Source organism: Amycolatopsis coloradensis (assembly GCF_001953865.1).
GTDB classification, from domain to species: domain Bacteria; phylum Actinomycetota; class Actinomycetes; order Mycobacteriales; family Pseudonocardiaceae; genus Amycolatopsis; species Amycolatopsis coloradensis.
In genome coordinates this window covers 57672-173014 of sequence record NZ_MQUQ01000015.1, presented here as the reverse complement: position 1 = coordinate 173014, position 115343 = coordinate 57672, and the positions used below count along the sequence as shown (strand labels likewise).

At 67.7% G+C, this 115343-nt stretch carries 106 protein-coding genes, 3 tRNA genes and 2 pseudogenes (2 of these 111 cut by a window edge); 47 read left to right on the top strand and 64 right to left on the bottom strand.

Going from position 1 to position 115343, the window contains the following annotated elements:
* The 4 genes from BS329_RS26335 to BS329_RS26320 all read left to right on the top strand — a co-directional run.
* Positions 1 to 102, top strand: partial view of a YcnI family copper-binding membrane protein gene (locus tag BS329_RS26335; protein WP_076163939.1) — the end only. 666 nt of this gene lie to the left of the window's left edge; the window shows 102 of its 768 coding nt (coding positions 667–768); its start codon lies beyond the left edge, outside the window; its stop codon occupies positions 100 to 102.
* A complete protein-coding gene (locus BS329_RS26330) occupies positions 103 to 666 on the top strand; it encodes a copper resistance CopC family protein (RefSeq protein ID WP_076163938.1) in 564 nt (187 codons plus the stop codon).
* A complete protein-coding gene (locus BS329_RS26325) occupies positions 663 to 1694 on the top strand; it encodes a copper resistance D family protein (RefSeq protein ID WP_076163937.1) in 1032 nt (343 codons plus the stop codon). The genes BS329_RS26330 and BS329_RS26325 overlap by 4 nt, the downstream gene beginning before the upstream one ends.
* Positions 1695 to 1999: 305 nt before the next feature.
* Positions 2000 to 3997, top strand: a complete 1998-nt coding sequence (locus BS329_RS26320) for a tetratricopeptide repeat protein (protein ID WP_244197299.1) — start codon at positions 2000 to 2002, stop codon at positions 3995 to 3997.
* Between the two features lie 213 nt (positions 3998 to 4210).
* Here BS329_RS26320 and BS329_RS26315 read toward each other — a convergent pair whose 3' ends face one another.
* Both BS329_RS26315 and BS329_RS26310 read right to left on the bottom strand, forming a co-directional pair.
* Positions 4211 to 5098, bottom strand: a complete 888-nt coding sequence (locus BS329_RS26315) for an aminoglycoside phosphotransferase family protein (RefSeq protein ID WP_076163935.1) — start codon at positions 5096 to 5098, stop codon at positions 4211 to 4213.
* 8 nt (positions 5099 to 5106) lie between these two features.
* Positions 5107 to 6510, bottom strand: coding sequence for a helix-turn-helix transcriptional regulator (locus BS329_RS26310; protein WP_076163934.1), 1404 nt, complete (start codon positions 6508 to 6510; stop codon positions 5107 to 5109).
* A 319-nt stretch (positions 6511 to 6829) separates the two neighbouring features.
* On the opposite strand from BS329_RS26310, the gene BS329_RS26305 reads away from it, so the two are divergent.
* Together BS329_RS26305 and BS329_RS26300 are read left to right on the top strand one after the other, a co-directional pair.
* Positions 6830 to 7204 carry a hypothetical protein gene (locus BS329_RS26305; protein WP_076163933.1) on the top strand — a complete coding sequence of 125 codons (375 nt, stop codon included), beginning with the start codon at positions 6830 to 6832 and terminating at the stop codon, positions 7202 to 7204.
* Between the two features lie 13 nt (positions 7205 to 7217).
* Positions 7218 to 7643, top strand: coding sequence for a hypothetical protein (locus BS329_RS26300; RefSeq protein ID WP_076163932.1), 426 nt, complete (start codon positions 7218 to 7220; stop codon positions 7641 to 7643).
* Positions 7644 to 7962: 319 nt separating this feature from the next.
* Here the strand turns inward: BS329_RS26300 and BS329_RS26295 are convergent, their stop codons facing one another.
* Together BS329_RS26295 and BS329_RS26290 are read right to left on the bottom strand one after the other, a co-directional pair.
* Positions 7963 to 9219, bottom strand: coding sequence for an MFS transporter (locus BS329_RS26295; RefSeq protein ID WP_076163931.1), 1257 nt, complete (start codon positions 9217 to 9219; stop codon positions 7963 to 7965).
* Complete coding sequence (locus tag BS329_RS26290) at positions 9212 to 10534, bottom strand: GH1 family beta-glucosidase (RefSeq protein ID WP_076163930.1); 1323 nt, start codon at positions 10532 to 10534, stop codon at positions 9212 to 9214. The genes BS329_RS26295 and BS329_RS26290 overlap by 8 nt, the downstream gene beginning before the upstream one ends.
* A 125-nt stretch (positions 10535 to 10659) precedes the next feature.
* On the opposite strand from BS329_RS26290, the gene BS329_RS26285 reads away from it, so the two are divergent.
* Positions 10660 to 11304, top strand: a complete 645-nt coding sequence (locus tag BS329_RS26285; RefSeq protein WP_076163929.1) for a TetR/AcrR family transcriptional regulator — start codon at positions 10660 to 10662, stop codon at positions 11302 to 11304.
* A gap of 441 nt (positions 11305 to 11745) precedes the next feature.
* On the opposite strand, the gene BS329_RS26280 is transcribed toward BS329_RS26285, so the two are convergent.
* Complete coding sequence (locus BS329_RS26280; RefSeq protein ID WP_076164418.1) at positions 11746 to 12930, bottom strand: amino acid deaminase/aldolase; 1185 nt, start codon at positions 12928 to 12930, stop codon at positions 11746 to 11748.
* Between the two features lie 86 nt (positions 12931 to 13016).
* On the opposite strand from BS329_RS26280, the gene BS329_RS26275 reads away from it, so the two are divergent.
* Positions 13017 to 14321: a D-arabinono-1,4-lactone oxidase gene (locus BS329_RS26275; protein ID WP_076163928.1), complete on the top strand. Its 1305-nt coding sequence runs from the start codon at positions 13017 to 13019 to the stop codon at positions 14319 to 14321.
* Here BS329_RS26275 and BS329_RS26270 read toward each other — a convergent pair.
* The 6 genes from BS329_RS26270 to BS329_RS26245 all read right to left on the bottom strand — a co-directional run bounded on the left by BS329_RS26270 (position 14318) and on the right by BS329_RS26245 (position 21946).
* Positions 14318 to 15313 (bottom strand): ribose-phosphate diphosphokinase, encoded by a 996-nt coding sequence (locus BS329_RS26270; protein ID WP_076163927.1) that lies wholly within the window; start codon positions 15311 to 15313, stop codon positions 14318 to 14320. The two genes, BS329_RS26275 and BS329_RS26270, sit on opposite strands and share 4 nt — an antisense overlap.
* Positions 15279 to 15734, bottom strand: a complete 456-nt coding sequence (locus BS329_RS26265) for a hypothetical protein (protein ID WP_143253205.1) — start codon at positions 15732 to 15734, stop codon at positions 15279 to 15281. Before BS329_RS26265 ends, BS329_RS26270 begins: the two co-directional genes overlap by 35 nt.
* Positions 15735 to 15800: 66 nt before the next feature.
* Positions 15801 to 16451, bottom strand: a complete 651-nt coding sequence (locus BS329_RS26260) for an NAD(P)H-binding protein (RefSeq protein WP_076163925.1) — start codon at positions 16449 to 16451, stop codon at positions 15801 to 15803.
* A gap of 19 nt (positions 16452 to 16470) precedes the next feature.
* Positions 16471 to 17121 carry a hypothetical protein gene (locus BS329_RS26255; protein WP_076163924.1) on the bottom strand — a complete coding sequence of 217 codons (651 nt, stop codon included), beginning with the start codon at positions 17119 to 17121 and terminating at the stop codon, positions 16471 to 16473.
* Positions 17122 to 17486: 365 nt separating this feature from the next.
* A complete protein-coding gene (locus tag BS329_RS26250; protein ID WP_244197298.1) occupies positions 17487 to 19751 on the bottom strand; it encodes a serine/threonine-protein kinase in 2265 nt (754 codons plus the stop codon).
* The gene (locus tag BS329_RS26245) at positions 19742 to 21946 is read right to left on the bottom strand and encodes a serine/threonine-protein kinase (RefSeq protein WP_076163922.1); all 2205 of its coding nucleotides are present in this window, start codon (positions 21944 to 21946) and stop codon (positions 19742 to 19744) included. The genes BS329_RS26250 and BS329_RS26245 overlap by 10 nt, the downstream gene beginning before the upstream one ends.
* A gap of 118 nt (positions 21947 to 22064) precedes the next feature.
* Here BS329_RS26245 and BS329_RS26240 point away from each other — a divergent pair, with 118 nt between their 5' ends.
* From BS329_RS26240 to BS329_RS26225, 4 genes are all read left to right on the top strand, one after another.
* Positions 22065 to 23135 (top strand): HpcH/HpaI aldolase/citrate lyase family protein, encoded by a 1071-nt coding sequence (locus BS329_RS26240; RefSeq protein WP_076163921.1) that lies wholly within the window; start codon positions 22065 to 22067, stop codon positions 23133 to 23135.
* Complete coding sequence (locus BS329_RS26235) at positions 23132 to 23986, top strand: HpcH/HpaI aldolase/citrate lyase family protein (protein WP_076163920.1); 855 nt, start codon at positions 23132 to 23134, stop codon at positions 23984 to 23986. Before BS329_RS26240 ends, BS329_RS26235 begins: the two co-directional genes overlap by 4 nt.
* Positions 23987 to 24062: 76 nt before the next feature.
* On the top strand, positions 24063 to 25184 hold the full coding sequence (locus BS329_RS26230; protein WP_076163919.1) for an AAA family ATPase: 1122 nt from the start codon (positions 24063 to 24065) through the stop codon (positions 25182 to 25184).
* Complete coding sequence (locus BS329_RS26225; RefSeq protein ID WP_076163918.1) at positions 25181 to 25852, top strand: DUF4276 family protein; 672 nt, start codon at positions 25181 to 25183, stop codon at positions 25850 to 25852. Before BS329_RS26230 ends, BS329_RS26225 begins: the two co-directional genes overlap by 4 nt.
* Before the next feature lie 64 nt (positions 25853 to 25916).
* On the opposite strand, the gene BS329_RS26220 is transcribed toward BS329_RS26225, so the two are convergent.
* The 8 genes from BS329_RS26220 to BS329_RS26185 are packed head-to-tail and all read right to left on the bottom strand — an operon-like array spanning position 25917 to position 34238.
* On the bottom strand, positions 25917 to 27302 hold the full coding sequence (locus tag BS329_RS26220) for an amidase (protein ID WP_076163917.1): 1386 nt from the start codon (positions 27300 to 27302) through the stop codon (positions 25917 to 25919).
* 10 nt (positions 27303 to 27312) lie between these two features.
* A complete protein-coding gene (locus tag BS329_RS26215) occupies positions 27313 to 28071 on the bottom strand; it encodes an SDR family NAD(P)-dependent oxidoreductase (protein WP_076163916.1) in 759 nt (252 codons plus the stop codon).
* Positions 28068 to 29489 (bottom strand): aldehyde dehydrogenase family protein, encoded by a 1422-nt coding sequence (locus tag BS329_RS26210; RefSeq protein ID WP_076163915.1) that lies wholly within the window; start codon positions 29487 to 29489, stop codon positions 28068 to 28070. Before BS329_RS26210 ends, BS329_RS26215 begins: the two co-directional genes overlap by 4 nt.
* Entirely contained in the window at positions 29482 to 30255 is a 774-nt protein-coding gene (locus tag BS329_RS26205; protein WP_084750188.1) for an ABC transporter ATP-binding protein, read from the bottom strand. Before BS329_RS26205 ends, BS329_RS26210 begins: the two co-directional genes overlap by 8 nt.
* On the bottom strand, positions 30252 to 30998 hold the full coding sequence (locus tag BS329_RS26200; RefSeq protein ID WP_076163914.1) for an ABC transporter ATP-binding protein: 747 nt from the start codon (positions 30996 to 30998) through the stop codon (positions 30252 to 30254). The genes BS329_RS26205 and BS329_RS26200 overlap by 4 nt, the downstream gene beginning before the upstream one ends.
* Positions 30995 to 31807 carry an ABC transporter permease gene (locus BS329_RS26195; RefSeq protein ID WP_076163913.1) on the bottom strand — a complete coding sequence of 271 codons (813 nt, stop codon included), beginning with the start codon at positions 31805 to 31807 and terminating at the stop codon, positions 30995 to 30997. Before BS329_RS26195 ends, BS329_RS26200 begins: the two co-directional genes overlap by 4 nt.
* Positions 31807 to 32751: an ABC transporter permease gene (locus BS329_RS26190; protein WP_076163912.1), complete on the bottom strand. Its 945-nt coding sequence runs from the start codon at positions 32749 to 32751 to the stop codon at positions 31807 to 31809. The genes BS329_RS26195 and BS329_RS26190 overlap by 1 nt, the downstream gene beginning before the upstream one ends.
* Entirely contained in the window at positions 32748 to 34238 is a 1491-nt protein-coding gene (locus BS329_RS26185) for an ABC transporter substrate-binding protein (RefSeq protein ID WP_076163911.1), read from the bottom strand. The genes BS329_RS26190 and BS329_RS26185 overlap by 4 nt, the downstream gene beginning before the upstream one ends.
* A gap of 60 nt (positions 34239 to 34298) precedes the next feature.
* Here BS329_RS26185 and BS329_RS26180 point away from each other — a divergent pair, with 60 nt between their 5' ends.
* Entirely contained in the window at positions 34299 to 35042 is a 744-nt protein-coding gene (locus BS329_RS26180) for a FadR/GntR family transcriptional regulator (protein ID WP_076163910.1), read from the top strand.
* A gap of 21 nt (positions 35043 to 35063) precedes the next feature.
* The gene (locus BS329_RS26175) at positions 35064 to 36119 is read left to right on the top strand and encodes a patatin-like phospholipase family protein (protein WP_279628189.1); all 1056 of its coding nucleotides are present in this window, start codon (positions 35064 to 35066) and stop codon (positions 36117 to 36119) included.
* A gap of 66 nt (positions 36120 to 36185) precedes the next feature.
* On the opposite strand, the gene BS329_RS26170 is transcribed toward BS329_RS26175, so the two are convergent.
* From BS329_RS26170 to BS329_RS26150, 5 genes are all read right to left on the bottom strand, one after another.
* Complete coding sequence (locus BS329_RS26170; protein WP_076163909.1) at positions 36186 to 36788, bottom strand: class F sortase; 603 nt, start codon at positions 36786 to 36788, stop codon at positions 36186 to 36188.
* 4 nt (positions 36789 to 36792) lie between these two features.
* Positions 36793 to 37455 carry a hypothetical protein gene (locus BS329_RS26165; protein ID WP_076163908.1) on the bottom strand — a complete coding sequence of 221 codons (663 nt, stop codon included), beginning with the start codon at positions 37453 to 37455 and terminating at the stop codon, positions 36793 to 36795.
* Positions 37456 to 37897: 442 nt separating this feature from the next.
* Positions 37898 to 38230, bottom strand: a complete 333-nt coding sequence (locus BS329_RS26160) for a hypothetical protein (protein ID WP_076163907.1) — start codon at positions 38228 to 38230, stop codon at positions 37898 to 37900.
* A gap of 18 nt (positions 38231 to 38248) precedes the next feature.
* A complete protein-coding gene (locus BS329_RS26155) occupies positions 38249 to 39289 on the bottom strand; it encodes a trans-sulfuration enzyme family protein (protein ID WP_076163906.1) in 1041 nt (346 codons plus the stop codon).
* 24 nt (positions 39290 to 39313) lie between these two features.
* Positions 39314 to 42550: a penicillin acylase family protein gene (locus BS329_RS26150; RefSeq protein WP_244197297.1), complete on the bottom strand. Its 3237-nt coding sequence runs from the start codon at positions 42548 to 42550 to the stop codon at positions 39314 to 39316.
* A gap of 141 nt (positions 42551 to 42691) precedes the next feature.
* Between BS329_RS26150 and BS329_RS26145 the strand changes: the two genes are divergently transcribed.
* From BS329_RS26145 to BS329_RS26135, 3 genes are all read left to right on the top strand, one after another.
* Entirely contained in the window at positions 42692 to 43066 is a 375-nt protein-coding gene (locus BS329_RS26145) for an FKBP-type peptidyl-prolyl cis-trans isomerase (protein ID WP_076163905.1), read from the top strand.
* Positions 43067 to 43177: 111 nt separating this feature from the next.
* Entirely contained in the window at positions 43178 to 43570 is a 393-nt protein-coding gene (locus BS329_RS26140; RefSeq protein WP_143253203.1) for a hypothetical protein, read from the top strand.
* Entirely contained in the window at positions 43570 to 44793 is a 1224-nt protein-coding gene (locus BS329_RS26135; RefSeq protein ID WP_076163903.1) for a hypothetical protein, read from the top strand. Before BS329_RS26140 ends, BS329_RS26135 begins: the two co-directional genes overlap by 1 nt.
* On the opposite strand, the gene BS329_RS26130 is transcribed toward BS329_RS26135, so the two are convergent.
* Positions 44771 to 46666, bottom strand: coding sequence for an ATP-binding protein (locus tag BS329_RS26130; protein ID WP_076163902.1), 1896 nt, complete (start codon positions 46664 to 46666; stop codon positions 44771 to 44773). The two genes, BS329_RS26135 and BS329_RS26130, sit on opposite strands and share 23 nt — an antisense overlap.
* A gap of 403 nt (positions 46667 to 47069) precedes the next feature.
* Positions 47070 to 47152, bottom strand: a tRNA-Leu gene (locus BS329_RS26125).
* A 129-nt stretch (positions 47153 to 47281) separates the two neighbouring features.
* Here BS329_RS26125 and BS329_RS26120 point away from each other — a divergent pair.
* The 7 genes from BS329_RS26120 (at position 47282) to pknB (ending at position 56782) form a co-directional block, all read left to right on the top strand.
* Positions 47282 to 48544 carry a DUF3662 and FHA domain-containing protein gene (locus BS329_RS26120; protein WP_076163901.1) on the top strand — a complete coding sequence of 421 codons (1263 nt, stop codon included), beginning with the start codon at positions 47282 to 47284 and terminating at the stop codon, positions 48542 to 48544.
* Between the two features lie 160 nt (positions 48545 to 48704).
* Positions 48705 to 49172 (top strand): FHA domain-containing protein FhaB/FipA, encoded by a 468-nt coding sequence (locus tag BS329_RS26115; protein WP_076163900.1) that lies wholly within the window; start codon positions 48705 to 48707, stop codon positions 49170 to 49172.
* The gene (locus tag BS329_RS26110; protein ID WP_076163899.1) at positions 49169 to 50560 is read left to right on the top strand and encodes a PP2C family protein-serine/threonine phosphatase; all 1392 of its coding nucleotides are present in this window, start codon (positions 49169 to 49171) and stop codon (positions 50558 to 50560) included. The genes BS329_RS26115 and BS329_RS26110 overlap by 4 nt, the downstream gene beginning before the upstream one ends.
* The gene (locus BS329_RS26105) at positions 50560 to 52038 is read left to right on the top strand and encodes an FtsW/RodA/SpoVE family cell cycle protein (protein ID WP_076163898.1); all 1479 of its coding nucleotides are present in this window, start codon (positions 50560 to 50562) and stop codon (positions 52036 to 52038) included. Before BS329_RS26110 ends, BS329_RS26105 begins: the two co-directional genes overlap by 1 nt.
* Positions 52035 to 53498, top strand: a complete 1464-nt coding sequence (locus BS329_RS26100; RefSeq protein WP_076163897.1) for a peptidoglycan D,D-transpeptidase FtsI family protein — start codon at positions 52035 to 52037, stop codon at positions 53496 to 53498. Before BS329_RS26105 ends, BS329_RS26100 begins: the two co-directional genes overlap by 4 nt.
* 3 nt (positions 53499 to 53501) lie before the next feature.
* Positions 53502 to 54812 (top strand): protein kinase domain-containing protein, encoded by a 1311-nt coding sequence (locus BS329_RS26095; protein ID WP_076163896.1) that lies wholly within the window; start codon positions 53502 to 53504, stop codon positions 54810 to 54812.
* Positions 54809 to 56782 carry a Stk1 family PASTA domain-containing Ser/Thr kinase gene (gene pknB / locus BS329_RS26090; protein ID WP_076163895.1) on the top strand — a complete coding sequence of 658 codons (1974 nt, stop codon included), beginning with the start codon at positions 54809 to 54811 and terminating at the stop codon, positions 56780 to 56782. The genes BS329_RS26095 and pknB overlap by 4 nt, the downstream gene beginning before the upstream one ends.
* Positions 56783 to 57039: 257 nt before the next feature.
* On the opposite strand, the gene BS329_RS26085 is transcribed toward pknB, so the two are convergent.
* The 3 genes from BS329_RS26085 to BS329_RS26075 are packed head-to-tail and all read right to left on the bottom strand — an operon-like array spanning position 57040 to position 59125.
* Positions 57040 to 57684, bottom strand: coding sequence for a hypothetical protein (locus BS329_RS26085; protein WP_076163894.1), 645 nt, complete (start codon positions 57682 to 57684; stop codon positions 57040 to 57042).
* Positions 57672 to 58484 (bottom strand): ABC transporter ATP-binding protein, encoded by an 813-nt coding sequence (locus BS329_RS26080; protein WP_084750181.1) that lies wholly within the window; start codon positions 58482 to 58484, stop codon positions 57672 to 57674. Before BS329_RS26080 ends, BS329_RS26085 begins: the two co-directional genes overlap by 13 nt.
* Positions 58481 to 59125 (bottom strand): aminodeoxychorismate/anthranilate synthase component II, encoded by a 645-nt coding sequence (locus BS329_RS26075; protein ID WP_076163893.1) that lies wholly within the window; start codon positions 59123 to 59125, stop codon positions 58481 to 58483. The genes BS329_RS26080 and BS329_RS26075 overlap by 4 nt, the downstream gene beginning before the upstream one ends.
* Positions 59126 to 59237: 112 nt before the next feature.
* On the opposite strand from BS329_RS26075, the gene BS329_RS26070 reads away from it, so the two are divergent.
* Positions 59238 to 60557, top strand: a complete 1320-nt coding sequence (locus BS329_RS26070) for a ferredoxin--NADP reductase domain-containing protein (RefSeq protein WP_076163892.1) — start codon at positions 59238 to 59240, stop codon at positions 60555 to 60557.
* 231 nt (positions 60558 to 60788) lie between these two features.
* On the opposite strand, the gene BS329_RS26065 is transcribed toward BS329_RS26070, so the two are convergent.
* Positions 60789 to 61442: a response regulator transcription factor gene (locus BS329_RS26065; RefSeq protein ID WP_076163891.1), complete on the bottom strand. Its 654-nt coding sequence runs from the start codon at positions 61440 to 61442 to the stop codon at positions 60789 to 60791.
* Positions 61382 to 63232, bottom strand: coding sequence for a sensor histidine kinase (locus tag BS329_RS26060; protein ID WP_076163890.1), 1851 nt, complete (start codon positions 63230 to 63232; stop codon positions 61382 to 61384). The genes BS329_RS26065 and BS329_RS26060 overlap by 61 nt, the downstream gene beginning before the upstream one ends.
* A gap of 132 nt (positions 63233 to 63364) precedes the next feature.
* Here BS329_RS26060 and BS329_RS26055 point away from each other — a divergent pair, with 132 nt between their 5' ends.
* The 3 genes from BS329_RS26055 to BS329_RS26045 all read left to right on the top strand — a co-directional run bounded on the left by BS329_RS26055 (position 63365) and on the right by BS329_RS26045 (position 65327).
* Positions 63365 to 64075: an ABC transporter ATP-binding protein gene (locus tag BS329_RS26055; RefSeq protein ID WP_076163889.1), complete on the top strand. Its 711-nt coding sequence runs from the start codon at positions 63365 to 63367 to the stop codon at positions 64073 to 64075.
* Positions 64076 to 64089: 14 nt separating this feature from the next.
* Positions 64090 to 64824, top strand: coding sequence for an ABC transporter permease (locus tag BS329_RS26050; protein ID WP_076163888.1), 735 nt, complete (start codon positions 64090 to 64092; stop codon positions 64822 to 64824).
* 110 nt (positions 64825 to 64934) lie between these two features.
* Positions 64935 to 65327 carry an SCO5389 family protein gene (locus BS329_RS26045; RefSeq protein WP_076163887.1) on the top strand — a complete coding sequence of 131 codons (393 nt, stop codon included), beginning with the start codon at positions 64935 to 64937 and terminating at the stop codon, positions 65325 to 65327.
* 3 nt (positions 65328 to 65330) lie between these two features.
* On the opposite strand, the gene BS329_RS26040 is transcribed toward BS329_RS26045, so the two are convergent.
* Genes BS329_RS26040 through BS329_RS26035 form a run of 3 tightly spaced genes read right to left on the bottom strand, consistent with a single transcriptional unit; the run spans position 65331 to position 67383 of the window.
* A complete protein-coding gene (locus BS329_RS26040; RefSeq protein ID WP_076163886.1) occupies positions 65331 to 66302 on the bottom strand; it encodes an LLM class flavin-dependent oxidoreductase in 972 nt (323 codons plus the stop codon).
* Between the two features lie 2 nt (positions 66303 to 66304).
* Positions 66305 to 66460 carry a hypothetical protein gene (locus BS329_RS42785; protein ID WP_101611606.1) on the bottom strand — a complete coding sequence of 52 codons (156 nt, stop codon included), beginning with the start codon at positions 66458 to 66460 and terminating at the stop codon, positions 66305 to 66307.
* Positions 66460 to 67383: a class E sortase gene (locus BS329_RS26035; RefSeq protein WP_425266382.1), complete on the bottom strand. Its 924-nt coding sequence runs from the start codon at positions 67381 to 67383 to the stop codon at positions 66460 to 66462. Before BS329_RS26035 ends, BS329_RS42785 begins: the two co-directional genes overlap by 1 nt.
* Positions 67384 to 67726: 343 nt before the next feature.
* Here BS329_RS26035 and crgA point away from each other — a divergent pair, with 343 nt between their 5' ends.
* Together crgA and BS329_RS26025 are read left to right on the top strand one after the other, a co-directional pair.
* Positions 67727 to 67993: a cell division protein CrgA gene (crgA, locus tag BS329_RS26030; RefSeq protein ID WP_005161856.1), complete on the top strand. Its 267-nt coding sequence runs from the start codon at positions 67727 to 67729 to the stop codon at positions 67991 to 67993.
* 118 nt (positions 67994 to 68111) lie between these two features.
* On the top strand, positions 68112 to 68489 hold the full coding sequence (locus BS329_RS26025) for a PH domain-containing protein (protein WP_084750291.1): 378 nt from the start codon (positions 68112 to 68114) through the stop codon (positions 68487 to 68489).
* Between the two features lie 127 nt (positions 68490 to 68616).
* Here BS329_RS26025 and BS329_RS26020 read toward each other — a convergent pair whose 3' ends face one another.
* Both BS329_RS26020 and BS329_RS26015 read right to left on the bottom strand, forming a co-directional pair.
* A complete protein-coding gene (locus tag BS329_RS26020) occupies positions 68617 to 69579 on the bottom strand; it encodes a rhomboid family intramembrane serine protease (RefSeq protein ID WP_076163883.1) in 963 nt (320 codons plus the stop codon).
* A gap of 52 nt (positions 69580 to 69631) precedes the next feature.
* Positions 69632 to 70192, bottom strand: coding sequence for a peptidylprolyl isomerase (locus BS329_RS26015; RefSeq protein WP_076163882.1), 561 nt, complete (start codon positions 70190 to 70192; stop codon positions 69632 to 69634).
* A gap of 90 nt (positions 70193 to 70282) precedes the next feature.
* Here BS329_RS26015 and BS329_RS26010 point away from each other — a divergent pair, with 90 nt between their 5' ends.
* Positions 70283 to 70993, top strand: coding sequence for a hypothetical protein (locus tag BS329_RS26010; protein WP_076163881.1), 711 nt, complete (start codon positions 70283 to 70285; stop codon positions 70991 to 70993).
* Positions 70994 to 71230: 237 nt separating this feature from the next.
* On the opposite strand, the gene BS329_RS26005 is transcribed toward BS329_RS26010, so the two are convergent.
* Positions 71231 to 71683 carry a DUF6918 family protein gene (locus tag BS329_RS26005; protein ID WP_076163880.1) on the bottom strand — a complete coding sequence of 151 codons (453 nt, stop codon included), beginning with the start codon at positions 71681 to 71683 and terminating at the stop codon, positions 71231 to 71233.
* A gap of 168 nt (positions 71684 to 71851) precedes the next feature.
* A complete protein-coding gene (locus BS329_RS26000; RefSeq protein ID WP_076163879.1) occupies positions 71852 to 72376 on the bottom strand; it encodes a DUF2020 domain-containing protein in 525 nt (174 codons plus the stop codon).
* A 99-nt stretch (positions 72377 to 72475) separates the two neighbouring features.
* Here BS329_RS26000 and BS329_RS25995 point away from each other — a divergent pair, with 99 nt between their 5' ends.
* The 3 genes from BS329_RS25995 (at position 72476) to BS329_RS25985 (ending at position 75222) form a co-directional block, all read left to right on the top strand.
* The gene (locus BS329_RS25995; RefSeq protein WP_076163878.1) at positions 72476 to 73207 is read left to right on the top strand and encodes a hypothetical protein; all 732 of its coding nucleotides are present in this window, start codon (positions 72476 to 72478) and stop codon (positions 73205 to 73207) included.
* Between the two features lie 3 nt (positions 73208 to 73210).
* A complete protein-coding gene (locus tag BS329_RS25990; protein WP_076163877.1) occupies positions 73211 to 73852 on the top strand; it encodes a pyridoxine/pyridoxamine 5'-phosphate oxidase in 642 nt (213 codons plus the stop codon).
* A gap of 92 nt (positions 73853 to 73944) precedes the next feature.
* On the top strand, positions 73945 to 75222 hold the full coding sequence (locus tag BS329_RS25985; protein ID WP_076164409.1) for a M14 family metallopeptidase: 1278 nt from the start codon (positions 73945 to 73947) through the stop codon (positions 75220 to 75222).
* A gap of 92 nt (positions 75223 to 75314) precedes the next feature.
* Here the strand turns inward: BS329_RS25985 and BS329_RS25980 are convergent.
* Positions 75315 to 76407, bottom strand: a pseudogene (locus BS329_RS25980) (DNA glycosylase AlkZ-like family protein).
* A gap of 184 nt (positions 76408 to 76591) precedes the next feature.
* On the opposite strand from BS329_RS25980, the gene BS329_RS25975 reads away from it, so the two are divergent.
* Entirely contained in the window at positions 76592 to 77443 is an 852-nt protein-coding gene (locus tag BS329_RS25975; protein WP_076163876.1) for an ADP-ribosylglycohydrolase family protein, read from the top strand.
* Positions 77444 to 77939: 496 nt separating this feature from the next.
* On the opposite strand, the gene BS329_RS25965 is transcribed toward BS329_RS25975, so the two are convergent.
* From BS329_RS25965 to BS329_RS25935, 6 genes are all read right to left on the bottom strand, one after another.
* Complete coding sequence (locus BS329_RS25965) at positions 77940 to 78458, bottom strand: phosphoribosyltransferase family protein (RefSeq protein ID WP_076163874.1); 519 nt, start codon at positions 78456 to 78458, stop codon at positions 77940 to 77942.
* 84 nt (positions 78459 to 78542) lie between these two features.
* Positions 78543 to 78615: transfer RNA gene (locus tag BS329_RS25960), tRNA-Ala, on the bottom strand.
* A gap of 37 nt (positions 78616 to 78652) precedes the next feature.
* A complete protein-coding gene (locus BS329_RS25955; RefSeq protein ID WP_037308710.1) occupies positions 78653 to 78841 on the bottom strand; it encodes a DLW-39 family protein in 189 nt (62 codons plus the stop codon).
* A gap of 1008 nt (positions 78842 to 79849) precedes the next feature.
* Positions 79850 to 80710, bottom strand: coding sequence for a hypothetical protein (locus BS329_RS25945; RefSeq protein ID WP_143253202.1), 861 nt, complete (start codon positions 80708 to 80710; stop codon positions 79850 to 79852).
* 110 nt (positions 80711 to 80820) lie between these two features.
* Complete coding sequence (locus BS329_RS25940; RefSeq protein WP_076163871.1) at positions 80821 to 81036, bottom strand: hypothetical protein; 216 nt, start codon at positions 81034 to 81036, stop codon at positions 80821 to 80823.
* A 4-nt stretch (positions 81037 to 81040) separates the two neighbouring features.
* On the bottom strand, positions 81041 to 81430 hold the full coding sequence (locus BS329_RS25935; protein WP_076163870.1) for a hypothetical protein: 390 nt from the start codon (positions 81428 to 81430) through the stop codon (positions 81041 to 81043).
* On the opposite strand from BS329_RS25935, the pseudogene BS329_RS41995 reads away from it, so the two are divergent.
* Together BS329_RS41995 and BS329_RS44705 are read left to right on the top strand one after the other, a co-directional pair.
* Positions 81429 to 82232: pseudogene (locus BS329_RS41995) on the top strand (DUF3631 domain-containing protein). The gene BS329_RS25935 and the pseudogene BS329_RS41995 sit on opposite strands and share 2 nt — an antisense overlap.
* Positions 82233 to 83291: 1059 nt before the next feature.
* Positions 83292 to 83603 carry a site-specific integrase gene (locus tag BS329_RS44705; RefSeq protein WP_244197296.1) on the top strand — a complete coding sequence of 104 codons (312 nt, stop codon included), beginning with the start codon at positions 83292 to 83294 and terminating at the stop codon, positions 83601 to 83603.
* Between the two features lie 60 nt (positions 83604 to 83663).
* On the opposite strand, the gene BS329_RS25910 is transcribed toward BS329_RS44705, so the two are convergent.
* The 9 genes from BS329_RS25910 to dnaA form a co-directional block, all read right to left on the bottom strand.
* A tRNA-Ile gene (locus BS329_RS25910) sits at positions 83664 to 83737 on the bottom strand.
* 47 nt (positions 83738 to 83784) lie between these two features.
* Positions 83785 to 84474 carry a DUF3566 domain-containing protein gene (locus BS329_RS25905; RefSeq protein WP_076163867.1) on the bottom strand — a complete coding sequence of 230 codons (690 nt, stop codon included), beginning with the start codon at positions 84472 to 84474 and terminating at the stop codon, positions 83785 to 83787.
* Positions 84475 to 84513: 39 nt separating this feature from the next.
* Entirely contained in the window at positions 84514 to 87033 is a 2520-nt protein-coding gene (gyrA, locus tag BS329_RS25900) for a DNA gyrase subunit A (RefSeq protein ID WP_076163866.1), read from the bottom strand.
* A 51-nt stretch (positions 87034 to 87084) separates the two neighbouring features.
* Entirely contained in the window at positions 87085 to 89052 is a 1968-nt protein-coding gene (gene gyrB, locus BS329_RS25895) for a DNA topoisomerase (ATP-hydrolyzing) subunit B (protein WP_076163865.1), read from the bottom strand.
* 205 nt (positions 89053 to 89257) lie between these two features.
* Entirely contained in the window at positions 89258 to 89914 is a 657-nt protein-coding gene (locus BS329_RS25890; RefSeq protein ID WP_425266375.1) for a DciA family protein, read from the bottom strand.
* 109 nt (positions 89915 to 90023) lie between these two features.
* Positions 90024 to 91178, bottom strand: coding sequence for a DNA replication/repair protein RecF (gene recF, locus BS329_RS25885; protein ID WP_076163864.1), 1155 nt, complete (start codon positions 91176 to 91178; stop codon positions 90024 to 90026).
* An 11-nt stretch (positions 91179 to 91189) separates the two neighbouring features.
* Positions 91190 to 92080, bottom strand: a complete 891-nt coding sequence (gene gnd / locus BS329_RS25880) for a phosphogluconate dehydrogenase (NAD(+)-dependent, decarboxylating) (protein WP_076163863.1) — start codon at positions 92078 to 92080, stop codon at positions 91190 to 91192.
* A 37-nt stretch (positions 92081 to 92117) separates the two neighbouring features.
* Positions 92118 to 93251 carry a DNA polymerase III subunit beta gene (gene dnaN / locus BS329_RS25875; RefSeq protein WP_076163862.1) on the bottom strand — a complete coding sequence of 378 codons (1134 nt, stop codon included), beginning with the start codon at positions 93249 to 93251 and terminating at the stop codon, positions 92118 to 92120.
* A gap of 1094 nt (positions 93252 to 94345) precedes the next feature.
* The gene (gene dnaA, locus BS329_RS25870; protein WP_076163861.1) at positions 94346 to 95986 is read right to left on the bottom strand and encodes a chromosomal replication initiator protein DnaA; all 1641 of its coding nucleotides are present in this window, start codon (positions 95984 to 95986) and stop codon (positions 94346 to 94348) included.
* Between the two features lie 604 nt (positions 95987 to 96590).
* Here dnaA and rpmH point away from each other — a divergent pair.
* From rpmH to BS329_RS25825, 9 genes are all read left to right on the top strand, one after another.
* A complete protein-coding gene (gene rpmH, locus BS329_RS25865) occupies positions 96591 to 96734 on the top strand; it encodes a 50S ribosomal protein L34 (protein ID WP_005154511.1) in 144 nt (47 codons plus the stop codon).
* 23 nt (positions 96735 to 96757) lie between these two features.
* Complete coding sequence (rnpA, locus tag BS329_RS25860) at positions 96758 to 97177, top strand: ribonuclease P protein component (RefSeq protein WP_076163860.1); 420 nt, start codon at positions 96758 to 96760, stop codon at positions 97175 to 97177.
* A gap of 4 nt (positions 97178 to 97181) precedes the next feature.
* Positions 97182 to 97487 carry a membrane protein insertion efficiency factor YidD gene (gene yidD, locus BS329_RS25855; RefSeq protein WP_076163859.1) on the top strand — a complete coding sequence of 102 codons (306 nt, stop codon included), beginning with the start codon at positions 97182 to 97184 and terminating at the stop codon, positions 97485 to 97487.
* Between the two features lie 4 nt (positions 97488 to 97491).
* Positions 97492 to 98601: a membrane protein insertase YidC gene (yidC, locus tag BS329_RS25850; RefSeq protein ID WP_076163858.1), complete on the top strand. Its 1110-nt coding sequence runs from the start codon at positions 97492 to 97494 to the stop codon at positions 98599 to 98601.
* A 30-nt stretch (positions 98602 to 98631) separates the two neighbouring features.
* Positions 98632 to 99189 (top strand): Jag family protein, encoded by a 558-nt coding sequence (locus tag BS329_RS25845; RefSeq protein ID WP_076163857.1) that lies wholly within the window; start codon positions 98632 to 98634, stop codon positions 99187 to 99189.
* 222 nt (positions 99190 to 99411) lie between these two features.
* On the top strand, positions 99412 to 100083 hold the full coding sequence (gene rsmG, locus BS329_RS25840) for a 16S rRNA (guanine(527)-N(7))-methyltransferase RsmG (RefSeq protein ID WP_076163856.1): 672 nt from the start codon (positions 99412 to 99414) through the stop codon (positions 100081 to 100083).
* A 64-nt stretch (positions 100084 to 100147) separates the two neighbouring features.
* The gene (locus BS329_RS25835) at positions 100148 to 101077 is read left to right on the top strand and encodes a ParA family protein (protein ID WP_076163855.1); all 930 of its coding nucleotides are present in this window, start codon (positions 100148 to 100150) and stop codon (positions 101075 to 101077) included.
* Positions 101074 to 102090: a ParB/RepB/Spo0J family partition protein gene (locus BS329_RS25830; protein ID WP_076163854.1), complete on the top strand. Its 1017-nt coding sequence runs from the start codon at positions 101074 to 101076 to the stop codon at positions 102088 to 102090. The genes BS329_RS25835 and BS329_RS25830 overlap by 4 nt, the downstream gene beginning before the upstream one ends.
* Before the next feature lie 173 nt (positions 102091 to 102263).
* A complete protein-coding gene (locus BS329_RS25825) occupies positions 102264 to 102785 on the top strand; it encodes an HAD family hydrolase (protein ID WP_244197295.1) in 522 nt (173 codons plus the stop codon).
* A 137-nt stretch (positions 102786 to 102922) separates the two neighbouring features.
* Here the strand turns inward: BS329_RS25825 and BS329_RS25815 are convergent, their stop codons facing one another.
* Positions 102923 to 103873, bottom strand: a complete 951-nt coding sequence (locus tag BS329_RS25815; protein WP_076163852.1) for a D-alanine--D-alanine ligase family protein — start codon at positions 103871 to 103873, stop codon at positions 102923 to 102925.
* A gap of 37 nt (positions 103874 to 103910) precedes the next feature.
* Entirely contained in the window at positions 103911 to 105230 is a 1320-nt protein-coding gene (locus BS329_RS25810) for an aminotransferase-like domain-containing protein (RefSeq protein ID WP_076164406.1), read from the bottom strand.
* A gap of 195 nt (positions 105231 to 105425) precedes the next feature.
* Here BS329_RS25810 and BS329_RS25805 point away from each other — a divergent pair, with 195 nt between their 5' ends.
* Complete coding sequence (locus BS329_RS25805) at positions 105426 to 106070, top strand: GNAT family N-acetyltransferase (protein WP_143253201.1); 645 nt, start codon at positions 105426 to 105428, stop codon at positions 106068 to 106070.
* A 361-nt stretch (positions 106071 to 106431) separates the two neighbouring features.
* On the opposite strand, the gene BS329_RS25800 is transcribed toward BS329_RS25805, so the two are convergent.
* The 8 genes from BS329_RS25800 to BS329_RS25760 form a co-directional block, all read right to left on the bottom strand.
* Positions 106432 to 107580 (bottom strand): N-acetylmuramoyl-L-alanine amidase, encoded by a 1149-nt coding sequence (locus BS329_RS25800; protein ID WP_076163851.1) that lies wholly within the window; start codon positions 107578 to 107580, stop codon positions 106432 to 106434.
* Positions 107581 to 107841: 261 nt separating this feature from the next.
* Positions 107842 to 108165 (bottom strand): thioredoxin, encoded by a 324-nt coding sequence (gene trxA / locus BS329_RS25795; RefSeq protein WP_076163850.1) that lies wholly within the window; start codon positions 108163 to 108165, stop codon positions 107842 to 107844.
* A gap of 36 nt (positions 108166 to 108201) precedes the next feature.
* Positions 108202 to 109197 carry a thioredoxin-disulfide reductase gene (trxB, locus tag BS329_RS25790; RefSeq protein WP_076163849.1) on the bottom strand — a complete coding sequence of 332 codons (996 nt, stop codon included), beginning with the start codon at positions 109195 to 109197 and terminating at the stop codon, positions 108202 to 108204.
* 153 nt (positions 109198 to 109350) lie between these two features.
* Positions 109351 to 110136: a hypothetical protein gene (locus tag BS329_RS25785; protein WP_076163848.1), complete on the bottom strand. Its 786-nt coding sequence runs from the start codon at positions 110134 to 110136 to the stop codon at positions 109351 to 109353.
* Positions 110133 to 110792 carry an RNA polymerase sigma factor SigM gene (gene sigM / locus BS329_RS25780; protein WP_076163847.1) on the bottom strand — a complete coding sequence of 220 codons (660 nt, stop codon included), beginning with the start codon at positions 110790 to 110792 and terminating at the stop codon, positions 110133 to 110135. Before sigM ends, BS329_RS25785 begins: the two co-directional genes overlap by 4 nt.
* 31 nt (positions 110793 to 110823) lie before the next feature.
* Entirely contained in the window at positions 110824 to 112386 is a 1563-nt protein-coding gene (locus BS329_RS25775) for a protein kinase family protein (protein ID WP_084750173.1), read from the bottom strand.
* A 121-nt stretch (positions 112387 to 112507) separates the two neighbouring features.
* On the bottom strand, positions 112508 to 114244 hold the full coding sequence (gene murJ, locus BS329_RS25770) for a murein biosynthesis integral membrane protein MurJ (protein WP_076163845.1): 1737 nt from the start codon (positions 114242 to 114244) through the stop codon (positions 112508 to 112510).
* Positions 114245 to 114918: 674 nt separating this feature from the next.
* Positions 114919 to 115343: the final stretch of a DUF6049 family protein gene (locus BS329_RS25760; RefSeq protein WP_076163843.1), read on the bottom strand. Its footprint extends 1726 nt past the window's final position; 425 of the gene's 2151 nt are visible here — the last part of the coding sequence; its start codon lies off the right edge, out of view — the gene reads right to left on this strand; it ends in the stop codon at positions 114919 to 114921.

Sequence of the window (115343 nt, the reverse complement as noted above, 5' to 3'; positions counted from 1 at the left end):
GGACTGGTCGTCGGCGCGCTCGGCCTCGGCGTCGGCGCCGGTGCCACCCTGCGCGCCCGCCGCGCCACCGCCTCCACCAGCAAGCCCGAGGGAAGCGAGTAAATGCGTAAAGCGATCGTCGCGCTGGTGATCACCGGGGTGGCGTGGCTCGCCACCGCCACCCCGGCGCTGGCGCACAACGTCCTGATCTCCTCGGACCCGGCGAAGGGCGCTTCGCTCGCCGCCGGGCCCGCGAAGATCACACTCACGTTCGACCAGTACGTCCAGAACGCGAACGTCAACCAGATCGCGGTCGTCGGACCGGGCGGCGGCCAGTGGGCCGAAGGCCAGGTCGAGGTCCGCGACAGCGTCGTGACCGTGCCGCTGCGGCCGCTCGGCCCGGCGGGCGAGTACAAGATCGGCTACCGGATCCTGTCCGCGGACGGGCACGCCGTGACCGGCGAGGTGCCGTTCACCCTCACCGCCGCGGGCACCGGCACCCCGGCGGCCGGTGACGCCGCGCGCGGCAACGCGGGCCAGGCCGAGACGACCCCGGCGACCGGCGGCGGAGGCTCGTCCGGGGTGCCGATCTGGGTGTGGATCGCGGGCGCCGTCGTGCTGCTCGCCGTCGGACTGACCGTCGCGCTGCGCACCGGCGCGGGTGACAAGGAGAAGAGCGGGTCATGACACAGGCCGAGACCACCTCGCGCACCCGCGTCGCCGTCCTGTTCTGTGTGGTGACGGCGGGGATCGTCGGCGCCCTGATCGGCGTCGCGCTGACGGCCACCACCCCGGCTCCCGGGGTCGCGCAGGTCAGCGAGGTGGTCTCGGTCTCCATCCCGATCGTGCGGGTGCTGCTGGACATTTCGGCGGTCACCACGATCGGGCTGGCGCTGCTTTCGGTGCTGGTCGGCTACGACCGGCCGAAGCTCTCCGAGCCGATCATGCGGCGCGCGCGGCCCGCGAGCGTCGCGGCGGCGCTGGTCTGGGCGACCACCGCGCTCGTCGCGCTGATCCTGCAGACCGCCGAGTACCGGCCGGGCTCAAGCACGCTGTCGATCTCGGACGTCGGGAGCTACATCGCCGACGTCGGCGCGGGGAAGGCGCTGCTGATCGTCGCGGTGCTGGCGCTGCTGCACGCGGGGCTCGGCGTCCTCGCGCTGAAACACGGCGAGAAGGTGCCCGCCGAGGTCCGCGTCGGGCTCGGCCTGTTCGCGCTGCTGCCGCTGCCGGTCACCGGGCACGCGTCGAACTGGAATTACCACGACTACACGATGATCTCGATGGAACTGCACGTGATGAGCGCCGTCGCCTGGACCGGCGGGCTCGGCGCGATGGCGGTGCTGCTCGTCGGGAACCGGACGCTGCTGGCGCACGCGCTGCCGCGGTTCTCCAAGCTGGCGACGCTGTGCCTGCTCCTCGGCGCGTCGACCGGCCTGTTTAACGGGCTGGTCGAGCTCTCGCTCAACCCGTCGCTCCCCTTCTGGGAAGCTGTGTTCACCACGCCGTACGGGCAATTGGTGCTGCTCAAGTTGTTGTGCGTCGGCGTGATCGCGACACTCGGGGCCTACACGCGCTTGAAACTGCTGCCGCGGATCATCCGGCACAACCGGACGGCGCTGGCCGCGTGGGCGACGCTGGAGCTGACCGTGATGGGACTGGCGTTCGGGTTCGCCGTCGTCCTCACTCGCGCGCCGGTCGTGCCGACGAGCTGAAGGTGCTCTCGGACGTTCGTGGCGGCCGCCGTAGCAGCAAGCTGCACTGGTAGCCGATGGATCACCAGGAGAAGCTCGACGTCGCCAAGCGCGTAGCCGACCTGAACCTCGTCGCGGGCCTTGCTCCATCCGGCCGCATTTGACCGGTTTCACTGTCCTCTTCGGATCTTCCCCGGGATGCTCTACGCGATCGCTGGGGTAACCCGAAGAGGGGATAGTGGATGGGCAGCCCGTTGCCGGGTCACAGTGAGGTCAGCACCACGCAGGTACCACGCCAGCGATCGGTGGTTCGGCTCACCAGACAGGTGAGTTCGGGGCCGCGTCAGCTTCCGCCCGCGCCGGCGCATTTCACGAACCGCACGGCCGAACTCTCGCTGCTCGAAAAGCTGCTGACCCAGGACGACACCGGCACCGACCGGCCGTCGCTGCACCTGATCAGCGGACAGGGCGGCATCGGGAAGACGGCGCTGGCGACCGCGTGGGGCCGTCACGTCGGTGACCGATTTCCGGACGGGCACCTCTGGGCGGATCTCGGTGGCTTCAGCACCAATGGCCCGCTCTCCGCGAGCGAAGCGCTCGGCCGGTTCCTCCGCGCTTTGGGCGTCCCGCCGGAGGGGCTGCCCGCGGACGTCGAGGAACTCACCGCCCTGTACCGCACGACGACCGCCGAGCGACCGCTCCTCCTGCTGCTCGACAACGCGGCGTCGGCCGAACAGGTGCTGCCGTTGTTGCCGTCCAGCGGCGAGAGCCTCGTGATCGTGACTTCGAGGCGTCGCCTCGGCAGGCTCCAGACCGAACATCGCGCGAAGCTGATCGAGCTGGCCCCCTTCGGTTCCGCGCACAGCGCCGAGCTGCTGGGTCGCGCGCTCGGCGCCGAGCGGGTCGACGCCGAGACCGACCAGGCACGCACCATCGCCGAGCTGTGCGGCGGGCTGCCGATCGCCCTCACCACGGTCAGCGCCAAGTTGGCGGGGCGGCCGAAAATGTCGTTGGAGAAGATCGCCACCGAGCTGGGGAAGGAATATCGTCGACTGGCCACGCTCTCGACGAAAGAGGCGCAATCGGTGGAAGCCAGCTTCAACCTGTCCTACGACGAACTTCCTTCGGACGCGGCCGCGCTGTACGCGGCGCTCGGGCTGCACCCCGGCCCTGATTTCGGCGTCGGGGTCGCCGCCGCGTCGATCGCCGTCCACCCCGACGTCGCCGACGACCTGCTGGACCAGCTCGTCGACGTCGGGTTGCTGATCGACCGGGGCGACGACCGGTACACCTTCCACGACCTGGCGCGGCTGCACGCCAAGGAGAAGACGTCGGGCAACGAGTACGACCGTGACATCGCGGTGCGCCGCATGCTCGAGTGGTACCTGTTCACGGCCTCCGCGACGGGCGGTTTGACCACGCCGGACCAGGACCCGATCCCGTACCGCTACGAGTACCGCCCGTCGACGCGGCCGTCGTTCGACTCGTCCGAGGAAGCACTCGCCTGGCTGGAGCTCGAACGCGAGAACCTCATCGCCGCGGTCGAAACGGCCCACGAATGGCAGCTGCCGGAGCTCGGCTGGCAGCTCGCCGCCGCGATGTGGCCGCTCTTCCTGCTGCGCAAGCACTATCCGGACTTCCTGCGGGTGAGCGAGATCGCCGTCCGCTGCGCGAAGGCATGGGGCAATGCCTCCGCCGAGGCGTTGATGCGCAACCGCGGCGGCGCCGCCTGCCGCGGCACCGGCCGCTACGAAGACGCCGTCCGGCACTACCTGGCCGGACGTGACGCCGCACGGGCGAGCGGGGACCACGTCGTCGAGATCCGGTCGGTGGAAGGGCTCGGCCTCGTCGCCCTGCAACAGGGCAGGCTCGACGAGGCGATCGAGTGGTTCATCGAAGACCATCTGCTCAGCGAGCGGCAGGATCGCCCGCACGACGTCGGGCTGGCGCTGATCAATCTCGGCGCGACCCGCGCCAGGATCGGGCAGGTCGAAGCCGCGATCGCCGATCTCACCCGCGCTCGTGACGTCCTCGACGGCGACGGCTACAACGTGGCCCGCGCCCGGATCGAACTCGGCCGTGTCCTCACGGCGAGCGGCGATCTCGCGGGCGCTCGGGCCGAACTCGAGCTCGCCCGCGCCACCATGGAGGCCAGCGGGTCGCGGTTCGAGGTGGCCAGGACGCTGGCCGCGTTCGGCGAGATCGCCGAAGCGGAGGGCGAACCCGAGGAAGCCCGTCGCCACTACGACAAGGCGTTGCCGATTTTCGTCGGACTGGGCCGCCCGGAGGCCGACGCTCTGCGTATGCGTTTGGAACAACTCTGACCCGACGGCACTCGATCGACGAACAACGGCGGAGTGAGCTGAGCGTACTAATTAACGGAGCGTAGCTGCAAGTTGCACATTTGGGGGAGCATTGAGCCAGGAGAAGTGATTAGCCCGGGCGAATTCATCACCGCTTGACCGGCGATTTCGGGCAAGCGGCGAACGGTCATTCGGCGTCGGCGAATGCACGTGCAGTTATCTTTCCCTGGTGACTCACCGATACCGGTTCCAGCGGGCGCCGGTATGCCCGTTCCGGAGATCGTCCAACCGTTTCCGCAGCTCACCACGCACGCTGGGATGACTGCGGAGAATCGGCAGAACACTCGTGGTGAGCTTCAGTTCACGGATCGCGCGCAGTACTCCGAACCCGGACCACGCGGTCACGTCGAATCCGTACCGCTCGGCGAACAGCCGATAGCGAGCGGGTGGGTCACCGAATCGCTCATAGCCGACGGCGAGCGGCGTCAGGTCCCATTCCGGCGGCCCGACACAGGACGAATCGAAATCGCACAGCACCGGCCCGTCCGGCCCGCCGATCACATTCCCGGTGTGCGCGTCCCCGTGGACCAGGCCCCGCGGCAGCGGGAAGTCGAGCGTCTCGAGCGCGGCCTCGACCTCGGCGCACCGTTCGAGCAGGAATCGCCGGTCGCCCTCTGCCAGCTCCTCCGCGTCCGAAACCCGGGCGCGGACCGCGGCGAACGGCGCCCATTCGGCGAGGCCCTCCGGCGGCTCGAGCGCGTGGACCCGGCGCAGCAGCGTGGCGAGATCCGAGGACTTGGCCTTCCGGCCGGTGGACGGCACCTTCCACCACACCGTCACGAGATGGTCGCCGACCCGCAGCGGCTGGTCGAGGCCGGGAAGCAGGCGAATGGCGGGCACGTCGTGCCGTTCGAAGTGCCGCGCGACCCGCACGACCGTGCCCACCCGGTGCCGCAGCAGGGTGGAACCGACGATCCGGACGACGAACGGCGCGCTCGCCAGCTCGTAGACGGCGTTGTTGGTGAACCTCAGCAGCCTGGCCCCGGCGGGGTCCACGCCCAGCAGCTCACACGTCCGCCCCAGGACTTCGTGCAGTTTGCCGGGCGTGAACCGGCCGTCCAACCGGTCGCTCAGGCGGCGTAGAAGGAGTTGAGGCGATCGGCGAGGTCACGGGCGTCGGCGTTGTTCCGGCGGCGATCGGCCTCGACCTGCAGCGGCCGCATCCGGTCCTTCACCCGCTCCGACTTGATGCCCTCGGCGCAGTCGACGGCCTTCGAGCCCACCTTGGCGCCGTGATCGAGGTCGCCTTCGAGCAGGTGGTTCGTGGCCAGCGCGCTGAGCATGAACGTCTTGCTGCGGGCCATGTCGTCGTCGTAGGACTCGACGGCCTTGGTCAGCGCCGGGATCGCGTACTTGGTGTGCTCGGCGTTCTTCGCGGCGAGCACCGTGTGCACGGTGCCGATCATGGCGTAGACGTCGGTCTCGGTGAAGAACTTGACCCAGGATTCGGCCTCGGCCAGATCGGCGCGGGCGAACTCGTCCTTGCTCCGGCCGAGCAGCTTGGTGGCCTGCTCCTCGTTTCCCATCATCGCGTAGGCCCACGCCTCGTTGGCGCAGAGCACGGCGACCGCCAGCTCCGAGCCCGATTCCTGGGCGGCGATCTGGCCGAGCTGGAACAGCTTCAGCGCATCGTTCGGAGCGTCCTGGTGCAGGTAGACGCGGCCCATCCGGTACAGCACGTTGGCCACGAGCGGATGGTTGTCACCCTGTTTGGCCAGGTCGAGCGCGTTCGCGAAATGGCCGCGCGCGGAGTCCATGAGGCCGGTGTCGAAGGAGGTCCAGCCTGCCAGACTGTGCAGGTCGGCCAGCGCGACGTACAGGCGCGTCTTGACCACTTCGGTGCCGCTGGACTCGAGCATCTGCTGTCCCCAGGACAGCTGCGCGACCACGGCGTCGCGGCAGAACCCGCCGCCGTACTGGTAGTCGAGAGACCGGAGCGCTCTGGTCGCGGCTTCCACCTGACGGACGTCGGTCATGCCGATCCGCCCGGGGGCCGGCGTCTTCGCGGGCCCGGAAGACCAGGTACCCGATTCCGGACCGAACACCGCCGCACCCATCGTGACCTGGGCGGCGTGCGCGAGGAACCTCCGTCGCTTCACGGACTCGTCCTCCTCCGCCTGCTGGCCGTCGGCAGCGCCGACGACCTTTATCGCTGTCGCCTCGTCGTAGGCGAGACCCATGTATCCCCTGGGGACACCAAGGCCGTCAGCGATGCGGGTGAGCACGTCGTACGCCATCACCTGGCGACCTTTGAGGATCTCGGACACCTCGGACTGCGATTGGCCGGTCATCGCGGCGATCTGGCGCTGCGAAACACCGTGCTTGCGCAACAGCCGGTAGACGGAAGAGATCTCCCGGGTGGCCAGTGCGGCTCGCATCTCCGGGTGCTCCCAGGCATCCGGCGGCACGGGGTGACTCTGGCGGCTCTTGGGGTCCGAGCCGGCGACAGCGCCGCCACCGATACTGGCGTCCATTGCGCCCCCTCACAGTTCCGTTGGGGTCGAGAAACAGCGTAAGCACACCTATTCAACCGTGCGAAACACCGGATTGCCCGCCGTGATCGGTCCGGCAGAAGTCGTTTGACCGCTTACCGTGAAACCTCGTCCGGTCACCGCTATGACGGCGGTTCGACCTTCTATCGCACTCGGTTTCACATCACTGTAGTTGTCAGATCTCAGTGACCGATCAGCCACCGGCGGCGATCACAGAGAGCTACCAAATCTCCGAACCCCTTACAGGTGCGGATACGCGGTCAGGAATGACGACGTGGAACGAGAGAGCGGAGAAGAGCCAGTGGAGTTCGTGGACTCGATCGCAACAGGCTCCATCACCGCGGGACGGCCCGGTATGGCCACGCGCCACCTGCGTGCGGCCGGCCCCGCCGGTCAGCAGGCGGTCGCCGTCGCCCCCGGTGCCAACCGTCCGGTCTCTCCTTCGGCGGCGGTCGACCCTCGTACCGCGAGTGTGCGCCGTTATGAAGGCGGACAACTGGTCTGGCGCGTGCAGTGCGGTGATCTCATCAGCCGCGAGCGTGCCGTCACCGTGTTCGTCGAAGACAACCAGGTGGTTCTCGTCTCGCCGCCAGGAGAGACCGCGCGCCTGACGTCCGGCCAGCTCGGACAGCTCAGGGCCGCGCTCAACGAAGCCGCCAAGATGGCGGAAAGGTAACGGTGAGTTCTCCGTGGATCAGGTCCTAGGGCAAGTCCTCCGCAACGCGGTTTGGGAACGCCTCGACATGCTCTCCGATCTCGCGAACCGGGCCGACGCGCAGTCGCTCGTGTCGGTCGCCCGCTCGGAGCTCCCCCGGCTGACCGAGGGCTGGCGCGCGATGCTCCAGGCGCACGAGCCCGACGAGCGCGGCGACTGTCCCACCTGCTCGACCCGCTGGCACAAGTGCAAGGCCCCCTGCTCGGTATGGCAGGTCGCGCACGAGCACCTGGTCGCCGGCGGCCTCGCCCCCCAGCAGACCGCGGCCACCCAGGACCACCGGCGGGAGAACCGTCGCCGGATTCCTGGGCAAGGCCGCGGCGCGAGCCCAGCCGAGACCACCGGCAGGCACGCACTGGTCAACCCGCGTCGCCCCGCCATCGGCGGCGTGCACGCCTGAAAGAATGCCCGCGGCGAGCGAACGGCGGTCCGAGCGCCCCCTCGGCAACCACGTCATGAGCTCGCCTTCGCCGGAAGCGGTTCGCCCGTACCCCCGAACGCGACGAGCCGCTCTCGGTAACCACTCCGGTCCCCACCGCGATTAATCGAAAATTCTCGGCAGAACACCTAGCGAAGGCAGTAATCGGTCGCTAGGTTGATGATCACAAACGCAGCGCGATTCCGGCCAGGGAACCCGCTGCCATCCCCCGAACTCCGCGGGCCGGTGCCGTTGCACTCCCCTCCCCCGACCGGCACCGGTCCGCGGTCTCCAACCCTTGTCAGCTGACCGTTTTCACCCGCGTGACCAGCACCGCGGCGATGACTGTGGACAGCGCCGAAGCCGCGAAGAGGCTCGGATATCCGCCCAGGCAGGCCAGGATCGGCGCGGTCAGCATCGGCGCCACCACCTGCGGCAGCGAGTTCGCGATGTTGATGACTCCGAGGTCCTTCCCCCGGTCCTGCGCGGTGGGCAGCACCTGCGTCAGCATCGCCAGCGCGACGGCCATGTACGCACCGAATCCGACGCCCAGCAACGGTGACGCCGCGAGCGCGGCGGTCCAGTTCTGCCGGACGACCAGCAGCAGCGCGGCGACGGCCATCACCGCGGCCGCCGCGAGGACGTAAGGCTTGCGCCGTCCGGACTTGTCGGAGAAGTGCCCGGCGACGAGCGCGCCGACGACGAGGGCGGAACCGTAGAGGCCCATCATGATCAACAGTCCGGTGTCCGGGTCTTCGTAGTGCACCGCGTCCTTGAGGAAGAACAGCAGGTACAGCGTCCCGAAGGCGTTGCCGAGATTGATCATGAAGTGGCAGCCCCACGCCCAGGCGAAGTCCGGATGCCTGCGCGGGGAGATCCACAGGTTCGAGAGCACGTCGCGCGTCTTGGCCGACGGCCGGTACGCGACCGGCAGCCGTGCGTCGGGCGTGCGCAGGACGAACGCCGCCGCGCCCGCCAGCACGATGGCCGCGCATACGGCGTAGCCCAGCGGCAGGCCGGCGAGGTCGAGCATCACCACGACCACCACCGCGCCGAGCACGGTGCCGAGCATCTGCGCGATGCCGACGAGCCCGCCGACCTGCGCGCGCTGGGGCACGGGCACCCGGTCCGCGATCGCCGAGACCAGCATCGCGAGCATTCCGTTCAGGCCCGCCTGCACCAGGCACCAGCCGAGCACCATGACCGCGACGTTCGGCGCGAACGCGAGGACGAGCAGTCCGGCCGCGGCGACCACGGCACCGGCCACGGTCCACGGATGACGGCGTCCCCGCGCGGAACAGGTGCGGTCCGAGAGCAGGCCGACGGCCGGGTTGGCGATCAGCGCGACGACCGCGCCGACCCCGGTGACCAGGCTGAACACGGCTTCCTTGGTGGCCGCGTCCAGGATTTCGGCCTGTTTCGGCAGCAGGACCTGGATGGGCGCGTAAACCCCGAGCCAGAGCGCGATGTTCGCGAAGAACAGCAGGCTCATCCAGCCCGCGCGAACCCTGGCGACCGGTTCGGCGAGCGCCTCGGGCAAGGCACTGACCTCACTCATGGCGGATCAGTTCCCGGTACCAGCCGAAGGAATCCTTCGGTGTCCGCTTCTGCGTCTCGTAGTCGATGTGCACCAAGCCGAAGCGCGGCTGGTAGCCCTTCGACCATTCGAAGTTGTCCATCAGCGACCAGACGAAGTACCCGCGGACGTCGACGCCGGCGTCCATCGCCTCGCGTACCGCGACCAAGTGACTGTCGAGGAAGTCGATGCGCTCCTGGTCGTGGACGTGCCCGTCCTCGGCGACGACGTCGTCGAAACTGCACCCGTTTTCGGTGATGTAGACGGGCGGGAGGTGCTCCCGGTAGCGCTTCTGGAAGGTGACGAGCAGATCGCGCAGGCCGTGCGGGACGATCGGGGAATCGTTGGTGGTCATGGGATATCCCTCGATCGCGCGAAGCTCGAAGGGCAGCGGGTTGCCCTCACCGGGTGCCGCGACGCCCTGCGGCTCGTAGTAGTTCACCCCGTAGAAGTCGAGCGGCTGCGCGATGGTGGGCAGGTCTTCGGCGAAGTGCTTCGGGAGATGTTCGACGACTTGTTCGGGGTATCGGCCCAACAGCACCGGATCCGCGTAGGTGCGGTTGATGAGGGCGTCGATCCATTCGCTTGCGGCCTTGTCCTCCGGCGAATCAGAGGCGGGCCAGATCGGCGAATGATTGTTGGCCGTGCCGACACCGCGGGCCCCGGCCGCGCGCAGGGCTTGGACGGCGAGACCGTGGGCAAGGTTCTGGTGGTGCGCGGTGGGCAGCGCGTCGAGCAACAGCGTCTTGCCCGGCGCGTATTCGCCGATCGCGTAGCCGAAGATCGACATGACCATGGGCTCGTTGAGCGGGATCCACATTTTCACCCGATCGGAGAACCGCTCGCCCAGGATGGCGGCGTACTCCGCGAACCGTTCGGCGGTATCACGGGAGAGCCAGCCACCCTTGTCCTCGAGCGCCTGCGGGAGATCCCAGTGAAAGAGCGTCCCGACCGGGTCGATTCCGGCGGCGCAGACCTCGTCGATGAGCCCGTCGTAGAAGGCGAGGCCTTCCGCGTTGGGCTTTCCGTCGCCGTCAGGTTGGATTCTCGGCCAGGCGAAGGACATCCGGTACGCGCCGACGCCGAGTCCGGCCATCAGCGCGATGTCGCCGGAGTAGCGGTGGAAGTGATCGGCCGCTACCTTGGCGTCCTCCCCTCGCGCGATCTTCCCCTCCGTTTCAGTGAACGTGTCCCAAATGGACTGTCCTCGGCCGCCCTCTTCGGTCGCCCCCTCGATCTGGAAGGCGGAGGTCGATACACCCCACAGGAAGTCGGACGGGAAGGTCGGATTTTCCACCGGCTGAACACCTTTCCTCTTCAGGCACGCCGAACATGAAAAGTTCTCAGATACTATGCCTTCACTCGACCGTGGGGAACCCTGTCGGCACGATAAAGTCGCAGATCAGCGAAGGAGGAGCCCGAGTGTCCGACATCCAGGCCGCGAAACCGCAGGCGGAGACAACTCCGCTCCGGCGGCAACCCGTCCAGCAACGCAGCGCCAAGCGGGTGGAGCAGATGCTCGACGCCAGCGCCCAGCTGATCGACGAGCTCGGTTACGACGCATTGACGACCACGCTGATCGCGAAGCGCGCGGGGGTGGCCGTCGGTTCGCTGTACCAGTTCTTCCCCGACAAGCGGGCCGTGGTGCAGGCGCTGACGCAGCGCAACCTCGAACGGTTCGTCGCTTCGGTGTCCGAAACCCTGAACGACCTCGCACCCGAACACTGGTGGGATGTCGTGGACTCGATCCTCGACATCTATCTCGACATGCACCGGGAGGTCCCCGGGTTCTCGAAGGTCCACTTCGGTGACGTCGTGGACCGGCAGCTTCTCGACGAGACGCGCGACAACAACGCCGTCATCGTCGACGCGCTCACGGAGATCCTTTCGGCGCGGATCTCGTCGCCGCTGGACGACATCCGGTTCGCGCTGACGATCGCGAACGAGACGGCCGACGCGCTGCTGAAGCTGGCTTTCCGTCGCGACCCGCGCGGGGACGAGCGGATCGTGGCGGAGGCGAAGTCGGTGGTGAAGGGGTACCTGGCGGGCAAGTTCGGCGAGGCCTGAGGTTTCTGGCGGTTGAAGGGGACTTCGCCCGCGTCGAATGCGGCGAAAGTCCCGTTCGCGTCGGGTTGGTCCACTATGGACTGAACTCATTGGTGCCTGGCTGCCCCAGGCTCGGCGTTGGCGAGCGTGTCCTGAAGGCCGCCTTCAGGACGTCCGACGTCCCGAAGGCGGCCTTCCCGCCGCCGATGGATCCCCCTTACTCCATTCGAGTCCACCGGCGAGCGGACCCAGAGCCCCCTCAGTCACACAACCCCCACCAGCCACGCGCTCACCCACTCTGACCTGGTGTTATCCAGTTATCCACACAAGTTGTCCACACCCACCCGCAGTTGTGGACAACCTCGCCTCCCACCCCTCGCGACCCGATCCCCCGACACCCCCTCCCGATACGCTGGTGCGGGGCGCGCCCCCCTGGGACGGGTGGGGGGTGGGGTTACGCGGTCAGCCGAAGTTTTGGGACTCGCCTCGGTAGGTGGGGACGGTCCGGTCGACGCGGTCACCGAGGACGACGTGGTAGTGCGTGAAGCGTTCGGCGAGTTCGCCGGCTTTCGCGTGGCGTAGCCAGACGCGATCGCCGAGCCGCAGGTGGCGGGCGGCTTCGCCGGAGACGGGGGTCTGGACTTCGCCTGCCCCCTCGAACCCGAGCAGCGAGAGACCTTCGGGCAGGTAAGGCGTCGGCTGTCGCGAAGACTCCGTTGGGCCAGAAGCGATGTAGCCGCCGGAGAAGAGCGTCGCGACCTTCGGTGCCGGGCGCCGGACGACGGGGAGCGCGAACATCGCGGCCGGACGCGGCGAGAAGTGCGCGTAGCCGTCAAAGAGCGTGGGACCGATCAAGCCGGAGCCCGCGGCGACTTCGGTGACGGCCGCTTCGGCACCGGTCGATTCGACGCTGCCGCTGCCACCGCCGTTGACGAACTCGAGGTCCGCCAGTTTCCGCACGACGCGAACAGCGGCCGCGCGGCGCTTCGCGATTTCCACAATGGACTTCCGCTGCATCCAGCCGATGACCGAGTTCCGGACACCGCTGCCTGCCGCGTCGCCGAGCCCGGCGATCTGACCTTCGTAGGCCATCATCCCGACGAGCCGGAAACCCTTGCGGGACAAGATGGTTCGCGTCAGATCGGCGGCCTGACGCGGGCTGAACACCGGCGAACGCCGGGTGCCGACGTGCACACCGGGCAGCGGCCGCCACGAAGCGTCGAGTTCGAGACAGACCCGGATTTCGGGATGGTCCTGCCCCAGCGCGGCATCGACCAGATCCAGGTGTTCCGGTGAGTCGACCATGATCGAGATCGCCGCCCGCGCGCGGTCGTTCGCCGCCAGCCGCCGCAGCGCACCGTGGTCGGCGGTGGGATACGCGACCACGATGTCGTCGGTCGTCCCCTGCTCGACATGCCAGACGGCCTCGGCGAGCGAATAGCACATGAGGCCCTCGAAGCCGGGCCGCGCGAGCACTCGCGTCAGCAGATACCGGCAGCGGACGGACTTGCTGACCACGCGGATCGGCTTGCCGCCCGCCCGCCGCAGCAGGTCGGCGCCGTTCGCGTCGAACGCATCCAAGTCGACTATCGCGAACGGAGGATCCAGATCCTTCGTCGCCAAGTCGTACACCGTCGCACTGGTCACCCGCACTAAGGTACGACAGAAGGGCTTGAAACGCGAATACTATTCACTTACTGTTTCGGCACTCACAACGACAGTTAGGTGGGCGCATGACTCGGTGGACCAACTGGGCCGGTACCGCGGCGGCCACCCCCCTGCGCGTTCACCGGCCGCGTGACACGGACGCCATCGCCGAGGCGATCAGCCGGTCCGCCGCGGACGGACGGCGCCTGCGCCCGCTGGGCAGCGGCCACTCGTTCACGGCGATCGCCGCGGCGAATTCGGACGCCATGGAGCTGACCGGCTGGACCGGGATCGCGTCGGCCGACGTCGAGAAAGGCCTGGTCACGGTCCGATCGGGCACCACCCTCAAGCAGCTCAACGCCGAACTCGACGCGCTGGGGCTGGCGATGACCAACCTCGGCGACATCGACGCGCAGACCGTCGCCGGCGCGATCTCCACCGGCACCCACGGCACCGGCGCCCGGCTCGGCGGAATCGCCACCCAGATCGCGGCACTCGAACTCGTTCTCGCCGACGGCACCGTGGTCACCTGTTCGGCGGACGAACGCCCCGATCTCTTCGCCGCCGCGAGGGTCGGCCTCGGCGCGCTCGGCGTCATCAGCACGGTCACCCTGCAGTGTGAACCGTCGTTCCTGCTCTCCGCTCAGGAGCGGCCGGAGCCACTCGAACAGGTCCTCGAAGGCTTCGACCAGTTCGCCGACGAGAACGACCACTTCGAGTTCTACTGGTTCCCGTACGGCAAGAACGCACTGGTCAAGCGCAACAACCGGCTCCCGGCGAGCAGCGAACGCAGGCCACTGAGCAGGGTTAAGGAATTCGTCGACTACGAGATCACGGAGAACGTCGCGTTCGGCGGGCTGTGCCGTCTCGGCCGCGCGGTGCCGAAACTCGTGCAGCCACTCGGCAAGTTCGCCTCGAACATCCTCTCCGCCCGCGAGTACAGCGACACGTCGCATCGCGTCTTCGTGACCCATCGCGGCGTGCGATTCGTCGAGTCGGAGTTCGCGATCCCCCGCGAAGCACTGCTCGACGTCTTCGCCGAACTCCGCGCGTTCGTGCCGAAACTGGAGAACCCGATCGCGTTCCCGGTCGAAGTACGCGTCGCCGCCGCGGACGACATCTGGCTCTCCACCGCGAACGGCCGCGACTCCGCCTACATCGCGATCCACCAGTTCGTCGGCATGCCCTACCGCGAGTACTTCGCCGGATTCGCGTCGATCGTCGGCGAGGTCGGCGGCCGCCCGCACTGGGGCAAGATGCACGACCTCGACGCGACGACCCTCCGCTCGCGCTATCCGCGGTTCGACGATTTCCTGCGGATCCGCAAAGAGGTGGACCCGGCCGGGGTCTTCACGAACACGTACCTCGACCGGGTCCTCGGCACTGTTTAGGCGGTTTCGAAGAGCGCGCTGACGGACTCGCCGTTGTGGATCCGCCGCATCGCCTCCGCCAGCGCGGGCGCGATCGACAGGACCCGCAGTTTCGGGCTCTGCTCCTCCGGCGGGATCGGCACCGTGTTCGTGCAGACGATTTCGAGCACGTCGGGCTGGCCGCCGATCCGCTCGAGCGCGCCACTGGTGAAGAGGCCGTGCGTACAGGCGACCCGGATCGAACGCGGTTTCAGTTCGCGCAACTTGGAGAGCAGTTCGATCACCGTGCTGCCCTTGGCGATCTCGTCATCGAGGACGATCACGTCGCGGCCGGTGATCTCACCGATCACCGAGCTGATCTCGACCCTGTCGTCGGCGAAACGCTGCTTCGCGCCCGCGGCGACCTGAACTCCGAGCAGCCTGGCGAAATGCGCGGCCTCCTTGGCGTTGCCGAGGTCCGGCGAGACCACGGTGGTCGCGGAGAGGTCGTACTGGCGGAAATGCTTGGCCAGCTCCTGCAACGCGTGCAGGTGATCGACCGGGACGCTGAAGAATCCGTGCACCTGCGGCGAGTGCAGTGTCATCGCGAGGACTCGACCGGCGCCGGCGGTCGCCATGAGATCGGCGACGAGACGGCCGCCGATCGAGATCCGTGGCGCGTCCTTCTTGTCCGACCGGGCGTACGAGTAGTGCGGCATGACGACGGTGATCCGCTTCGCCGAAGCACCCCGCGCGGCGTCCAGCATCAGCAGCAGTTCGACGAGGTGCTCCTGCACCGGCCGCACCAGCGGCTGGATCAGGAAGACGTCGCGCTCACGGCAGTTCGCCTCGAGCTGGACTTCGAGGCAGTCGTTGGCGAACCGCTGCACCCGCACGGGACGCAGCGGAACACCGAGATGGGTACAGATCTCTTCGGCGAGCTCGGGATGTGCGCTACCGCTGAAAACCGCGATGTCCTCGCGCAAGGACCTACTCCGTTCACTCAGGGGCTCGTAGTGGAATGACACTCGCATCCTGAGCCGCCGCCACGCGGGTGCCCTCGAGAGCTGAGGAACCGGTGACCGGGGCCGATACGGTGGACAAGCGTGGAATCACGGACTCGCCCGGTGGCCGCACCTGGTCTCCACCGGCTGACGACTGTGTCGCCACGGGGACCGGCGGCGGTGTCGCTGCCGAAACCGGGCTCGGCAGCGCATCCGCCGGATCGGGCTCCAGATAGTAGGCGGCCACGACTTCGAGACCGCCCTTGTCCGGTTTGACGTCCACCGCGGTGATGACACCGTTCACGCCGATGTCCCGGCGAACATGCTCGACGAACTCTCGGGCATGCCTCAGCTCGCGATCACCGTTCGCTCGTGCCCACTCCGCCAGCAGCCGTTTGTCCTCGGACTTCCGCCGCTCCATTCTCTGGAACCAACTATCAGGGTCGGTCATCTGAACGGCCTCCACAACGCGATCTTCCCTTACCCCCTGACAAACGCGCGGCGCGGCTCATCCGGTTCAGAGCGCGGAAACAGCCTGAGAGATAGGAGTGTCACCCGAGATCGCTTCGAGGACGCGTCCCGCCGTGGACGGATCGTCGAGCAGCGCGACCAGAAGCGCGGCGACGTCCTGGCGCGGGATCGGCCCTCGTCCGGTCGCTTCCGCGATCCGGATCTCGCCGGTGCCGTCGTCGTCGGTGAGCTGCCCCGGCCGCAGGATCGTCCATTCGAGATCGCGGGCGCGCAGATCGTCCTCGGCCGCCTTCTTGGCCTTGAGATAGATCCGGAAATCGTCCGGTACTTCGGCGGTCTCCGCTTTGTCCGCTCCCATGGAACCGACCTGGATGTGCCGCCGCACGCCCGCCTGTTCGGAGGCCGCCGCGAAGAGTTCCGCGGCGGCCCTGTCCACAGTGTCCTTACGAGCCGCGCCGCTGCCCGGCCCGGCTCCGGCGGCGAAGACCGCGGCGTCGGCGCCGTCGAGCACCTTGGCGACGGCGTCCACATCGGACTTTTCCAGGTCGAGGACGGCGGCTTCGGCGCCGATCGCCTCGAGGTCGGCGACGTGATCGGGGTTGCGCACGATCCCCACCGCCTGATCACCGCGCGCGGCGAGGAGTTTCTCCAGCTTCAGCGCGATCTGTCCGTGTCCACCCGCAATGACTACTCGCATATTCGCGAGAGTAGTGGTTCTACTCGACTTCGGCAGGGGCCTCGGTGGCGCGCAGCAGCTGGTCATAGACGATCTCGTTGACCAGGCGCGAGACCGGGTCCTCGTCCAGGATCATGCGCTCGTTGTGGCCCTCGAGGTCGAGGTCGGTGACCGCGTTGGGGTCGGCGGCGACGATGCCGAGCCCGTAGGCGCGGGCACGCGGGAGGCAGTTGCCGACGTAGTCCTCCGTCAGTACGGCGGGCGATGGGAGCACCATCGCGGCCTCGCCGTAGCGTGCGAACGGGACCGCTGAGGCCATCGCGGTGCGCCAGTGCCGGGCGACCGCGAGGACGCCGATGATCTCGGCGGCCGGCGCGGGTGCGGTCGCGGCCAGCTCTGGCCATGTCCAGGTGTCGACGGTGGCGCGATCAACGACGGGACCCATGCCCATCGCGATGCGCTCCGCGTGCACGTCGGTACGGAGCCGGGCGACCACGCAGATCTTCCGGCCGAGCACGGTGGTCTCCGGCAACACGATGCCGTTCCAGCCGAGCAGGGCCGCTGCCTTGCGTGAAAGCTCCTCGACGCTCGCGGGCAGTTCGATCGGCGGCACCACCCGGCTCGGCAGTGACCGGCTGCGCTTCGCGCCACCGGCGACCGTCGAGCTCTCCATGTTCGGTGTAGCCGCCACGTTCCGCCTCCTTCGAACCTGGTTTCCCTAAGGCTCTTCATCCCGTGCCGCCTCGGAGGAAGCGGCACATGACCTGTCTAACAGGGCGGGGACGCGGGGGCGCCGGACAAGGCGAGTGGCTGCGATCGACGGCGCCTTGTCATCGGTGACCGGTCGGTAGGCGGTCGTTCGACTTCAGTCCGACCGTGCCGCCAACCGAGTGAGAGCGAGGTAAGTGGTGTTACCCGGTGTCTCCGAACGGTCACGGGTATGGACTGCCCGCCACCGAACACAGGTGCGGCAAAGGAAGCCGGGCGCTGGTCCGTTCGGCCCAGTGCCCAGTCGTTCCACTGTGGACGTTCTCCGAGGGGCTTCGCAGGTCGAGGTCATGAGACGGTCGCGGTGCGAAGGAGTTCATCGACGCCCGGTGTCCGCCACTCGTCCATCACCACGATTTGCCTGTCCGCAACGAACCAGATCCGCTGGGTCACCTGTGCCTCGCCGCTGCCACCCGTCTGTCCACGAGGAACACAGTTGACGATCCACTCCTCGTAGGTCGCCGTCGCGGTGCCGATCGGTGCGGTGGTGGAAATCGTCTTGGTCGCGTCACCCTCTTGGCGGAGGTCCTTGCGGCCGGCGGCGTTGCAGGCACGGCCGCCCGCGCTGCGCCGGTACAGCTCGCCCGGCCGATAGGTCGGCTGCTCCGCGGATTCCTTCGTGTTGTCGGTCACGAGGAAGTAGCGGCAGTTGAAGTACTTCTTCGGATCCGGGCAGCTCGAATCGACGATCACCTTCTCGAGTCCCTGCGGCACCGCCGTCCAGCCCGGCGGCAGGTGCAGGGTCAGCGCGCCGACCGTGACGTCGGTGAGCCCTTGCGCGGGAGGCGCGGCCGAGGTCGGCTTCAGCGGCTTTCCGCCGGTCATGCCCGCGACGAGGTCCGGGTTCAGGAGTTCGGCCACCTTGTCGTAGGGCAACGAGTAGTCCTGGACGGCGCAGGCGGTGGAAAAGCCGAGATCGGTCATGTTGACGGTGACCTCGACGGCCGCCGGTGTGAACGCGAGCCACACCTTCCGCTCGTCGGTGAGGTCCGCCGCCTTGATGGGCCGGTACGGGAAGGTGGTGCTGACGGGTCCGCACTGCTCCCGATCGGGCCAGATCCGTTCGGAGAGGATCCGCAGGCCGTCGTCGGTGAACTTCCCGGGGGCGAACAGCTCCGCGGGGGTGAGGGCCTTGCCCTCCTTCAGGTCGATGGTCACCGTGGCGCGGCCGTAGCTCCAGGTCGGATGCGGTTTGTTCGCGAGATCGTGCGAATAACGCACCGAGAGGTACCGCTCGTTCTGCGTCCGCACCTCGGCCTTCGTGATCAGGGTGTACGGCCCGCGTTCCGGCTCCAGCTTGGCGGCGCCGGGACCGGTCTTGCGGTTCCACTCGTCGATCGGCGCGGTCAGGGCGTCGTTGACCCGCTTCAGCCAGGCTTGGTCGGTGGACCCGGCCACCTCCGGGTAGTCCCCGGTGTAGGCGAGGTTCGTTCCGGGAACGGTGCCGGTGCGGTTCTTCATGTCGACCTTGAGCGCGACGGCCTGCTGAGTCGTCGGCGGCGACTCCGGCGGGGTGCTCGCGTCGGAGAAGACGACCACCGAGCCGACCACCGCGGCCGTCGCCGCGACGACACCGATGGCGATCTTCAGCCCGGCCGCGATCCCGCCGGTCGACGCGGCCACCGCGCCCGTCCCGGCGGCGACCCCCGGCGCGGCCGCCGTACCCGCGCCGAGCAGGGCCAACGGCGTCACCGCGGCGAGCAGGCCCGTCGCCTTCGCCAGCCGTGACCAGCCCTTGCGTTCCCAATCTTCGCCGTAACCCGCACGGGCGACGCGTTCCAGTTCGCCGACGAACCTGAGCGCGTCGACCGGTCGTTTCGACGGGTCCTTCGCCATCCCCAGTGCGACGATCTCGTGCACCGGCCCGGGCGCTTCGCCGAACGGGATGGGTGCGTGTTCGTGCAGCGTGCGGAGCACTTCGGTGTCGTCGGCCTGATAGGGCCGGTGCCCGGCGACACACTGGAAGAACACGCAGGTCGCGGCGTAGACGTCGGTGGCGGGAGTGGCCTGTCCACCCGCCCATTGCTCGGGCGCCATGTACGCCGGGGTGCCGACCGCCGGGCCCAGCTCACCGGCCAGGACCGCCGTGCCGAAGTCGACCAGCTTGCTCTCGCCGGTGTCGGCGACGAGGACGTTGCCCGGTTTGTAGTCGCGGTGGACGACGCCGACGGAGTGCGCCGCGGCCAGCCCGAGCAGTGAACCCTTCAGCACCGCGAGCGCGGCTTCGGGTTCGAGGGCGCCTTCGGCCTGAAGTACCGCGCGCAGCGAGACGCCGTTGATCGCCTCCATCACGATCGCCGCGCCCTGCGGTGTCTCGAAGAACTCGTAGAGCCGGACGACGTGCGTACTCGACACCCGATGCAGCGCCAGCGCTTCCTGCCGGAACGCGGTCAGGTACGCGGGGTCTGCGGCGAAGCGGGAGAAGAGGTATTTGATCGCGACGAGATGGCCGGTGTTGTCCTGGCGTGCCAAGACAACGCGGCCGAACGTGCCCTCCCCCAGCTGTTCGAGTTCGGTGAAGCCGGGCAGTCTCCACTCATCGGTCAGTGCCACCGTGCCTCTTCCAGAATCTTGTCGAGACCTGGAGTGTTCCATTCGTCGACGACCACGAGCCGCGTTTTCGGCAGGAACCACACCCGCTGGGTCACGACCCCGCCACCGGAACACGTGAGCTGCCATTCCTCGTAGGCGGCCTTCCTCGTCCCGATCGGCCGCAGCTCATTCACCCGCAAGACGGGCGAACCCTGCGTTTCGCCCGGCGCCCCGAGGGAAAGACACGGACGCGGACCGGTCGAGCGGTGGTACGGCTTGCCCGGTTCATACGCCGGAGTGGACGGATCGACCCGTGAATTGTCACTGAAGAGAACGTGTGCGCACTGCGCTCCCGCGCACTGGTCGGCGGTCACCAGAGAGCGCTCGGGTGTCGCGCTGGAGCGCAGCGACCACTTTTCCGGCGTGGTGATGGTGAACGCGCCGACGTCGGTCTCTTTGGTCCGGTGTGCCGGTGTGTCGCCGAGCAGCTTCTTGACCCTGGGACTCAGCAGGCCGAGCAGCCGGTCGTACGGCACGGTGACCGTCGTCGGGTTGCAGACCATCGGATACCCGAGCGCGAAGGCCCTGAGGTGGAAGACCATCCCGCTCGCCGCGGGCGCCGCCTGCACGACCGCCGCGTCTTCGGTGTACCGATCCGACATCGACCGGGCGGGAAGACGCTTCGGCTCCGATGGCGGCTCGGCGAGGCACTCACCGGGTTTGGCCGAGGCGTAAAGCCGCTCTTCCAGTGCCAGCATCCGCTCGGCGTTGCCGTCGACGTCGTCGAACAGGTCCGGGGTCGAGATCACGTCGCCGCCGGACAGGTCGATCACGAGGGTGAGGACGTCGTAGCCGCCGTGATTCCCGAGCTGCACCGTGTCGACAGAGCGTTCGTAGACGACCGAGAGCAGCTTGTCGTCCTGGCGCAGGACCTCGGCCTTGGTGGTCATATGCGGGATGTCGCCGTCGGGTTCCTTCTCCGGCGGGTTGCCCGGCGACCAGACGCTCGTGAGCCAGCCGTCGACGGGCGCCATCAGTGCCTTGTTGACCCGCTCCTCGACGGCCTTGTCCTTCAGGCCGGTGATGCGGACGTACTTGCCGTTGAAGTCGAAGCCGTCGAGCCTCTCGGCGCGGGTGAGGACCTCGACCTGCATGGCGGCGAGCGTCGTCGTCGGTGGTGGCGGCGGGTCATCGCTGTCGGCGTCGACCACCACGACCGTGCCGACGGCGGCCGCGGTGACGGCGGCGATCGCGGCGGTCACCTTGAGGCCGAGCGCGATCCCGCCGCCAGTGGTCGCGGCGGCGCCGCCCGCGATGACCGGCGCGGCGGCCGTCCCGGCCCCGAGCAGCGCCAGCGGGGAGAGGGCGACCAGGACACCGGCGCCCTTGGCGAGCCGGTGCCAGCCGTTGCGCTCCCAGTCGTCGCCGTACGCCTTCCGCGCGGACGACTCCAGTTCGGCGACGAACTCGGCCGCGCCCGACGGCCGCTGGGCGACGTCCTTCGCCATGCCGCGTGCGATGAGGTCACGGACCGGTTCGGGGACCTCGCCGAACGGGATCGGCGCGTATTCGTGCAGCGTGCGCAGCACTTCGGTCCGTTCGGCCTCGTACGGCCGGTGTCCGGCGACGCACTGGAAGAACACGCAGGTCGCGGCGTAGACGTCGGTCGCGGGGGTGGCGATCCCGCCGGACCACTGCTCGGGCGCCATGTACGCGGGGGTGCCCGCGGCGACACCGGTCTGCCCGGCGAGCACGGCGATGCCGAAGTCGACGAGCTTGCTTTGCCCCTCCCGGGTGACCAGGACGTTGGCCGGTTTGTAGTCGCGGTGGACGGTGCCCGCGGCGTGCGCGCCGGCGAGGCCGAGCAGCGAGCCCTTGAGGATGGCCAGCGCGGCTTCGGGTTCGAGCTTCTCCTGGCGGCCGAGGATCTCTTTCAGGGAGATTCCGTGAACCGCTTCCATGATGATGGCGGCACCCTGTGGGGTTTCCACGAACTGGTGCAGACGGGCGATGTGCGGTCCCGAAACGCGGCTCAGGATCTGCGCCTCGTAGCGGAATTCGGCCAGCCGCCGTGGGTCCGCCGCGAACCGTGTGTACAGGTATTTGATGGCCACGACCTGGGCGGATTCCTCGTGCCGCGCCAGCACGACACGCCCGAACCCGCCCTCGCCGAGCGACCCCATCTCGGTGAAACCCGGCAAGGCCCAGTCGTCCACAGATTCCTCCGCGATTCCCGATCGTGTCCCCTTGGAGGTGAGCTGCGCCGCAGCGGTTCCCCGCCTTCCGGGTTTAGGGTTACTCGTCGGTCACTTAGCCCGTTGCGATGGAGGAACGATGCGTTCGCCGAAGGATTTCTTCGCCCCGCTCGCGGTTGGGGCGCCGGAACCGCTCCGCCAGATCCCCGTGCCTCCTTCGCGGATGATCCACTTTTTCGATCCCGGCAACGAGAAGATGGCCGCCAAAGTGCCGGATCTCGCCAAGAAGGTCGACGTCCTGCTCGGGAACCTCGAAGACGCGGTGCGCGCGGACCGCAAAGAGGCCGCGCGGAGCGGGCTCGTCACCATCGCCAAGGCGAACGACTTCGGCAAGACGCAGCTGTGGACCCGCGTCAACAGCCTCGACTCGCCGTGGGTGCTCGACGACCTGATCACGCTGGTCACCGAGATCGGCGACAAACTCGACGTGATCATGGTGCCGAAGGTCGAAGGCGCGCAGGACATCCACTACGTCGACAGGCTGCTCGCGCAGCTCGAAGCGCGGGCGGGCCTGACGAAACCGCTGCTGGTGCACGCGATCCTGGAAACCGCCGGCGGCGTCGCGAACGTCGAGGAGATCGCCGGCGCGAGCCCCCGGATGCAGGGCATCTCACTCGGCCCGGCCGACCTCGCCGCGAGCCGCCGGATGAAGACCACCCGGGTGGGTGGCGGACACCCCGGTTACCTCGTGCGCACGGACCCGATCGGCGACGACCTGAACGAGGGACGCACGACGTATCAGCAGGACCTCTGGCACTACACCGTCGCGCGGATGGTCGACGCCTGTGCGGCGAACGGGATCCTGCCGTACTACGGGCCGTTCGGCGACATCCGCGACGTCGTGGCCTGCGAGGACCAGTTCCGCAACGCGTTCCTGCTCGGTTGCGTGGGTGCGTGGAGCCTGCACCCGGTGCAGATCGACATCGCCAAGAAGGTGTTCTCGCCCTCGCCCGAAGACGTCGCGTGGGCGCGGCGCGTGATCGCCGCGATGGGTGACGGCACCGGCGCCGTGATGATCGACGGGAAGATGCAGGACGACGCCTCGGTGAAACAGTGCCGGGTGGTCGCCGAACTCGCCGACGCGCTGGCCGCCGACGACCCCGAACTCGCCGCCGCCTACGACGCGGCCACTCAGGAGGCTCAAGCATGAATCCCCGACGTTCCGTCCTCTACATGCCCGGTGCGAACGAAAGAGCGCTGGAAAAGGCGAAGACGCTCGACGCCGACGCGCTCATCCTCGACCTCGAAGACGCCGTCGCGCCCGACGCGAAGGAAGCCGCTCGTGAGCGGGTCTGCGCCGCCGCGTCGTCGAAGGAGTACGGCGAGCGCGAGGTGACCATCCGCGTCAACGGCCTCGACACCGAATGGCACGACGCCGACCTCCGGGCCGCCGCGCAGGCGGGTCCGGCCGCGATCGTGGTGCCGAAGGTGAACTCCGCCGCCGAGGTGCACAACATCGAGCGCGCGCTGGAACTCGGCGGCGCGCCCGACCACACGAAGATCTGGGCGATGGTCGAAACCCCGGTCGCGATGCTGCACGCCGAGGAGATCGCGTCGGCGTCCGAGCGGCTGACCGTGCTGGTCATGGGCACGAACGACCTGGCGAAGGAACTGCACGCCGAGTTCGTCCCCGGCCGCGCGCCGCTGCTGGGCGGGCTTTCGCTGGCGCTGCTGGCCGCGCGGGCGACCGGCAAGGTGATCCTCGACGGCGTCTACAACGACGTGCAGGACCTCGAAGGCTTCGAGGCGGAGTGCCTGCAAGGGCGCCAGTTCGGCTTCGACGGCAAGACGCTGATCCACCCGGCCCAGCTGGAGCCGTGCAACCGGATCTTCGCGCCGTCGGAGGAGGAGATCGAGCGGTCGCGCAAGATCATCTCGGCGTTCGAGGAGGCGCGGGCGGCCGGGCAGGGCGTGGTGACCGTGGACGGGCGGATGATCGAGAACCTGCACGTGGACAACGCGCGGCGGATCCTGGCGCTGGCGGAAGCGATCGGCACCTGACGCGTTTCGTCCTCTAGTTGCGGTGGTTGCGTGTTCAAGTAGGCAACTCATATGGACGCCTGCCTAAGCTGTACGCATGACCCAACACCGGCTTACGTCGATCGAAATCGAGGGTTTCACCTCGATCCGTTCGGCGCGCGTCGACCTGGGCGCGATGAACGTGCTGATCGGAGCGAACGGCGCGGGAAAAAGCAACTTCGTCCACGCGCTCGAGCTACTCGGCCGGATCGTCGAAGGCGAGCTGGGCTTGTTCGTCGGGCTCAACGGCGGGGCTTCAGCGCTGCTGAACGTCGGCGGACCAGCACCCCGGATACATCTTCGTCTGGAGGCCGAGACCAGCTCATATGAAGCCGCTCTAGTCCCGGCCACCAGCGACGAACTGGTCTTCGAAGCAGAAATCCTGTACTCCCGAGCAGGGGAGAACTTCCAGCCCTACGTTCAGCCGCTTGGGCGCGGGCATCGAGAAACACGGCTACCGGACGAGGTTGATCGGGCCCCGGGAGGGATCGCATCACGCTTCACCCACCTCCTCCGAGGCTGCAAGGTCTACCACTTTCATGACACCAGTGCCGACGCACCGGTCAAACGCCTTGTCTCAACGGCGGACGACATAAGCCTGCGAAACGACGCCGGAAATCTCGCCGCTTATCTGTACCGCTTACAGCGAACTGGAGATCCTGCCGAGCGCTCTGCTTACCGCAGGATAGTCGGCGCTATCCGTCTTGTAGCGCCATTCTTCCGAGATTTCGTCCTCAAGCCCGACAACAACGAGCGAATTATTTTGCGTTGGCAGCAAAAAGAATCCGATGCGGTCTTTTCAGCCAACCAGATGTCGGATGGCACACTACGGTTCGTCTGCCTGGTAACGCTTTTGCTGCAGCCAGAGCTGCCAGGTCTTGTGGTGCTGGATGAACCGGAACTCGGACTGCACCCGTTCGCGATCGTTCAGCTGGCCGATCTGCTGCGTCAGGCGTCACGGCGCAGCCAGGTTCTCATCGCCACCCAGTCCGTGACTCTCATGAACCAGTTCGAAGTCGACGACCTGATAGTGGTCGAACGCAAGTCGGGAGAATCCGATTTCACTCGGCCGGATCTCTCCGCCCTGGAAGACTGGCTTGCCGACTACTCGCTTGGCGAGCTATGGGAGAAGAACTTGCTGGGCGGGCGCCCTACCCGGGAGGATAACAGTCGCGGATGACAGCCGAGTATCGACATCTACATCTCCTGGTCGAGGGGCAGACCGAGGAAACTGTGGTCAACAACGTCCTGGAACCCTATCTGCAAGACCGAGGGTGGACGATCACGAAATCGATCGTGACGACCAAGAGGCCCACCGCCGGACCTGCCAGTCATGGCGGCGTGAGCAGCTGGGCCAAGCTTGAGCACGAAATCAGGCTATTGCTGAGGAACAGCGACATCCACACCCTCACCATCCTGTTCGACTACTACGGTTTCCCTCGCGATAGCCCCGGCATGGGAAACAGGCCTTCATCCTCCGTTTACGAGCGGGTAGAACATGTGGAGAAGGCTCTCGTTTCGGCGATTTCCGATACGCGCTTCGTTCCTCACCTGATCTTGCATGAACTCGAGACCTGGGTCTTCGCCGCCGCCGAGCAGCTCGGCTGGCTGTTTTCCGGCAGTGGCCTCACGGAGCGACTCCTGAAGGACGTAGAGGGCGCGGGCGGCCCAGAGCTGGTGAACGACGGCCCGAACACCGCGCCCTCGAAACGACTCGCTCGCTACTGTGCCAGCTATTCGAAGACCAACGACGGCCCCTTGGCCATAGCGGACCTTGGCATCGAAGGGCTGGCTGCCCAATGCCCCCATTTCGCCGCCTGGCTCGCCGAACTCGGCTCCAGGGCCTGACGCGTTTCGTCCTCTAGTTGCGGTGGTTGCGCGTGCAACTACCGCAACTAGAGGACGAATTGCGTTAGGGGCAGGGCCAGGGGCGCGAAGGGGGGCGAAGGGTTTCGTAGGCGGCAGCGGCGCGTAGGACGTCTAGGTCGGCGAAGCGGCGGCCGCTGAGCTGGAGGCCGATGGGCTGGTCGTCGCTCGTGTAGCCGCAGTTGATCGAGACCGCGGGCTGGCCGGACATGTTGTACGGCAAGGTGAACGCGATGTGCTCGAACGGGCGGCGCGGGTCGTTGGTCGGCGAAGGCCACTCCGCGGGCGGGGCCGAGACCGGGCAGGTCGGCGACAGGACGACGTCGAAGCGTTCGGTCACGCGCAAAGTCGCGACGGCGATGGCGTCGATCTGCGCGAAGCCGCGGTAGGCGTCGACACCGCTGACGTCGCCGCCGCCGGCGGCCCAGTCGGCGATGTACGGCAGGACCTTCGCGCGGCGGTCTTCGGGCAGCATCGACATGTCCGACCAGGCACGGACGCGCCAGAAGGTGTCGAGCCCATCGAGCATTTCGCGGCGCAGGAACGGATCCACCGGTTCGACGACGGCGCCCGCGGCTTCGAAGGCCCGTGCGGCCTCAGTGACCGCCGTGCGGATGTCGGGCGAGACCGGGAGCCCGACGCCCGGGTCGAGGTGCAGTCCGATCCGCAGGCCCTCGACCTGGGCCGAAAGCGACGTCCAGTCGAGCGACTCGGGCGGCAGCGAGAGGTGGTCGCGACCGTCCACACCGGACAGAACGCTCATCAGCAGCGCGGTGTCGGCCACGGTCCTCGTCATCGGCCCGGCGACCCGCCCGAGGAACGGCGGGTCCACCGGCACCCGGCCGAAACTCGGTTTCAGCCCGACCAGGCCGCACCAGCCCGCCGGCAGCCGGATCGAGCCGCCGATGTCGGTGCCGACGTGCAGCGGGCCGTAACCGGCGGCGGCCGCCGAACCGGCGCCCGCGCTGGAGCCACCGGGCGTGCGCGTGGTGTCCCACGGATTCCGTGACGGGGGGTGGAAGCTCGACAGACCGGACGTCAGCATCCCGTAGTCCGGCATGGTCGTCTTGCCGAGCAGGACCCCGCCGGACTCCCGCACGCGAGCGCCCGCCGGGGCGTCTTCGGGCGCGGGAACGAGCGCGGTCGCGGCCGTACCGAGGGGCACCGGCGTGCCGCGGGTCGCGATGTTCTCCTTGAGGGTCAACGGAACGCCGTCGATCGGGCCGAGCGGTTCCCCAGCGTGCCAGCGGCTTTCGGACGCCTTCGCGTCTTCACGCGCGCCACTCGGGTCGTACGCGTACAGCGCGTGCAGTTCGGGTTCACGCGCCTCGACGCGGGCGAGAACCGCTTCGGTGACTTCGACCGGCGACAACGTTCTCGCTCGGTACTGGGCGATCAGTTCGACGGCGGTCAGATCGGGCAACTCCGGCACAGGGTCCTCCTCACGTCGCGGGTGGTTCGAAGCGGCCGTCGACCGCGGTCCAGCCGCCGTCCACCGCCAGCACGGACCCGGTCACGAACGACGACGCGTCCGAGGCCAGGTAGACGACGGCGCCCGCGAGTTCGCCTGGACGCGCCCAGCGGCCGAGCGCGCCCTTGGTCGCGTAGGCGTCGTACCAGTCCGGATTCGCTTTGATCTGCGCGGTGAGCGGGGTCTCGACGACGCCGGGCGCGATCGCGTTGACCCGCACCCCGGCCGGGCCGAACTCCGCCGCGGCCGTGCGGAAAAGCTGCACCAGACCGGCTTTCGTCGCCGCGTACGGGCCTTGGCCCGGCTCGACGGTCGTACCGCGGATCGAGGAGAACCCGATGATGCTGCCCCGTCCGCGCTCGACCATCCCCGCACCGAACGCGCGGACGACCTCGAAGGTCGCACCGAGGTTCAACGCGATCACCCGGTCGAATTCCTCGCGCGAGTACTCCAGCAACCGCTTGCGTACGTTGGTCGCGGCGGTCAGCACGACGACGTCGATCTCGCCGAGGTCCGCGGCTGCCCGGGCGGCAGCGCCGTCCGAGAGCAGGTCGATCTCGTACGCCTCCCCCGCGCCGGTCTCCTCGGCGGCGGCGACGTCGCGGTCCGCGACGATCACCTCGGCACCGTGCGCGGCCAGCGCCCGAGCGGCTTCGCGGCCGATACCGCTGCCTCCGCCCAGCACCACGGCCCGTCGCCCGTCGAGGCGGAACAGGTTCTCATAGCTCATGGCCGCAGTACCGCCATCCTCGTCACGGTCAGTTCTTCGACCGTGAACCGCGGCCCTTCCCGCCCGATCCCGGAGTCCTTCACGCCGCCGTACGGCATGGTGTCGGACCGGAAACCGGGCACCTCGTTGACCACCACTCCACCGACGTCGAGTTCGTCAAGCGCGCGGAACGCGGTCTGCAAGGACGTGCTGAACACCGAAGCGTGCAGGCCGTAGCGCGACGCGTTGACCGCGTCGAACGCTTCGTCCACAGAGGACACGGTGCGGACGCAGACCACGGGGCCGAAGATCTCTTCGTCCCAGCATTCGAGGCCGTCGGGCACGTCGAGCAGCACCGCCGGACGCAGCACTGTCCCGTCCACGCCGCCGCCGACGAGCCGTGCGCCCGCCGAAGTCGCTTTGTCGACCCAATCCTGAACGCGCCGTGTCGAGCCCGGGTCGATCAGCGCCGAGACCCGCGTCTTCTCGTCACGGGGATCACCGGCGACGACCTCGCCGAGCCTCGCCAGCACGCGTTCGGTGAACTCCTCGGCGACGGCTTCGACGACCAAGACGCGCTGCACTGAAATGCAGGCCTGCCCGGACGCGTAGAACCCGCCGCGCAGCACGGCGTCCACGGCAGCGTCGAGATCCGCGTCCTCGGCGACGACGAGCGCGGCGTTGGAACCCAGCTCCAGCAACGTCTTCGTGGGCGCGGCGTCGCGGGCGATCCGGTGCCCGACCTGCGCGGATCCGGTGAACGACACCGCGCCGACGCGCCTGTCCGTGGTCAGCGCCGCCCCGACGGCGGCGTCCCCGGTGACCAGCTGGACCATCGCGGGCAGGTCGGTCAGCGAGCGCACGAGGTGCACGAGCCACAACGTCGCCAGCGGCGTCTGCGGCGCCGGTTTCACCACCACCGGGCAGCCCGCGGCGATGGCGGGCGCGATCTTGTGCGACGCCAGCAGCAGCGGATAGTTGAACCCGGCGATGCCGACCACGACGCCGATCGGCTTGCGCTTCCAGAATCCGACCAGCCCGTCGCCGGACGGCAGCAGGTCGAGGGGCACTGTCTCGCCGTGCAGCCGCGAGACCTCTTCGGCGGCGGCCTGCCAGGTGACGATCGTGCGGGCGACCTCGACGCGGCAATCCACCAGCGGTTTGCCGGTCTCCAGGACCAGCAGCCGCTCGAAGTCCTCGCGGCGGGCCTCCAGAGCCGCGGCGACGTCGTTCAAGAGCGTGCGCCGAGTACGCGACGGCAGCGCCGCGACCTGCTTGAACACCGCGACGGCCGCGTCGATCGCCCGGGTGGCCAGCTCCGGCGTCCCGACCGGCGCCCGGCCGATCTCGCCTCCGTCGTACGGGAACGTCACCGGCTCGGTGTCCATAGTGGACACCCAACCGTCACCGATCGGCAGTCCCTCCGGGTACTCAAGCATCGTCGCCTCCGTTGCGAAGCCGCGCCAGTTCGGCCCGCAGGTTCGGCGCGGCCGCCAGCAATTCCCTGGTGTACTCGTGTTCCGGCGCGCCGTAGACCTGGTCGACGTCGCCCATCTCGACGATCTCCCCGTGCCGCATCACCGCGACCCGGTCGCATACGTGCCGCACCACGCCGAGGTCGTGCGAGACGAAGACCAGCGTCAGCGAGTACAGCTCGACCAGCGACGCGAGCAGGTCGAGGATCTGTTTCCGCACCGAGACGTCGAGCGCGCTCACCGGTTCGTCCGCGATGAGGACACTCGGGTTCGGCGCGAGCGCCCGCGCGATCGAGATGCGCTGCCGCTGCCCGCCGGAGAACTGGTGCGGGTACCGGCCGGCGGCGTCTTCGGGCAGGCCGACCGCCGTGAGCAGCTCCGAAACCCGCGTGGGATCCCGGCGGCCCAGCGGCTCGGAGATGATGTCGCGAACACGCATCCGCGGGTCGAGCGAACCCATCGGATCCTGGAAGACGATCTGCAGTTCCGACCGCAGGAAGCCGAGTTCGCGTTCGGGCAGCGTGTCGACGCGCTTGCCCTGGAACGAGACACTGCCCGCCGTCGGCTTGTCGAGCGCGGCCAGCAGCCTGACCAAAGTGGACTTTCCCGAGCCCGACTCGCCGACGATCCCGAAGCGTTGACCAGCCTCGACGTCGAAGGAAACGCCACGCAGGGCATGGACGTCACGACGAGTGTAACGGCGTTCCAAACCTCTCACCGAGATCATCATCGGCTCGCCTCCAGATCCGAAGCGGCCAGCAGCTTCTTCGTGTAGTCGTGCTGGGGCATGGTCAGCACGTCGCGTGTGGTTCCCGCTTCGACGATCTCGCCGTCCAGCATCACCAGCACCCGCTCGCACACCGACGCCACCACGGCGAGGTCGTGCGTGATGAACAGCAGTGCGCTCTCCCGCTCGCGGACGCCGTCGAGGATCAGGTCCAGGATCTGCGCCTGCACGGTGACGTCCAGCGCGGTCGTCGGCTCGTCGCAGATCAGCAGCTTCGGATCGTTGGCCAGCGCGATCGCGAGCACCACACGTTGCCGTTGTCCGCCGGACAGCTGATGCGGATACGCGCGGAAAGTCCCGGGTAGTCCCACGGAATCCAGCAAAGCCTCCGCCGCGGCGCGGTGATTCCCGCGATCGCGGTGGATCCGCATCGGCTCGGCCACCTGCGCGCCGACCCGCATCGCCGGGTTCAGCGCCGTCATCGGTTCCTGGAACACCATCGACAGCTCGTTACCGCGCGACCGCGACAGTTCCCTCTCCGACGCGGTCAGCAACTCGCGGCCGTCGAGCTTCACCGAACCGGACGCGCCGAGTTCTTCGGGCAGCAACCCCATGATCGACAACGCCGTCAACGACTTCCCCGAACCGGACTCGCCGATCAACCCGACGCGCTCGCCACGCGCGATGTCGAACGAGACGCCACGGACCAGGTCACCGATGCCGAGGCCGCGGACTTCGAGGGTCATAGCCGCGCCGCCAATCGGGGATCGAGCCGATCGCGGAGGCCGTCCCCGAGCAGGGTGAAACCGAGGACGGCGATGGCGATCGCGACGCCGGGCACGAGCGCGAGCCGAGGGTGCAGGGTCAGGAACACCTGGGACTCCTGCAGCATCCGGCCCCACGACGGCGTCGGCGGCCGCGTGCCGAACCCGAGGAACGACAACGCCGCTTCCGCGAGCACCGCGATCGCGAACGACACGGAAGCCTGGACGATCAGCAGTCCGGAGATGTTCGGCAGCACGTGGCGCGCGGCGATGTTCAGCCGCGACCGGCCCGCCGACCGGGCGGCCAGCACGAACTCGCTGCTCATCACCTGCAGCGTTCCCGAGCGGGCGATGCGGGCGAAGGAGGGGATGGTGGCGATGCCGATCGCCACCATCGCGGTCAGCGTGTCGGCCCCGAACACCGCGCCGAACATGATCGCCAGCAGCAAGGCGGGGAACGCGAGCACGAGATCGTTGACGCGCATGACGAACTCGCCGAGCCACCGCGACGACATCCCGGCGAGGATGCCCAGCGGCGTCCCGATCAGCGCGGCGATCCCGACCGCGACCACGCCGACGTACAGCGTCGTCCGCGCGCCGACCATGAGCTGGCTGAGCACGTCACGGCCGAAACCGTCCGTGCCGAGGACATTGGCGCCGCTGAAGTCGTGCAGCCGATGGGCCGCGTCGACCTTCACCGGATCGAACGGCGTCCACACGAACGAAAGCAGCGCGGCGAGCACGATCACCGCGACCAGGGCGCCGCCGATGACGAGACTGCGATCGCGCATCAGGAACCCCGCAATCTCGGGTCGAGCACCGTGTAGAGGACGTCGACCACGAAGTTCACCAGCAGCACGCCGACCACCAGCACCAGCACGATCCCCTGCACGGACAACAGATCCCGTGACGCCACCGAGTCGAGCAGCATGCTGCCCAGCCCCGGCAGGACGAACACGCGCTCGACGACGACCGCGCCGATCAACAGCGTCGCCAGTTGCAGGCCGAGCACCGTCACCACCGGCACGGCGGCGTTGCGCAGCCCGTGGCGGAACAGCGCCTGGAACGGCCGGAGTCCTTTGGACCGGGCGGTGCGCAGATAGTCCTGCCCGAGTGTGTCGAGCACGGCGGACCGGACGTAACGCGTGAGCACCGCGCCCTGCACCAGGCCGAGCGACAACGCCGGCAGGACGAGGCCGCGCAGGAATTCGCCGGGGTCCTGCACCGGCGGTGTCCAGCCACCGGAGGGCAGCCAGCGCAACCGCACCGCGAAGATCTGCACGAGGATGATGCCGGCGAGGAACGCGGGGATCGCGACGCCGATCTGCGACAGCCCGGAAACCGCGGCCCCGTCGGCCTTCCGGTGCCGCACCGCGGCGAACGTCCCGGCCGGGACGGCGATCAGCAACGCCACCAGCATCCCGGCCCCGACCAGCCACAACGTCACACCGAGCCGGTCGGCCAGCGCGGGTCCGATCTCCTCGCGGGTGACGTATGAGCGGCCGAAGTCGCCTCGCAGGACACCGCCGATCCAGTCGGAGTACTGCGTCACCAGCGGCCGATCGATGCCGAATTCGGCACGGGTCTTGGCGATCAGCTCCGGTGTCGCGTTGACGCCGAGCGCGACCTGCGCCGGATCACCGGGCAGGACGGCCATGAACAGGAACACCACGATGGACGCGACCAGCACACTGGCCACGAGGATCGCCAGGCGGCGCACGATCTTGACCGTCATCGCGGCGCCAATCCCGTGAGATCGAACGACTCGCTGACCTGGTTGCGGACGAACCCGGTCACCTTGTTCTTCGCCACGATCACGTTGGGGAACAGGAAGAGCCAATCAGCGGCGGCGTCTTCGGACAGCCGCCGCGCGACCCGCCGCATCGCCTCGACCTGCTCCTGGGGCGTTCCCGCGTCGGCCTTCGCCAAGTTCTGCCGGACGGATTCGCCGTCGTAACCCCAGTAGTACTTCGGCCTGCCGAACGTGACGATGTCGCGCGCCTCGACGTGCTGGATGATCGAGAGATCGTAGTCGCGGTCGGTGAAGACCTGTTTGAGCCACACCGCCGGGAAGTCCAGCGGTTCGATCGTCACCGTGACCCCGACGTCCGCCAGTTGCGACGCCACCACTTGCGCGGCCGAGACGGCGTACGGCAGGTTGGGAATCCTCAAGCGCAGCGAGGATTTCGGCTGGCCAGCCTCGGCGAGCAGCGACCTCGCCTTCGCCGGGTCGAACGGGTAGGCACCGGAAAGGTCTTCGTACCAAGGATCGGTCGGCGGAACCATGCTGCCGATGAGCGTGCCGCGCCCGGCCCAGGCCGTGTCCAGCAACGCCCTCCGGTCGATGGCGTAGGACAGCGCGCGCCGCACGCGGACGTCGTTCAACGGCGGGCGCGCGTTGTTGAACGCGAGCGTGACCTCGCTGTTCGTCGTGCCTTCGACGACGGTGAACCGGTCGTCGCTCTGGAACTGCGGGATCGAATCCGGCACGGTGATCGCGGAGATGACGTCGATCCCGTTGCTGAGCAAGGCGTTGTTGAGCGCCGTCGGATCCTTGACGTACTTGAGGACGACAGTGGTATAGGCCGGTTTCCGGCCCCAGTACGCGGGATTTTCCTTGAGCACGATGGAATCCCCGCGCCGTCGCGAAGACACCGTGTACGGACCGGTGCCGATCGGTTTGTTCGCGAGATCCGCGACGCCGGTGGGGCTGAACATCGCGCCGAGCCTGCTGGTGAGGCTGAACAGCCAGCCGTTGCTGGGTTTCGTGAGCACGACCCGCGCGTGGTCCGGCGCGACGACGTCGACCCGGTCGACGACGTCCATTGTGGACTTGATCGAAACGGTCCAGTCGGTTTTCACGCGCATCAGCGAGAACTTGACGTCCTCGGCGGTGAACGGTGTGCCATTGCTGAACTTCGCGTCCTTGCGAAGGGTGAAATCGTAGGTCTTGCGGTCTTCCGAGACGGTCCACGATTCGGCGAGCAGCGGCACGATCTTCCCGTCCGCGTCGAGTTTCACGAGGCCCTCGTAGACGTTGTAGAGCAAGGCCTGGGGAATGGCGGCGCCGTCGGTGCGGGTGAAGTCGAAGTTCGCGGGCTCGGCGGTATAACCGACGGCGAGCGTGGTGGGATCCTTGGCCACCGTGGCACTCGAACCGGCGGAGCAGCCGGAAGTCACCAGCAGCACCACGAGCGCCGCCGCGTGGATCCGGACTTTCATCCTGCCCCCTGAACGGTAGACTGGTCTGACCAGTAAACCAGACGAGACGGCAGGGTCAAGATGGAGTTCGAGCCGGTCGCCCCTGTCCGCGCGTACCAGCGTGTCGTCGAACAGATCGAGGAAGCCGTATTCAGCGGCCGGATCAAACCCGGCGATCGGCTGCCGAGCGAACGCGAACTCATGGTGCAGTTCGACGTCGGCCGCTCGACCGTGCGGGAGGCGCTGCGAGTGTTGCAAGCGGCGGAAATGATCCGCTCGCGGCCCGGCGATCCACGCGGCCCCGAGGTGCTGGCCGCTTCACCCGCCGCGCTGCACCGGTCCATGCACCGGCTGGCGCGGGCCGATCACCTCGGCCTCTCCGAACTGCTGCAGTTCCGCATGATCCTCGACGGTTCCGCTCATCTGCTCGCCGCGCGGCTCAGGACCGAAGACCATCTCGCCGAGTTGACCACGGCACTGGAAGCGATGCGCGCGGGCGTCTCGCGGGGTTTCGCCGAATTCAGCCACGCGGACGTCGCGTTCCACGAGGCCATCGCCCGCGCGACGGGGAATCCGCTGCTGGTGATCAGCGGCGAGGTCGTCCGCGGGGTCGTGCTGGAACTCATCGAGGACAAACTGGAGCACGCCGACGACCGGACGGCGTTGATGCGCAATTGGCTGGCGCATCACGAAGAGGTGCTGGGAGCGATCCGGGGCTCCGACGGCGAACGCGCGGCGAGGCTGGCGAAACAGGCGCTTTACGACAACTACGCCGAGTACGTCCCCGCAGAACAACGTCGCCTTCTCCAGCCGCTGCTCGCTTGACCCGCCTCTACACTTGTTCGAGTGGGGGATGCCAAGAAGCCTTCAGCAGCCCGGGAGGGTGTCGGTCTCGCGCTGTCCGGCGGTGGCTACCGCGCGATGTTGTTCCACACCGGTGCCCTGTGGCGGCTCAACGAACTCGGCTGGCTGTCGAAGATCTCGACGTTCTCCAGCGTCTCCGGCGGCTCGATCGCCGCCGGCGTCCTCGCGCACGCGTGGCCGGATCTGCAGTTCGAAAACGGTTTCGCGAACAACTTCTCCGACAAGGTCGTCGCACCGATCCGCGCTCTGGCACGTACGCGGCTGGACGTCCCGGTCACCTTGCGCGCCATGGCCGTGCCGTGGCGCAGCGCCGGTGAGGAACTCGCGCGGGTGTACGCGAATCACCTGTTCGGCGACTGCTGTCTCAAGGATCTCGACCCGGCGAGCCCGCAGTTCGTCTTCACCGCGACCAACCTCCAGGACGGCGCGCTGTGGTGGTTCTTCCGGCAGAACGGGCCGCACGGGGACATCCCGCTCGCGACCGCCGTGGCCGCGTCGTCCGCTTTTCCGCCGGTGCTCTCGCCGGTGATCTTCCGCGACCCGCTTTCGGCCGAAGTGGGCCGGAAGATCGTGCTGAGTGACGCCGGCGTCTACGACAACCTCGGGCTGGACCCGGTCGAGGGGCATGCGACGGTGCTGGTCAGCGACGCGGGCAAGCGGATGAAGGTCAAGCGGAAGATCAACCGGAACTGGGGGCAGCAGCTGCTGCGCGTCCTCGACATCATCGACAACCAGGTCCGCGAACTGCGGCGGGGCGCGCTGCTGAAGTCCTATGTGGAGAAGGAGTTCGCGGGCGCCTACTGGGGAACCTACGTCGATCTGGAGAACTTCGAGCTGGCGGATTCCCTGACGGCGCCGGTCGAGCTCACGCACAAGCTGGCGGAAACCCCGACGCGGCTGACGAAGTTGCCGGAAGTCTCGCAGGAGCGGCTGATCAACTGGGGTTACGCGGCCTGTGACGCGGGGATGCGGCGGTGGGTCGACACCGAGGCGGCGGCTCCCGACGGGTTCCCGTTCCCGGCCGTCGGCGTCGGCTGAGGTGTTGTGAACGGGACTTTCATCTCAGAATCCGCGAGGAAAGTCCCGTTCATAACACGCTCGTCGTCAGGCGACCAGGTTCGCGTAGACGATGATGTTGTCCTTGTAGCTGTGCTCTTCCTTGTCGAAGACACCGCCACAGGTGATCAGCCGTAGCTGCGGCTTGTCCGTGTTGCCGTAGACCGCTTCCTCGGGGAACTGGTCCTTGGGAACCTGGTCCTTCTTCTCGACCACGAACTTCAGGCTCTTGCCGTCGCTGCGGTCGATGAGGATCTCGTCGCCGGGGCTGACGTCCTTGAGCTTGTGGAAGATGCCCGGCTGCTTGTTGCCGTCGACGTGGCCGAGCACGATCGCCGGGCCGACGTCACCGGGTACCGGCGAAAGCTGGTACCAGGCGGCCTGCATCGGCTTCTTCGCCGAAGGGACGGCCATCTTGCCGTCCTTGTTGACCGCGACCGCGATCAAATTCGACTCGGCGCCGATCTTGGGGATCTTCACGTTCGTCGGCCGGGTGCCGTCGAACGGCTTCGTGACCGGGACGGTCGATTCCGCCGGTGCCTGCTGTGCGGCCGGCGCGGGATCGTCGGTGCCGCAACCGGTCAGCGCGAGGGAAAGGATCAGGGTGGCCGCGACCGCGCGGCCACCCCGCCTCAGGAACTTCGTCGACATTCGATCAGGCCGCGGTGGCGCCGAAACCGGTCTCGATGCCGCCCTTGGGGGCATACTTGACCTGCTTCTCCGGCTTGCCAGGGGTGCCAGCGCCGCCGCCGATGGGCGACTCGAACTCGATGTCCGCCTTGCCCGGCTTGCCGCCACAGGTCCAGGTGAAGGAGCTGGAGTTGCCCTTGAAGGACTTCTTCACCTTCACGATGTAGACCCAGTAGCGGCCGTCGTCCTCGGCCTGGTTGTGCCTGATGATGTCGAAGTCCGGCGCCGAAACGTTCGACGGCTCGCCCGACTGGCAGGCGATGACCAGCGCGCCGATGCCGGTGTCACCGATGTAGCCCGCACCGACGTTGTCGTAGAAGGGATCCTCCGGCGACGTGGTCGGCGTCTCCGAGGTGGAGGTCGGCGACGGCTTGCTCGAAGTCGGCTTGCCGCTGGTCGAGGTCGGCTGCTGCGACGACGAGGAAGGCGCACCGCTCGACTCGGGCGGAGCCGTCGTCACCTTGCCACCCGTCCACGAGGGCGAGGGCGCCGTGGTGGGCGTCTCGCTCGTCGGCGCGGGAGGCGTCGTCGTGGTCTCGTCCTGCGCCATCGCGGCAGGCGCCACGGCCAGCGAGATGACGGCGCCGGCCAGCACCGCACCAGCGAGGCGGCCCAACGTCTTCTTCAAAGTGATCTCCCAGTGGAAAAACAGCGCAACGCACGGTGACCCCCACCCTGCGACCACCCGAGAGGAATCCCTCGTTCGGGTGACAGCGCGATACTGCCGGAAAATCGCAGGTCGACTGTAGCGAATAGACAGTGACAAGAACCACTGGGACAACTGGTAACACCGAGGTGGCCCGATCCGATACAAGGGCCCGAAAGTCGCTCAACAGAGGAGAAATCCTCGCGGCGCTGGAGGAATGTTAACACCCACATGGCCGGAACGGTTGCCATGCGGAAGCGTTTTTTCCTCGTCCTCCACACGTCCCGAAATCGTCGGTTTTCCTGGCGAATCGGCCATTTCCCGGGCCTTTGTTACCCACCGGTTCACACGTTCGGAGTACTCATTCGTGAAGTACTGACCAGCTCAAGACACAAGCCGGTACCCAGTAACCTAAAGGTCACGATTAGAGCACCAGGAACAAAGCCACGGCGAGGGATAACGCGCCGAGGAAGCCCGCTAAGAGCAACCAGGGCTTCGGCGACATCCGCTTCCGCACCGCCCGGCCACCGCCCACGGCCGCGAGCAGGAGCCCGAAACCGAACCCGATCCCCGGAATGAAGGTCGCGAGTGTCCGGTTCTCCGGGGCACAGGCCCAGATCTCGTCGCTCGGGCAAGGCTTCGACGCGAGTTCGGCCAGCACGCCCGCCGCGACGATGGCGAGGAAGCCGAGCACCAGGAGCCAGAACAGGCCCCACATCCATTGACCGAGCCGCCGAGGCGGTTTCGTCTCCTCCACGCGCTCCAGGTTAAGGCGCTAGCCGAGTGCCGAAGCCAGATCCGTCCAGAGATCTTCCGGATCCTCCAGCCCGACGCTGAATCGGACGAGTCCGGCGGGCACGTGGGCGTCGCCCGCCAGCCAGGCTCGCCGCTCGACCAGGCTCTCGACGCCGCCGAGGCTGGTGGCCGCGCGGATCAGCCGCAGCGAACCGATGACCTTGTCCGCGGTCTCCGCGTCCGGCAGTTCGAACGCGATCATCGTGCCGGAGCCGGGATAACGCACCCGGGTGATCGCGGGGTGGTCCAGCAGCCGCGCCGCCAGCGACGCGGCCGAACGGGTCTGCTCGGCCAGGCGAACCGGCAGCGTCCGCAGGCCACGTAGCGCCAGCCACGCTTCAAGCGCTCCCGGCGTCGCGCCCATCCGGGTGCGCGCGTCCCGCAGGTCCTTCGCGACGCCTTCGTCGGCCGCGATCGTCAGGCCGAGCAGCAGATCGCTGTGTCCGCCGATGAGTTTCGTCGCGCTGTGCACGACGATGTCCGCGCCGAGTTCGAGTGGCCGCTGGCCGAGCGGGGTGGCGAACGTGTTGTCCACGGCGACCAGGCCGTTCGCGGCGGCGGCGATCGTCTCGATGTCGATGACGTCGAGGGTGGGGTTCGTCGGGGATTCCAGCCAGAGCAGGTCGGCGTCCGCGGCGGCGACCCACGCGGCCGTGTCGTCCGGCGCGATCTCGGTGACCACCAGGCGACCGGTCCGGTGCGCGTGCGCGAGCAGCCCGCGAGACCCGGCGTAGGAGAACGTCGGGACGCAGACCCTCGCGCCGACCTTCAGCGTGTCCACCACCGCGCTGAGCGTCGCGATCCCCGAGGCGAACGCGGTCGCGTGCCCGCCTTCGAGGGCGCCGATCGCGGTTTCGAGGGCTTCCCAGGTCGGCGTGCCGTTCTCCCGCGAATACGCGCGATCGGCGCCGGCGTCGAAGGTGCTCGCCGCGACGATCGGCACGTTCAGCGGTTCGCCGGGGCCCTCAGGGCGTCCGGCGGCGACGGCGAGGGTGCGGGGTGACCATTCGTTCGTGTCCACCCCGCCACCGTAAACCGTTCCTCGCTAGTGGGCGTACACCTCGAACTCGTAGAGTGAGTAGCCGTACTTCGTGCCGCGCTGAACTCCGGCCATCCGGACATGGCGGCCATCCACGGCTTCGAAGGCGACGTTGTCCTGCCCGCCGTCTCCGTCCACTATGGACGCCGCGTCCCGCCAGTTCGTCCCGTCGGACGAGACCTGCACCCGGTACGCCTTGCCATACGCCGATTCCCACCGCAGGACCACGCGGGAGACGCGCTGCACCGAGCCGAGGTCGACGGTGATCGACTGGTTGTCGCTCCAGTCGCTCGCCCAGCGTGTCGACAGATCGACGTCGACAGCGTTGGACGGCGGCGAGTTGTACCAGCCCGTTTCGTGACTGGTCGCGCTCACCGAGCGGCCGGTGGCGAGGTTCGCGATGTTGTCGCCGCGTTTCGCCGGGAACTCGACGACCTGCTGGAAGGTCGGCCGGTTCTGGGTGCTCATCTTGTCCTGCGTGATCCCGCCGAGCGCCCGGTGGATGATCGTGTCGGCACACCACTGGTCCCCCGCACCGCAGTCGCCGTCACCGGGGTAGACGGTGTTGGCGGGCTGCGCGGCCGCCTGGGTCAGCGAGTCGAGCAGGATCCGACGGCAGGCGTCGACGTCACCGTCACCGCAGTACTTCGCGCCCAGCGGTCCGGCCACGTTCTGCCCGAGTACCGAGCGGATGTCCTTGTGCACGTAACCCCACCAGCCCGCCTGGTACGACGAACCGGCGTGCGACTGGCCCACGTGCTTGCCGGGGACCTCGTTCTGCCACCCGGAAGGCGACTCGTTGATCTTCAGCACGCCCACCATGGCGGCGTAGGCGGCGTCGCCCATGCCGGGTTTGAACTGGGCGTTGACCAGCAGCGGCCACCACGCGTCCATGATGCGGATCGCGTCGGCGTTCGCGTAGGCCTTGCTTCCGGGCGAGGTCTCCGAGCGCAGGCCGCCCGCGGCGAGCCACGTCTTCAGCTTCGCCACCGCGTCCGCGGCCGGGCCGGTCACGGGGGCCTTGTCGATCACCTTGAACAGTTCCGGCAGCACCTTCTCCGCCCGCAGGTCGGCCAGCGCCGCCTCTTCCATCGCCTGTGTGAGGTTCACCCGCGTCACCTTGGTGCCGCCGGAGACCAGTTTCTTGACCCGCGCGTCGATCAGATCACCGCGGTGCACGGAACTCTTGTCCGCGCCGCTGGCCGCGTAACCGCCTGCTTGGGCGTTGTTCCAGCTGATGTAGTAGTCCTGGTTGATCGACTGCGGATGCTGCGACGACGGCGTGTAGTTCGCCAGGTTCCCGTCAGGATTCCAGCCCTGCCAGTCGAATCCGGCGTTGGCCTTGACCGGCATCGCCGGGTCGACGTTCGGATCGCGGACCGGGTTCGAGCCGGAGTTGAAGTACGCGACGTCGCGGGAGTCGGCGTAGAACCAGTTGTAGGTCTGGTTGACGTCGGCCGCCGCGGCCTGGAAGTCTCGCGCGGACTTGATCGCGTCCGGGTCGTTGAACTTCTGGAAGCCGATGATCGTGTCGATCTCGTGCTGGAAGGTCGACCGCAGCGACGCGTACGCGACCGGCTTGCCGCCGACCAGCGCCCGGCTCGTCACCGGACCGTATTTCGTGCGGAAGCTGCGCAGCGTGTACGAACCTGCGGCGGTCCCGTCGGCGATGGTGGGCTTCCAGGCGTTCTTGCGCTCGACGATCTCGAACGGCAGGCACTGCCCGCGGAACTTGTAGAAGGCGGAGTTCTTCGTCGGCGCGGAACCGTTCTGCTCGCACAGTTCGACGGCGTAGGTGTCGATGATGTCCTGCGACGCCGAAGTCGCGCTCCACGAGTAGTCCTTGCCGCGGCCGAGCAGCACGTACATGCTGATGCCCGCGAAGGAGGCGCCGCGGGCGCTGATACCGGGGCCCTGGAGTTCCTGCAGCATCAGCAATTGCGGCGCGAAGTAACCGGCCTGCGGGCCGAAGACGGCGACCGGGTGCCCGCTCGCGGTCTTCGCGCCGGAAACGACCAGCGCGTTGGACATGCCGTGCTTTTCGGAGAGCATGTTGCCGGGCAGGACACCGTCGTCGAAGATGCCGCGGACGGCCTTCTGGTCCTCGGGCGCGGGGACGTCCACCTTGGCCGGCGTCGCCGTCCCGGCGGAACCTGCCGGGTCGAAGACGAGCTGCTGCCCGGAGACAGAACCCTTGTCCGGGATGGCCGCGCCCTGCGGGTTCGACGGCGCCTTGCCGTAGTCGAAGGTCTGTCCATCGTGGAGGGTCTTGACGGTCTCCGGGTCGTCCTCGGAGCGGAGGCTCTTCCAGACCTTGTCGCCCTGTTCGAGGCCGTACTTCTCCTGCATCGCCATCTTCGCGATGGCGTTCTGCACCTCACCGCCGCCACCGGCGCCGAACTGCGCGCCGACCACGGCGGCGAGGACGACGAGGTCGGTCAGCTTGAACGGCTCGATGGTCCCGGCGTTGGTGATCGCGTCGACATGCCCGGTGAGGACGTACTCGCCGGGGAAGTAGCGGCCGCTGTGCGCGTCGGAGATGTACTTGTTGACGCCCTGGACGTACGCCTCGGCGTCGGCCTTGCCCTGCGCGCCGCGCGGACCACTGGCCGCGGCGTTGTCGATCTGCTTCTGCAGTTCCTGCTCCGTGTAGGGCGCGGAGGCGAAGAAACTCTGCTCGAGGTCACGGTTTCCCTGCGCGCCCCCGGCGTACGAGGTCAGCTGGCCGCGGCCGACGCGGCGCATGATGTCCATCAGCCACAGGCGGTCCTGCCCGGCGGCGTATCCGGCGCCGTACATCGTGCCCGGCCGCGTCGTACCGACGATCCGAGGAACACCGGTCGCCTTGTCGCGCGTGATCGTCACGTCCGAACGCGGTTTGATCGTGCTCTCGACCTGGCCGGACGGGACGCCGAACGAGGCGTCGTTGAAGAACTGGTTGATCTTGTCCGTGGTCAGCGTCCGGTAGCCGTCGGCAAGCGAGGCGTACCTGCCGAGCTGATCGGCGGAATGCGCGGGACGGGTGCCGAGCGCCTTGTGCCCCAGGATCTCCGCGAGCGTGGCGTTCCCCTTGGTGCCCGGCGGCAGGATGTCGGAACACTGGCCGCCGCAGTAGTCGTCGAGCGCGGCCGCCACCACCGAGTTGCGCGGGGCTCCCGCGGCGCTCGCCGGCAGTGCCGGAACGGTTCCCGCCACCAGGGTCAACCCCGCCAGCGTCGTCAAGACCCGTATGCCTCGTCGCATGAAAGACCTCCGTCGTCGGAGAGTGACGAGGCGCACACTACCCACGGGTATCCAAATTTGTGAAGACTATTCGCGTTCTTCTCACCGTTCGGCGGAACATTCGACCTGCGAACCCCGGACCTGCGTAGGTAAGTTGTGGGCATGTCTTTGGAAAAGCCCCAGATCGATCGCCCCGAGGGGCCCGCACCCTCCGACCTGGAGAAGACCGACATCAAGGTCGGCGATGGCCAGGAGGCCAAGGTCGGCGACACCGTTTCGGTGCACTACGTCGGTGTCTCGCACTCGACCGGCGACCAGTTCGACGCGTCGTGGGACCGCGATGAGCCGCTGCGCTTCGGCCTCGGCAAGGGCCAGGTCATCCCCGGCTGGGACCAGGGCGTCGCGGGGATGAAGGTCGGCGGCCGCCGTCAGCTGGTCATCCCGCCGCACCTGGCCTACGGCGAACGCGGCGCCGGCGGCGTCATCAAGCCGAACGAGACCCTGATCTTCGTCGTGGACCTGATCGGCGTCTCCTGACCCACTTCGCCCTCCTGCCCCGGCGGAGCCACTCCACCGGGGCGGGAGGTGACCTACACGGCACCGCGAGCTTCTGAACTCGACGTTCCCCGGTGGGTAACATCGCCCTTCGTGCCCACTGTCCCCCTCTCTCCACAGTGGAGGACGGTCGCCACCGAGCGGACGGTCCTCGCTGTCGTGCACAACGTCACCGCCGCCACCCGGCTGTTCGACATCCTGGAACTCTTCGCGGGCGACCCGCGCGTCCAGATCGTCTTCACCTGCCCGGGCTCCAGCGCCTTCACCGACGGCACCGCCGAGTACCTCGCCGCCCGCGGCGTGACGACCCTGCCGTGGGACCACGCGATCCGGACCGGTTTCGACTCGGCGATTTCGGCGAGCTACGGGGGCGACCTGCACGAAATAGCGGCGCCGCTCATCGTTGTCCCACACGGAATGGGCTACAATAAATTCTTGGAAACCGGAAACCGGAAACCGTATTCGGACTTTCCGCTCCCTGGTTGATGCACGACGGCAAGGTCGTGGCCACCCATATCGTTCTGTCTCATGAGGAACAGCTGGAACGGCTGCGCGTCGCCTGCCCCGAGGCCGCCGAACGCGCGGTCGTCTCCGGAGATCCCTGCCTCGACAGACTCCAAGCGAGCACACCACTCCGGGAGACGTACCGGCAGGCGTTCGGACTCGACAAGGCCCAGCGCTTCGTGGTCGTTTCCTCGACATGGGGCACCTCGTCGCTGCTCGGCGCGAACACTTCACTGGTGCTGGAACTCGCCCAAGAGCTTCCCCACGATTCGTACCGGATCGCCGTCGCCCTGCATCCCAACATCGTTCAAGGCCATTCTCCGTGGCAGGTGAAAATGTGGCTCGACGAATGCACGCGGGCGGGTGTCCTCGTCCTCGAAAACGAGGATCTCTGGCGTCCGGCTCTCGTCGCCGCGGATTTGACCATCGGCGACCACGGTTCGGTCACCTTCTATTCCGCCTGTCTCGGCACCCCGGTCGTCTTGGGCTCAGCCCCGGAAGAGACCGTCCACCCGGATTCCCCGATCGCCCTGCTCCTGCGGACGGCACCACGGCTGGAACCGGTTTCACCGACACGGCTCGACGACATCATCGACGCGCATCGCCCGGGAAGCTACGCGGAGATCACCGAATTGGCGACCTCCGTGCCAGGCAAAGCCGCCGATCTGCTTCGCGACCTCTGGTATTCCGCGATCGAACTGGCCCCGCCGACCTTCGCCCCTTCGCTGAAGGCCCTTCCGGTCCCGGACATCGCTCCCGCGACTCCGAGGGCGTGGACGGCCGAGGTGTCGTTCGCCACCGACGGGACGGCCGCCCTGTCGCGTTTCCCGGTCGACGGACGGTCGAAACGAACGCTGGCCAGGGCGGACACCCATCTGGTCGTCGGCACGGACGAGCCGGACATCGCGCTGCTGCGGCTGGCCGAAGTCGTGATGCGGCCCGACATCGCCCACGACCCGGACACCTGGACCGCCGCGACACTGCGAGCGCTACCCGGCTGCCGGGTCGCGGCCATCCGCGCGGGTGAAGACGAATGGCGGGTCGAAACCCATGATGGTCTCCGCTTCGGTATCGGCACCGCCGATCCCGCGTTCGTTTCCGTTCTCTATGCCTTGCTCGGTGGTGAGGCCGTGCCGCAAGAGATCCGGTTGCGGCGCGGCTCGATGACCTACTCGGCGAAGGTCACTGTGCGAGCTTCGCACTGACCCTGTCGCGATCCGGGGTGAAGCCGTAGAAGTAGTAGATCTCCTTTGCGGACTCCCAGAAAGCACGCGCGTCGGCAGGCCGGTCCGTCGCGAACGCCGAGTCGCCCAGCGCTTCGTTGGTCTCGGCCCGCTCACGGTTGAAGGAGCGATCGGTCGCCAAAGCGAGCGTGCCGGTCAGGACGGCGGTCGCGTCCGCGTGTGCCCCGGCCTCCAGTAGTTTCTTGCCACGCCACAAGGCGATCTTGACCTGGTTGAGCTGCTCGGAGCCGAGGACGGCCTCGGCTGCGTCGAGCAGTTCGAACGCCTCCGACGGCGGACGGACCTTCGCCAGATGAAAGCGGGCGAGCGCGATCCGGCGTTTCTCTCCCAGCCGCGTCGCCGAATCGAGCGCCCGCCGGAACAGCGCCTCCGCCTCCGCGTGCTCGGCGAGGTCGAGTTTCGCCAAGCCCAGTGATTCGATGGCCGTCGCGAGCGCGGTGGAAGAACCGGCGTTGCTCGCGAAGTCGATCGACTCCTGGAACCGGATGGCCGCGAAGCCCGCCTGATAAGCCTGCCGATAGGCGAAGCCCAGTTGGAACGTCATCACGGCGGCAGCGAGGTCGTTGCCCCACGCGCGGGCGGCTTCGATCCCGCGATCGTTCACCCGGACCATCTCGCCGGAATGCTCACCCTTGAGATGCACAGGCCACAGCACCAGGCAGAACTGGCAAACCCATTGGTGCATTCCCAGCCGATAAGCCAGCTCGACCACGGCTTCGAGGTTCTCGCGCTCGACGTCGAGCCACTCCCTGGCCGCGGTTTCGTCGGCCACCGGCTGAACCGTGAGCTGTGGCCAGATCTCCGCCATCCAGCCGCGGTGGGGCAACGCGGCCTCGGCGCCGAGCCCCGCTCCGCGATAGGCCGAGACGATCCGCGAGGGCAAGCCGCTGTCGGCCTTCGTCGCGGCGTGGTCCCGGACGATGCTGCCCGCGATCAGGTACCGGTCTTCCTCGACCTCTTGGGCAAGGTGTCGTTTCGTCAGCTCCCCGAGCGCGTCGGAGACGTCGAACTCGTCCTTGCCGAGAATGTCCGCGACGGTGCGCGCGGCGACCGCGCCGTCTCCGGGATGAACCCCGAGCACCTGATAGCAGGCCTGGCAAAGAGGGGAAAGCAGGTCATACGCGGCATCGAAGACCGGGGCGAACTCGAGCGCGTCGAGTACGCCGCCCTTGTGCTCGATCCGGCGAAGGGTCCGTGTGGCTGGCTCGTCTTCGAGCATGGCGCCGAGCACGGTGAGCGCGCCCGCCAGTCCGCCGCAGAGGCCGATCAGCTCATCGATCGGACCGGCTTCGGTCTCGAGCCGGTCCGATCCGATCATCCGGCCGAGCAGCAGCCGCGCGGCTTCGTCGGTCAGCGGGTCGATCCGCACAGTCTTGCCCGGGTACTCGGTGCGGAGCTTGCGGGACTCGCCACTGGCGACGACGAGGACCACGGCGGGACCCACACCGGGGATCAGCGGCGCGATCTCGGCCGGTAGCAAGGCGTTGTCGATGATGACCGCGATCTTCTTGCCGTAACTCCAGCTGCGCCACATCGCCGACCGCGCCTCCAGGCCGGACGGGATTTCGTCCGGCCGGTACCCGACCACGCGCAACAGATCTTCGAGAGCGTCCGGGGTCCGCTCGGCCGACAGCGCGAGCGCGATGTAGAAGGTTCCGTCGGGGAAGGTCTCCTGGTCGTTCACCCACTTGCGGCAAAGGGTGCTGCGGCCGCTACCCGGCGGTCCCGTCACGTAGCCGATGACCGGTCCCTCGTCGCGGTTCTCCTCGCGAAAGACCTCGTCGAGCCGTCGGCGCTGGTCCTCGTAATTGGTGTAGTACGTGGTCACCGCCATGACCTGGCGTTGAACACCCCTCGAACTGTGGGCTTGCCCACCGAAGTGCGCCTCGTTCACGCTCACCCCTCCCCACGGTGAGCCGCCGACCTTACCGGAAGTGACCACCCCGCCACGCGAATTCATCCCACGCGAGCGGGAGTCAGCGAAGTGTCCACCTCGACTACCCAGATCGCCATGCTCCCGGCAAAGTCACCTCACGGACCTAACCTCGCCAACTGCCCAAAAAAGGACAGGTGGGGATACGCGTGACTGGACGGACAACACACGTGTGGCCGCCAACCGCCAACCGCCGCCCTCACGCACCGTGGGGGTCCGGGGGGCTCGGCCCCCCGGGAATCGACGAGCGACGACCATACGAAAGAGGCCCCCGTCGCGGAGCGAAGGGGGCCTCGAACAAGGGTGGGCGAGGAGGGAGTTGAACCCTCACGTCCTTTCGGACACACGGACCTGAACCGTGCGCGTCTGCCATTCCGCCACTCGCCCGAGTGCTTCGTTCTCTGACAGCTCGCAAAGCGTAGCAGGCTGATTTCACGGGTTTCACCGGGGGCCGTGTCCGACTGGCCGTACCCGGATAGGATCGACGGGGAAGCACACGTGTGAGGAGGTTGCCCGGTGGGCCGCGTTGAGCGCTTTGATAGGCGGCTCGAGAACCTTGTGGGCAATACCTTCGCGCGCATGTTCGGTGGCAACGTCGTCACGCAGGAAGTGGCGGTGGCGCTTGAGCGCGAGAGTGAGGAGAACGTTCGTGAGCTGGCCGGTGGTCGACAGCTCGCCCCCAACCACTACATCGTGTCGTTGGGGCAGGCTGATCACGAGCGCATGGCCGGAGACGAGCGTCGGGTCACGTCGGTGTTGGCGGAGGCGGTCAAGGAACACCTCGCCGAGCACGGTTGGGACACCTATGGTGACGTCGTAGTTTCGCTCGAGCGCAACGAGGCGCTGCATACTGGACAGTTCAAGACCCGTTCGTCCGTCGATCCCGACGTCAATCCCCATGGCGCCGAAGGTTCGTCACGGTCGGCACGACCCAGCAACGCAGGAGACCCAGCAATGAGCCAGCCCCCCGGCTACGGCCAATACGACCAGGGTGACCCGTACGGCCAGCAGCAGGGCCAGTACGGCTACGGACAGCAGGCTGGCCAGCAGCAGCCCGGGTACGACCAGGGTTATGGCGGCCAGCAGCAGGGCGGCTACGACCAGGGCTACGGCGGTGCCCAGCAGCCCGGATACGACCAGTACGGCGGCCAGCAGCAGCCCGGATACGACCAGGGCTACGGCGGCGGCGCCGCTCAGCAGCCTGGCTATGACCAGTACGGCCAGCAGCAGCAGCCTGGGTACGACCAGGGCTACGGCGGCGGCGCCGCTCAGCAGCCCGGATACGACCAGTACGGCGGCCAGCAGCAGCCGGGATACGACCAGGGCTACGGCGGCGGCGCCGCTCAGCAGCCTGGGTACGACCAGTACGGCCAGCAGCAGCAGGGTGGCTACGACCAGTACGGCGGTGGCCAGCAGCAGTACGGCCAGCCCGCCGCGGACCCGTACGCGCAGGGTGGCGGCTACGGCGGCCAGCCCGCGGCAGGCCGTCAGCTCGCCGCGAGCCTTCAGCTGGACGACGGCTCGAACCGCTCCTACTCGCTGAAGCAGGGCGGGAACGTCGTCGGCCGTGGCCAGGACGCCGATTTCCGGCTCCCGGACACCGGTGTCTCACGTCGTCACCTGGAAATCACCTGGGACGGCCAGAGCGCGACGCTCGCGGACATCGGTTCGACGAACGGCACGACCGTCAACGGCACGCCGGTGCAGACCTGGCAGCTCGCCGACGGCGACGTGATCCGCGTGGGCCACTCGTCTCTCGTCTTCCGTACGCAGGGCTGACCGGCGGCGTCCGGAGGGGGTGCCGCAGAATTGCGGTGCGGGACCTTGAGTGGATCGGCACTTCAGGTCGTATGCGGAGAGCAAGGCTGTTCGGAGCCGACCATCCCGGACGGTCCGGTCTCTCCGCGGTGTACAGGAGATACGGGAGCGGACACAACAAGTGCCAGAGCTGGTCGTTCAACTCACCAGGGTGGGCTTTCTCGTGCTGCTCTGGCTCTTCGTCTTCGCCGCGTTGCGCGTCGTCCGCTCGGATCTGTACGCGGCCTCCGGGCTGCGCGTCGCCGTCCCGACGTTCGGTCGCAAGAAGAAGGAAAGCAAGAAGCCGCGCGGCGGGAAGTCGCCGCAGCAGCTGCTCGTGACCCATGGCGCGCTGGCAGGCACCAGGATCGCCTTGGACGGCAGGCCGATCCTGATCGGCCGGGCCGACGACTCGACCTTGGTGCTGGACGACGACTACGCGTCGACCCGGCACGCCCGGATCGCACTGCGCGGGGAGGATTGGTACGTGGAAGATCTGGGCTCGACGAACGGGACGTACCTTGACCGGGCTAAGGTCACGGCACCCCTCCGGGTCCCGCTCGGAGTCCCCATCCGGATCGGCAAAACGGTGATCGAGCTTCGCCCATGACTCTCGTCCTCCGCTACGCGGCTCGCAGCGACCGGGGCCTGGTGCGTTCCAGCAACCAGGACTCCGTGTACGCCGGTCCCCGCCTGCTCGCCCTCGCCGACGGTATGGGCGGCCACGCCGCCGGTGAAGTGGCCAGCAAGGTCGTCATCGCCTCCCTCGCCCCGCTCGACGACGACGAGCCGGGTGACGATCTCCTCGCCCAGCTGCGCGAAGCCGTCCAGAACGGCAACGCGGCGATCGCCGAACTCGTCCAGCAGGACCCGGACCTCGACGGGATGGGCACGACCCTGACCGCCGTGCTGTTCGCCGGTTCGCGGATGGGTGTCGTGCACGTCGGCGACTCGCGGGCGTATCTGATGCGCGGCGGGCAATTCTCGCAGATCACGCGGGACGACAGCTTCGTCAACGAACTTCTCGAACAGGGCCGGATCACGCCGGAAGAGGCGGCGGTGCACCCGCAGCGGTCGCTGCTGCTGAAGGCGCTCACCGGCCACGAGGTCGAGCCGAGCCTGACGGTGCGCGAGGCCCGCGCCCACGATCGCTACCTGATCTGCTCGGACGGTCTGTCCGGCATGGTCAGCGACGAGACGCTCGCCGAGGCCATCCAGATCCCGGATCCGCAGGCCTGCGCGGACCGGATGATCGAGCTGGCGCTCAAGGGCGGCGGCACGGACAACGTCACGGTGATCATCGCCGACGTCGTCGACGTCGACTTCGGTGAGGACGCGCCCATCGTGGGCGGCGCCGCCGGGGACGGCAGTGACGAGTTCCACCAGGGCGACTCCCCCGCCGCCCGCGCCAGGGCGCTGACCCAGCCCGCGCCGCAGCCGCGGCCCGAGGTCCAGCCACCACAGGAGGACCCGAAGGTCAAGCGCCGGAGGCGATTTCGCTGGCTGGCGGGAGCAGTGGTCGTCCTGATCGTGCTGGCCGCGGCGGCGATCGCCACGCGGTATTTCGTGCTGAGCCAGTACTACGTCGGCGAGGGTGCCGGTGAGGAGGTCGTGATCTACCGCGGCGTCCCGGGCAGCATCCTCGGCATCGACCTGCACGCCTACGAGCAGGGCTCCTGCCCGCCGGGCGGGCTCTGCACCGACAAGCTGCTGGTGCCCGCGCTCCAGGAGGACGCGCGTATCGCGGTGAAGAACGGCGTCAAGAAGGACAATCTCGACGACGCCCGCAAGTACATCGACGACTTCCTGCGGCCGCACAAGCAGCTGGCCGACTGCAAACCGAACACCAGCTCGACTTCCACGCCGCCTCCCTCGCCGCCTCCGGTGTCGTCGTCGGCGGCCAACCCTTCTACCCCCGCCTCGCCGAGCTCGGCGAACCAGCCAGCGGGGAGGGACTGCTCGACGCCGGCCACGGCAGCACCAGGGGGCGGTAACTGATGAGCACGCCGCTCGCCGATCCGGCTTCGGCCCAGTTCGCCACGAACCCTCCGCGCGAGCTGCCCACCCGGCGCGGGACCGAGCTCGTTCTCCTGGCGTTCGCGACGTTCATCGTCACGATCGCGCTCGTGCTGGTGGAGGCGAACCAGGAGCAGGAGCTCACCAGCTCGATCATCTGGCTGGGGCTGTCCTACCTCGGGGTGCTGACGGCGGCGCATCTGGCTGTCCGGCGCTGGGCGCCGTACGCGGACCCGGTGATCCTGCCGTGTGTCGCGCTGCTGAACGGGCTCGGCCTGGTGATGATCCACCGGATCGACCTGGCGCTGGCGGAACGCGCCATCCAGCAGGGCAAGGAATACACGCCGGACGTCACCAAGCAGGTGCTGTTCACCGCGATCTCGCTGGTGCTGTTCGTGGTGGTGCTGATCGTGATCAGCGACCACCGCACGCTGACCCGCTACGGCTACACCTGTGGCCTGGTCGGGATCGTGGCGCTCGCGCTGCCCGCGGTGCTGCCGTCGAGCCTGTCCGAGGTCAACGGCGCGAAGGTCTGGATCAAGCTGCCGTTCTTCTCGATCCAGCCCGGCGAGTTCGCGAAGATCCTGCTGATGATCTTCTTCGCCTCGTTCCTGGTGACGAAACGCGACCTGTTCATGGTCGCGGGCAAGAAGATCGTCGGCGTCGAGCTGCCGCGTGCCCGTGACCTCGGCCCGATCCTGATCGCCGCGGCCGCCTGCCTGGGTGTGCTGGTCTTCGAGAAGGACCTCGGGACGTCGCTGCTGTTCTTCGGCGTCACGCTGGTGATGCTGTACGTCGCGACGGAACGGGTCATCTGGGTGGTGCTCGGGGTCGGCTTCTTCGCCGCCGGCGCGATCATCGCCTACAACCTGTTCACGCACGTCCAGCAGCGGGTCCGGAACTGGATCGACCCGCTCGCCACCTACGACGACCCCGGCGGCGGCTATCAGGTCGCGCAGGGTCTGTTCGGGCTGGGGACCGGCGGCGTCGGCGGTACCGGTCTCGGCGCCGGACGACCGGACATGGTCCCGGAAGCCAAGACGGACTTCATCACCACCGCGATCGGCGAGGAACTCGGCTTCGTCGGCCTCGCCGCGATGCTGATGCTGTACCTGATCCTGGCGATGCGCGGTATGCGCAGCGCGCTGGCCGTCCGCGACACCTTCGGCAAACTCCTCGGCGGTGGCCTGGCGTTCACCATCGTCATGCAGATCTTCGTCGTCGTCGGCGGCGTCACGAACCTGATCCCGAACACCGGGATCACCGCCCCGTTCCTCTCCCGCGGTGGTTCTTCACTGCTCGCGAACTACATCCTGGTGGCTCTCCTGCTCCGAATCTCCGACGCCGCCCGCAGACCCGCCACGCGGCCGAAGCCGCAACAGCCACAGGCGCCGATCGCGGAAGCGCACACGGTGCTGGTCCAGCGGCCGCCCGCGAACGGTGAGGGGAGCGCTTCGTGAACACCCCGCTCCGCAAGGTCGGCATCGCCATGCTCGTGATGGTGGTGCTCCTGCTGGCCAACGCCACCTACATCCAGGTGGTCAAGGCCGACGACTACCGCACGGACTCGCGAAACCTCCGCGTGCTCTACGAGGAGTACTCCCGCCAGCGCGGGCTGATCGTCACGCCCGACGGCGCCGCGCTCGCGAAGGTCGATCCGTCGAACGACAAGTACAAGTTCATCCGGACCTACGCCGACGGCCCGATGTACGCGCCGGTCACCGGTTACTACTCGATCAACTACGGCTCCGGCGGTCTGGAGCGGTCCGAGGACGACGTCCTCAACGGCTCCGACCCGCGGTTGTTCGTCCGGCGTCTTTCGGACATGGTCACCGGCCGCGACCCGCGTGGCGGCAACGTGCGGCTGACGATCAACCCGGCCGTGCAGAAGGCCGCGTACGACCTGATGACGCAGAAGGGCTACACCGGCTCGGTGGTCGCGATCGAGCCCAAGACCGGGCGCATCCTTGCCATGGTCTCGACGCCGTCGTACGACCCGAACAAGCTCGCCTCACACGTCGGCAAGGAACAGATCGCGGCGTGGGGCCAGTGGCGCGACGACCCGAAGAAGCCGATGCTGAACCGCGCGATCTCGGAGACCTACCCGCCGGGTTCGACGGCCAAGCTGGTGGTGACCGCGGCCGCGCTCGAGAACGGCAAGACCGCCGACACCCCGGTCAACACCGCGCCCAACGTCAAGCTCCCCGGCACGCAGACGACGCTGGAGAACTACGGCGGCGCGACCTGCAAGGGCAGCACCTTGAAGGAAGCGCTGCGGTACTCCTGCAACGTGCCCTTCGCCGAACTCGCCGGTGAACTCGGCAAGGACAAGCTGAACGCGACGGCGACGAACTTCGGGGTCGGCGAGGACCTGACCGTGCCGATGCGGGTCGCCGGTTCCACCCTCGGCCCGCTCGACTCGAAGGCCGCCCTGTTCCAGAGCGCCATCGGGCAGCGCGACGTGCGCCTGACCCCGATCCAGGACGCCCTGCTTTCGGCGACCATCGCGAACAACGGGATGGCGATGAAGCCGCAGCTCGTCCAGTCGCTGCTGGCGCCGAACCTGTCGACCATCGAGGACTACACCCCGACCGAGCTGACCGGCGAAGCCGCGATGTCCAGCGCGAACGCCGCGATCCTGCGCGACATGATGCTGGCGTCGGAGGAGAACACGAAGGGCGCCGGCAAACGCGGCGACATCCAGATCGCCTCCAAGACCGGCACCGCCGAACACGGCAACGACCCGAAGGCCACCCCGCCGCACGCCTGGTACACCGGGTTCGCGCCGGCGATGGACCCGAAGATCGCCGTCTCGGTGATCGTCGAGTCCGGCGGTAACCGCGGGCTCGAAGCGACCGGTGGCACCGTGGCCGCGGAGATCGGCCGAGCCGCCGTCAACGCGATGCTCGGGGGTGGATAGCGCATGCTGTCCTCGGGTCAGCTGCTGGCCGACCGGTACAAGCTGACGAACCGGATCGCCGTCGGCGGGATGGGCGAGGTCTGGCAGGCCAGTGACACGCGGCTGGAGCGGACGGTCGCGGTCAAGATCCTCAAGGCGGAACTGTCCGGCGACGCGGAGTTCCTGCACCGCTTCCGGACCGAGGCGCGGATGACGGCGTCGCTGAACCACCCCGGCATCGCCGCGGTGCACGACTACGGCGAGACGGTCGCGGACGAGCTGTCGATCGCGTACCTGGTGATGGAGCTGGTCGAAGGCGACCCGCTGGCCGCGATCATCACCCGCGAAGGACGGCTGAACGCCGAGCGCACCCTGGACATCCTCGAGCAGGCCGGGAACGCGTTGCAGGCCGCGCACGAAACCGGTCTGGTGCACCGTGACGTCAAACCGGGCAACATCATGGTCACCCCGGCCGGGCAGGTGAAGATCACCGACTTCGGCGTCGCGAAGGCCGCCGACGCCGCCCCGGTGACCAGGTCCGGCATGGTGATGGGCACGGCCCACTACATCGCCCCCGAGCAGGCGCTCGGGCACAACGCCGAACCGGCGAGCGACGTCTACTCGCTGGCCGTGTGCGGTTACGAATGTCTCACCGGGCACCGGCCGTTCCTTTCGGAGAACGCCGTGACCGTCGCGATGATGCACATCCGCGATCTCCCGCCGCCGCTGCCGCCGGACGTGCCGCCGGGCACCCGCGCGGTCATCGAGGCGACCCTGATCAAGGATCCGAGACAGCGGTACAACAGCGGCGGCGAGTTCGCGGCCGCGGTGGCCGCGGTCCGCGCGGGCCTTCCCCTGCCGACGCCGTCGGGGCTGGTCAACGTGGCCTACGCGACGGGCCAGCCGCCCGTGATGCCGCAGCAAGGGCCGCCCGGCCCGCATTCGCCGCCGAACCCGATGGTGGCGGTCGGACCGGCGTCGCATCCGGCGATGCACCCGGTCACCGGACCGCCCCCGATGGCGGTCCGACGGCTGCCCGGCAAACGGTCACAATGGGGCTGGTGGGTGCTGCTCGCGGTGATCCTGATCGCAGTACTGGTGGCAGGAGCCTTTCTCATCGTGAGACTGGTCGGTTCGGGCAACGGACAGCAGTCGGGCGGCGTGGAAACGAGTGAACAGACACCGGCTCCGGGTAAGAAGTCCGTAGGTCCTTCACCGACGTCCGCGTATCCCGCGGTGCCGACGGAGGGCAGCGCCGAGGAGTCGGCCGGGCAGGCGAATCCAGGAATGATGAGCAGCAAACCTTGGACGGAATGGAACGGCACGCAGAGATGAGCACACCAAGACTGCTCAGCAACCGCTACGAGCTGGGCGACACGCTCGGCTACGGAGGCATGTCCGAGGTCCACCACGGCCACGACGTGCGCCTGGGCCGGGAGGTGGCGATCAAGATCCTGCGTGCCGACCTGGCGCGGGATCCCCAGTTCCAAGAACGTTTCCGTCGCGAGGCGCAGAACGCGGCGGCACTGAACCACCCGGCGATCGTCGCCGTCTACGACACCGGCGAGACGAACACCGAGTTCGGACCGCTGCCTTACATCGTCATGGAGTACGTCGAAGGACGGACTCTGCGGGACATCGTGAAGACCGAAGGCCCGATGTCGCAGAAGCGGGCCATGGAGGTCATGGCCGACGTCTGCGCGGCATTGGACTTCTCGCACCGGCACGGCATCGTGCACCGCGACGTCAAACCGGCGAACGTGATGATCACGAAGAACGGCGCCGTCAAGGTGATGGACTTCGGTATCGCGCGCGCCATGCACGACGGGCAGTCCGCGATGACGCAGACCGCCGCGGTGATCGGCACGGCGCAGTACCTGTCGCCGGAGCAGGCCCGCGGCGAGTCCGTCGACGCGCGTTCGGACGTCTACGCCGCCGGTTGTGTGCTGTACGAACTCATCACCGGCGAGCCGCCCTTCACCGGTGACTCCCCGGTGGCGGTGGCGTACCAGCACGTCCGGGAAGACCCGAACCCGCCGTCGTCGGTCAACCCCGCCGTTGCGCCCGAACTCGACGCCGTCGTGCTCAAGGCGCTCGCGAAGGGCCCGGCAAACCGCTACCAGTCATCGGCGGAGATGCGTTCGGACCTGGTCCGCACCCTGTCCGGCCAGCGGCCGTCCGCGCCGATGGTGATGTCGGAGGACGAGCGCACCCAGGTCATGGACTCCGACCGCCGGGTGCCGCAGCGCTACGACCAGTACGAGGACGAACCCGAGGACCCGGCCGCGAAGAAGAAGCGTCGCGCCTGGCTGATCGCCGGGCTCGTCGTCTCGCTGGCGGCCGTGGTGCTGCTGATCATGTGGCTGTCCAACGCGTTCACCAGCACCGGCGCGGAGAGCAAGGCGATCCCGAACGTGCTCAACCAGTCCGAAGCGACCGCGAAGACCACGCTGCGCGACGCGGGATTCGGCTCGTTCGAGGGCACCAAAAAGGTCCCCTGCACCGGAGAGGCCGTCAACGGCCTGCCCGCTTGCGACGAGAACGACATCGACAAGGTCATCGCGATCGCTCCGAACGTAGGTCAGATGACGCTGACCACCGAGAAGATCACGCTGACCGTCGGCGCGAAGCCGGGCAAGATCAAGACTCCGGATCTCAAGGGCAAGACGCAGGCCGAGGCCCTGACGGCGCTGACCGAGGCCGGGCTGAAACTCGGTGCGACCACCGAGCAGGAGACCGACGAACCGAACAACGCGGGCAAGGTCCTTTCGCAGACCCCGGGCGCGCAGGTCGACGTCGACCAGGGCTCGAAGGTCGACATCACCATCGGGAAGTCCAAGGAACTGAAGACGGTCCCGAACTACAAGGGCAAGACGAAGTCCGAGGCCGACGCCGGACTGAGGCAGGCCGGGTTCACGCCGAGTTTCAAGACCACCAGCTCCAGCGAGCCCAAGGACACCGTCGTCGACCAGACCCCGAACGGCGGAAAGCTCGCGGTCGGCGGTGTGGTCACGGTGACCGTGTCGGACGGTAGCCAGGAGACCTTCGACATGCCGAACTTGAAGGGCATGACCGAGGAACAGGCGTTCCGGCAGCTGCAGCAATTGGGCTGGAGCGGTACGCCGAACACCCAGGCCGACAAGAACGGTGACCGGGACCTGGCGGGCAAGATCAGCAAGACCAACCCGCAGGCCGGGACGAAGGTCGCGAAGAACGCGCCGATCACGCTGTTCATCGTCGAAAGCGACGAGTCGCCGACGACGTCGAGTTCGCGGCCGGGCGGCGGGATCATCCCGCCCCCGTGATCGACAGCTGAAGGAAAGGGCCCCGCACGGTTTCGTGCGGGGCCCTTTTCTGCGGCGAGAATGGTCCGGCACATCACCGAACGCGAGCCGCGCGAGGACACGGCCGACCTCATGCGTGCCATCCGGAGAGCCCGAGCAGTGACAGAAGCGGTTCTGCGCGGCCCGGCCTCGCGACAGGCTTCTCGTCTGATCCGCCCCGCGGCCGTCGAGGGGATCTCCTCATCGCGGCCGCCCGTTAAGCACGACCAGGCGCGCCATCAAGCGTTGCGGCGGAGCAGCCATCCGACGGCCGTCGCGCTCACGAGCAAGGCGGCGACGGCCGTCACCGAGGCCACCGTGAACGGGCCCGCCAGCGGTTGTTGCGAAGTCAGGGCACGCAGCAGCGGATTGGCCAGCGGCAGCCATTTCACCAGCAGCACGGCGGCGAGGGCGAAGATCGCCGCCAGTACGGACCAGCCGATCCGCGGGACCAGCAGCCGTGAACAGGGCAGGCCGATCGCGATCCCGAACAGCGCGCACAACGCGTGCGCCGCGGCGCCGAGGGCGAGGGTGCCGATCGGGAAACCGCCGGACCGGATCCCCGACCACGCGAGTGTCACGACGATCAGCGCGACGGCGCAACCGAAGACGGCCAATGTCGCGCCGCCGAGGACCGATCGCCAACGTCGCGCGTGGCTGAAGGTCACCAGCCGCTGGACCGGGTCTTCGACGTCGAGCATCGCGATCGTCAGCCAGCACGAGACCACCAGGAGCGATCCCGCGCTGATCCCGTACTGCGGCAGCAGCGGCGACTTCGGATCCGAGTAGAGCACGGTGTTGACCGCGAGGTAGGCGAGGATCGCGGGGAGATACCGCTGCGAATGGCCGAGCAGTACGAAGTAGTAGCGGGTCATGGCGAGCACGGCGCCACCTCCCGCACCGAGAGTCCCCGGTTGAGTGCGCGCAGCAGGACCGCGTCGGTGTGCCCGGCTTCGACGGTCAGGACGACTCTTTCGCCATCGGCCACGACCTGGCTGACACCGGGTTCCGACGACCAGTCGCCTCCGGGTCCGTGAAGCACGATCCTTGTCGCGGCTTCGGCCTTCGCGGCCGCTTCGACGCGGATCAGGCGCCCGGCGTCCATTCGGTAGACGTCGTCGGCGTGGGCGTGCACGGCGGCCGCGCGGTGGTCGGTGAAGACCACGCTCGCGCCGCGCGCACTGGTCTCGGCGACGAGTTCGCCGAGCACCGTGTGGGCTTCGACGTCGAGTCCGGACCAAGGTTCGTCGAGGATCAGCAGATCCGGTCCGGCCAGGACGGCCTGGGCGAGGCCGACCTTCTGGGCGTTGCCCTTCGACAGCGTCCGCAAGGGCGCGTCCGGCCCGCCGACCAGCGCCAGCCTGTCCAACAACGGGTCGATGGCCGACAAGTCGACAAGTCCGTCGATGCGGGCCATATGCCGTAGGTAGGCTCGGGCGCTCATCCGCTGCCCGGCCGGGAAGCGGTCCGGCAGGTAGCCGGCCCGCGGGCTGCCCACGACGGTTCCCGAGGTCTCGCGAGAAAGCGCCGCCAGGATCCTGAGCAGCGTCGACTTCCCGGAGCCGTTCGAGCCGAGGATGCCGACCACGCGGCCCGCCGGGATGTCGAGGTCGACGTCGGCGAGTACGGGTTCGCCGCGACCGTAGCGCTTACCGACTCCTTCGAGCCGGATCAGCGAGGTCACGCAGCAGCGGCCTTCTGCAGCGCCCGGGTCGCCTGTTCGAGTTCGTTGACCGTGGCGTCGGCGACCGGGTGCCCGGCCGAAGCCATCCAGTTCGCCAGCATCCGGTGCCCGCCCTGTGTGAGCACGGACTCGGGGTGGAACTGGACACCTTCGAGCGGCAGCTCGCGGTGCCGCATGCCCATCACGACGCCGGACTCGGTGCGGCCTGTGATCTCGAACACGGTGTCGTCGATGGTTTCCGGCAAAACGGTCAGCGAGTGGTAACGCGTGGCAGTGAATTCGCCGGGTAGTCCAGCGAGCACTCCGGTGCCCGAATGGTGGACTTGACTGGTTTTGCCGTGCAGCAGTTCGGGCGCGCGGTCGACGGTGGCACCGAAGACGACGCCCAGGGCCTGGTGGCCGAGGCAGACACCGAGCATCGGGATCCGCTTTTCGGCGCATTCACGGACGACATCCATGCTCTGACCAGCACGTTCCGGGGTTCCGGGGCCGGGAGAGACGAGGACCGCGTCGAACTCGCCGAGCTTGTCGATCTCCACGACGTCGTTGCGCCAGACGGTGCAGTCGGCGCCGAGCTGGGCCAGGTACTGGACCAGGTTGTAGACAAAACTGTCATAGTTGTCGACGACGAGCACGCGCATGCCGCCCAGCTTAGCGGCTCCCACCAGATGGACCGTACGCCAGATCACAATGATTGTTAGGGCAACCTAACTTACCGTGGTAGGGGTGAGCCGTTCTCTTCGTGTAGCCATCGTGGGTGCCGGTCCGGCCGGCATCTACGCCGCCGACATCCTCGACAAGTCCGACGCCGACGTGACGATCGACCTGTTCGAGCGCATGCCGGCGCCGTTCGGGCTGATCCGGTACGGCGTCGCGCCCGACCACCCCCGGATCAAGGGCATCGTCACCGCCCTGCACAAGGTGCTCGACAAGCCGAACATCCGGCTGCTGGGCAACGTCGACTACGGGACCGACCTCAAACTCGACGATCTGCGTCAGTTCTACGACGCGGTGATCTTCTCGACCGGTGCGATGGCCGACCGCGGCCTCGACATCCCCGGGATCGACCTCGACGGCAGCTACGGCGCCGCGGACTTCGTCTCCTGGTACGACGGTCACCCGGACGTCCCGCGCACCTGGCCGCTGACCGCGACCTCGGTCGCCGTTCTCGGTGTCGGGAACGTGGCGCTCGACGTGGCGCGGATTCTCGCGAAGACCGCGGACGAGCTGCTCAGCACCGACATCCCGGACAACGTCTACCAAGGCCTCAAGGCCAGCCCGGTCACCGATGTGCACGTGTTCGGGCGCCGCGGCCCGGCTCAGGCGAAGTTCACGCCGCTCGAACTCCGCGAGCTGGACCACTCGCCGAACGTCGAGGTCATCGTGTACCCGGAGGACATCGAGTTCGACGAAGGCAGCATCGCCGCGCTGCGGGCGTCGAAGCAGATCGACATGGTCGTGAAGACGCTGCAGGAGTGGGCGATCCGCGACCAGGGCGACCGGCCGAAGCGGCTGCACCTGCACTTCCTGCACTCGCCGTGCGAGATCGTCGGTTCCGAGGGCAAGGTGACCGGGCTGCGGACCGAACGCACCGAACTGACCGGTGACGGCAACGTGCGCGGCACCGGCGAGTTCCACGACTGGGACGTTCAGGCCGTCTACCGCGCGGTGGGTTACCTGTCGTCGCACCTGCCGGAGATTCCGTTCGACCACACCACCGGGACCGTGCCGAACCAGGCGGGCCGGGTGCTGGACATCGACGAGGACCAGGTGCCGGGCGTCTACGTGACCGGCTGGATCAAACGCGGCCCGGTCGGCCTCATCGGCCACACCAAGGGTGACGCGGCCGAGACGATCGCCAGCCTGCTGGCCGACGCCGACGACCTCGCGGCGCCGGCGGTCGCCGATCCCGACGCGATCCTCGGTTTCCTCACTGAACGCGGCGTTCCCTTCACCACCTGGGAAGGCTGGGGCAAACTCGACGCCCACGAGAAGTCACTGGGTGTCCCGCACGGCCGGGACCGCGTCAAGGTCGTGGAACGCGACGAAATGACCCACATCTCGCGCTCTTGACTCACTTACCCAGCCCCCCACCCGTCCCAGGGGGCGGCCCCGAACCCAGTCTATCGGCTGGAGGCGGGGAAAGGGCTGGTCAGTTGGGGTTGTCCACAGTCGGCGACGGTTGTGGACAACTGTCGGGCAGGTCGTGAAGGGCCCCACCGGGCTGTGGGGTCCTTCATGGCGTTTCGCGACTCGGGACCGGTCCGGCGTGACAGGTCCGCTGGGTGGTCGGATACGGAGGGGTCAGGAACCCAGGTAGGCCAGAACCGCGAGTACCCGCCGGTTCGTGTCGTCCGAAGCGACGATGCCGAGTTTCGCGAAGATGTTCGCGGTGTGCTTCCCCACCGCCCCCTCGCTGAAGTGCAGCCGCCCGGCGATCGCGGCGTTCGAGCAGCCTTCGGCCATCAGTCCGAGCACCTCGCGTTCACGGGGCGTCAGCGCGGCGAGAGGGTCGGAAGCGTTGCCCACCACCAATTTCGCGATCACCTCGGGATCCATCGCGGTCCCGCCGCCCGCCACCCGCCGCACCGCGTCGATGAACTGGTCGGCGTTGAAGACCCGGTCCTTCAGCAGGTAGCCGATCGCACCGGCGCCGTCGGCGAGCAGTTCCCGCGCGTAGAGCTGCTCGACGTGTTGCGACAGCACGAGAATCGGCAGCCCGGGAAGGTCGCGCCGCACGGCCAGCGCGACCTGTAGACCCTCGTCGGTGTTCGTCGGCGGCATCCGGACGTCGACGACCGAGACGTCCGGACGGTGTTCGCGCAGCGCGTGTTCCAGTTCCGGCCCGGTCCCGACCGCCTCGACGACGTCGAAACCGTGCGCGGTCAGCAGATGAGTCAGTCCGTCTCGGAGGAGGTACTGGTCCTCGGCGACGACACATCGGGGTCGAGCTGGCACGGGATCTCCATGGTCGCCTTCGTCGGCCCGCCGGGCGGGCTGGTCAGAGCAAAAGTACCGTCGAACGTGCCCAGCCTGCGTTCGATCCCGCGAAGCCCGCTGCCCCGGGCCGCGTTCGCGCCGCCCTTCCCGTCGTCGGTCACCTCGATCCGCAGCAGACCGTCGTCGTAACCCAGCTCGATCGACACTCGCCGCGCCTCACCGTGCTTCGCCGCGTTGCCCAGCAACTCGCTGACCGCGAAGTACGCGCACGCTTCCGCGGGCTGTTCGAGCCGCGGCACCACACCGTTCACCGAAGCCCTCAGCGGACTGTCCAGCGCCATCGCCCGCACCGCGTCACCGAGACCACGCTCGGACAGCACCGGCGGGTGAATGCCGCGCACCAGCAGCCGCAACTCGGTCAACGTCTCCGACGACGTCTGCCGCAGCTCGGCGGCCAGCCGTTTCGCCGCGGCCGGATCGCTGTCGATCAGGGCTTCGACGGCACCCAGCTTCATCCCCATCGCGACCAGTCGCGACTGGACCCCGTCGTGCAGATCCCGTTCGATCCGCCGCAGCTCGGCGGCCTGCGCGACCGACGCGTCCGCCCTCGTCTGCTTCAGCCGCTCGACACGCTGCTCCAGCCGCGAAGCCTCCGTCGGGCCCAGAAGCAGCTTCGCGAACCTCGCTCCCTGACGCGCCAGCCACGGCGTCGGGACCAGCCCCACGACGAAGGCCGCCACCGCGACCGGAGTCAGCGCGAGCGCCTGCCCGTGCGTGGTCGCCTCGGGCAGCCCGATCATCGAGAACCAGTGCGTGGTCGACCACGAGGTACCCGTCCACTGGCCGATCGGCCGCCAGACCCACAACGCCAGTACTCCCCATAAGCCGAAGAACACCAGCGCCGCGGTCGGCACCGCCATCAGCAGCAGCACCACGGAGTTGACCACCGCGGCCGCCAGGTCGCGCCAGGTCGCCCGGTCGAACATCGCCCAGCGCCAGCGCGCCAGCCGCGCCGGCCACCACGGCGTGTCGTACAACTGCCGTCCGTGCTGGTACATCCCGTCCGCGCGCGGGACGGGGAACGGCGGCTCCGGCAGGTACGGCCGGTCGATCCGCACGCCGGTCCAGTTCTTGGCCTCGCGGCGCAGCGTGTCGGTCACCGCGCGACCGGCGACGACCAGCGTCGGGAACAGCGGTGCCGGCCAGATCAGGCCGAGCAGCGTCGGGATCACCATCCCGAGCTGTGCGGCCGAAAACGCGAACAAGCCGAGCTGGAATCCCAGTGCCTTCAGCCTCGCCTTGACCCAGCCGTCTCCAGCGCGAGCCGGACGAGGCCCGAGCCACCAGCGGGTCCAGGTCCCGTACACGCGCAACGCGAGCGGTCCGGTCAGCAGAACCGCGGGCACGAGCAGCAGAGCCGCGAACGGATTCCACAGTTGCCAGCCGAGATCGCGTCCGGTCGCCGGATCGTCGGAGATCCACTCGAACCGCTTGGTCCACTTGATGAACCATGACCGCTTGAACAGGCTGTTCCCTTCGCGGTACCAGCCATCGGGCTCACGTTCCGGCTCGGGCGGAGCGGGCCGGTACGGCGGCGCGACCTCGATACCGCACCAGCGCCCGGCCAGCCGCCGGGTGAGGGCGGCGCGCGGCCGTGCCCCCTCCAGCGCCAGCGTGTACGCGAAGACCAGCCCCACACAGAGCAGGCAGAACCCCACCAGCTCGAGCAGCAGGTCCAGCAAACTCATCAGGGCCAGGCCCGCGAGCGCGAGGCCGCGGCGCACCGAGGTGAGGTACTCGCGAATCATGCGAGAAGTCTCGCTCACCACCCCCGCCCGACACACTGACCGCAGGCCCCCGGCCGGGGTGGGCCCAGCCCCACCCCGGTTGTGGTTCCAGCGCCATTCTGGCCCGATCCCTTGCGCCATAACGTTTTTCGCATGCCACTCATCGAAGTCAGCAACCTCCGCAAGACGTACGGAGAGCACGTCGCGGTCGACGACGTTTCGTTCCACGTGGAACAGGGCGAGATCTTCGGGATCCTCGGGACCAACGGCGCCGGCAAGACCACCACCGTCGAATGCCTCCAGGGCCTGCGCACGCCGGACTCCGGCACCATGTCGGTCCTCGGCCTCGACCCGGGCAAGGACCACAACGCCCTCCGGCAGCGCCTCGGCTCCCAGCTTCAGGAGAGCCGCCTGCCGGACAAGTTCAAGGTCCACGAGGCACTCGACCTCTACGCTTCCTTCTACGCGAACCCCGCCGACACCGGCGACCTGCTCGTGAAGCTGGGTTTGACCGAGCAGCGGAACAAGTACTTCGGCAAGCTTTCCGGCGGGCAGAAGCAGCGTGTCTCGATCGCGCTCGCGCTGGTCGGCCGCCCCGAGGTCGCCGTCCTCGACGAGCTGACCACCGGACTGGACCCGCACGCCCGCCGCGACACCTGGAAGCTCGTCGAGACCGTGCGCGACACCGGCGTCACCGTCCTTCTCGTCACGCACTTCATGGACGAGGCCGAACGCCTCTGCGACCGCCTCGCGATCTTCGACGCCGGACGCGTGGTCGCCACCGGCACTCCCGGCGAACTCCGTGACCGCGCCGGTAAATCCACCTTGGACGACGCCTTCGTGACCCTGACCGGCCGCGACTGAACTGGAGACGAGAAATGAACACGCTCACCAAGATCACCCTCGCCGAAACGAAACTCGCCCTCCGTACGCCGGGATTCGTCATCGGGGGGCTTCTCCTGCCGACGGTCATCACGGCCGTGCTCGGGGTGATCCCCGGCATTCGCGCGGAGAGCGGCACAACGACGGGAATGCGCTTCCTCGACGCCTGGGTGCCGTCGATGATCGTGCTCACCATGGCCATGATGGGCCTGCAGGCGATCCCCGGGATCATCGCGTCCTACCGCGAGCAGGGCATCCTTCGCCGCTTCGCCACCACACCGGTACACCCGGCCCAGTTGCTGGTGGCGCAGTTGATCATCAACGTCACCGTGACGATCGGCGGGGTCGGCATCCTCCTCGTGACGGCGGGCGTCGTCTTCGACGTCCCCAGCCCGCGTCACCCGCTCGGCTTCCTGCTGACGTTCGTGCTCGGCACGACCGCGATCTTCGGCCTCGGCCTGATCGCCGCGGCGGTCGCCAAGACCAGCCGCGCCGCGGGCGGGATCGCGATGATCGCCTATATCCCGGTCATGTTCCTCGGCGGCGTCTGGCTGCCGCGTCCGTTGCTTCCGGAGGCCATCCGGGAGATCGGCGCGTACATCCCGCCGGGTGTCAAAGCCCTCGAAGACGCCTGGACCGGCACGGGCGCCCAGCCGCTGCAACTCGCCGTTCTGGCGGCTTTCGCGGTGGGCAGTTGTGTCGTGGCGGCGAAGCTCTTTCGCTGGGAGTGACGGCCGCTTCCGCCAAAGTGGTGATGATGATCGTTTTCTCTTGTGGCGCGGGCCGCGGGTGAGTAGTCAGAGAGACGGCCAACGTTCACTGTGACTCACTCGGAGGTTCGATGTCTCTGGATGTATCGCCAGCACTGCTGGAGAAGGCCGAGCGCGGGGAGGTCTCCGACGCCGAATTCGTCGCCTGCGTCCGGGATTCCCTGCCCTACGCCTGGACCGTGATCACCGGTGTCATCGCGGAGGCCGACGGCGCGGCCGACGGGTTCGCCGACAACGAGACGCCGCCGCCGAGCGAGGCCGAACGCGGGCAGCTGCTGCGGGCGCTGGCCTCGGACGCCATCCGCGGCGGGCTGGAGCGGCACTTCGGCGTGAAGCTGGCGTTCCAGAACTGCCACCGGGTCGCCGTCTTCAAGAAGTCCTCTGTGGACAGTGACCGCTACCGCGCGTTCGTTTCGGCGCGCGGCCAGCTGCTGAACCAGAGCCCGGAACTGCGCGACTGCTAGGACTCAACGCAGCGCGGGCAGCACTTCGGCGCCGATCCGCGCGATGTTCTCGAGCGTTCCCTCCGGCGTACCGGACGCTTCCACCATCATGATCACGTGGGAGATCCCGGTACGCCGGATACTCGTTCCCAGCCTGTCGACGCAGTGTTCGACGCCGCCGATCGGATGAATCTCGCACAGCCGATCGGTGTAGGACACCGGATCCTTGTCCAGCCCCCGCCTGCCGTCGAGGTACACGTGCCCGGCGAAACCCTCCTTCAGGGAGCCCGGCAACGCGGACCGCACGACGTCCAAAGCGTCGTCGCCCACCTGGCACATCACCGTCGAGATGTGCTCGGCGGCGGAACCCCCGTACGCGACAAGGGTTTCGATCTTGGCGTCGTCGTCGGTGTGCAGGCCGAGCAGCATCGGCAGCCCGCGATCGGCGGCCAGCCGGACCGCACGCGATCCGGCGTCGCCGCAGGCCACGACCACGCGCGGCGCACGTTCCGGCCGCGGCACCATCGGCACTTCACGGAACCTGAAATGCTTGCCGTCGGCCGAAACGGTCTTCGAAGTCATCGCCGCGATCAGCAGGTCGAGACTCTCCTCGAACCCGGTTTCATAGCGGGCTTCACCGGTGCCGAACACCTCGAGGTCCTGCCACGGCCCGCCACGGCCGACGCCGATCCGCAGCCGTCCGCCGGAAACCGCGTCGAGCAGCGACCACTGTTCGGCGAGCGCCACCGGATGCGCGATCGACAGCACGCTCACCGCGGTGCCGACCGCGATCCGTTCGGTGCGGCCGAGCACGTGCGCGGCGAGGGTGATCGCGGACGGGCAGACGCCGTACGGCATGAAGTGGTGTTCGGCGAACCAGACGTCGTCGAACCCGGCCCGTTCGGCGGCGACGGCGGCGTCGACCGACCTGCGCAGGACGTCGGCGTCCTCCTGCCCGGGAAACCGGCCGGAGACCAGGAAGGCGCCGAACCGCACGCCTACTGGACGCTCACTTCGTTGAACCAGAGACGTGGCTCCAGCCACGGGAAGACGACGAACATCAGCAAGGCGACGATCCCGAGCGCCAGCACGACCGCCATGGTCAGCTTCGCCGCGAAGGGGCCCGGCAGCTTGCGCCAGATCCAGCCGTACATCAGCGCGCCTCCGAGATCTTGGGCAGGAGTTCGGCGTAGGTGCCCACCTGGTTCTTCGGCACCTGCTGGGCCAGCACCGCGTGGATGATGAGCCGCTCGCGCGCCGAGAACTTCGGGTGACACGTCGTCAGCGTGAGCAGCGAGACCTGCTCGGCCTTCGGCAGGATCTCCGGATCCTTGTACGGCACCGGGTTCACCGTGTCGCCCTTGGTCGGGAACACGATGCGGCGGCCGTTGGTCTCGCCGTAGGCGCCGCCGTCGACGGCGTTCGGGTTACGCAGTGTCCCGACGTTCTTGCACTTCGGGTCGGCACCCTTGCCCGCCGCCCAGCCTTCGACCTCGTCCTTGTAGGGCAGCACCTTGTAGATGTAGAAGTCGGTCTGCGTCTCGATGATGATCTGGTCGCACGAGGTGAGGTTGTCCAAATCGTTGAACGGCGCGCCCTTGCCGACCCGGTGGCCGGCGATGGCGAAGTTGCCCGGCTCGCCCGGCAGCGCCGTGCCCTTGTAGTGCCCGGGGCCGACCTCGAGCGCGGCCTCGGTGGTGCCTTCCTGGATGGTGAAGTTGAAGTCGGCGCCGAACACCGGCATGTGGATCCTGGCGAACGCCTTCCCGTCGACCAGGTCCGGATGCAGCTGCCGGTCCTTCGACCAGTCGCCGTCCAGTTCCGAACTCGCCTCGGACTGCTTGCCCGCGGAGAACAGGTCGGTCACGTAGACCTCGTAGACCATGAACAGCAGCACCACCAGCCCCGCGGTGATGAGGAGTTCCCCGACGGTCCGGATGGCGACGCCGCCCTTGCCCAGTTCCGCGGGCTGGCGTTCCTCGGTCGCGGTGCCACCGCCGACCGGCTCGAAGATCACGGTCTCCTCGGTGGACCCCGGCGGCGGCGCGGGACGACGGCGCGGCGGTGGTCCGTCCATCCGGCGTCGCGGCGGTGGCCCGCCGGGCGACCTGCCTTCTTGCGGCCTCCGGCGGGGCGCCGGACGACTCTCACCGGGTGGACGTTCGGAATACCGCCGTCGGTCCCCGCCCGGCTCTTCCCGCTCAGCCACGCAAAGCTCCTCAGTCTCGAACCAAGCCGCAGTGTCGGACCAGCACAGTGTCGAACCGTGTGTGACACCATTGTCACAGTGCGGGAAATCGACCGGTCCCGGACGGTGCCCAGCGGCGCTCGTTTACGTTAACGTGTGCACGTGGCGCTGGTTGCGCACCCGAAAGCGGGTCATCGCCACCAGGGAAGCCGAACAGTACGCGAGGAACACGATGCCGAAGTCCAAGGTCCGTAAGAAGACGGCGTACACCCCGCCGACCGACCGCCGCACACCGGTGAAGGTCAAGGCCGCGGGCCCGTCGAACCTGTTCTACAAGATCGTGATGTTCGGTCTCATGCTGATCGGCCTGTTGTGGCTGGTCGTCAACTACATCGCGGGCGACAAGATCCCCTTCATGGCGGATCTGGGCAACACGAACTTCGCGATCGGCTTCGTGCTGATGATCGCCGGGTTGCTCATGACGATGCGGTGGCGGTGAGCATTACCCCGGATGGCGGCTTGACGCCGAATTACACCGGTGTGACTCATCCCCAGTGTGGATAACCCCTGTGGATAACTACCCCACCTCATGGGCGCCACAGCAGAACGTTGTGGTAGTGGCCTGGGCGCTCACCCTGTTCCTGCTGGCAGGTGTGGTGTGGCTGGCCATCGGCGGCGACGTCGGCGGCACCGTGCTGACGGGGCTCGCGATGCTCTCCGTCGGCGCGCTCGCACTGCACGGCACTCTGCTCCGTCCCCGGCTGGCCGCCGGTCCCGACGGAATCCTGGCCAGGACCGCGGGTGGCGCGCACCGGTATTCCTGGACCGAAGCCCGGCTCCGGCTGCGCACGACGCGCCGTCTCGGCCGCGACAGCCTGACCCTCGAGGTCGAATCCGGCGAGCATTTGCTGGTGTTCGGCCGGATCGACCTCGGTGAGGACCCCAGGGACGTCATGGACGTCCTCACCGCTCTTAAGGGTCAGGCGTTGTCGTAGTAGTGGACATCGCCGTTCGGCCAGGTGACCAGCCCGGCCTGCGTGACCGAAGGTGCCAAGGCCGAAGTCATCAAAGCGACGGCCAGAGCTGCCGCTTTGTGCATGACCTACGGGGGAAGCGGAACCACTACCGGTAACAGATGTAGACGGACTGGCCGCGGTAGGGCGTGAACTGGCAGTACGCGGCGGAAACCGTCTGCGCGTCCTTCCAGGCGATGAGCCCGATGATCGCCACGACGACGATCGCGATCCCGCCGATCTGCCAGCGAAGCCGGTTCTTTTCCGGGGCGTACAGCAGGGCGAAGGTCGCCAAGAGACCGGCGACGAAACCCCCCGCGTGGGCGAGGATCGAAATGTTCGGCACCTGGAAGGTGATGAACACGTTCAGGCCGAGGATGACCAGCAACCAGGTCGGGTTGAGCCTGAGTTTGACGACGATGACCGTGTACGCGCCGATGAGCCCGAAGATGGCGCCGGACGCGCCCACCACGGGGAGGGCGTCGAGGCCTGAGAACACCAGGCACGCGGCCGAGCCGCCGAGCATCGACACGAAGTAGAGCGCGGTGAACGGGAGCCTGCCGAGCGCGAGTTCCAGCGGGCGGCCCACGAACCACAGTGAGAAGGCGTTGCTCGCGATGTGCAGCAGGCCGAAGTGCAGGAATCCCGAGGTGAAGATCCGCCACCACTCGTTGCCCGCGAGCGTCGGCGCGTTGTCCAGGTTGCCGAGCTGGAAGAACTCCGAGATGTTGTTGTTCGAGATGCTGCCCGACAGCGCGACCGTGATGAAGAAGATGACGACGTTGAGCACCAGGAAGGCCGGCGTCACGAGAGCCGTCCGAGGCTGCCGGGCGCCGGCGAGGGTGGTCGCGCCGTAGCCCGCGTCGCGGTACTGCTTCTGCTGGACGCGGTCCTGCCGCCGGCCCGCCTGCACGCAGTCGGTGCACTGGAAGCCCACGGACGCCTCACGCAGGCAGTCCGGGCAGGCCGGACGCGCGCAGCGCGAACAGCTCAGCCCGGTCGGCCGGTTCGGGTGCCACCAGCAGCCGGGCATGGCGGCCTGCTGGTACTGGGGATTCGGTGGTTGGCTCACGATGCCACCAACCTACCGAAATCCCCCGTAACCGGCTCTGTGATCGGCGTTGTCAGCCTTCGCGGCTGATGCTGACCTTCTCGATGACGACGTCCTGCAGCGGACGGTCGGCCGGACCGGTCGCCGTGCGCCCGATCGCGTCGACGACGTCGCGGGACGCCTGGTCCGCGACCTCACCGAAGATCGTGTGCTTGAAGTTCAGGTGCGTGGTCGGCGCGACGGTGATGAAGAACTGCGAACCGTTGGTGCCGGGTCCGGCGTTGGCCATGGCCAGCAGGTACGGCTTCGAGAACTGGAGCTCCGGGTGGAACTCGTCGCCGAACTTGTAGCCGGGGCCGCCGCGGCCGGTGCCGGTCGGGTCGCCGCCCTGGAGCATGAAGCCGTCGATGACGCGGTGGAAGATGGACCCGTCGTAGAACGGGCCCGAGTTCGTGCCCTGCGCGTTGGGCTGGGTGTACTCCTTGCCGCCCTCCGCCAGCCCGACGAAGTTCGCGACCGTTTTCGGCGCGTGGTCGGGGAACAGGTTCAGGTGGATGTCACCCTGATTGGTGTGCAGAGTGGCCTTCAGTGCGCCACCGATGAGGGATCCCTTGCTTTCAGTCACGAGCTTCATCGTGCCATCTGCGGCAAGATCTGGGGAAAAGGGGCACGATAGGTTACAAGCAACGAAGCAGAATCAAAACGATTGAATGAGGTGAAGGCCATGACCCGGACCGCAGATTCGGTGACCGAGTCGGCGAAGGCCGGCGCGCTCGGCCTGCGCAAACGTGCGGTTGAGGCGGGTAAGGAAGCCACCGCCCACGCCGTCGAGGTAGCCGAGCAGAAGCTCTCCGAGAGCGCCGGTGAGATCGCCAAGACCAGCCGTCGCGCGCGCAAGAAGCTCGCGAAGAAGACGGAACTGACCCGCAAGGAGCTCAAGCGCAGCTCGAAGACGGCTCGCAAGGAGGCGCTGGCCAGGCTTTCCGAGATGCGGAAGCCGGGCCGTAAGGCACGCAAGGCCGCCATCCTGGCCGCGAAGTCCGCCGGTGAGTCCAAGCGCCGGGGCAAGAAGGACTTCAAGGCCGCGAAGAAGGATTTCAAGGCCGCGCTCGTGGAGGCGAAGTCCGCTGCCAAGGGGACGCGTAAGCGTCGTCGCTGGCCGTGGGTCATCGGTATCGCGGTGGTGGGCGCCGGTGCCACCTACGCGCTGCGTTCCAAGCAGGAGCCGCCAGTCGCGCCTGCTCCTCCGAAGGCTCCGCCCGCTCCCCCCGCGAAGCCCGCCACTCCGGCGGCGGCCGCGCCGAAGCCCGCACCCGCGAAGCCCGCCGCTTCCGGTCCGGCTCCGGCGAAGCCCGCGACACCCGCGACACCGAAGCCCGGCGCTCCGAAGAACGGGCACCAGGCTTCGACCAGCTCCGCCGACAAGAAGAACTGACGCCACTTCGTCGCCTACTTGTCGCTAGGGCCGTCCAGTGACCCACAAGGCCGCTGGACGGCCCTTTCGCGTCCACACAACGAAGATCAACGCGCCCAACAAGGTGACCGGCAGACTCGTAGCGCGCCCTCTTTGGGCCGAAGGCCCACGTAAACGCGATGAAGGGGCGCCCTCCGCCCTCAACAGAACGTTGAAAGCGAACGGGCGCCCCTTCGGCGCGGTTACGTCAGCGCGCGATTAAACAGCAGCCGCGTGCTTGTCGATCAGCTGGCCGAGGCGGGGAAGGGCCTCCTCGACGTTCTTCTTGCCGTTCGGGCGCAGCTTGCCGTAGACCTTCTTGATGCTGTCGCGGCTGCTCTTGTCGGCGCGCGCGTCGGTGACCGACAGGAGCGCGTCGGCGGCCTCGTCGCCACGGCCGGCCAGGTAGGCGCCGAAGTCGTTGCCACCCTTGGCCTTGTAGTCGCCGTAGAACGGCTCGAGGGCGACGGTGAAGTCGTCGAGCAGGGCGTCGACGGCGGAGGGGATGATGCCCGGCTTGATCTTCTTGACGGCGGCGAAGCCGGTCTTCACGACGGCACCCGAAACGCCGCCCTTGTCCGACACCTCGGCGTCGACGAGGCCTTCGAAGTCGCTCACGACCGCCGGGCGACGGGTGGAGTCGAGCAAGATTTCCTTGAGGGTGTCAGCCACGAAACCTGTCCTTTTGTCTTATGGGGAGAAATGATCTTTTGTGCCGCCGAGCCACACCGCGAGGCGGCCTCCGCCGGATCTGGCATTGCGCTGGGTCCCGCGAACCCTCGCGCGTGCGGCATAGGGTAGTACAAGATCAACTTCACTCTGACGTGTGGATACCACTACCTAGAGCTGCAGCTCACCGATAGCCTCCTTCGCCACCGTACGTGCCTTCACGCTCTGCTTCTGGTTGGTGGTCACGACTACCGCGTTTCCACCTTTCGCGACGGCGTAAACGGCGCCGTCGCCGGACGGCTGGTAGCCGCCTTTCCAGCCCGCCGGTTCGTCGGCGGGGTTGGAGGTGTCGATGGGTGCCGCCTGGTCGACCAACGCCTTGGCGACGGCGGGTTCTCCGACGTAGACGCGCACGGTGAGCTGCAGTTTCCCGCTGAGCGCGTAGAAGAAACAGGTCGGATGCGGCTGGTCGGCCGACGTCTTGACCTTGGAGACCTTCTGCCCGTTGGCATCCGAGACGAACTCGGTGCCCAGATAAGGGCACGGGCCCTTGCCGGTGGGTTCCGGCGCGGGCGGGATCTGGGGCGCCGGGGTGGTCGACGGCGCGGTCGGGTTCGCCGCGGGCGGCGGCTGTTCCGTCGGCCCGCAGGCCGCGAGGAGCCCCGCGACGAGCGGCAAGATCAGAAAACGTCGCATAGTGGCGTCCAGTGAAGCAGATCGGTTCACCGCGTCGGCGCATCCATCCGTCCTGTTCGTGCGACGATGGCGACGCGTAGCGGTCTTCAGGAGGCATCAGTGCTCACCAAGGAGCAGTACCTGGGTGCGGTGGCGGAACGTATCCAGCGCAGCGGTGGCAGGCTGAACACGGTCCAGATCGGCCCGAGCGCGGCCGTGGTCGGCCTGTTCACCGAATCCGTGATGCTGTCGACGATGAACTACTGCGTGATCGCCGCGGCGATCCCGGAGGTGACCGCGCCCGCGTTGTACGACTTCACCGGCCTGGCGACGCAGCACGCGCGGGCGAACGTGATGGGTACTGTCGGCTGGACGGCGGCTTCGGTGGTGATCGCGGGCCTGATCGGGGACCGCGTGTATCCGGACGCCGCGCAGGCCGCGTCGGCGAAATCCGGCAATCAGTTCGGTGGCGAGACGCGCATGGTGGCCGTCGACGTTGCGGCGGCGCAGATGTACGCCTTCGTCGGCGGGAAGCTCTGGGGTGCGGCGGTGCAGGGTTCGGTCAACGCGAAGCTGACGTTCTGTTTCCCGCAGCCCGCCGAGGTATACCAGCAGGTGCAGTGGCAGCAGTCGCAGGGCCAGCAGCCGCCGATGCCGCCCGGACCGCCGATGCCGCCGCCCGGCCAGCAACCGCCGCCCGGCTGGCAGCCGCAGCAGCCGCCGCCCGCCCACCAGTACCCGCCGGTCGGGCCGCCGCCCGCGCAGGGCACGCCGCCTGGTCAGCATCCGCCGCACTATCCGCCGCCAGGGCCCGGTTATCCGCAGCACGGCCAGCGCCCGCCGGGGTACTGACCGGTGACCGGCTCGTTGCGTGGCTGGCCGTCGTTTGCCGAGGAGCTGCCGGAGTTCGACCCCCAGCAGGCGCCGGGCACTCCCGGCGAACTGTTCCGGGAATGGCTCGACGAGGCGGGCGAACACGTCCTCGCACCGCATGCCGTCACCCTGTCCACAGTGGACGCCGATGGGGTGCCGGACGCGCGGGTCGTGATCCTCAAGGCCGTCGACGGTGACATCTGGGCGGTCGCGACGAGTTCCGAAAGCCCGAAAGGCGTTCAGCTGGCGAAGAATCCGTACGCCGCGCTGACGTTCTTCTGGCCGGGACGCGGCCGTCAGGTCCGGTTGCGAGGCCCGGTCTCGCCCGCCGCTCCCGAGGTCTCCGCGGCCGATTTCACCACCCGGCCGCCGGCGTCCCGGATGGAGGCGTTCGTCGGCAGGCAGTCCCAGGTGCTCGATGATCCGGCCGATCTCGACCGCGCGGCCGAGGAAGCACGCCGGTGGGTCGCGGAGAATCCCGACGTGGCACCGGAAACCTGGACCCGCTACCTGGTGACGCCGTCCGAAGTGGAGTTCTGGCAGGCGAGCCACGACCGGCGGCACCAGCGTTTCCGCTATCGGCGCGAGAACGAGATCTGGCGCAAGGAACGTCTCTGGCCGTGAACGGCAAGGGGGAACGACCATCGTCGGGTTGTCGTGGACAATTCACTTCGGCGACGGTGAACGGCACCCGGTCCCTGATCATTGGAGGCGAAATGTCCACACGCCGTCGCATTTGGGGCGCCCTGACCGCCACCGGGCTCGCCCTGCTGGCCGTCACGACGCCCGTCGCGAGCGCCCAGACGGGCGACCCGGCGAGAGGGCTGTATTCGGTGGAGGGCGCGAACGACTCCGCCAAACGCACCACCGTCGCCCGCACCGGTGTCGACGTCGCGGGCTCGCGCGGTGGCGCGCTGACCGTCGTCGCCACGCCGGAGCAGGCCGCGAGCCTGCGCGCGGACGGGTTCGGCCTGAAGTCGATCGGCGACTTCGACAGCATGCTGAAACAACGGAGCGATCGGGCGGGCACCGCGGCGGTCGCCGGCGACTTCCCGCCCGGCGACGAGGCATACCACACCTACGCCGAAACGACCGCTGAGCTGCAGAAGGCCGCGAAGGACCACGGTGACATCGCGACGCTGTCCAGCGTCGGCAAGTCCTACGAAGGCCGTGAGCTGAACCTGCTGAAGATCAGCGACAACGCGGGCACGGACGAGAACGAGCCCGAGGTCCTGTTCACCTGCAACCAGCACGCGCGCGAACACCTCACCACCGAGATGTGCCTGCGGATCGTGCAGCGCTTCACCAGCGGGTACGCGACCGATCCCGCCATCAAGAAGATGGTCGACGAGCACGAGATCCAGGTGCTCCCGAACGTCAACCCGGACGGTTCCGAGTACGACATCACCGGTGGCGAGTACCGGGGCTGGCGCAAGACCCGGAAGCCGGTTCCGGGCAGCGGCGCCGTCGGCACCGACCCGAACCGCAACTGGGACTACAAGTGGAACTGCTGCGGCGGATCGAGCGACAGCCCGTCCGCCGAGGACTACCACGGTCCTTCGGCGTTCTCCGAGCCCGAGACCAAGGCGGTCGCGGAGTTCATGAACTCCCGGGTGGTCGGCGGCGCGCAGCAGATCAAGGCGCACATCGACTTCCACACGTTCTCGGAACTGGTGCTCTGGCCGTATGGCTACACGAAGAAGGAGACCGACACGGGGTTGACCGAGGAGGAAGCGAAGCGCTTCGCCGACGTCGGCAAGAAGATGGCCGCCACCAACGGTTACACGCCTGAACAGTCCAGCGATCTGTACGTCACCGACGGCGACGTCAACGACTGGGCGTGGGGCAAGCACAAGATCCTCAGCTACACCTTCGAGATGTTCCCGAAGGACGGCGGGATCGACGGCTTCTACCCGCCCGCTTCGGTGATCCCGGAGCAGACCGCTCGCAACGACAAAGCTGTCGACATCCTGATAACCGAAGCTGGAGCTTGACCTCGCGCGGTGGTGAGCGGTACTGGGGATTCCCGAGCAGCGGCGGCGAAGTCGGTCCTGCCGGGCGAGCCGCGCGAAGCTGTCTTGCCAGGTCAGTGCCCTGAAGTCTTGAGATCGGCCACCCGCGACGCCCGGCTCTTCGGTGAATCCAGGCTGAAGCTCCGGGCGTCGCCCAGCTTGTCGCGGACGAATTCCTCGGTCTCCGCGACCGCCTCGCGCAGTGCGTCGTCTTCGTCCCCGAAGACCTGGTAAACAATCTTGTTCGTCTCGGGGTCGAACTCCCACAACCCGGCGAAGCGGCCTCGGTCGACGATCAGGTGGGTCGGCGGGTCCGCCTGCCCGCCCAGCGTCTCCCCCGCCCGGCCACCGGGCACCGGCCGTCCGGCGTCGGCGTCGTCGAGCAGCCGCGACATCTCGCGGTGCAGCAGGTGGATGCCGTCGATCCCGGCGAGCAGCGCGTACGACGGTTCCGACGGCACGGTGAAGCCGTCGAACTCGTCGGCGAGATCCTTGGGCAGCAGCAGGTCGGTGCCGTCGAGCGGCACGAGTTCCAGCGGTGCCACGGCCTTCTTGGCGTTCGCCGCGGTGAAGCCGGAGAACCAGCGGAAATGCTTGAGCGACGCCGGTGCCGCCCACGAGAAGTACCGCCGGGCCAGTTCAGCCTGCGCGGTGTCCATGTCCGGACAGCCCACCGCGCGGAGACGGCGTCCAGCGGACGTAGCCGTAGCGTTGCTGGTCCAGCCGCCCGTTGGCCGGGACCCGGCGGATGTCACCGCGGACCTGGAGCAGGCCGAGCGCGAGCGGCAACGTCGTGGTGGTGCCGCGTTTGCGGCCCGCCTCGCCGAGGTTGCGCACCGCCGGCCCGGCGGCGTCCTTGATCGCGGCCGGGTCGAGCGGTTCGGCCGCCGCGTCGAGCAGGTCGGCGACGGTGACGCACAACTGCTCGATCTCGGCCTGCGTGACGCCGAGGTACTTCTCCGCGGCCGCGATCTCACCCGCCGGTGCCCCGGCGCCGACGGTCAGGCCGAGTTCGAAATCCGCCGAGGGCAGGAGGTAGGCGCAGCCACGGGCCGAGGGCAGTTCGTGGATGGCGAGCCGGGCGACGTCCGCGTCGACCGTCTCGCGATCGAGACGGGCTCTGGCGAACAGCCCGAGATAGGGCGCCGAGCCGCCGACGGAGCGCATCCAGCCGGTCCGCTCCAGCACGTCCGCCGCCGAAGCGCCGTGCAGCGACCCGTCGAGACCTTGCCGATGTGCCCACCACGCGCGCAGCTTTTCGGTCGCCATGCTTCCACGGTATGGGCATTCGGCGGCCTACCGCAGCCTGGCACGATCGAGTGGTGCGCAGGCGGTTCTCGGAGGGAGTCTGATGCTGGTCGAACTGGCCATCGGTGACGCGTACGGCGGCTCCTTCGAACACGCGTATCCGAACTTCGTCGCCGAGCACAACACGCTGGCCGGATACGTGCCGCATCCCGGGCAGCTCGGCGTCCCGGCAGGCCGCTACACCGACGACACGCAGATGACGATCGCGATCGCCGAACTGCTCGTCTCGGGTCGCCGGTGGACGCCGCTGCTGCTCGCCGAACAGTTCGTGCTCGCCTACCACCGCGATCCGCACGACGGCTACGCGCCGCGCTTTCACCAGCTGCTCAGCGAGGTCCGAGACGGCGAAGAGCTGCTTCGACGGCTCCAGCCGCAGAGCGACAAGAGCGGCGCGGCCATGCGTGCCGGGCCGATCGGGGTCCTGCCGACCGTCGACGACGTCCTCTACCACGCGAAACTCCAGGCCACGATCACGCACGACACCCCGGCCGGGATCGCCGCGGCCCAGGCGGCGGCACTCGCCGTGCACTACTGCCACCATCGGCTCGGCCCGCTGACCGAGGTCGCGCGGTGGATCGACGGGATACTTCCCGAGGACGTCGGGCACGGCGGCTGGGCGCGGCCGTGGTCGGGCCGGATCGGGCCGCAGGGCTGGATGAGCGTCCGCGCCGCGCTGACCGTGCTCGCCGGCGGCGGTGGTCTCGCCCGGATGCTCCACACCTGCGTCGCGTTCACCGGCGACGTCGACACCGCCGCGACCATCGCGCTGGCCGCCGCGTCACGGTCGCCCGAGGTCGCTCAGGATCTCCCGCCGGTGTTGTGGCGGGACCTGGAGAACGGCGAGTTCGGCCGCGACTACCTGATGGGACTCGACGGGCAGCTACTGCACATCTGACGTAGCCGAGATCCACGGAACGCGGACGTGCGCGTGGGCTCGCTTCGACAGACTGGGCCGGTGAGGTCGGGTAACGTCCGATCGACGCGCTCGGGTTCGCCGTCGTCGTGCTCGCCTGTCTCGCCCTCGCCGCGGTCTGGCGACGACCGGCGGCCGTGGCCAGGACGGAAGCGTTTGCGCTCCTGCTCTACCTGGGCATCGGCTATCCGGACGGCCCGGTTCCGCGACCGGGTCGAGTTGCCCGCACGCGAAGGCGAGCTGAGTTCCGGCGCCGCGACCAGCGCGTGGTCCGAGAACCGGGTGAGGTACACGCCGAGTTCATCGGCGGCGGCCAGCGCGCGTTCCACCGGTCCGACGCTGGTCACCTCTCCGCGACGTAACGCCTGCCCGATACCGAGTCCGCGTGTCTCTCCGCTCCACAACCCCTCCAGTCCGGCGGACGTCGTTCCGCCGGAACCAAGATGCGCGCTGAAGCGCGGTTGAGTGCGAGCCCTGCTCAGTCTTCCGGGAGTTCTTCCTTGTCCACCAACGCATGAAGCCGCCCGATCGCGGGCCTCACGTCAGCACGGAGTTGATCGACCACGACGGCACAGCCGGCCAGCTCGGCCCCGGCCTCCTGAAGCAGTTCCTTCACCGCGAGCGCCTGGCTGCCCGTCTCGATCCAGTCGTCCACCAGCAAGAGGCGATCTCCTGGCGCCAAAGACGCGCGCTGGATTCGGAGGGTGTGGCGAAATCCCCGGTAGTCCGGGGCTGTCTCGCGGCTGAGTTTCTCGCCGGGGAACATCCCGGTTCCCTTGCGCACCGCGACGAATCCGACGCCCAGTTCCGTCGCGGCCGCGCCGCCGAGCAGGAAACCGCGCGATTCGATTCCGCAGACCGCCGTCACCCCCGCCGCGCGGAACGGTTCGACCAAGGCCTTGATCACTTCACGGAAGGTGTCGCCGTCGCGGAACACCGGCCACAGGTCGGCATGTCCACCGACCCACTGGAACTGCCGGAGAAGATCGCTCGTCATGCGGCGATCGTGGCGCACGAGCTCGCTACCCGGCAACAGAAAAAGGCCTGGCCGGATTTATCCGGCCAGGCCTTTTGTCGCGTGTGGAGCTGAGGGGAATCGAACCCCTGACCCCCGCCTTGCAAAGGCGGTGCTCTACCAATTGAGCTACAGCCCCGGGTCGCGGGCGACCAGGATAACCGCCCGCGGAAACCTCAGTTGTTGCGGGACGCGTCCGCGGCCTTGGCCGGGGCGCTTCCGTTCGTGGAGACGGCGCCGAGCGGACGCTCGGTGGGCGCGGTGGCCTCACGCCAGAGGTCGGCCTCGGCCTTGGCGGCCTTGTTGCGCTTGATCACGAACAGCACGCCGCCCGCGATGACCGCGAGTGCCAACAGCTTCTTCATCAGAAGCCCCCTCTTTCCGCCGAGTTGCTCCGCTTACCCGCCGATGCTACTGCACGCGGATCCCCGGACGCCTGGCGCCCGACGTTCCACGTGGAACCACATCAAGAGAACCGCCACGGCCACGCGACCAAACACGTTGGGGGGTCCAGGGGGGCGAAGCCCTCCCTGGCGGGAGTCTGGGGTTCGACTCGCAAAACAAAAAACACCCGGTCACGATCTGCGCTTTCTGCAGATGCAACCGGGCTAGCCGGGTGGGCCCACCAGGACTTGAACCTGGACCTCTTCGTTATCAGGCCAAGATCACCCTCTGTTGACCTTGAAACGCCGTGTCCCACCTGCGGATCGAACGTCCGCCAACGTCCGTAGAGATCCAGTGATCGCCACGCCGATTGTCGCCCAGTTCGTCGCTCAACTCAGCATGACGCTCAGTGCCGACGCCCTACCCCCGCGAGTCCGCCTGCCTTCAAGGCGGCAGCTCGCTCCTCCAGCTCACTTATCTGGCGACTCTGGTCGATAGTCCTGGTCGTCAAGCCGATGATCTGCAAGCAGCCCCCGAGGCCCCAGAAGAGCGTGGCGAGGGGAACACCAGCACCCACTAACCTCATAGGCCACAGAGACTGAATCCATGGCCATGAAAGCGCAGCTACGATGCTTACGGCGCACGAAACCGCACAGACTGCGATAACCCACCGGTAAGGGCGCATCAACCCCTTGATCCCACGTGGCGTCCGACCCACGATCTTTCCGAACGCTGGCGTGATGACGACAATCAACACGGAAACAGCCGTAAGAACGAGTGCCACCAGCGCACCCGCAACAGCAGAGATCCCGAGCAGAACAGTCTGTGTCGTGGCAGCAGCCGTGACACTGAAGACGACCGGCAGGCTACACAGCAGGCCGAGCGGAACGCCGACGTAGAAGTCAGGCGACAGCACGACCGCGCCCATGGCGGAAGATCGCCAAGGACGCTTGTGATGCGGTTGCGTAGCCGCCTGGATAGTTACCACATTATTCAGTGTCGACGTTCTCCGTCTGGATTGCTACCGCTGAAGCGTCTTCATTCTCACTTGCTACAGCATCCGCAAGGCTAGCCTGCCCAACTTCACCCGTTGCGGGGTCCGCCGGAGCCTCAACAACCGTCTCGACTGTTGCGATCTCAGTGCTGTAGATCGACTCGGTCCCGCTCGACGTAGTTCCGGTCAGACGGGCTTCCCCATACTTGTGCTCATCGACGTGTCGAAGCGTCTGCTCCACGAAGGGGCTCGCAAGATCAAGACCACCAGCAGCCTGAAGTTCGAGCCGCCCGACCTCGGCCCGTGCTTGCTCGATAAGAGCTTCCAAGTCGGGAGCATCCTGATAGTGCGGGTTGGGCTGCCGGATGTTGAACCGGATCCGGGTCACGCGGTCAACCGACTGAGTCCACTCGCGTAGCGACATCCGGGAAGCCAACAAGGACTCCACGTGCCAACGCGAGTCACCTTCGCTCAACATCATTGCGATCGCGTTAGACACAGAGCCTATGACGATCTCCGGTGGCCTCGCTTGAAACGCTAGGACCAGATTGGTCGTGTTGATGGCAAACGGAGTCACGTTGCCGAGCCGAAAGGTCACCCCAATGAAGTCCCTCTCCTCTTCGTCATAGAACTCGAAGACGCTGGGATTGCGCTCGTAGCCGATCCGGCCGTGGAGCACGTGGCCGTGCAGCTCGGTGTAACCGACGATCCAGGTGCGTCGATACCTCTCGATCCTTGCGCCAGGCACGATCCGAGACGTGATCACCTGCGCTGGCGTCGCGTCGAAGCGCTCCTGAAGCGGCGGCTCAAGAAGGAATCTTGCAACCTTTCCTGTTTGCAGACGGTGCGTAACCACGTCGGGACGCTACAACACGTAAGGGTTATTACTCAGCCGTTCGGGCTGATCTTGCCAAGCCGTTCACTCGTTTGCCAGCGTCCGTAACCGTCCTGCGACCCAACGCCTGCTCAGATCTTGATGTTCGCCCAGCGAGCGAATCCGGCGAGAGTCTCTGACCTCCGACGGTCCTGCTCGGCGAGCGTGATCACGGTTTCCCGGATATGCGGGTGGTAGCGGGTCTGCTGAGGCGAGACCTGGCGAGCGAGCTGGAGCGCCTGGAGAGAACGGGCCCGGTCTCCGTGGAGTTGGAAGCCGCGGGCAAGGTCGATCCAGTGGTGACCCACCCGCTCACCTGGGGGTTGTCGGACTAATCTGCATCTCCGACGCGCGCTTTACGGCTTCCGTGCCGTCGCGCCGTTCGACGGCCAGGCCGACAGACCAGATCGCGACGTTGTCACGATCGAACGCCAGGCGGCAGTAGTCAGACCCTGGTGTGACATGGGCAGCGAGCTGACGAGCTTCGCTAAGGTGGTTTTCGCTGGTGTCGGTGTCGCCAGCACGGGCAGCGGCAAGACCAGACTTGAGACGGAGCGCGCCGTATAGCGCGTGCGCTGCCTCCTCACCTCCACGTAGCTGGCCGTCGAGCTGGGCGCGAGCATGCTCGAGGTAGGTGAGCGCTCCGCGCCACTCGGCCGAGTTGATCAGCTCGCCAGCGCGGTAGAACGCTCCGGCCGCCATGGCGAGCGGATCGCCGGACTTCTCTGCGGCCCACTCGAAACGCTCGGTCGAAGAGGACGTCGAGCGGGAGTCCGCGCCCGTTCGTGGCGAGCTGGAAGCTTGGATGAGCCGAGTCGGCGACGAGGTCAGCCGAGCCCGCCCCGAACGGCCAGACGGTGTTCGGGATCGAGCGGCGGAAATCTGACGTCCGCTGCTCGCCATCGCGGACGCGGCCGGTGGGCACTGGCCGGAGACCGCCCGGAAGGCATGTCGGCATTTCGTCCTTGAGAACGGACCGCAGACGGTTTCGCTCGGCGTGCGCCTGCTCGCCGATGTCCGGCAAGTCTTCGGTGCCCAGAAGGTCGATCGCATGGTCACGGCCGAGCTGATTCGCGAGCTGCACGACATCGAAGACGGCCCGTGGACGGATCTCCAGGGCAAACCGCTCGATAGCCGAAGGCTGGCCAAGGAGCTTGAGCGGTACCTAGTCAGGCCGAAAGACCTCAAGGTCAACGGCAAGACGCTCAAGGGCTACCGCATCGACGGTGAAGCAGGGCTTGCCGACGCGTGGAGCCGCTACCTGCCGCCGCTCGAATCGGGCGCGACCTCCGCGACTTCCGTAACCTCGCAGGTCAACGGGACATCGCTCCCCGACCCGCCGCCGCTGTTCTCCGCGACCTCCGCAACCGGGTCGGTGCCGGAGGTCGCGGACGGTCGCGGCACCAACGCGACCTCCGCGCCTGGTCTGACCTGCGCGGTTGCCTCGGTCGCGGAGGTCGCGGCCGAAACCACGCCCATGTTGAGCGCCAAGGGGGAGGCATAGATGAACACAGTGCCCATGCCGGTCGCAGTGCCTGAGCGGCACCTCTACCGGATCACGGAAGCGATGCGCCTGCTCTCGATGAGCCGATCGGTCATCTATTAGCAGTTGCGCGCGGGGCGGCTGCGCTCCGTCAAGCAGGGGCGCGCCCGGCTCGTTCCGGCCATCGCCATTCAGGAATACGTCCAGTTGCTCATAAACGAAGCGGGGGTCAGCTATGGCGAAACGGCGTAGTCGCGGAGACGGCGTAGTCGCGGAGACGGCGGACTTCACTGGGACGAGGGTCGCCAACGGTGGATCGCCACGGTGACCACCGGCTACACCCCGGCAGGCAAGCGGATCACGCGCAAGGCGAGCGGCAAGACCAAAGACCGAGGCACAGCAGAAGCTGAAGGCGTTGGTCCGGGACCTTGACGATGGCTTGCCCTCAGAAGACCGCGCTTACAAGGTGGCTCAGGCTGTGCCTCGACGGTCCGAATCGACGGTCGAGAAGCTGACGATTCTCGCGGAGGGACACGTGATCCCCGACCTCGGAGCGCGGAAGCTCGGCGAACTGAGCGCGGACGAAGTAGACAAGTGGCTCGCTGCGAAGGCGAAGATCCTCTCAACGCGGACTCTTCGCGACCTGCACTCGATCCTTCGGCGAGCAGTGGCGCGAGCCCAGAAGCGGGACAAGGTGCGACGGAACGTCGTACTGCTCTGCGAGATCCCCGAAGGTCTGGCAGGCAGGCCGTCGAAGTCGCTCACATTCAACCAGGCCGAAGCGCTTCTCAAGGCAGCCGAGCGGACGCAGCTACGGGCCTACATCACGTTGTCGCTGCTGATCGGCGCCCGGACCGAAGAGCTACGCCCACTCAAGTGGGAGCGCACGGACCTCGTCGGTGTGCCGGATGCGACACCGCCGATTCCGCCGCACATCATGGTTTGGCGTTCCGTACGGTTGGGTGGCGACACGAAGACCAGGAAGTCACGCCGCTCGCTCGCACTGCCTCAGCGGTGCGTCGAAGCGCTACGAGCCCAGCGCGCGAAGCAAGACTTCGCGCGACGTGTCGCGGGCGACCGGTGGCAGAGAACAACTTGGTGTTCGCGTCGGACGTCGGCACTGAGCTGGATGCGGCGAACGTCCGGCGCGGGTTCCGGAAGGTCTGCGCCAAAGCCGGGCTCAATCCAAACGAATGGACGCCGAGAGAGCTTCGTCACAGCTTCGCGTCATTGCTCTCTGACAGCGGCATGCCGATCGAGCAGATCTCTCAACTCATGGGCCACAACGGGACGGCTGTGACTGAGTTGGTCTATCGCCATCAGCTACGGCCGATCATCCAGGAGGACGCGAAGGCCATGGATGAGATCTTCAAGGATGATTCAGCGGCGTAGTCACCCAGATAAACACTCAGGGGCGGTTTCCCTTTGGTGGGAAACCGCCCCTGAGCAGCGTGGGCCCACCAGGACTTGAACCTGGGACCTCTTCGTTATCAGCGAAGCGCTCTAACCGCCTGAGCTATGGGCCCGAACGAAGAGAAGATTACAGGACGCCTTTCGGCGTCCTGTAACCGGGTCACTCTCGTTCGGAAAGGGTCACTTCCAGGCCTCCGGCGAGGTCGGCGGAGACGTTATAGATGAACGCGCTGACCGTGGCGAGGGCCGAGATCAGCACGATGTTGATGGCGCCGAGGATGGCCGCGATCCCGAAGACGCGGCCCGCGCTGATCAACGGGTCGGCCGGTGCGTCGGCACCTTCCCCGCCGACGAGCGACGAGTAGGTCCCGTTGAGTTTGTCCCACACGCCCATGCCGTCGAGGACGGTGTACAGGACGCCGACGGCGACGAGCCACACGAAGAACAGCGCGACGCCGAGGACGAGGGACAGTTTCAGCACCGACCACGGGTCGAAGCGTTTGATCTGCAGGCTGGCGCGACGCGGTCCGCGGCCGGGGCGGCGGAGCGCGGTGGGGGTGGCACGAGTGCGGGAGGCCGACGGGATGGCGGAGGAGGCGGGCTGCTCGCCCTCTCCGCTGTCGCCGAAGATCCTCTTCGCGGCCGTGCCGCTGACCCCGTGGTAATCGGTCACTGCTGTCGCGTCCTGCTTCGGTTCCGAGTGGGCCACGTCCTCGGTGGCGACCGAAGACACCGAGACCGTCTGCTCACTGGCGCCGTCGGCCTCCCCCGCACCGCTGTCGCGCTGCCAAGGCGGGCTCGACGAACCCGCCTGCGCGCCGCCTGCTTCGGGCTTCTCGGATGGTGTCACGAGGTGTCAGTCCTTACCCAGTACGTGAGGCGTCGCCTACTACTCCGACGCCGGGGTTTCTTCTCCTTCAGTACTACCTGCAGTGGCGACGTCTGAGGGCTCGTCCGCGTTGCGTGCGACCGCGAGAAGAGTGGTTCCTTCGTCGAGATTCATCAGCCGCACTCCCTTCGTCTGCCTGCCGGCCTTGCGCACCTGTCCGGCCGAAGTCCGGATCACCCCGCCGCTGGAGGTGATCGCGTAAAGCTCGTCTTCGGCGTCGACGATGACCGCGCCCACCAGCCTGCCACGTTTCCGGTCGTACTGAATGGTGAGCACACCCTTGCCGCCGCGGCCCTGGACCGGATAGTCGTCGGTCGGGGTGCGCTTGGCGTAGCCGCCGTCGGTGGCGACGAGGAGGAACCTGTCCGGCTGGACGACGTTGATGCCGAGCAGTTCGTCACCGTCGTTGAACCGCATGCCCAGCACACCGGACGTCGCGCGGCCCATCGGGCGCAGTGCCTCGTCGGTGGCGTGGAACCGGATCGACTGGCCTTCCGCGGACACCAGGAGCAGGTCGTCTTCCGCGGCCGCGAGCACGGCCCCGACCAGCTCGTCGCCTTCGCGGAGGTTGACCGCGATGAGGCCGCCGGCGCGGTTGGAGTCGAAGTCGGTGAGCTTGGTCTTCTTCACCAGGCCGCGCCGGGTCGCGAGCACCAGGTACGGCGAGACCTCGTAGTTCGGGATCTCGATGACCTGGGCGATCTTCTCGTCCGGCTGGAACGCGAGCAGGTTCGCGACGTGCTGACCACGCGCGTTGCGGTTGGCCTCGGGCAGGTCGTAGGCCTTGGCCCGGTAGACGCGGCCCTTGTTCGTGAAGAACAGGATCCAGTCGTGGGTCGAGCAGACGAAGAAGTGCTGGACGATGTCGTCCTGTTTCAGGGTCGCGCCCTGCACGCCCTTGCCGCCGCGTTTCTGCGATCGGTACAGATCGGTTTTCGTTCGCTTGGCGTAACCCGTGCGGGTGATCGTGACGACGACGTCCTCGACGGCGATGAGGTCTTCGACCGAGACCTCGCCGTCGAACGGGATGATCTTGGTGCGCCGGTCGTCGCCGTACTTGTCGACGATCTCCTGCAGTTCCTCGGCGATGATCGAGCGCTGCCGCTCGGGCTTCTCGAGGATGTCCTTGAGGTCGGCGATCTCGAGTTCGATCTCGGCCAGCGTGTCGACGATCCGCTGCCGCTCCAGTGCCGCGAGACGGCGGAGCTGCATGTCGAGGATCGCGGTCGCCTGGATTTCGTCGACGTCGAGCAGGCTCATCAGCGCGGGCCGGGCCTCTTCGGCCGAGGGCGAGCGCCGGATCAGGGCGATGACCTCGTCGAGCATGTCCAGCGCCTTGACCAGACCGCGCAGGATGTGGGCGCGCTCTTCGGCCTTGCGCAGCCGGAAGCGGGTCCGGCGGACGATGACCTCGATCTGATGCTTCACGTAGTGCCGGATCATCTGGTCGAGGCGCAGCGTGCGGGGCACGCCGTCGACCAGGGCCAGCATGTTGACACCGAAGTTCTGCTGCAGCTGGGTGTGCTTGTACAGGTTGTTCAGCACGACCTTCGCGACCGCGTCACGTTTGACCGTGACGACGATGCGCATCCCGCTGCGGCTGTTGGACTCGTCGGCGATGTCGGAAATGCCGGTGAGCTTGCCGTCACGGACCAGGTTCGCGATGTTCTCGACCAGGTTGTCCGGGTTGACCTGGTACGGCAGCTCGGACACGACCAGGATCGTGCGGCCCTTGGCGTCCTCTTCGACTTCGACGACCGCGCGCATGCGCACGGAGCCGCGGCCGGTGCGGTACGCGTCCTCGATACCGGAGTTGCCGAGGATCATCGCCTTGGTCGGGAAGTCCGGGCCCTTGACCCGGACCAGCAGCGCGGCGAGCAGCTCGTCGTCACTCGCCTCGAAGTTCTCCAGCGCCCATTTGACGCCGTCGGCGACCTCGCGCAGGTTGTGCGGCGGGATGTTCGTCGCCATCCCGACCGCGATCCCGGAACCACCGTTGACCAGCAGGTTCGGGAACCGCGCCGGCAGGACGTCGGGCTCCTGGGTGCGGCCGTCGTAGTTGTCGGAGAAGTCGACGGTGTCTTCTTCGATGTCCTGCAGCATGTGCATCGCGAGATGCGCGAGGCGGGACTCGGTGTACCGCATGGCCGCGGCGGGGTCGTTGCCCGGCGAGCCGAAGTTGCCCTGCCCGTCGATGAGCGGGTACCGCATCGACCACGGCTGGGCGAGCCGCACCAGCGCGTCGTAGATCGCGGAGTCACCGTGCGGGTGGTAGTTGCCCATCACGTCGCCGACGACGCGGGAGCACTTGTTGTACCCGCGGTCGGGGCGGAAGCCGGAGTCGAACATCGAGTACAGCACGCGGCGGTGCACCGGCTTGAGGCCGTCACGCACGTCCGGCAAGGCCCGCGACACGATGACGCTCATCGCGTAGTCGATGTAGGAGCGCTGCATCTCCTGCTGGATGTCGACCGGTTCGATCCGGTCGTGGTCCGGAGCAGGCGGCAAGGTTTCCGTCATGAGGTCCTTCTCGTGAGGGCAGTCCTGGTGGGACAGAGAAACGGGACGTGACTACACGTCGAGGAAGCGAACGTCCTTGGCGTTGCGCGTGATGAAGGAGCGGCGCGCTTCGACGTCCTCGCCCATCAGCACGGAGAACAGGTCGTCGGCCTGCGCGGCGTCGTCGAGGGTGACCTGGCCGAGCAGCCGGTTCGCCGGGTCCATCGTGGTCTCCCACAGCTCTTCGGCGTTCATCTCGCCGAGACCCTTGTAGCGCTGGATCGCGTCGTCCTTGGGGAGGCGCTTGCCCGCCTCGACACCGGCCTGGATGACGGCGTCGCGTTCCCTGTCGGAGTAGGCGTACTCCGGCTCGGCCCGCGGCCACTTGATCTTGTACAGCGGCGGGCGCGAGAGGAACACGTGCCCGTGCTCGATCAGCGGGGGCATGAACCGGAACAGGAAGGTGAGCAGCAGCGTGGTGATGTGCTGGCCGTCTACGTCGGCGTCGGCCATCAGCACGATCTTGTGATAGCGCAGCTTCTCGATGTCGAACTCGTCGTGGATGCCGGTGCCGAGCGCGGTGATCAGCGACTGGACCTCGTTGTTCTTGAGGACGCGGTCGATACGGGCCTTCTCGACGTTGATGATCTTGCCCCGGATCGGCAGGATCGCCTGGTACATCGAGTCGCGGCCTTCCTTGGCCGAACCGCCGGCCGAGTCACCCTCGACGATGTAGAGCTCGCATTCGGACGGGTTGGTCGACCGGCAGTCCTTGAGCTTGCCGGGCAGCCCGCCGATCTCCAGCGCGCCCTTGCGGCGGACCAGGTCGCGCGCCTTGCGGGCGGCCATCCGCGCCTGCGACGAGGAGATCGACTTGTTGATGATCGTCTTCGCCTCGGTGGGATTGCGCTCGAACCAGTCGGCCAGCCACTCGTTCGACGTCTGCTGAACGAACGTCTTCGCCTCGCTGTTGCCCAGCTTGGTCTTGGTCTGGCCCTCGAACTGCGGCTCGGACAACTTGATCGAGACGATCGCGGCGAGCCCCTCGCGCACGTCGTCACCGGTCAGGTTGGGGTCCTTCTCCTTGAGCAGCTTCTTCTCGCGCGCGTACGCGTTGACGACGCGGGTGAGCGCGGCGCGGAAGCCCTCTTCGTGCGTGCCGCCCTCGTGCGTGTTGATCGTGTTGGCGAAGGTGTACACCGACGGCGTGAAGCCGTTGTTCCACTGCATGGCGACCTCGACCTCGAGGCCGGTGCCCTTGGCCTCGAAGGAGATCACGCTGGCGTGGATCGGGTCCTTGCTGCCGTTGATGTGCTTGACGAAGTCTTCGAGACCGCCGGGGTAGCAGTAGGTCTTTTCCTTGACCCGCGCCGCCTGGCCGGAAGCGTCCTCTTCGGTCTCTTCGTCGGCGACGCGTTCGTCGCGCAGCGAAAGGGTCAAGCCCTTGTTGAGGAAGGCCATCTCCTGAAGACGCCGGGAGATCGTCTCGAAGTTGTACGTCGTGGTCTCGAAGATGTCGTCGTCGGCCCAGAAGGTGATCGTCGTGCCGGTGTCCTCGGCCGGGCCGAGGTCCTCCAGCTCACCGGGAAGCTGGTTCGTGTATTCCTGGCGCCAGCTGCGGCCGCCGTATTTGACCTCGGCGAGCAGCGTCTTCGAAAGCGCGTTGACCACGGAGACACCGACGCCGTGCAGACCACCGGAGACCGCGTAGGAGTCGCTGTCGAACTTGCCACCCGCGTGGAGCACGGTGAGCACGACCTCGAGGGTCGGCTTCTTCTCCTTGGGGTGCATGTCGACCGGGATGCCCCGGCCGTCGTCGACGACCCGCACCCCGCCGTCGGCCAGCAGGGTAACCTCGACCTTGGTGGCATGGCCCGCCATCGCCTCGTCGACGGAGTTGTCGACCACCTCTTGCACGAGGTGGTGGAGGCCGCGTTCTCCGGTGGAGCCGATGTACATACCGGGACGCTTGCGGACTGCTTCGAGGCCTTCGAGCACCGTGATCGACGACGCGTTGTACTCGCTCTTGTTCTCGGTCACAGGCGTTGATTCTCCTCGTCTACCCCGAGCGGAAGCTCGCTCGTCTCCAGTGTACTTGGCCGCGTCCGCTGACATGCGGCAAGGACACCCCTGATTTGCTCACAGGCGCGCTAATTCGTCCAAAGAAGAGTCTTGACGTTCGCGAAGCGCTCTGAGCGCCTTCTCGGGGCGCTGGTGGCACAGTTGCCGCGAAGTGCAACTCAGATCAGCCGTACGTGTCACGCGGACCACGTCCCGAGACGTGCCGCGGTCCTTTCCGCCAGCTCGGCGCCGTCGGCCCCTGGATCCGCATCCTCTTCACCACGCCGTGCCCGACACCGGCCGCGATCTTCGTCAGCAACTGACCCTGGAGCAGGCGCAGCTGCGTCGCCCACGCCGTCGAGCTGGCGCGCACGGTCAGCTCACCCTCTTTCAAGGCCACCGGCTGGGCGTGTTCGGCGACTTCTTCACCCACAAGCCGGGCCCAGTGGCCGAAGACCTGTCCGTTGGCCAGGCGCGTGTTCCAGCCGCGGTCGACCGCGATCCGGGAGGCGAGCCTGCCGAGCGGTTGCGGGTCGCGGGTGTCGGCACCCGGCCCTGACCAGCGACGACGTCGCGGGCTCTGCCCGTTCGCACCGGCCACGCCGCCGGCGACACGGACACGGCGGACGCCCGGTTCGACGCCGCGCGCCTTGGCTTTGGCCTTCGCGGCCTCCAAAGCGGCGTGCGCGAGGTCACGGCCGGTAGTCGCCTCCTTGCCGTTGGTATCGGTTGCGCCGTTCGATACCGGGACCTGTTCACCCTGCGTGTCTAACAGGTTTCCCTCACTCGGGTTGCCGCCCTTACGGGGGGTGTCAAGCCGCTTTTCAGGCCCCTTGCTCACGCGGGGCGATAACGCGTTCACGGTGTTATCCACACTGTCCACAGGTTTGTCCCCAGATCGGTGGGCAACTGCTTAGGCGCCGATCACCCGGGGTGTCCGCTTCGCCGGATCACCCTCGGTGGATCTCACCATCGGCCACGAGGAACCGGTGCCCGGCCAGTTCGGCGGGTACGTCCTCGTCCACGGCGGCGGTCACCAGCACCTGCTCGGCGCCTGCCGCCACCTCCGCCAGCCGGGCCCGGCGACGCCGGTCCAGCTCGGCGAACACATCATCCAGGAGAAGCACCGGTTCCCCGGCCTCGCCACGCAGGAGCTCGTAGCTTCCCAGACGCAATGCGAGGGCGAACGACCAGGACTCCCCATGGCTCGCGTAGCCCTTGGCCGGTGCTTCGCCGAGGACGAGGTCCAGCTCGTCCCGGTGCGGGCCGACCATGCTCACCCCGCGCTCCAGTTCGAGGTTCCGCGACCGGCCCATCGCCTCGACCAGCACTTCCTTGAGTACCGCTTCGTCGGCGCGAGGACCGTCCGGAACGCCGTAGCCCTCCGGCATCGCTTCGCCCAGGCTCGACTTGTAAGCGATCTTCGCCGGTCTCGAATCGGGCGCGACCCCCATGTACGCGGCGGCCGTGTACGGCGCGAGGTCCGCGATGAGGTTGAGCCGGGCCGCCAGCAACGCCGCCCCCGCCACCGAGAGGTGGTCGTCCCAGACGTCGAGCGTCGACAACGCGTACGGGTCTTCGCGACCCGTACGCCGCTTGCCCGCCGTCTTGAGCAGGGCGTTCCGCTGCTTCAGCACCTTCTCGTAGTCGGCGCGGACCCCGGCGTACCGAGGCGCGCGAAGCACGAGGAGTTCGTCCATGAAGCGGCGACGTTCCCCGGGATCCCCGCGCACGAGCGCCAGGTCCTCCGGGGAGAACAGCACCGTACGCAGGATCCCGAGTACGTCACGGGGCTTGCCGACCGCGCCGCGGTTGATCCGCGCCCGGTTCGCCTTGCCGGGGGTGATCTCCAGCTCGACCGTCAGTTCGCGGTCGTCGTTGACCACCGCGACCCTGATCAGCGCGCGTTCGCACCCGTGCCGCACCAACGGCGCGTCGGTCGCGACGCGGTGCGAGCCCAGGGTCGCGATGTAGCCGATCGCCTCGAGGAGGTTCGTCTTTCCGCGGCCGTTCTGTCCGACGAGGACGGTCGGGCCGGGTTCGAGCGCGAGATCGGCCTGTGGCCAGGACCGGAAGTCGGTGACCTGGAGATGTCTTAAGTACAAACCCCGCTCGCCTAGCCGCCGACCTTCTTGACCGAGTGTCCGCCGAACTGGTTGCGCAACGCGGCGACGGCACGCATGGCGGCGGAGTCCTCCTGGCGCGAGGCGAACCGCGCGAACAGCGCGGCCGAGATGACCGGCGCCGGGACCGCGTTGTTGATCGCCTCTTCGAGGGTCCACCGGCCTTCGCCGGAGTCCTCGACGTAACCCTCGAGGTCGTCCAGCTCCGGGTCCTCGTCGAGCGCGCGGACGAGCAGGTCGAGCAGCCACGAGCGGACGACGGTCCCGCGCTGCCAGCCCTTGATCACCGCAGGCACGTTCTCGACGACCTTCGCGGCTTCGAGCAGCTCGAAGCCTTCGGCGAAGGCCTGCATCATGCCGTACTCGATGCCGTTGTGAATCATCTTCGCGTAGTGACCGGAGCCGACGGCGCCGGCGTGCGAGAAGCCTTCTTCGCGCGGGCCCTCGGGGCGAAGCGCGTCGAAGATCGGCATGGCCTTCTCGACGTCCGAAGCCGCTCCGCCGACCATCAGGCCGTAGCCGTTGTCCTTGCCCCACACGCCACCGGAAACCCCGCAGTCGAGATAACCGATCTTCTTCGCCGCGAGCAGGTCGCCGTTGATCTTGTCGTCGGTGTACTTCGAGTTGCCGCCGTCGATCACGAGGTCGCCCTCGGACAGCAGATTGCCGAGCTCCGCGACGGTCTGCCTGGTGGGTTCCCCGGCGGGCACCATGATCCAGACGATCCGCGGACCGTCCAATTTGGACACCATGTCCTCGAGCGACGTGGAGTCGGTGACATCCGGGTTGCGGTCGTAGCCGACCACCTCGTGACCGGCGCCGCGCAGCCGCTCACGCATGTTGAACCCCATCTTACCGAGGCCGATGAGTCCCAGCTGAGCCATGAAGATCCCCTTTGGTGCGAACAGAAATGACGGCCGGTCAGCCAGGGAGGCGAACCGGCATCAGGAGGTACAGATAGCCGGGGACGACGTTGCCCTCTTCGTCGGCGGGCTTGATCAGCGCCGGCCGGTTCGGCGTGGTGAACGTCAGTTCGGCCCGGTTCGCGTTCAGCGCGCCGAGACCGTCGACGAGGTAACCGGGGTTGAACGCGATGGTCACCGGCTCACCTTCGTAATCGACCTGAAGCTCTTCTTCGGCCGAACCCTCGTCATCGCCACCGGCGGACAGCCGCAGCGACCCGTCCTTGAACTCCAGACGGACCTGGGTGCCACGTTCGGCGACCAGCGAAACACGCTTGATCGACTCGGCGAGTGCGGAGACCTCGATGACCGCGCGCGATGTGTGCTGCGCGGGCAGCAGCTGCCGGTACGGCGGGAACTCCGCGTCGAGCAGACGGGTCGTCGTGTATCGACCGGAGCCTGAGAGGCCGAGAAGGCCCTCGCCGCTGGCGAGCGCGAGACGGATCTTCGCGCCGCTGGCACCGAGCGTCTTCGCGGCCTCGGCGAGGGTGCGCGCCGGGACGAGCACCGCGGCGTCGGACAGGCCCTCGGCGGGCTCCCAGGTGAACTCGCGCATCGCGAGCCGGAAGCGGTCGGTGGCGACCAGGGTCAGCGAGGACCCGGAGATCTCAAGTCGCATCCCGGTCAGCATCGGGAGCGTGTCGTCCTTGCCCGCGGCGACGACGACCTGGGTGACGGCCTGGCCGAAGGCGTCGCCGGTCAGTTCACCGGCGAAGGCGGGCTGGGACGGGAGCTGCGGGTAGTCCTCGACCGGCATGGTCGGCAGGGAGAAACGCGCGGAGCCGCAGGTGATGGTCGCGCGGGCGCCGTCGACGGAGATCTCGACCGGCTGCGCGGGCAGCGACTTGGTGATGTCGGCGAGGAGGCGGCCGGAGACCAGGAGGCGGCCGCCGTCGGCGATCGTGGCCGGGACCCCGACCGTGGCGGAGACCTCGTAGTCGAATCCGGAGACGGTGAGTGCGTCCGTCGTCCCGTCGGATCCCGCATCGAGCAGGACACCGCCGAGAACCGGGACCGGAGGCCGCGACGGGAGGCTTCTCGCCACCCACGCGACGGCGTCGGCCAGCCCGTCACGCTCGACGCGGATCTTCATGCGCGCTTCCTTTCGACAGCCGAGCCCCTGACGGCTCGAAAGCTCAACGGGTCACCGCGGCCGGAGAGCGCGATGGCCAGGTGCCTCGCAGGTTCGTTCGGTCCGTGCGAGGACGCGAACGCACGTCGACACGCAGACCAGGTGCAGGGACCCACGTTAGGCCGTCCCCGGGGTCCACGTCACTTCGGCCTCCCCTTGCTTTTGTCGACAAGACGACACGGCTCACCGGCTGTCCCCAGATTCGTCCTCCGCCTGTTTTTGTTTTGTTCTCTTCTAGAGAAGAAGAAAAGACAGCAGTAGTAATAGGTGCTGTGGATTGTGTGGACAAGCCTCGTTCGCGCAGGTCCGGACGCCTCCGAGGCTGTGGACTCCGGGTGTGGACGGACGGTGGACAGCTCGGGTCGTCGGTGGATGGTTTCGGGCCGCGCTCGATCTATCCACATTCGGCCCGGGTTGTCCCCATGGTTATCCCCAGATGTGGGGCGGTTTGTACCCAGGGCTGTGGGCGGGGTTCGTGACCGGAATCGCTCGGGAGAGTGATGGGAGCGGCCCGCGTCACCCTTGTGCACAGAATGTGGGCAACCTGGGGACAGCGTGTGGATCACGGTGTGGAAATGCTGTGGACTGCCTGTGAGTGCGATGTGGACGGAAAACCGATCGCCGCTGGTCTCGCCGTCGCCGGAGTTGTGCACAAAGTACCCACAGCATGTGGATTTCCTTTGTACACAAGGGAAACGCGAAGCGCACCTACGCCTACTTCACTCGCTTCGCGCCCTTCGGTCATATCCCCGACGTACCCACTCTTCGCGGTCTCACCCACGCTTCAGACCTATGTGGACACGACGAAGGGGCCCCACCTAGCCGGTGAGAGCCCCTGAACCTCTTGTGTGCTAACGGATTAAGTACTGAAAAGTGCTGGTGGCTGCGGGGTCTCCCCAAGGGCGCCCCGCGCCCGACGGAGACTTCACCCGTCGAGCGCCCTCTTTTGGCCGAAGGCCACGGAAACGTGATGAAGGGGCGCACTCCGCTCCCAACCTGAGTTGCAAGCGGCCCGGCGCCCCTTCGGCACGTTTCCGTCAGCGCGAGATCAAAAACTACTGCCTTGCGCGCTGCTTGATGCGCGACGTCAGCTCCTGCACCTGGTCGTAGATGCGCCGTCGTTCGGCCATCTCCTTGCGGATCTTCTTGTCCGCGTGCATGACCGTCGTGTGGTCGCGGCCGCCGAAGGTCTGCCCGATCTTCGGCAGCGACATGTCCGTCAGTTCGCGGCAGAGGTACATCGCGATCTGACGCGCGGTCGCGAGCGCCTTCGTCTTGCCCGGCCCGCAGAGGTCGTCGAGCGTCACGTCGAAGAACTCCGACGTGACGCCCATGATGGTCGGTGCGGTGATCTCCGGCGCGTGCGAATCCGGGATGAGGTCGCGAAGCACGATTTCGGCGAGCGCGACGTCGACCGGCTGCTGGTTCAGTGACGCGAAGGCGGTGACGCGGATGAGCGCGCCTTCGAGTTCCCGGATGTTCGCCTCGACGCGCGAAGCGATGAACTCCAGCACCTCGTTGGGTACCGCGAGCCTGTCCTGCGCGGCCTTCTTGCGAAGGATCGCGATACGCGTTTCGAGTTCGGGCGGCTGGATGTCGGTGATGAGGCCCCACTCGAACCGTGTGCGCAGCCGGTCTTCCAGCGTTTCGAGGCGCTTCGGCGGGCGGTCGGAGGAGACGACGATCTGCTTGTTCGTGTTGTGGAGGGTGTTGAAGGTGTGGAAGAACTCTTCCTGCGTACCTTCTTTGCCTTCCAGGAACTGGATGTCGTCGACGAGCAGGATGTCGACGTCGCGGTAGCGGCGCTGGAAAGCGACCTTGCGGTCGTCCCGCAGCGAGTTGATGAAGTCGTTCGTGAACTCTTCGGTCGACACGTAGCGCACGCGCATACCGGGGAACAGCCGCTGGGCGTAGTGCCCGACCGCGTGCAGCAGGTGGGTCTTCCCCAGTCCTGACTCTCCCCAGATGAACAGCGGGTTGTACGCGCGCGCCGGTGCTTCGGCGACCGCGACCGCGGCCGCGTGCGCGAAGCGGTTCGACGCACCGATCACGAAGGTGTCGAACGTGTACTTCTCGTTCAGTTTCGTCTTCGACGTCTGCGGCTGCGCGGGCGCGGTGTAGGGCTGGCCGGCGATCGGCTGGCCGGAGAACGTCGGCCAGATCTCGGTCACGGCGGCGAGGGCCTCGCCCTCTTCGTCGACTTCTTCGTCGCTGTCGTCGCCGTCGTTCAGGCTGTTGTCCACCGGCTGCTGCCTGGGCTGCCTCGGAGGCCTCGGCTTCGGCGGCTCGGGCCGGGGCCTGGTCGGGGACAACATGCCTTCGCCATCGGGCAACGGCGGCGTACCGGGCATCGGGCCGGAACCGTTTTCCACCCGGCCGGGTGACGCCTCATAGCGGGGGCCAGGCGCGGAGGGCGGCATCGAGGTATGCGTCTCGGTGCTGTCGACCTTCACCGCGAGGGAAACCGCGCGGCCGAGCCGTCGCGAAAGGGCTTCGGTGATCGCGCCGCGAAGGGCGCGCTCGATCGCTTCTTTGGCGAAGTCGCTGGGGGCGGCGAGCAATGCGGTGCCGTCGAGCAGGCCGATCGGCCTGGTCACCCGCATCCAGGCGCGCTGCTGCGGGGAGAGGGTGCCATCGGACAGCTCGCGTACGACCTGTTCCCAGATGACGCCAAGATTGTGCTGGTGATCGGACACCTGCCTGACTCCCCTCCCCTCGTCGGTGCGCGCGGACACCCGGGAACACCGCGCTCCGAAACACCGGGTCGGGCGCCATCATGGCCCGATCAGCTCATGCGCACAGCAAATATCCACATAGTTGTCCACAGCTGTGCACTAATGTACGGCGGCCCGCGACGACGCCACCTGCGGGATCGACGTAGGCAGGCGGGACGCCTCCACATCCCGAGGCCACCCGGGCGTCCGCACCGTTCCACCTCGGTGAAAACCCGGGAGAGGCACGCTAACAAGCCCCGCCCTTTGCCACAAGGCATCCTCGCGCGCAAGCATTTCACGGTGTACTGCGCGTTGCCATTCGATGCCCTCGCGTCGCGGTGGTCACTCTCCACGGCCCGTCGCGGTCGGTGGCCGAGGGGGTGCCTGCCGGACCCGGGCGGTGGGTGCGTACCCTCGTAAGGTCTCCCGTATACAGCGGGGGCGTTTCGCGTGCCCACGTTGTCGTCGCTCGACGTGACGAGGCCACACGTTGGTAGGAGACACCACAGACTGCCGTGCGTCAGCACGACACGCCAGGAACGGGTCGAACCGCTCCCGGCGGCCGATGAAACAGGAGAAGTAAGTCGTGAGCAAGGGTAAGCGCACCTTCCAGCCGAACAACCGCCGACGCGCCCGGGTCCACGGGTTCCGGCTTCGGATGCGGACTCGCGCCGGCCGGGCCATCCTGGCGGCTCGCCGTCGCAAGGGCCGCGGCGCACTGTCCGCCTGATCCGGCCGCCGTCGAGGGACGTCGTGCTGCCGGCCGCCGCGAGGTTGCGGCGCAGTGAGGATTTCCGTGCCGTGATGCGGCGTGGGGCCAAGGCAGGCAGGCGCCGCCTCGTCGTCCATGCGTTGACCACGGACCCGCCCGATGCCGCCGAAGCGGCGCGGGCGGGTTTTGTGGTGAGCAAGGCCGTGGGCAACTCGGTGGTCCGCCACCGGGTCACCCGCCGGTTGAGGCATCTCATTTCCGCCAGGATCGGAACACTGCCGTCGGGAAGCTCGTTGGTGATACGGGCACTACCTCCGGCCGCGGACGCGTCCAGCGCGGAACTCGGCTCGGACCTCGACGCGTCGTTGCGACGTCTCGGGCTGTCCGGGCCATCCGTGTCCAGCGCTGTCACCGGGAAGTCCCGCCAGACGCGACCCCCCGACAACGGATCAGCGGTGTAACGACATGCGAGCCACCGAAAGCGAGACCACCGAAGAAGCCCGCCCCGGCCCGGTGGCCTGGGTGCTGCTCCTGCCCGTCAAGCTGTATCGCAAAGCGATCTCTCCCTTCCTTCCTCCGGCGTGCAGGTTCTACCCGAGCTGTAGCGCGTACGCCGTAGAGGCACTGACCCGGCACGGCGCCGGCCGCGGCACTTATCTCGCGGTCCGGCGACTGTTGCGCTGCGGCCCGTGGACTCCGCCCGGCCGCGACCCGGTACCCGAGGTTTTCTCGTGGCGCCGCCGCCGACCTGAAACACCGATCGAGGAGTAGCTCAGTGCTCGACTTCATCTACTACCCCGTGTCCTTCATCTTGTGGTGTTGGCACTGGGTCTTCGGGCAGATCTTCGGCGAGGCGAACGCGGTTTCCTGGATCCTCGCGATCATCTTCCTGACCTTCACCGTCCGCGGCATCATGTTCAAGCCGTTCGTGAACCAGGTCCGGTCGATGAAGAAGATGCAGGACTTCGCACCGGAAATGAAGAAGGTGCAGAAGAAGTACGCGAACGACCGGCAGCGCCAGGCGATGGAGATGCAGAAGCTCCAGAAGGAGCATGGCGTCAACCCGCTGGGCAGCTGCCTGCCGATGTTGCTTCAGATCCCGGTCTTCATCGGCCTGAACCACGTGCTGCGGATGTTCACCATCAACCCGGTGCACCCGGGGCAGCCGAAGACCGAGAACTACTTCTTCAGCCAGAGCGGTGTCGAGTCGTACATCAACGCGAAGCTGTTCGGGGTCAACCTCGGTGACGCCATCTACACCGGTGTCGACATGGTCAGTGGCGGCAACGCGCCCACCGGCTTCCACTGGCACGTCGCGCCGGTCGCCATCCCGCTGATGATCGTCGCGAGCATCGCCACGCACCTCACCGCGCGTCACTCGGTCCAGCGCCAGAACCCCGAGTCGGCGACGCCGCAGACCGCGATGATGAACAAACTGACGATGTACATCTTCCCGTTCGGTGTCCTCATCTTCGGTGCCCTCTTCCCCATCGGTCTGCTCATCTACTGGCTCGCGAACAACGGCTGGACCCTGATGCAGCAGCGCCTCGTCTACACGAAGATCGACAAGGAAGAAGAGGCCCGCAAGGAAGCCGAGAAGGAGAAGCGCGCGAACCTCGGCCCCAAGCCCGGCCAGAAGCCGACCGCACCGCGCCCCGGCCAGAAGCCGGTCCAGCAGAAGAGGAACAAGCAGTCCTCCGGTGGTCAGGTCAAGAAGGCGGGTTCGCCCCACGGCTTCGCCCAGACCGCTTCGTCCACTGCGGAGAAGAAGGACGACAAGAACGCATCAGCCGAGCCGTCGACGAACGGCTCGAAGGAGAACGGCGCGGACACGCCCGGTCTCATCGCGGACTCGACCAAGAAATCGGGCCGGAAGCGTCGCTGACGCCGATCCGGCCTGGAGAGGAGACCAACAATGGCGGAGACGATCGACACGATCGACGCCGAAGAGAACAGCGCGCCCGAGGTCGAGGACGCGGCTGCGGAGACCGGCGGCAAGGGAGGTGTCGACGACGACGTCCTCGTGAAGGAGGGCGACATCGCCGGCGACTACCTCGAGCGGCTGCTCGACCTTCTTGACTACGACGGTGACATCGACCTCGATGTCGAAGCGGGCCGCGCGATCGTCAGCATCGACGGTGGCGAAGACCTGGAGAAGCTCGTCGGCCCGCGCGGCACCGTGCTCGAGTCGCTGCAGGAGCTGACTCGGTTGGCGGTCCAGCAGGAGACCGGTTCGCGGAGCCGCCTGATGCTGGACATCGCCGGCTGGCGCGCGGACCGTCGCGAGGAGCTTCGCGAGCTCGGCCGCTCGACCGCCGAGACGGTGGTCTCGTCCGGCGAGCGGGTCCGGCTCCAGCCGATGAGCCCGTTCGAGCGGAAGGTCGTGCACGACGCGGTCGCCGCGGTCGACGGGGTCAAGAGCGAGAGTGAAGGAGAGGACCCGAAGCGCCGGGTCGTCATCTTCCCCGCCTGACAGTTCTCTTGAGAGAAGCGGCCCACCGGTGATCCGGCGGGCCGCTTCTTCGTTGGCGGGGCGAATTACAGGCGTGGCGTTTCACGTGAAACGCGGGACTCGTCGTCGAGGCGAGTGGAGTTGTCCACAACTTCGGTCTGTCTCCCCGCTTTGCGGTCAGCGTCATGGACAATCAGTGAACCGCGTTTCACGTGAAACGGCGTCGAGGGTTGAGGAGCAAGAGTGGGCTTGGACGGGGTCGCCGCATCGGTACGGAGTGCGGCGTCGGAAGTGTTCGGAGACCGCGTCGAGCAAGCCGTCGGCTACGTCGAACTCCTGGAGCGCCACGGCGTGGAGCGCGGGCTCATCGGTCCCCGTGAGGTCGACCGGCTCTGGGAACGACACGTCTTGAACTCCGCTGTGATCGGCGAGCGGATCCCTGACGGCGCCCGCGTGGTAGACGTCGGGTCGGGCGCGGGGCTTCCGGGTGTGCCGCTCGCGATCAGCCGACCGGACCTCGATATCGTTCTGCTCGAACCGATGGCCCGCCGCGTCGACTGGCTGGCCGAGGTTGCCGAGAAGCTGGAACTCCCGATCACCATCGTCCGCGGGCGGGCGGAAGAGCGGCAGGTACGCGAGGAGCTCGGTGGCGCGGATGTCGTCACCGCCCGGGCGGTCGCTCCCTTGGCCCGGCTCGCGAACTGGTGTCTCCCGCTCGTGCGTCCCCAAGGCACTCTGGTCGCCCTCAAAGGAGCGAGCGCCGGAGAGGAAATCGAACGCGATCGCGTCGCCGTCCGGAAGGCCGGCGGTGGCGAGCCGGAGGTCTTCGAGTGCGGCACCAAGGTGCTCGAGGTTCCCAGCACGGTCGTCGTGATAAGTCGATTGCTTCTGAGGCCGCGCGGCAGGCGAAGCTAGACCAGTTCCACGTGAAACATCGCAGAACGACTCCAACGTCTAATACAGAGGAGGCTCGAGACCGGTGACTCCCCCACCGTCCGACCCTGTGAGCTCTAGCAACGAGATCGGCTGGACGCCGATCGCTGAAGAGGCCGTCCGGGCAGCCAGCGTGCTGCACCCCAAGAAGGGGGCACTTCCCCGACCGAACCGCCGGCGCGTGCTGACGGTCGCCAACCAGAAAGGCGGCGTCGGCAAGACCACGAGCACGGTCAACCTCGCCGCCGCCCTGGCCGTCCACGGGCTCAAGACGCTCGTGATCGACCTCGATCCTCAGGGCAACGCGAGCACGGCGCTCGACATCGAACACCGCTCCGGTACGCCGTCGATCTACGAGGTGCTCATCGGTGAGGTCACGCTCGTCGAGGCGGCCGCGCAGAGCGAGCAGTCGGAGAACCTCTACTGCGTGCCCGCGACCATCGACCTGGCGGGTGCCGAGATCGAACTCGTGTCGATGGCGTCCCGCGAGATGCGGCTCAAGGAGGCGCTCTCGTCCGAGATCCTCGACGAGATCGACGTCGACTACGTCTTCATCGACTGCCCGCCGTCGCTCGGTCTGCTGACCGTCAACGCGATGGTCGCCGCGCAGGAGGTGCTGATCCCGATCCAGTGCGAGTACTACGCGCTCGAAGGTCTGGGGCAGCTGCTGAGCAACATCGAGCTCGTCCAGAAGCACCTGAATCGCGAACTCAGCGTCTCCACGATTCTGCTCACCATGTACGACGGCCGGACGAAGCTGGCCGATCAAGTGACGAACGAGGTCCGGAATCACTTTGGGGACACTGTTCTCAAGACGGTGATCCCGCGCAGCGTGAAGGTTTCCGAAGCGCCGGGCTACGGACAGACGGTCCTCGCGTACGACCCGGGTTCCCGGGGCGCGATGAGCTACGTGGACGCGGCGAAGGAGATCGCCCAGCGTGGAGCGGAGATGAAAGAAAGGAACGGTACGGCATGAGCGAGCGCAGAGGGGGGCTCGGGCGCGGGCTCGCCGCCCTGATCCCCACCGGTCCGCCACCGGGCTCTGCGGCCCCGGCCGAGAACGGCTCCGCCGCGGCCCCCGAGCCTGCGACCGGCCCGGCGGGGCCGGACGACAAGGGCTGGTTCGCAGCCAACGGCGCGGCCGATTCGCACGGCGGAGCGGTGGCCGGTGCGGTCTACCGCGAGGTCCCGCTCAGCCAGATCAAGCCGAACCCGAAGCAACCGCGGCAGGTCTTCGACGAAGACGCGCTCAGCGAGCTGGAGCACTCGATCCGCGAGTTCGGGCTCATGCAGCCCATCGTGGTCCGTGAGCTCGGCACCGACGAATACGAACTCGTCATGGGTGAGCGGCGCCTGCGCGCGTCGCAGCTGGCGGAGCTGGAGGCGATCCCGGCGATCGTCCGCCAGACCGCCGACGAGGCGATGCTGCGTGACGCGCTGCTCGAGAACATCCATCGCGTTCAGCTCAACCCGCTCGAAGAGGCGGCGGCGTATCAGCAGCTGCTCGACGAGTTCGCGGTCACGCACGAGGAGCTGGCAGGCCGGATCGGGCGCAGCCGCCCGGTCATCACGAACACGATCCGCTTGCTCAAACTCCCCCTCGCGGTCCAACGACGGGTCGCGGCCGGGGTGCTTTCGGCGGGACATGCACGGGCACTGCTCTCTCTCGAGGACGCCGACGCTCAAGAAGAGCTGGCCGCGCGAATCGTCGCGGAAGGCATGTCGGTCCGCGCGACCGAGGAAGCCGTCACGCTCAAGAAGAGCGAGAAGCCGGCCAAACCGAAGCCCGCTCCCCGCAAGCCGATCCAGGCGCCAGGTCTCCAGGAACTGGCGAACCGGCTTTCGGACCGGTTCGACACCCGGGTGAAGGTCGACTTGGGCCGCCGCAAAGGCCGGATCACGCTCGAATTCGGGTCGGTAGACGATCTTGAACGCATCGTGGCACTCATGGATGAAAATCGGGCAAATCAGACACGCGAAACCGATTAGGGATCACCCCAGGTCGTTTTGTCACGGTGACGATTGCTAAGTGCTGATGGTCAACTCACGCTGAGGGCTTGAACTGGGGGCAAGTGTGAAGGGACTCTTCGACGGTCGAAATCCGCGCGCGGTGGTCTTCGACTGCGACGGATTGCTCATGGACACCGGATGAAAAAGCTTTGGTGATCGGCAATTCGCTGCCAGCCGCCGCGTCCGCGATGGCGGAGGTGTTCGGCGAACCCGACAGCGGCGCGGAGATCGCAGACGAGTTGCTGAGGTTGGTGACCGAGGTCGTCACTGCGAAGGCAGAGGCGATGCCCGGCGCGCGTGAGTTGGTCGAACTGACCGCCGCCGCCGTTCCGGTCGCCGTCGCGAGCAACTCGCCCCGAACCCTTTTGGAAGCAGCTCTCGTTCGCGGCGGGCTTTCGGCGATGTTTCCCGTGAAACTGGCCGCCGACGAGGTGGCCGCGCCGAAGCCGGACCCGGTGATGTACTTGACCGCCTGTGCTCTCTTGAACGTCGAGCCTGCCGACGCGTTGGCTCTCGAAGACTCCATGACCGGTCTCCGATCGGCGCGGGCGGCAGGGGTGTCTGTCATCGGGGTGCCCACGCCGAAGGATCAGGACTTTCCCGCCGATGTCGTGATCGGATCCTTGCGCGATGAAGATCTGCTGACCTGGGTGCGTGGGTGGCCTCGGCGATGACCTCGTCAACGGGCTCGCTCGCGCAGGTCGCCTCACTGCCGAGCAGGAAGCCTTCCGCCGGACGACCAACGACTGGTACGACGCGAACTTCAAAGGGGACCTGCCCGCGTGGGCAAGTCCCCTTCTTCGCTTTCAGGTCAGCTCTTACGGGAAACCGCTCGTCCGACGAGGTCGGCGAAGACCGATCCGAGGGTGGCGCCGCCCGCCTCGATCGCCATGGGCACGATGGACGTCTCGGTGAGGCCCGGCGAGGGGTTCACCGCGAGGAAGTAGACCGTGCCGTCCTCGGTGATCACGGCGTCGGTGCGTGAGATGTCGCGAAGCCCGAGCTGACGGTGCGCCGCGACGGCCAGTTCGCTGACCGCCTTGGCGGCGTCGTCGGAGATCCGCGCCGGGGTGAAGAAGTCGGTCAGTCCGGCGGTGTAGCGAGCGGTGTAGTCGTACACGCCGCTCTCCGGAACGATCTCGACCGCGGGCAGGGCCTCGGGCCCCTCGGAGCCTTCGATGACCGTCACGGCCACTTCGACACCGCTCACGAACTTCTCGGCGAGGACGGTGTCCCCGTAGGCGAAGCAGCCGACCATCGCGGCGGGCATCTCCGCGGCCTCCTTGACGACCTGGGCGCCCAATGCCGAACCACCCTGGTCGGGCTTGAGGATCAGGGGCAGGCCCAGTGTCTCGACCATCGCGTCCAGGACGGCCTGCGCGCCGAGTTCACGGAAGGTGCTGTGCGGCAACACGACCCAGTCCGGCGTGGTGAAGCCCGCATTGGCGACCAGCGCCTTGGCCGTCGGCTTGTCCCACGCGCGTCGGCAGCCCTGCGAGCTGGTGCCGACGTAGGGCACGTCGAGCATCTCCAGCACCGTCTGCACCGCGCCGTTCTCCCCCTCGCCACCGTGAAGGGCGATGATGGCGGCGTCGGGGCGCTGGGTACGAAGACGTTCGAACAGGCCCGCGTCGGTGTCCCACTCCTCGACGATGAGACCCTCGGCCCGCAGCGCGACCGAGAGCCGCCGCCCGGAGCGAAGAGAGACATCGCGTTCGTGGGAAAGTCCGCCTGCGAGTACGGCAACGGTGCGGTCGTCCACCGAGGACTCCTTTGTGTCTATGGGGACGTCCGGTCGATCAGACCGTGTCCGGAGAGGGGTTCTGCGGCCCCGAGATCGAGCGTGGGCTCACGTTACCGAAGGTACGCGCGAGGTCCATTTCGGACTCGAGCACCGCGGCGAGCCGCCGGACGCCTTCGCGGATCCGCTCGGGTGTCGGATAACAGTAGGAAAGGCGTAGCTGTCTGCTGCCAAAGCCGTCGGCGTAGAAACCGGTTCCGGAGGCGTACGCGACCCGGGCGGTGACGGCCCTCGGCAGCATCGCCTTCGTGTCCACGCCTTCGGGGACGGTCATCCAGACGTAGAAACCGCCGTCGGGTTTGGTCCAGCTGCACCCGGCAGGCATGTGCTGTTCGAGCGCGGACAGGAGCGCGTCCCGGCGCTCTCGGTAGTTCTCGCGGAAGGTTTTGATCTGACCCATCCAGTCATGAGTCGCGAGGTATCGCGACACGATCAACTGGTTAAGCGTCGGCGGGCAAAGTGTCGCGGACTCGGCCGCGAGTACGAGTTTCTCCCGGACGGCGTGCGGCGCGAGCACCCAGCCGACTCGCAGCCCGGAGGCGAAGGTTTTCGAGAAGGAGCCCAGGTAGACGACGTTGTCGGGGTCGATCGAGCGGAGCGCCGGGTACGTCTGTCCGCCGAAGCCGAGCAGACCATACGGATTGTCTTCGACGATGAGGATGTCGTGTTCGCGGCAGATCTCGACGATCTCCGCACGGCGCTCGACGGCCAGCGTGACGCCGCCTGGGTTGTGGAAGTTCGGGATCGTGTAGAGGAACTTGACCCGCTGGCCCGCCTTCTTGGTCTCCGCGAGCGCGGCACGCAATCCCTCGGGGACCAGGCCGTGGTCGTCCATCGCGACGTGGACGACGTTCGCCTGGTACGCGGCGAAGGAACCGAGCGCGCCGACGTAGGACGGACCCTCGGCGATGATGACGTCGCCGGGATCGCAGAACAGCCGGGTGACCATGTCGAGCCCCATCTGGGAGCCGACCGTCACGACGACGTCGTCCGGGTGGGCCTTGATGCCCTCGAGCGCCATGATCTCGCAGATCTGCTCGCGCAGCGCCGGGACGCCGTGCGCGGAACCGTACTGGAGCGCGACCAGGCCCTCTTGCGCGATGAGCTCGCCGACCTGCGCGGACAACGTGTCGAGCGGGAGCGCGGCGAGGTTCGGCATCCCGCCGGCGAGCGAAACCACCTCGGGGCGACTGGCTACCGCGAACAACGCCCTGATCTCGGAAGCAGTCATTCCGGCCGTACGCGCGGCGTAGCGGTCGAGATGCGGGTCGAGGTTGTGACGGCCGGTCTGCGGCCGGACAGGGCGATTCTCGGTCATCAGGCGCTTCACCCGTGCTTCGAAGTGGACATAGTGGCTACCGACTGGTAGTTCCATCGAGTGTAACCACCCTCCCTTGAGGGGCCCTGGCCTTCCGGTGTTCATCACATCGGCCTATCCTCGATCAGGACCCCTTCAGCGAGCCCTGCTCGGGACAGGGCTGAGTCGGTGTCGTCGTTTCAGGGAGGTTTGCCGGTGTCGCGTCGCGTCGTGGGCGTAACCCTGGACAATCTCGAGCATCTGCCGAAGAGCTGTCGCCGCTGCGTGTACTGGGAGCTGGCGCCGCATATGAAGGCGCAGGCCGAGGAGTACGGCGCGACGGAGGTCGAAAAGGAAGCCTGGGTCTCCAGCGTTCTGCTGGAATGGGGCTCCTGCGGCCGGATCGTCTACAGCGACACCTTGCCTGTCGGCTTCGTGCTCTACGCGCCGCCGAACGCCGTGCCGCGTTCGCTGGCTTTCCCGACTTCACCGCCCGGGCCGGACGCGGTGCTGCTGACCGCTTTCCAGATCCTCCCCGAATTTCAGGGCGGCGGGCTCGGCCGGATGCTGGTGCAGGCGGTCGCGAAGGATCTGACCAAACGCGGCGTCCGCGCGATCGAGGCCTTCGGGGACGCCAAGCCCGACGAGACCGATCCGGACGGCGGACACAGCTGTGTGCTGCCCGCCGCGTTCCTGCAAAGTGTCGGGTTCAAGACCGTGCGACCGCATCCGCGCTGGCCGCGCCTGCGGCTGGAACTGCGGTCGGCGATCTCGTGGAAGGAAGACGTGGAGGCGGCGCTCGAGCGGCTGCTCGGCCAGGTCTCGATCACGACCGCCGAGCCGAGCATGGGCCGCGCCTGATCTTTCCGGCCGTTCCGGACGCCAGGATCCGGATGCCATGAAAGGCCCCTTCATGGCGAATTCCGCACTGCAGGACGCTTTCAGCTCACGCCTCTAGCAGAGTTTTCGGGTGCGCGCAGCGGCCATCCCCCGCTCTGGGGACAGCTGTGGGTAACCCGCCGAGTTATCCACAGATCGCTGCTAGGAGCGGTGGAAAATCTGTGGATGGGTAGACTGGACCTGGGGACGCCCCCCGGGAAGGGCGGGGGCTGCGCGCCGCGTGGAGCTAGGGGTGGCGTGGCCGGGCGAGGGGGCACACCACCGGTTGTGCCGAGGCTGTCGGCAGAGGGATGTGCGCCCGCGTGGGGGTGTGGAGGACTGGTTACTCCGCTTTGGCGAGTTCGTGGGCCAGGACGTCCGCGAAGGTGAACGTGCCGGTCGGCTGGTCCCCTTCACCGAGGAGGTACAGGCGCTTCACCGCGACCAGGATGCCTTCGGCGACGATGTCGCGGAAAGCCGGGTCGGCCAGTCTGGCGCTGTCTTCCGGGTTGGTCAGGTAACCGATCTCGATCCGCACCGCCGGGCAGCGGGTGCGGGTGAAGATCTCCCAGGTCTTGTAGTGCGTGCGGCAGTCGCGCATGCCGGTCCGGGCGGCCAGTTCGCGCTGGATGAAGCCGGCCAGCAGCTCACCGACGGTCGACGTGGTGCCGTTCCCGGTGCCGAAGTGGAAGCTCGCGACACCCTGCGCCTTGGGCGAGGGGTTCCTGTCGTTGTGCAGCGAAAGGAACAGGTCGGCGCCCGACTCGTTCGCGAACTTGGCACGCTCACCCTCGGTGGGGCTCTGGTTCGGCCCGCGCGAGATCAGCGCTTCCATGCCCGTGGCCTGCATCCGGCCTTCGAGCCGTCGCGCCAGATCCCAGGCGATGTCCGCTTCACGCAGGTCACCGGCGACGACACCGAGGTCTTCGCCGCCGTGGCCGGGGTCGATCACGATGCGCTTGCCGCGCAGCCGGGGGCCCGCCTGGCGCACCTGCTCCTGCTCGCGCAGGAAGACAGGGCGGCCGCCGCGGGCACGCGGCGACGAGAGCCGGTGCAGTTCGCGGATCGTGGCCGGACCGCACATGCCGTCGGCGACCAGGCGCATGTCGCGCTGGAAGGTCTTGAGCGCTCGTTCGGTCTGGGCGCCGAAGTGCCCGTCGGGGCGGCCGGCGTCGAAGCCGAGTTCGGTCAGCCGCTCCTGGAGCGCGAAGACGTCGTCACCCTGCATGGGCGCGGAGAACATGTAAGTCAGCGGGCGGCTGCCGAGGTGATAGCCGGCGCCACGAAGTGCCTGATAGGTCGCCGGACCCACCAGACCGTCGGTGATGAGCCCACGGCGCTGCTGAAACGCTCGCACGGCGTGTTCCATCGCCGTGTCGTAGAACTCGTACTCCCCGGATTCGGTCACCGGCGGGAGCAGCTCCATCGCCGCCAGCGTGGACCTGATCTCGGCGACGTCCGGTCCGGCGTCACCGCGGCGGAGTACCCGCATGCACTCCTCGCTCTTCCTTTGGGGCACCGAATCGAGCTCGATGCACGACTTGAAAAACCTGCGGGGCGGACCCCGGTGCTCTATTGTGCCCTGTGAACTCTCGGTGAGCGCGGAGGCCCGGTCGGTGCGTCAAGTCCCCGATCGAGGAAGCCGTCCAGGCGCCATGATTCTGTTCCCGTAACGGTCAGAACTACCCACTCCACTGAACGACGAAACCCGGAGCCTGGAAAGGCCCCGGGTTTCGGCAGGTGAAACGCGAGATCAGAGGACGTCGGCGAGGTCCGACAGCAGTGCGGCCTTCGGCTTGGCGCCGACGATCTGCTTCACCGGCTTGCCGCCCTGGAACAGGATCAGCGTCGGGATCGACATCACCTGGTAGTCACGCGCAGTGTTCGGGTTGGCGTCGATGTCGAGCTTCGCGATGGTCAGCTTTTCGCCGTTCTCCGCCGCGATCTCTTCGAGCACCGGGGCGACCATCTTGCACGGTCCGCACCAGGTCGCCCAGAAGTCGACCAGTACGGGCTTCTCACTCGTCAGCACGTCGTCGACGAAGCTCTTGTCGGTCACCGTCACGGTGTTTGCCATGGTGTCTCCTCCTGGGTGGTGAACGGGCTGGGAAAGTCAGTTGGTGATGGCGCCGTAGCCGCCACCGACCAGCTCAGGGGTCTCCTGCGCGGTCTCGACACCGGCGTGCTCCGCCAGCCATCGTTCCGCGTCGATCGCCGCGGCGCAGCCGGAACCGGCGGCGGTGATCGCCTGCCGGTAGGTGCGGTCGACCAGGTCGCCCGCCGCGAAGACGCCGGGAAGGTTCGTGTACGAGGTCCGGCCCTTGGTGAGCACGTAGCCCTCCTCGTCGAGGTCCACCTGACCGCGCACCAGTTCGCTGCGCGGATCGTGGCCGATGGCGACGAAGAACCCGGTCACGTCCAGCTGGGACTCCTCGCCGGACACCGTGTCCTTGAGCTTCAGGCCCTCGACCTTGCCCTCACCCTCGACCCCGGTGATCTGCTTGTTGAGCGCCCACTTGATCTTCTCGTTCTCGCGGGCGCGCTCCAGCATGATCTTGGAGGCGCGGAACTCCTCGCGGCGGTGGACGATCGTGACGGACTTGGCGAACTTCGTCAGGAAGGTCGCCTCCTCCATCGCGGAGTCGCCGCCGCCGGCGACCACGATGTCGTGGTCGCGGAAGAAGAAGCCGTCGCAGGTGGCACAGGCCGAAACACCGCGGCCGAGCAGTTCCTGCTCACCCGGGACGTTCAGGTAACGAGCCGCGGCACCCATCGCGAGCACGACCGCGCGGGCCGCGTAGCGCTTGCCGTTCGCGACGACGTACTTGACGTCACCGGTCAACTCGACGGACTCGACGTCCTCCTGGCGCAGGTCGGCGCCGAAACGCTTGGCCTGCTCGCGCATCTCTTCCATGAGGTCGGGACCCTGGATGCCTTCGCGGAAGCCGGGGAAGTTCTCGACCTCCGTCGTCGTCATCAACGCACCGCCGAACTGAGTGCCCTCGAACACCAACGGTTCGAGCTGCGCTCGTGCCGCGTAGACAGCGGCGGTGTACCCCGCAGGACCCGACCCAACAACGATCAGGTTCCTGATCTCCTCGGCAGCCACCCGTGACCTCCGCTCGTAGTGACCTGTTCACCAGGCTCAACACGATCGTAGGGGCCGGTGTTCCCGGGGTGACCGGCGCTACTTCTCCTGCCTTGCGGCGGCGATGGCAAAGGTCCCTTGCCGCCGGGTGGGGGAAGCAAGGGACCTTTGCTGCTACTTCGGTCCGATGATCTTGTCGAAGAGGACCGACGAGTTGCCCTGGCCGCACTCGGCACCGAAGGCGACGATGCGGAACTGGGCGAGCTTGCCTGTGGTGTAGATCACCATCACGCCGTCCTTGCCCGCCACGTTCACCGGCCGGATGCCTTCCGGTCGCACGTCGGGGTCCAGTCCGGCGGCGGCGACACAGGCGTCGAGCCGCTCTTCGGTCTGCAGTGAGCCGAAGTCGCGGACCCCGACAGCCTTGCCGACAAGCGCTTCGGCCCCGCCGCCGTCGCCGTCGACCGAAGGGCCGGTGGGTGCGGGCGGGGGCTGCGCGACGCCGCCCGGCGTCGACTGCCGCGCGGTGGGGACGACGATCGCGATGGCGGCGATGGCCGCCGCGGCCACGGTCGCTATCCCGGCGCCCCAGCCGATCCGCTTGTTCCGCCGTCGCCGTGCGGCCGCGAGGTCCACCACCGGGGCGACCTGCGCCTGCTGCCCTTCAGATGCGCCTTGAAACGCAGGCGACGCCCGCATCTCGGCGGCCAGTGCCGCGTCGATCCGGGCGGCGAACTCCGCAGGCATCGGTGCGATCGGCTCGTTCGCGAGTTCCGCGAGGTCGGCCGTGGTCGCTTCAAGTGCTTCGATGATCGCCAGTGCTTCGGGGTCGGCGTTCACCAACGGCCAGAGTGCGGCCGCCTCTCGTTCGTCCAGCACCCCCGCGTGCAGGTCGGCGAGCACATCGACAGACCACGGCGGACCGACGGTCCCACCGATCCCCCTGCTCTCGTCTGTCATCGTCCCTCCCCGTCACCCGGCGTGCCCTGCGGCCGCCTGGCACCCCGTTGCGGGGTGGCGCGCTCTCGTTTGCTTTCGTGAGTTGGGACGTTCGCAATAGCATCGGGGTTCCGCAGATGTCCGAGAACCTTCGCGAGCTTTCCGCGACCCCGGGCACACCTGCTCTTCACCGTGCCCTCGGCGATGCCGAGCATCTTCGCCGTCTCAGCGACCGAGTATCCCTCGACGTCGACCAACACGATCGGGGCACGTTGCTCTTCGGGAAGCTGATTGAGGGCTTCCTTGACCACAAGGCTCGTCTCGCGGTCGGACATCGAGTCGCGCGGTGAGGCGGGCTCGTTGAACTGCCCGGTCTCGGGCAGCGGAACGGTCGGTCTTGCCTTGCCCCGCCGGATGCGGTCGAGGCACGCGTTCACGACGATGCGGTGCAGCCACGTCGTGACTTGCGATTCGGCCCTGAAGTTGCCCGCCGCGCGGAACGCGGAGATGAAGGCGTCCTGAAGGGCGTCCGCGGCTTCTTCCGGATCACGCACGGTGCGCAGGGCGACCGCCCACATGCGATCCCGATGTCGCTGGACCAGTTCACTGAACGCGTGCGGGTCACCGGCGGCGTGCGCCGCTATGAGATCCGCGTCCGTGGGAGCTGCAGCTGTCACCCGGGAGAGCCTACTGATCCTTTGATTTAGGTCACCCCGCAGGCAGGAAGGTCAGCTCTTTGAGTTCGGTGATGAACTTGCCGTCCTCGTCTTCACCCAGCCGAGTGATCCAGATGATGAAGTACTGACCCTGCTGCGGCTGCTGCAACGCGATGGTCGATTCGCCCGCCGCCAGGTCCCCGCCGCCGACGACCTTCGTCTCGTCGAGCTTCGGGTTCTTCTTGTCGGTGGAGCGGATCTCGACCTTCGAGCCGGGGCTTCCCGCGTCGATCTTGACCTGGCTGAGGTTGATCGGATCCTTGAAGGTCACGACCAGCCCTACGCCGTCCTTGAGGACCGGGAACTGCTTGTCGTACTCGTCGGTCTTCCAGGAGGTGCCCGGATCGCCGTCGTTCGCGTTCTTGGCGCGGCCGGGGCTGTCGCCCTTGCTGCCCGGGTTGAACACCGCGACGGCCGACGGCTTCACCGCGGCTCCTAAGGCGGGGACCGAGGGCGGCTGCTGGGTGGGCGGGGGCTGCTGGCCCGAGGGTGGCGGAGCCTGCGAAGACGACGACGCGGCGACGTTGATCTGCGGGCCGCTGGACTTCGAATCGCCCTGGAACAGGTTGATCAGCATCATCCCGCCCCAGGCCAGGATGACCACGGTCGCGACGACCAGCACCGTCACGCCGAACGCCAGCTTCTTGCGCCGAGCGACGTCCTTGACCGGCTTCTTCGTCGTCCAGACCGTGCCGTCCGGCTCGACGGGGGCTTCTTCCTCGCCGACGGCCTTGATCAGCTGGGTGCGTTCCTCGGCTTCGGCGACCTGGCCCAGCACGCGCAGGATGGCCGCGCTGGTGCGGATACCGCCATGGCCGCCGTCCTCGATGGTGCGGACGGCGAGTGACGACAGTTCGACCGGGACCGTCGGGACCAGCGACCGCGGCGGGACGACGCGGCCGGTTGGCGCGTGCGGCGCCGCCGGGATCGCGGCAGGTCCGCCGGGAAGGGCCCAGCGGCCGGTCAGCAGCAGGTACAGCACAGCGCCGAGCGCCTTGACGTCGTCGCGAAGGGTCGCTTCGGGCAGTGGACCCGGGAAGGCGAGCTTCAGCGCGCCGTCCGGGGTGAGCCGCAGGCGCTGCGGATGGTCGAGGCCGAGGACGAGACCGTTCTGATGGGCGTGGTCGACGGCTTCCGCCAGCGCCTGCACCATCCTGGCCGCCGCGGCGGGCGCCACGGGGCGCTGTGACACCAGGTCGACCAGGTCACTGCCTTTGGTCCATTCCGCCACGACGACACCGAGCAGACCTTCGCTCGAGGTGACGCCGCTGCCGAGGCTCAGCACGTCGAGGACGCGCGCGACACCGCCGTGGCCGAACTTGGAGGCGTGCGCGGCACGCTCCAGCGTCCGGCGCGCGAGCCTCGCGGCTTCCGCGTCCGCCGGGTCGCCGACCAGCAGCGTCAACGCCACATCCCGCTTCAGCTGCCCGTCGCGGGCACGCCAAAGGTGCGCGGCGGCCCGTTCGTCCACCCCGAACTGTGCGAGCAGGCGATACCGGCCGTCTCCGACGACCCGGCCAGGGGCCAGCGACCCGCCTTGGGCCCGGATGCCCACCTGGCTCGCCTCCCCTGCCTGTTCGCTCCGTCTCGTATCCACCGCAACTCTCCCGCGTAGCTCCCGCACCGAGGGTACCCAGAATACGACGCGTGAACGCGCGCCATCCGTGCGTGAATCGTTATCCGCGCTTGATCAGCCGGGTGATCCTGGCAGTGGCGGGCTTCAGTTCCTCGACTTTCAGGGCCATGAGCACGCCGAACGACACGACGATCCCGACCGCCGTCTGCAGGAGAAGTTTCACCCAGGCATGGAAAGTAGGCCCGAATGAGTCAGGGACGAGCTGCCCGGCGAGCCAGGCCGCGCCGACGCCGAGCACACTCGCGACCACCGTGAAGAGGATCACCCCGAGAATCCGCTTGCTCCGGAGATTTCCGAGCGTCACCCACAGCCACACCTGGCCGAGGATCGAGCCGACGACGAACGTGAGGCCGTTGACCATCATCACGCCGAGCACGATGTTGTCCGGCGACAGCAGCACGGGGCACAGGTAGAGCAGGGGCACCTTGACCACGGTCATCACGATCATGATCAGCACCGGCGTCCGCGCGTCCTTCATCGCGTAGAACACCCGCATCTGCAACATGACCAGCGCGTACGGCAGCAGCGCGAACGCGGAGATCGCCAGTGCTTCGCCCAGCCGTGTCGCGTCCTCGACCCGGCCCTTGCCCAAGGTGAACAGGGCGATACCGACCGAACCACCCACCACGGTCATCACGGCGGAAATCGGCAGGAGGGTCACCGTCGAGATCCGGGAGGCGTAGGAGAGGTCGCCGATCAGCTTCTTGTGATCGCCGTCCGCGGCCGCACGGCTCATCCTCGGCATGATCGCGGTCAGCAGCGAGACGCCGATGACGCCGTAGGGCAGCTGGAAGAGCAGCCACGCGTTGCTGTACGCGGTCACACCGCCTTCGGAACCGCTGGTCAGCACACGGGTCGTGATCGTGTAGCCGACCTGGCTGACGGCGACGTAGCCGACGGTCCACAGCGCGAGCCCGCCGAACTCCTTCATGCGCTTGTCGATGCCCCAGCGCCACTTGAACTTGAACCCCGACCGCAGCAGCGGCGGGATCAGCAGCACCGACTGCGCCACGATGCCCGCGGTCACGCCGAGGCCCAGCGTCAGCACCTTCGGGTCGGTGATCGACACCGGATTGGTCGAGATGTCCCCCGGCATGATCCACACCACGAGGATCGTGAAGATGACGACCAGGTTGTTGATCACCGGCGCCCAGGCCGTCGGACCGAAGATGTGCTTCGCGTTCAGAATCGCCGAGAGCAGGGCGAACACGCCGTAGAAGAAGATCTGCGGCAGCAGCAGGTACGCGAAAGCGGTGACCAGGCCGGGGTTCGCCTGCCCGTTGTCATCGACGTAGAGCTTGGTGATCAGGGGTGCGGCGAAGACCGCGATCGCCGTCCCGACGACGAGCAGCGTGCCCGCCACCGTGACCAGCCGCTGCGTGTAGGCCTCGCCCCCGTCCTTGTCGTCCTGCGACCGCACGAGCAGCGGGACCACGAGGCTGGACAGCACGCCGCCCATCAGCAGTTCGAAGATGATGTTCGGCATCGTGTTGGCGACGTTGAACGAGTCGTTCTCGACCTTGGCGCCGATGGCCGCGACCAGCAGCAGCTTCCACGCGAAGCCGGTGATGCGGCTGATCAGCGAGGCGATCGCCATCCGGCCGCTGGACTTCGCGATCGACGGCGCCTTCGCCGGGGCGGCGACGTCCTGTTCGCCGGTCTCCCCCGGCCGCGGTTTGACCAGCGGCGCGTCCTTGATCGCGGGCATGACCTGCGTGGCGAGCTGGTCGTACGGGCGGAGGACATCGGGGTCGGCGACCGGCCAGCGCGATCCCATCGGGACGCCGGGGGTGCGCGGGATGAACCGCGTCGCGTCGGGTTCGTCGCGCGGGTCCTGCTGCCACGGGCGGACCGGTGGTGGCTGGCGGCGCCCGCGATGCGGCGGGGGTGGTGTCTGATTGAGCGCCTGCGGCGTCTGTGGCGCCGTCGGACGGCGTGGCGGCGGGTTCTGGGACGGCTGCCCCTGCGGAGGCGGAACCTGCTGACGACGGGTCGGCGGAGGCGGCGTCGACTGCGCCGGGGGTACGACGGACGGCGGCGTCTTCCGCGGCGGTGCCTGGTTCGGCGGTGCCTGGTTCGGTGGCGGCCTCAGCCGCCGCGTCTCGTCGTCGGGACGGCCGGCGGCACGCTGACGGCGACCGTCGACCGGCGGCTGCCGATCGGGAGGCGGCACCGCCCGCCGTGGCCGCTCGCCGCGTTCGGGCGGGGGGACCTGCTGCGGTGGCGGCTGACGGCGTTCCGCGCGTTCAGGGCGTCCTGACCGTTCCGGACGACGCGCTGAGCCATCCGTGCGACGGGGTGGTGGCGGAGTACCTTCGCGCCGGGGACGGCCTGCACGCTCGGGCGGTACACCCGGCTCTCTTTCCAACGTGCGCCCAATCCTCGGTGCTCGGCTACGTGATGCCCGGTGGCATCGTTCGACCCAGGGTAATCGGCGACGGCCGGAAACACTTAAACCTGTGCGTCCTCGGTCACACGTGGGGTGGTTTCGTCCGTCCGGGTGGCACGCGCGTCCTTGATCCTCCGGTAGATCCGGCGGGACGAGAGCAGCAGCAACGCGCCCGCCGCGGTGACGGTGATGATGATGGTGATCGCGCCGTACTCCGTGGAGGTCAGCTCGAACCGCGCGTCGGTGCCGAGTTTGGTCCCGTCGGGCGTGGTCAGGGACACGTCGACGCTGAACCGGCCCGCCCGAAGCGCCTCGACCGGGAGCAGCTGGTTGACCGCGCCGTTGGCCGGGACCGTCCGCTCCGGGACCGCTTCGGTGGGGCGCAGGCCCACGTTGTTCTTCAGCACGGTGCGCACGTTGACGCCGACCGGGAGGCCGTTGGTGATGTACGCGGGGAGCGGTGACGCGCCGGAAGCCAGCGCGATCG

What these genes read in the sequence shown, in the direction of transcription:
- BS329_RS26330 (WP_076163938.1), top strand. Translation starts at nt 103, where the DNA reads ATGCGTAAAGCGATCGTCGCGCTGGTGATCACCGGGGTGGCGTGGCTC.
- BS329_RS26325 (WP_076163937.1), top strand. Translation starts at nt 663, where the DNA reads ATGACACAGGCCGAGACCACCTCGCGCACCCGCGTCGCCGTCCTGTTC.
- BS329_RS26310 (WP_076163934.1), bottom strand. Translation starts at nt 6,510, where the DNA reads ATGGACGCCAGTATCGGTGGCGGCGCTGTCGCCGGCTCGGACCCCAAG.
- BS329_RS26295 (WP_076163931.1), bottom strand. Translation starts at nt 9,219, where the DNA reads ATGAGTGAGGTCAGTGCCTTGCCCGAGGCGCTCGCCGAACCGGTCGCC.
- BS329_RS26275 (WP_076163928.1), top strand. Translation starts at nt 13,017, where the DNA reads ATGACTCGGTGGACCAACTGGGCCGGTACCGCGGCGGCCACCCCCCTG.
- BS329_RS26270 (WP_076163927.1), bottom strand. Translation starts at nt 15,313, where the DNA reads ATGCGAGTGTCATTCCACTACGAGCCCCTGAGTGAACGGAGTAGGTCC.
- BS329_RS26265 (WP_143253205.1), bottom strand. Translation starts at nt 15,734, where the DNA reads ATGACCGACCCTGATAGTTGGTTCCAGAGAATGGAGCGGCGGAAGTCC.
- BS329_RS26260 (WP_076163925.1), bottom strand. Translation starts at nt 16,451, where the DNA reads ATGCGAGTAGTCATTGCGGGTGGACACGGACAGATCGCGCTGAAGCTG.
- BS329_RS26240 (WP_076163921.1), top strand. Translation starts at nt 22,065, where the DNA reads ATGCGTTCGCCGAAGGATTTCTTCGCCCCGCTCGCGGTTGGGGCGCCG.
- BS329_RS26235 (WP_076163920.1), top strand. Translation starts at nt 23,132, where the DNA reads ATGAATCCCCGACGTTCCGTCCTCTACATGCCCGGTGCGAACGAAAGA.
- BS329_RS26230 (WP_076163919.1), top strand. Translation starts at nt 24,063, where the DNA reads ATGACCCAACACCGGCTTACGTCGATCGAAATCGAGGGTTTCACCTCG.
- BS329_RS26225 (WP_076163918.1), top strand. Translation starts at nt 25,181, where the DNA reads ATGACAGCCGAGTATCGACATCTACATCTCCTGGTCGAGGGGCAGACC.
- BS329_RS26215 (WP_076163916.1), bottom strand. Translation starts at nt 28,071, where the DNA reads ATGAGCTATGAGAACCTGTTCCGCCTCGACGGGCGACGGGCCGTGGTG.
- BS329_RS26210 (WP_076163915.1), bottom strand. Translation starts at nt 29,489, where the DNA reads ATGCTTGAGTACCCGGAGGGACTGCCGATCGGTGACGGTTGGGTGTCC.
- BS329_RS26205 (WP_084750188.1), bottom strand. Translation starts at nt 30,255, where the DNA reads ATGATGATCTCGGTGAGAGGTTTGGAACGCCGTTACACTCGTCGTGAC.
- BS329_RS26200 (WP_076163914.1), bottom strand. Translation starts at nt 30,998, where the DNA reads ATGACCCTCGAAGTCCGCGGCCTCGGCATCGGTGACCTGGTCCGTGGC.
- BS329_RS26195 (WP_076163913.1), bottom strand. Translation starts at nt 31,807, where the DNA reads ATGCGCGATCGCAGTCTCGTCATCGGCGGCGCCCTGGTCGCGGTGATC.
- BS329_RS26190 (WP_076163912.1), bottom strand. Translation starts at nt 32,751, where the DNA reads ATGACGGTCAAGATCGTGCGCCGCCTGGCGATCCTCGTGGCCAGTGTG.
- BS329_RS26185 (WP_076163911.1), bottom strand. Translation starts at nt 34,238, where the DNA reads ATGAAAGTCCGGATCCACGCGGCGGCGCTCGTGGTGCTGCTGGTGACT.
- BS329_RS26180 (WP_076163910.1), top strand. Translation starts at nt 34,299, where the DNA reads ATGGAGTTCGAGCCGGTCGCCCCTGTCCGCGCGTACCAGCGTGTCGTC.
- BS329_RS26170 (WP_076163909.1), bottom strand. Translation starts at nt 36,788, where the DNA reads ATGTCGACGAAGTTCCTGAGGCGGGGTGGCCGCGCGGTCGCGGCCACC.
- BS329_RS26150 (WP_244197297.1), bottom strand. Translation starts at nt 42,550, where the DNA reads ATGCGACGAGGCATACGGGTCTTGACGACGCTGGCGGGGTTGACCCTG.
- BS329_RS26145 (WP_076163905.1), top strand. Translation starts at nt 42,692, where the DNA reads ATGTCTTTGGAAAAGCCCCAGATCGATCGCCCCGAGGGGCCCGCACCC.
- BS329_RS26135 (WP_076163903.1), top strand. Translation starts at nt 43,570, where the DNA reads ATGCACGACGGCAAGGTCGTGGCCACCCATATCGTTCTGTCTCATGAG.
- BS329_RS26130 (WP_076163902.1), bottom strand. Translation starts at nt 46,666, where the DNA reads ATGGCGGTGACCACGTACTACACCAATTACGAGGACCAGCGCCGACGG.
- BS329_RS26110 (WP_076163899.1), top strand. Translation starts at nt 49,169, where the DNA reads ATGACTCTCGTCCTCCGCTACGCGGCTCGCAGCGACCGGGGCCTGGTG.
- BS329_RS26105 (WP_076163898.1), top strand. Translation starts at nt 50,560, where the DNA reads ATGAGCACGCCGCTCGCCGATCCGGCTTCGGCCCAGTTCGCCACGAAC.
- BS329_RS26095 (WP_076163896.1), top strand. Translation starts at nt 53,502, where the DNA reads ATGCTGTCCTCGGGTCAGCTGCTGGCCGACCGGTACAAGCTGACGAAC.
- pknB (WP_076163895.1), top strand. Translation starts at nt 54,809, where the DNA reads ATGAGCACACCAAGACTGCTCAGCAACCGCTACGAGCTGGGCGACACG.
- BS329_RS26075 (WP_076163893.1), bottom strand. Translation starts at nt 59,125, where the DNA reads ATGCGCGTGCTCGTCGTCGACAACTATGACAGTTTTGTCTACAACCTG.
- BS329_RS26060 (WP_076163890.1), bottom strand. Translation starts at nt 63,232, where the DNA reads ATGATTCGCGAGTACCTCACCTCGGTGCGCCGCGGCCTCGCGCTCGCG.
- BS329_RS26055 (WP_076163889.1), top strand. Translation starts at nt 63,365, where the DNA reads ATGCCACTCATCGAAGTCAGCAACCTCCGCAAGACGTACGGAGAGCAC.
- BS329_RS26050 (WP_076163888.1), top strand. Translation starts at nt 64,090, where the DNA reads ATGAACACGCTCACCAAGATCACCCTCGCCGAAACGAAACTCGCCCTC.
- BS329_RS26045 (WP_076163887.1), top strand. Translation starts at nt 64,935, where the DNA reads ATGTCTCTGGATGTATCGCCAGCACTGCTGGAGAAGGCCGAGCGCGGG.
- BS329_RS42785 (WP_101611606.1), bottom strand. Translation starts at nt 66,460, where the DNA reads ATGTACGGCTGGATCTGGCGCAAGCTGCCGGGCCCCTTCGCGGCGAAG.
- BS329_RS26035 (WP_425266382.1), bottom strand. Translation starts at nt 67,383, where the DNA reads ATGGACGGACCACCGCCGCGCCGTCGTCCCGCGCCGCCGCCGGGGTCC.
- crgA (WP_005161856.1), top strand. Translation starts at nt 67,727, where the DNA reads ATGCCGAAGTCCAAGGTCCGTAAGAAGACGGCGTACACCCCGCCGACC.
- BS329_RS26015 (WP_076163882.1), bottom strand. Translation starts at nt 70,192, where the DNA reads ATGAAGCTCGTGACTGAAAGCAAGGGATCCCTCATCGGTGGCGCACTG.
- BS329_RS26010 (WP_076163881.1), top strand. Translation starts at nt 70,283, where the DNA reads ATGACCCGGACCGCAGATTCGGTGACCGAGTCGGCGAAGGCCGGCGCG.
- BS329_RS26000 (WP_076163879.1), bottom strand. Translation starts at nt 72,376, where the DNA reads ATGCGACGTTTTCTGATCTTGCCGCTCGTCGCGGGGCTCCTCGCGGCC.
- BS329_RS25985 (WP_076164409.1), top strand. Translation starts at nt 73,945, where the DNA reads ATGTCCACACGCCGTCGCATTTGGGGCGCCCTGACCGCCACCGGGCTC.
- BS329_RS25975 (WP_076163876.1), top strand. Translation starts at nt 76,592, where the DNA reads ATGCTGGTCGAACTGGCCATCGGTGACGCGTACGGCGGCTCCTTCGAA.
- BS329_RS25965 (WP_076163874.1), bottom strand. Translation starts at nt 78,458, where the DNA reads ATGACGAGCGATCTTCTCCGGCAGTTCCAGTGGGTCGGTGGACATGCC.
- BS329_RS25955 (WP_037308710.1), bottom strand. Translation starts at nt 78,841, where the DNA reads ATGAAGAAGCTGTTGGCACTCGCGGTCATCGCGGGCGGCGTGCTGTTC.
- BS329_RS25935 (WP_076163870.1), bottom strand. Translation starts at nt 81,430, where the DNA reads ATGGCGGCCGGAGCGTTCTACCGCGCTGGCGAGCTGATCAACTCGGCC.
- gyrA (WP_076163866.1), bottom strand. Translation starts at nt 87,033, where the DNA reads ATGACGGAAACCTTGCCGCCTGCTCCGGACCACGACCGGATCGAACCG.
- gnd (WP_076163863.1), bottom strand. Translation starts at nt 92,080, where the DNA reads ATGGCTCAGCTGGGACTCATCGGCCTCGGTAAGATGGGGTTCAACATG.
- dnaN (WP_076163862.1), bottom strand. Translation starts at nt 93,251, where the DNA reads ATGAAGATCCGCGTCGAGCGTGACGGGCTGGCCGACGCCGTCGCGTGG.
- yidD (WP_076163859.1), top strand. Translation starts at nt 97,182, where the DNA reads ATGCGAGCCACCGAAAGCGAGACCACCGAAGAAGCCCGCCCCGGCCCG.
- BS329_RS25845 (WP_076163857.1), top strand. Translation starts at nt 98,632, where the DNA reads ATGGCGGAGACGATCGACACGATCGACGCCGAAGAGAACAGCGCGCCC.
- BS329_RS25830 (WP_076163854.1), top strand. Translation starts at nt 101,074, where the DNA reads ATGAGCGAGCGCAGAGGGGGGCTCGGGCGCGGGCTCGCCGCCCTGATC.
- BS329_RS25810 (WP_076164406.1), bottom strand. Translation starts at nt 105,230, where the DNA reads ATGACCGAGAATCGCCCTGTCCGGCCGCAGACCGGCCGTCACAACCTC.
- BS329_RS25800 (WP_076163851.1), bottom strand. Translation starts at nt 107,580, where the DNA reads ATGCGGGTACTCCGCCGCGGTGACGCCGGACCGGACGTCGCCGAGATC.
- trxA (WP_076163850.1), bottom strand. Translation starts at nt 108,165, where the DNA reads ATGGCAAACACCGTGACGGTGACCGACAAGAGCTTCGTCGACGACGTG.
- BS329_RS25785 (WP_076163848.1), bottom strand. Translation starts at nt 110,136, where the DNA reads ATGACAGACGAGAGCAGGGGGATCGGTGGGACCGTCGGTCCGCCGTGG.
- murJ (WP_076163845.1), bottom strand. Translation starts at nt 114,244, where the DNA reads ATGGGATCGCGCTGGCCGGTCGCCGACCCCGATGTCCTCCGCCCGTAC.